Below are 114,114 nucleotides of genomic sequence, written 5' to 3' on the forward strand. Positions count from 1 at the left end.
GACCAGTTCCGGAACTGGTCCCCCCACCGCCTGCCGCCATACCGCTGCCGCCCGCCCCGGAAGGGCGGCGCCGGACGACGCGGGCCCCCTGTCGGTGCCACGTGCCAGGATGGTCGGCGTGACACAGCCATTCGGGACGCCGTTCATCGGCCGCGCCGGTGAACTGGCCCGGCTCACCGGCGTATTGGACCGGGCCCGCGCGGGCGAGCCCCGGGCCGTGCTCATCGCCGGGGACGCCGGCGTCGGCAAGACCCGGGTGCTCACGGAGGCCGCCCGGCACGCCGCGGACACCGGTACGACGGTGCTCACCGGCCACTGCGTCGACCTCGGCGACGTCGGCCTGCCGTATCTGCCGTTCACCGAGATCCTCGGGGCGCTCGCCGACGACGCGCGGTTCGCGCCCGCGCTGGCCGCGCACCCGGCGGCGGGGCGGCTGCTCGGCGGCACCGACGGCATCTCGGACGCGGGCGGCCGGCTCCGCCTGTTCGAGAGTCTGGCGGGGCTGCTCGAGGACGTCGCCGCCACCGCCCCGCTCGCGCTGGTCATCGAGGACCTGCACTGGGCCGACCAGTCCTCCCGCGACCTGCTGCGTTTCCTGCTCAGCCGCGGTCCGCTCCAGCGCCCGCAGGGGCTGCGGCCCGCCCCGGGAGGCGAACCTGCTCCGGCCGGACACCGCATCGCCGTCCTCTCCTCGTACCGCTCGGACGATCTGCACCGCCGCCATCCGCTGCGCCCGCTCCTCGCCGAGCTGGTCCGGCTGCCCGCCGTCGAGCGGCTCGAACTGCGGCCCATGGCCGACGCGGAGATGACCCGCCTGGTGCGCGCCCTGCGCACGGACACGGTGCCGGACACCACGGTCCGCCGCATCGTCGAGCGCGCCGAGGGCAACGCGTTCTACGCGGAGGAACTGCTCGCCGCCACCGCGGACCCGCTGCCCGGCACGGGCGGCGAGGCCATGCCCAGCGGTCTGGCCGACGTCCTCCTCATCCGGTTCGAGCACCTGTCCGTCACCGCCCAGCAGGTGCTGCGCACGGCCGCCGTGGCCGGCCGCCGCGTGGAGCACGACCTGCTGCGCGACGCCGTCCGACTCCCCGACGACGCGCTGGAATCGGCGCTGCGCGAGGCCGTCGGCCGGCAGCTCCTCGTCCCCGCCGACGGCGACACGTACACCTTCCGGCACGCCCTGACCCGCGAGGCCGTCTACGCCGATCTGCTGCCGGGCGAGCGGGTCCGGCTGCACCGCGCGTTCGCCGGGCTGCTCGCCGAGCGCGGCGACCGGGCGCAGAGCGCCGCGGAGCGCGCCCACCACTCACGGGAGAGCCACGACCTGGCCGACGCGCTGCGGGCCTCCCTCGAAGCCGCCGACCACGCGGCCCAGCTCGGCGCGCCCGCCGAGGAGCTGCGCCACCTCGAATCCGCCCTCGACCTGTGGCCCGCCGTACCGGCCGCCGAACTCCCGCAGGACGGCCTCGACACGGTCACCCTCACCCTGCGCGCCTCCGCGGCCGCGGCGCACGCCGGGGAGAGCCACCGAGCGGTGTCCCTGACCCGCACCGCGCTGGCCCGTACGGGCTCGGACGCGGACTCCGAACTCGCCGTCCGCGTCCGCTACACCCTGGCCGGGAACCTGATCCGCGTCGACCGTCTGAAGGCCGCCTTCACCTACAGCAGCGAGGCGCTCGCCATGATTCCGGCGGAGCCCCCGTCGCGGACCTGGGTGTGGGCGGCGGCCACGCACGTCCTGGCGGCCCGCCACATGGGGTACGACGACGAGGCCCGGCGCCTCGCCCAGCAGGCCCTGCGCACCGCCGAGGACCTGGAACTGCCCGACGCGCGGGCCGACCTGACGATCTCCCTGGTCGGTCTCGGGGACGGCACCCGGAGCACACCGGAGGGCCGGTCCCGGCTGCGGGAGGCCCGCGACCTGGCCCGGCGCGCGGGCAACGCCTCGGTCGAGACCCGCGCCCTGTACAACCTGGCCGTCGGCTGTTACGAGTCCGGCGGCCTGGACGAGTGCCTGACCTGGCTCTTTGAAGGACTCGGCCGGGCCGGCCGGACCGGCCTGCTCACCTCGCCGTACGCGCTGGAGCTGCGCTACCTCCAGTCCCTCGTGCTCTACACCCTCGGCCGCTGGGACGAGTGCGCCCGCGCCGCCGCCGAGGACGCCGGCCGGCTGCCCGTCGCGGCCCGCTTCGCCACCGGCCCCGCGCTGTACGTCGCCCTGGCGCGCGGCGACGAACAGGCCGCCGACCGGGCCCGTGCCCTGCTCGACGGCCCGTTCGACTGGATGGCCACGCTCGTCGCGAGCGTCATACTGGTCGACGCCGCCGCCGTCCGGGGCGGAGCGGCGGAGGCCGTCGACCGGCTGCGCGGGACGCTCGCGGACCTCACCGACGAATCGGGCGACGACCGCCCCGACATCGGCATCCGCCTCGTCGCCCTGGCCCTGGCCGCCGTCGCCGACACCGCCGCGGAACTGCGGCTGACCGGCGACATGGCGGGCGCCCGGCGCTGGTCGGACACCGCGGAGGAGCTGACGGAGCTGGCCCGGAGCACGGCCGCGAAGGGCGGGCCCGGTTCCGCACCGGGCCCGGAGAGCCGGGCCTGGCTCGCCCGCGCCGAGGCGGAACGGCTGCGCGCCCGCTCCGGCCCCGACGTCACGGCCTGGGAGAAGGCCGTCGCCGCGTTCGACTACGGCGACCCCTACGAGCTGTCCCGCTGCCGGCGCCGCCTCGCCGAAGCGCTGCTGGCCGCCGACCGCCGCGAGGAGGCGGCCGAACAGGCCCGCGCGGCACACGACACCGCCGTCCGCCTGGGCGCCGCACCACTGCGCGAGGCCCTGGACGCCCTGATCCGCCGCGGCCGCCTCGGCCCGGCCCCGTCCACCGCCCAGGACACCACCGCCCTGACGGCCCGCGAGGACGAGGTCCTGCGCCTGCTGGCCCGCGGCCGCACCAACCGCCAGATAGGCGAGGAACTCTTCATCAGCGGCAAGACGGCCAGCGTCCACGTCTCCAACATCCTGGCGAAACTGGGCGCGGCGGGCCGCACGGAGGCGGTGGCGATCGCGTACCGGGAGGGACTGATAGAGCAGGAAAGGGAACGCCGGGTGTAACCGGATCTCTCCAGTTACACCCGGCGTTCGCAGTCTCCCGGCCGGCACCTCCCAGCCCGTCCGGCGTTTGAGGACGAGGCCGTCCAGGCCGATCAAGCGGGGGTCTGGGGGCGGCAGCCCCCGGAAAGCAGGGGCCTGGGGGCGGCAGCCACCAGCGGGGCGGGCGACCTCAGACGAGGTTGACCGACCGCCCCGACGTCGCGCCGATCTCCTCAGCCACCTCCGTAAGCACCGGCTGCGGCACCGTGTCGTCCACGGTCAGGATCGCCAGCGCCTCGCCGCCGGCCGCCGCACGGGCGACCTGCATACCGGCGATGTTGATCCCGGCCTCGCCGAGCACCCGGCCGACCGTGCCGACCACGCCGGGACGGTCCTCGTAGCGCAGCACGACCATGTGGTCGGCGAGCGCGAGGTCCACGTCGTACTCGCCGACGGCGACGATCTTCTGGAGGTGCTTGGGGCCGGCCAGCGTGCCGGAGACCGAGACCTCCTGGCCGTCGCCGAGCGTGCCGCGCACGGTGACCACGTTGCGGTGGTCCGGGGACTCCGAGCTGGTGGTCAGCCGCACCTCGACGCCGCGCTCCTGCGCGAACAGCGGCGCGTTCACGTACGAGACGGTCTCGTCGACGACGTCCTCGAAAACGCCCTTGAGCGCGCTGAGTTCGAGCACCTTCACGTCGTGCTGGGTGATCTCGCCGTACACCTCGACGTCGAGGCGGACCGCGACCTCGCCCGCGAGGGCGGTGAAGATGCGGCCGAGGCGCTCGGCGAGCGGCAGGCCCGGCTTGACGTCCTCGGCGATGACGCCGCCCTGGACGTTCACCGCGTCCGGGACCAGCTCACCGGCGAGCGCGAGCCGCACCGAGCGGGCGACGGCGATACCGGCCTTCTCCTGCGCCTCGTCCGTGGAGGCGCCGAGGTGCGGGGTGCAGACGACCTGGTCGAGCTCGAAGAGCGGGGAGTCGGTGCAGGGCTCCTTGGCGTACACGTCGAGGCCGGCGCCGGCGACGCGGCCCTCCTTGAGCGCCGAGTACAGCGCCTCCTCGTCGACGATCCCGCCGCGCGCGGCGTTGACGATGCGCACCGACGGCTTGACCTTGTGCAGCGCCTCGTCGCCGATGAGACCGAGGGTCTCGGGCGTCTTGGGCAGGTGCACGGTGATGAAGTCGGAGACCTCGAGCAGCTCGTCCAGCGAGAGGACCTTCACGCCCATCTGCGCGGCGCGCGCGGGCTGCACGTACGGGTCGTACGCGACGACCTTCATGCCGAAGGCGGACATGCGCTGGGCGACCAGGGCGCCGATGCGGCCGAGGCCGACGACGCCGAGGGTCTTCTCGGCCAGCTCGACGCCCGTGTACTTGGAGCGCTTCCACTCGCCGTTCTTCAGGGCGGAGTTGGCCTGCGGGATGTTGCGCGCGGTGGCCAGGATGAGGCCGCAGGCCAGCTCGGCCGCGGTCACGATGTTCGAGGTGGGGGCGTTGACGACCATCACGCCGGCCTTGGTGGCGGCGGAGACGTCCACGTTGTCCAGGCCGACGCCGGCTCGTGCGACGACCTTCAGCTTCTTCGCCGCGGCGACGGCCTCGGCGTCGACCTTGGTGGCCGAGCGGATCAGGATCGCGTCGACGTCGGCGATCGCGGGCAGCAGCTCGGCGCGGTCCGCGCCGTTGCACTGCCGGATCTCGAAGTCCGGGCCCAAGGCGTCGACGGTCGCGGGCGACAGCTCTTCAGCGATGAGTACGACAGGTTTCGAGCTCACGTGAGTCCTCACAAATCCAATGCGGACGGCCGTCCCGACGGCCGCATGCGGTGGAGGTTGGCTACCGCGTGGAAGACGCACGACGCTGTGGGCCTGACGCGTATGTTGTGCAGCAGTGTAGTGCCGCCGCGGAGGCCGTCCTGCGCCTCCTGAAAAGGATCACCCATCCGATGGCGGACGGGATCGACAACGCGGTGTTCAGGGGCGTTACCCGGGGTTCACCGCAGGGGCCGGAGCGGCTGCCCCGGCCCCTGCGGCGTACGGCTCACGCCTCTTCGTCGACCCAGCTCATGAGCTTGCGCAGCTCCTTGCCTGTGGTCTCCAGCAGGTGCTCGGAGTCCTGCTTCTTGTACTCGTTGTACTTCTTCAGACCGCTGTGGTACTCGTCCATCCAGTTACGGGCGAAGGTGCCGTCCTGGATCTCGGCGAGGATCTGCTTCATCTCGGCCTTGGTGGCGTCGTTGATGATCCGCGGGCCGGAGACGTAGTCGCCCCACTCGGCGGTCTCGGAGATCGACCAGCGCATCTTCTCCAGGCCGCCCTCGTACATGAGGTCCACGATCAGCTTCAGCTCGTGCAGGCACTCGAAGTAGGCGATCTCCGGCTGATAGCCGGCCTCGGTCAGCGTCTCGAAACCGGCCTTGACCAGCGCCGTGGTCCCCCCGGCGAGCACGGCCTGCTCGCCGAACAGGTCGGTCTCGGTCTCTTCCGTGAAGGTCGTCCTGATCACACCGGCGCGGGTACCGCCGATGCCCTTGGCGTACGACAGGGCCAGCTCCAAGGCACTGCCGGTCGCGTCCTGTTCGACGGCCACGAGACAGGGCACGCCGCGGCCTTCCTCGTACTGGCGGCGGACCAGGTGGCCCGGGCCCTTGGGGGCGACCATGCAGACGTCGACGCCGGCCGGGGGCTTGATGAAGTCGTAGCGGATGTTCAGGCCGTGGCCGAAGAACAGCGCGTCGCCGTCGTTCAGGTTCGGCGCGATGTGCTCCTCGTAGACCTTCGCCTGGATCGGGTCCGGGACCAGGATCATGATGACGTCGGCCTCGGCGGACGCCTCCGCGGGAGTGACTACGCGCAGGCCTTGCTCCTCGGCCCTGGCCTTGGACTTGGAGCCCTCGTGCAGACCGACGCGCACGTCGACACCCGAGTCGCGCAGCGACAGCGCGTGGGCGTGGCCCTGGCTGCCGTAGCCGATGACCGCGACCTTGCGGCCCTGGATGATGGAGAGGTCGGCGTCCGCGTCGTAGAACAGCTCAGCCTTGGGTCACACCTTTCATCGGTAACCGAAACACAGTCTGACTTCTACCATGCGCCGAAGCACGCGCATGGATCATGACCCAACAGTGTGGAAGATGCTTTTCGGCCGACTGTCACAGATACCCCGGCCGCCCTGTCAGTGAGGTGACTCCGGGGGCGCGCCTGCCGGCATCGCGACGCCGGCGAATCTGCGCGAGCACCTCCAGTGGGCCATCGAGGTGGAACACGCCACAATGCCGCCGTACCTCACGGCCCTGTACTCCCTCGACCCCGAGCGGAACGCGGACGCCGCACAGCTCGTCAGCGGTGTGTTCGTCGAGGAGATGATCCACCTCGCCCTGGCCGCGAACCTGCTCAACGCGGTCGGCGGACAGCCCCGACTGGACGCGCCGCATCTGCTGCCGCCCCCTCCGCGGACCATGCCGCACGCCGACCCGTCCATCGAGCTGGCCCTGCTGCCGTTCGGTCAGGAGGCCCTCGGGATGTTCCTCCGGCTGGAACAGCCGGCGCACCCGGGAGATCCCGCCGAGGACGACGACTACGAGACCATCGGGCAGTTCTACGACGCGATCGAGAAGGGCCTGCGCCGTCTGTGCGCCGGACTGGGGGAGGACCAGGTCTTCACCGGGGACCCCGCCCGGCAGGTGACCGGAGGCCCCTTCGCCCACACGGCGGGACACCTCAGCCCGGTCACCGGTCTGGATTCGGCGCTCGCGGCGCTGGAGGAGATCGTCGAGCAGGGGGAAGGCGCGGTCCGCGCCGACGTCTGGGACGGTGACGTCGACCTGTTCCATCCCGATACCAAGGCGGTCTCCCACTATTACCGCTTCCAGGAACTCGTCCTGGGCCGGCGCTACCGGCCCGGTGACACACCCGAGTCCGGCCCCACCGGCGACGCGGTGACCGTGGACCCCGCCGGGATCCGCCCCTTGCGCCCCAACCCGCGGCTGGAGGACCACCCCGAGGGCAGCGCTGTCCGCACCGCGCGGGAGGCGTTCAACAGGACGTACTGCAAGATGCTGCACCAGCTGGAGCAGGCTTTCAACGGCAACCCAACAATGCTGGGGATGTCCGCGGGCCCGACTTTCGACCACGTCGCACCTGAGGACCGCGACTGCGTCATGCCCTCGGACTGACGTCCAACTGACATGGCGGGCCGCCCAGAGCGTGCGCGGCCCGCCGTCATCCGTTCGAGGCGTTTGCCGGCGAACCGCGCCCTACCGGCTGCCATGACGGCGAACCTGGTCGTTCGAAAGGCCGAGGGGACGTACTGGAGGTACCGGGTGGTCGACTCCCTGATCGAAGCGGTCCACGGGGAGATGCCCCCGCGGGGACCGGAACGGCGCAAATGGTTCTGGTGGAAGTCGGGGACGGCGGTGGTCGTCTCCCTGGTCGCTGCCTGGACCGGAATCTACTTCGGCTTCCTCGCCGACGACTTGACCGCGGAACGGCACGCGAAGCGGGACAACGACGTCGCCGAGCGTCTCGACAAGGAGGTCCCGCCTTTCGACGCCTCCGTGGTCGAGGACTGGAACCGGCGCAGGCCCATCGGCTACGTGCTCGACCGGAGGCTCACCGAGGACGAGCGCGGAAAGCTCGCCGACAGCACGGGGACCGGCTATGTGCGGTCGTTGGGTGCGCGGCCGGTACGCGGATGCGGTGAAGGGGAAGGCTGCGGCACCGTCCAGTACTTCATGAAGATGTCCAGCCAGAAGGCGCAGGACCAGATCGACATCGTCGACCTGACCGTGCGTAAGCTCCGCTGCACCGAGCCCGCGACACAGACCCTGTTCTCCCTGCCGTCGGGCGAGAGCAACCGGCCCACTCCGCTGTACGTGAACCTGACGTCCGCCAAGAGCCCGCAGTTCATGGTGAAGGACGTGGAGAACGGCGGAACGGCACCGTTCAGCGAGATGGGCGGTGGCGGAGACACCGTCGGAGGCGGTGCGCTGCCGTCGAAGTTCATCATCGACGTGGACTCCGCCCGCACCTGCACATGGCGCATCGGAGTCACCTATCTCCCCAACGGCCGGCTCGACGACTTCGAGTACGGCGAGGTCCCGACGGATCTGCGCGGCGACAGTCTGCCGGTGGATCCGGACGAGCACTGGTCCAACGGGGACGGGCACTGGAAGCGGGCGAACTGACGGATGCCGGACATGAAGCGAACGCTGCCGGGAGTCCTGTGCCTGGCGCTTGTACTGGTGACCGCGGGGTGCGACTCGGACCCGGGCGCTGATGAAGCCCCGGACGGACGACGGACCGCGGCGGAGGGCCGGGTGAAGACGTGTCCGCCGCCTGACCGGCTGGAGAAGGACGCGACGGGTGCACAGGTCGCGGACACCTCGATCTCACGTTCCCTGTGCGTCGACGACTACATCGCGCTGGAGAAGCGCACGGGCTTCAGCGACTTCTCCGACTTCGAATACCTGCTGGGCCGGACGACGAGGAGCGGGAAGCTGGAACTGTCCCTGCCGGAGGACCCGCACAACCCCTGGCAACAGCGGATGGTCAGTTGCCTGAACCTCGATCTGAGGCGGGCGCCCGGTGCCGTCCAGGAGTTCTTCGGCTGCCGTGGCTGGGGAGAGGGCGCGACCGCGGAGCAACGGAAGGTCGCGAAGGCGGCGGAGCGTTGGTACCGGGCGGTGGGCGAACTGAACGCGACCCTGACGACGCACGAGGACCCTGCCGACCGGCTCTGCCGGCTGTACACGAGGGGCTCGCAGCACGCGTTCGCGCAGGCCGAGTCCGGAGATCTCGGCGGCGGCCTCACCGACGCCGATGTCAGCGGCAGTGGCCTCAGCGGCAGTGGCCTCAGCGGCACTGGCCTCAACGGCAGTGGTCCCGGCGGTTCGTGTCCGGGGATGATGGCCGCCTTCTGGGAGGCGAGCCCCTGGCTGGCCGCGCGGCAGCCCGCCGTCAAGAAGGCCGTGATCGATCCGCGGCTGGTCCAGGTCTCGGGGCGACGGGCCGCCGTCCACCCCGACGCGTACTCCGTCGACCCGGCGGTCCCCATCGCCGACAACTCGCCCAGCGGACGCAAGTGGGCCGAGTGCAGGAACGCCGAGCTCAGCGACGGCATCCTGTTCTTCCGCAGGGAGGAGAACCGGTGGAAGCTGGACACCGTCGTCAGTAAGTCCCGGGGATCCGGATCCACCTGCGGTGACGCGGGGAACCCGGAAACCACACCGTCTCCCACTGGTTCCCACTGATTGCCACCGATTCCCAGTGATCTCGACGCTCGGGTGTCACCACGACCGGCCACCCTGCGACCGGTGCGCCTCGACCATCAGCAGCGCCTCCAGCCGGGTCAGGTCGCCCGAGCGCGCGGCCGTCAGGAAGGCGGTCAGCAGACGCCGGTGTTCCACCGCGCTCACCGGCCGGGGCCGGCGTCCGCCGGACAGTCGCTTGCCGGCCCGGCTGACGAGTTGGCGGGCGTTGACCTCGCTGGTCCGCAGGGAGCCGGCGATCCGGCTGTAGGGGTAGTCGAACGCCACGCGGAGGACGTAGGCGGCCCGCTCGGTGGCATCGAGCCTTTCGAGCAGCAGACGCAGGGCGGAGGCCAGCTTCTCCGCCTGCTCGGCCAGCGCGGCCGGATCGGCGCTGGTGTCGACGGTGGCGGAAGCGCTCGGAGGGGTGTGTGTCTCATGGCGCGCATGGGCGGACTGGGCGACGTTGAGGGCCAGACGCACGGTGGTCCGCGTGAGGAAGGCCGGTGGATTCAGCACCTCGGCACGGTCGGTCCGCTGCCAGCGCAGCCATGCGTCCTGGACGATGTCCTCGGCCCCGGCCGCGCTGCCCAGGACGCGGTGCGCGACGTTGAGGAGCCGTGGACGGAGTGCGATGAACGCGGACACCGCGTCGTTCGGTGTCTCGGCGGAAACCAGTGTGCCGGAACGCATGCTGTCTCCCAGGCGAAGTGAGTCTTTGCGGTGGCGGCCCGTCGGTCCGGGCGGTCTGCTGTCGGCCGAGCGGTTACGGGACCAGCAGTGACAGGACCAGCGTCCGAGCTCGCCCCAGGTGGAACATCGGTCATACGACTGCGCGACGTGGACGGAGATTTCGGCTCGCTGCCTCGTTCGCCGGTGGTTCCGCCGCTTCCGGACACCAGGACGGCACCCGCGCACGGTCCTTCGCCCTTACGCCACCATTACGCCCGGAGTACCGCCCGTACGCCACGAATGCGGGCGAATCGTGGGGCCGTGCAGTCATCAGAGAGTCGTTTGACTGATGCTCGAGTCATATCCGGTGTGCCTGGGGCCGCAGTTGGCCGGTAGCCTTCGAGCGTGGCCGCGATCAGAGGAAGCCGTACATGCTGAGCCCGATGGACCGCAGGTCGTCGGCCGACGGGCAGGCCGTACGGACCGGCGCCGGCGGACAGACGGTGATCGGCCGGGACGAGGAACTGCGCCTGCTGCGCGGGCTGCTGACGAACGCGGCGACGGGGAACGGCAGCGCGCTGCTGATCTCGGGCAGCGCCGGTGTGGGCAAGTCCGCGCTGCTGCGCAGGCTCAGCGCCGACGCGGCGGCCCAGCACTTCCGCGTGCTGCGCACGTCCGGCGTGGAAACCGAGCAGTGGCTGCCCTTCGCGGCGCTGCAACTGCTGCTTCAGCCGGCCTCCCGTGAGATCGAGAAGCTGCCCGCCCCGCACCGGCTCGCGCTCAGCGGGGCGTTCGGGGCGACCGAGGCCGAGCCGCACATCTACCGGGTCGGGCTGGCCGTACTCGAACTGCTGGCGGACGCCGCCGAGCGCCGGCCGCTGCTGCTGCTCGTCGACGATCTGCAGTGGATCGACACGTCCAGCCGTGACGTACTGAGGTTCGTGTCCCGGCGGACCCGTGATCTCGCCGTCCTGGTCGTCAGCGCCGCCCGGACCACGTCCCCCGACTCGTACAGCACCGGAGCACAGCCCGACCTGGTCCTGGAACCGCTCGGCCAAGAGGCCGCCGCCGAACTGCTCGACTCCGGCGCCCCCGGCCTGGCGGCGCCCGTGCGCGCCCTCGTCCTCGAGCGCGCCGCGGGCAACCCGCTCGCCCTCGTCGAACTGCCCAAGGCGGTGCAGGGCACCTCCGCCCACCCGGAGGACCTGCCACTGACCCAGCGGCTGGAGGCCGCCTTCGCCGCGCGCACCGACTCGGCGAGCCGGGAGTGCCGTACGTTCCTGCTGGCCCTGGCGGCCGAGCCGACGGCGCCGCTGAACCGGCTCTTCGACGTGGCGAGCGGCCTCGCGGGCGCGGAGGTCTCCGTGCACGCCCTCCAGGAGGCGGTCGACGCGGGCCTGGTCGTACTGGTCGGCCGGACGCCCGAGTTCCGGCATCCGCTGATGCGCTCCGCGATCTACACCCGGGCCAGTGTCGCCGACCGGCTGTCCACCCACCGCGCCCTCGCCACGGCGCTGGAGGACTCGCCCGGACGCCACCTGGTCCACCTGGCCGCCTCCACCCTCGGCCCGGACGACGAACTGGCGGCCCGGCTCGAGAGCTACGCCGACGCCGCCCAGGCCCGGGGCCAGGTGGCGGCGGCCGTCCCGGCCCTGCGCCAGGCGGGCGAACTCGTCCACGACGTGCGCCGCCGGACCGGCATCCTGATCCGGGCGGCCGAGCTGGCCAGCGAGGTCAACGACCGCATCCACACGCAGATGCTGCTCGACCGTGCGGACCTCGGGGAGCTGGGCCCCACGGAGCGGGCCCGCCTGATGCTCGTGTCCGACAAGGCCGCCTTCGAGCCGGACGAGCCGCAGCGCCGGATCCAGGACATGGTCGCCGCCGCGGTCGGAGCGTTCGACGTGGGCAGCGTGGACGTCGCCGAGAACCTGCTGTGGCGCGCGGCCGCACGCTGCTTCTTCCAGGACGGCGACGAACGGGTACGCGCCCGGGCGGCCACCGAACTGGACCGGTGGAACCCCGACCCGAACGCCCCGCACACGCTGACCGTCCGGGCGTACACCCAGCCGTACCGGCACGGGACCGAGCTGATGGCACGCCTCGAAGAACTCGAGCCGGACCGCCGGGACGGCCGGATCCTGCACTACCTCGGCAGCGGCTCGATGGTCATCGGCGACATCGGACGCGCCACCCGGTACTTGTCGCTGGCGGCTGCCGAGTGGCGGTCGCAGGGCAGACTCGGACTGCTCGCCCGCTCCCTCGCCGGCTCATGGCCCCGGGTGTACCTCGGCCAGCTCACCCGGGCCCGCGAGGAGTCCGCCGAGGGGCTCACCCTCGCCGAGGAGACGGGGGAGTGGATCGTCTGGCTCGGCCTCAAGGCGACCTGCGGTCTGGTGGCCGCGCTGCGCGGCGAGAGCGAGGACGCGGCGCGGACGATCCGGGAACTGCGCGCGCACAGCCTGTTCCCCGAGATGTCGTTCGTGACCGTCATGGCGCAGCAGGTCGACGGCCTGCTCGCGCTCTTCGACGGCCGGACGGCCGAGGCCTACGAGACGCTGGCCCGTGCCTTCGACCCGGAGGATCCGCACTACCACTCGGTCAGCCGCTGGCTGCTCACACCCGATCTGGCGGACGCCGCCGTGGCCGCGGGCACCGTGACACAGGCCCGCGAACTGCTGGCCGGACTCCCTGAGCTGGCGGACCGGCTGCCGTCCGAGATGATGGTGGTCGCGCGGACCTACAGCGAGGCCGTGCTCGCCCCGGACGACGTGGCGGAGGAGCGTTACCTCGCGGCGCTCGCCGAGCTGCCCGAGACCTGGACGCTGTCGCGGGCCCGGCTCCATCTGCACCACGGACGCTGGCTGCGCCGGCAGCGCCGCTACGTCGACGCACGTAAGCCGCTGCGTGCCGCGCGTGACGAGTTCGACCGGGTCGGCGCGCGGCCGTGGGCCGAGGCGGCCCGCGAGCAGTTGCGCGCGGCGGGGGAGCCGGACGGCCGGCGGCGGGTCAACACGGGGGAGCAGCTGTCGGTCCAGGAACTGCAGATTGCCGAGCTGGCCTCACAGGGGCTGAGCAACCGGGAGATCGGGCAGCGCCTGTTCATCTCGCACCGCACCGTCGGGGCACACCTGTACCGGATCTATCCGCGCCTCGGCATCTCCAGCCGCGGCAAGCTCGCCGGCGCGCTGGCCGCCCTGCGCGAGGAACACCCCGGCTCCGGCGGGCAGTCCGGCTCCGACGCGTCGTAGCCCCTGGGCCGGGCGGGTGTCACAGCCGGGCGGGTTGTCCGGTCGTTCACGTGTAGGCGGCGCCATGACACCGAGGTGAGCGGGTACCGCCGTCCCTGGCTTCTCCTGCTTTCTTTGGAGCACACGATGGACGCGAGCAAGGAGGCCGCGCGCGGCCTGACCGACATCGAGACGTTCCTGTACCGGGATGCCCACCTCCGGGCGGCTCGCCGGCGGGTGGCGGAGTTCACCGCACGGGCGCCGGGGCTGACCGAGGAACAGAGGCACGGCATCGAACGGTGGTACCTCGACGAGCAGGTGCACGTGGCCCGCATGGTCACGGACCACATCGCGGACAGCATCAGCGCCGTGGAGGAGCGGCACCGCGGCCGTATCGGGCGGTGGCTGCGCGGCACGATGATCGCGATGGCGCTGATCACCGCGGCGATGGCGGTCGGCGGCACGGTGCTCATAGGGACCGTCGGCTGAACACCGTGTCATCGCGCCACGACGACTGGAGGGCTGCTTTGCCATGGTTGTTGACAGTGAAATTCGCACCTTGTACTGGCGGGAAAGCGCGGCGTGTCTGCACGCGGACCCCGATCTGTTCTTCCCGATAGGGAGCACCGGCCCGACGGTCGAGCAGATCGATGAGGCGAAGGCCGTCTGCGGGCGTTGCCCGGTGCTGGACCAGTGCCTCGGCACGGCGCTGCGGCTGGGCCACGTGGAAGGCATCTGGGGCGGCACCACGGAGACCGAGCGCCGTGCCATGAGGCGGCTCGAAGTCCGTCGGCGCCTGGCCGCGGTCACGGTGCCACCAGCCCCGCTCCGGCTTGCGGAATGAGCGCTCGCGGAGGAGGCGACCGACCGCACGACCAGGGGCCGGCCCTCCAAGAGGACCGGCCCCAGGGGGGTACGACGGTCAGTTCCTGCCCAGCGCCCAGGAGCTGCCCCGGGTCTGCGCCCACTCGGTCGCCGGCGACCAGAGGCCGCCGCCGCCCGTGGAACCGGCTCCCGTGCCGCCGGTCCCCGACCACGCGGGCGTGGACCGACCGGAGGCCGAGGCCGACCGGTGAGCGTGGTCCGTACGGTGGAACCCGACCGTGTAGGTCCGGGTGACCGAACCGTTGGCCGAGGTCACCTTGATGGTGCGGGTGGTGAACCCGGCCCCGGTCGAGGAGACGGTGGAGCTGCCGTTGGTCACCTTCACCTTCGCGCCGGACTGGGCCGCCGTCGCGGAGACGGCCGGGACCACCGCGTTCTTCGGCCAGTCGACGACGTACGTGGTGACGTCCGGGTCGAACCCGTCGATCGCCACGCCCCCGACGGTGATCGCCCGGGCGTCGGCGACGCTGGCCTTGGTGGCGTCCGAGTGGTTCGTCACCGTGACCGAACCGTCGGAGTTGACCACCACGTCCGCCGCCATCGCCGCCGCCAGGTTGATCCGCTGCCAGCTCGCCCCGCCGTCCGCGGTGAGGTCGAGCGGGTACCCGGAGTCCGTCGCGGTCTGCTCCAGGACCTGCGTGCGCTGCTCGGTGGTGAGGTCCGGGAAGGCCGTGGTCAGCAGCGCCGCCGCGTCGGACGGCGTGGTGAGGGTCTGCCCGGCCTGCCCGGTCTGCGAGAACCCGTAGGTCAGGCGCTGCGTGTACAGGTCGATGTCCTGCGCCGTGCTCAGACCGCCGTAGGCGTCACCCGCGCACGCCTCCAGTGTGCTCCCGTAGCCCTCCTTCTCGCACTGCGCGAGCAGCACGTTCTCCATCTCGGTGTGCGCCTGCGCCAGCAGGTCCGCGAAGCCGGGGTCCGCCCACCGGTGCGCCACGGTGGCCTGTGCGGTGATACGTCCGCCCATCACGTCGAGCGGGTAGTGGAACCCGAGGACGATGCGGTTGTTCCCGTACTCCGAGGTGCGCGCCAGAATCGACGGCGCCAGCTCCGGCAGCAGCGTGGCGAGGATCGTACCGGCCTCGTAGCCGCCGTAGGTGTGGCCGCTGGGGTACGAGCCTTGCCCGGCGAGGCTGCTGTAGGAGCCGTCCTGCGACTCGTAGATGTCGCCGCCGTCACCGACGAACCCGAGCCTGACGTACGGCCGCAGGTAGTCGTAGTGGTTCTTCGCCGCGTCGTGGGTGTCGAGGCCTTGCGTGACGCGGGAGAACAGGGCGCTGGTCTTGGGCAGTTGCCCGTTCTCCAGAGCGTCGGTGTAGAGCGAGCCGAGGCGGGAGCCCAGGCCGTCGGCCATCGTGACGGTGGCGCTGTTCGTCGCGTCGACCTCGGCCCGGTCGACCTCCTTCTGTGTCGCCGCGTTGTTGATGCTCACGGTGATCTTGTCGTTCTCGGCGGTGGGCGACGTGCCGGTGGCCGGCTCGGAGTCGGCGCCGAGGACACCGGAGCCGAGGCCGTCGAAACCGCTGAGCAGGTTGGTGAAGTAGTCGCTCCCGTCGTCGGTGGCCGGCCACGCGTCGGAGGCGTACGTCGCCTTCAGCACGTCGTCCGGGAAGGGCGACGGCGTGTACGAAGCCGAGGCGGCGGAGGTGTCCGTCGCCTTCGTGTCCGCCGAGGCCGTGGCCGCGGAGTCGGCCGACGTCCCGGCCAGGGTGATCGCGGTGACGGTGGCCGTGTGGGTCCTGGCCTTGCTCTTGGCCAGGAGCAGCGCCGTGCGGAACGTGCCGGGGACGTACGCGGTGGTTCCGTCGTCCAGGGTCACGCGGTAGGCGATGACCGGGAACCCGCCGTCACCGGCGGCCTCCCAGGTCACCCGGACGAGCTTGCCGAGCGTGACCACGCTCGTCACGGTCGGCGTCTGCGGCGTGCTGCCGCCGGTGACCACGGGCTGCGTGGCCGCGCTCCGGGCCGAGGCGCCGACGGCGTTCACCGCCCGGACGCGCGCCGTGTACGACGTACCGGCCTCCAGGGAGGTGAAGACCACGCTCCGGCGCTCCGGGTCGGCGATCTCGACCTCGTGGCCGCCGCTGAGGGTGATCCGGTAGCCGGTGACCGGGGAGCCGCCGTCGTCCGCGGGCGCGGACCAGGCGACGGTCACGCCGGCGCCGGACGCGGTCGCCGACACGGCGTCGGGTGCGGTCGGTACCGTCTTCCGCTTCGTGGTGAGCCCGGACATGGCGCTGTCGAGGGCGTCGTGGCGCGCGGTGAGGGTCGGGTCCGTCGCCGCGTCGTCCGCGAGGGCGGTCTTCGCCGCGGTGAGCGCGGTGGTGAACGCCTTCCAGGAGGCGTCCGTGTAGCGCTCGTCGACGAGGGAGCCCGCGGTCGTGACCAGGTCCTCCAGCTTCAGCCTGGGCAGGGGGACCAGCTGGTTGGCGGCGAGGGTGAGGCTCCGGGTCCGGTTGTCGACCTCGAGCTGGGTCGCCGCGTCGGCACCGAGGAGGTCACGGGCGGCGGCCAGTTCGCGCTGGAAGACACCGAAGTCGATGGTGTCGTAGCGCGCCGAGTCCGCGGAGAGCGGCTGGTACTGGTCGATCGCCTTGCTCAGGGCTGTGGTGTCCGTGGTGGCGGGCGCCGTGACGTGACTGAAGGAGAACCGGCCGATGTTCGCGACGTACGGGTGCGAGGAGTCGGCGTCGGTCGTCAGCCGCAGGTGGACGGAGTGCGTGCCGGTGAGGGCCGTCGGCAGCGTCAGGCTGGTGGTCCCGCCGGACGACCACGAGGCACCCGTGACGGGCAGCGGCACGGTCGCGTCCGGCGTGCCGGGGCTGTCCGCGTCGAAGCCGTCGAGGTAGATCTGCACGGCCGAACCGGTGCCGCAGCGGGCGGAGTTGTTGGCGTAGGTGATGGTGACGGTGTTCTTCGACCGGCTGCCGAAGTCGATGTCGCCGTAGTCGAGCCAGGCTCCGTCGTAGGTGCCGCCGAGGTCGGTGGCGGAGCCCGCGTCGCTCCAGGTGGCCGTCTCGCTCTTGAGCCCGCCGCCGCTGTTGGCCTTCCACGCCGTGGCGTCGAACGTCACGGGAGCGTCGGCGTCCCGCGTCAGGGTCAGCGAGTAGACGTTGCCCACGTAGGGCTGGGCGTCGGTCTGCGTGCTGGAGACGAAGGCGGCGTACACGTCCTGGACGCCGGTGAAGACGGCCGGGTCGAGCCGTACGGTCGTGGTGGCGACGGTTCCCCAGCCGGAGCCGGTGTAGTCGAGCGGGATGTCGACGCTTCTGGCGTCGTCCTTGGCACCGAGGTGCAGCTCGATGTGCGAGTCCGACGCCGCGCGTGACTGGGGCTTGTCATAGCTGACGCTGACGGTGTCGGCGCCGTCGGAGAGGTCGGTGTCCTGCCACTCGGCCCACGCGCCGTTCGTCACGTTCTCGAAGATGCCGCCCGAGAGCTTCAGCGGCAGCGAACCGGCACCGGTCGCGGTGCTGCTCGCCGCGGTCAGCGTGGCGAGCGTGGTCTCGCCGGACGACGTGACCTCCTGAGGCGAGAACTGGAACCAGTCGAAGTTCGACACCCACTGCTGGCCGGACGGGGCGTGGAAGACGAACGTCGCACCGGACGCGTCCAGCAGCGCCTGCGCGTCGGTGACGGCCGCCTGCACGGTCGTGTAGTTCTGCCAGGAGCCCGTGCCGGGCAGCGGGACGGTGGCCACCACGGGGCCGTCGGCGGCGCCCGCGTGGACGTCGACGCTGCTCGGCTTCGCGGTCGTGGCCTGCGAGTTGGCGTAGCGGACCGAGATGCTGCGCGGGGCGACACCGCCGAAGTCGAGCGTGCCGAACCGGACCCAGGATCCCTCGGTGACGCCACCGAGGTCGCCGTCCGAGTAGTACGCCTCGCTCACCAGGCTGGGGCCCTCCTTCTCGTCGGGGTCCTCGGCCTGGAGGACGGCGTAGCCGCCCTCGTCGATGGTGAGCGCGTCGATGGCGGACTGAAGCGCGTCGTGCGCGCCCATCAGGGTGCCCGTCGTGGAGGCGGTGTCCGCGAGGACGGTCCGCGCGCGCTCCAGCGCCGACCGGAACACGCTGTAGGAGCCGTCGGAGTAGTTGCCGCCGCGCACCAGGGACGCCTGGTCGACGAGTGCGCCGAGGGCCTTGCGCTGCACCGCGGCGGCGGAGACGACGAGCGGGTCGGTCACGGAGACGCCGGTGCCGGTCACCGTGGAGGCGGACACGCCGTGGGCGAAGGCCGCGTCCTGGAACGTGATGCCGAACCGTGCGTCGGTCTTCGTGGTACCGGTGAGCGACAGCGTCGCCGTCTTCGAGCCGGTGACGCGCAGGTCCGCCTTGACGCCGTCAGGGAGGCCGGTCAGCGTCGCCGCGCCGGTCCTGGTGAGGCTGGTGCCCTTCTTGGCGGCGAACGACGCCCGTCCGGACAGGGTGAGCCGCACGCTCTTGCCGACGGTGCCGTCCGCGGTGGTGGTGACGGTGGCCGGCTCGGCGGAGACGACGGTGGTGCCCGTGCCCGAGTCGCCGCCCGTGTCACCGCCGTCGGTGTTCAGCGAGTACGCGGCCTTCGTGCGCGAGCCCCAGTCGGAGGGCTCGGCGCCCATGGTGAACTTCAGGGTGCCGCCCGCGATGATCTGCGCGTAGTCGAGCCAGGTGTTGTCGAAGCGCGAGCCGTTGAGGGTCGCGCCCTGCACGTAGTAGTTCTTCGCGGACACACCGTCGGCCTTGACCGTGAACTTCTTGCCGCTCGCGTAGGTGATCGTCGTGGAGTCGAAGAACGGGCTGCCGATCTGGAACTGGCTGGAGCCCGCGGTCACCGGGAACAGGCCCAGGGCGGCGGCGACGAACATGGTCGACATGGTGCCCGCGTCGTTGTCCATGGTCGGCAGGAAGCCGTTCGGGGAGAGCTTGTACACCTCGGTGTTCACCGGCGGGGTGAACTCACCGCCGGAGCTGGGCGCCTCGTTGGTGGAGCCCGTCGCGATGTAGCGGTTCCAGGTCTTGCCGGTGTAGATGGCGCGGACCCACTTCTGCGTCAGGCTCGGCTCGCCGACGTAGTTGAAGAGGTAGGGGGCCTGGAGGTCGATTTCGTTGGCGTTGGAGTGCAGCATGGTCGAGCCGTCTTCGGCGTCGGAGTCCTCGCCGAACATGTGCAGGACCGCGGCCTTGCCGGCCTCGGTGCCGCCCATCGCCTCGATCAGACCGCCCATGTCGTACGCGTCGTACCAGTGGTACTGCCAGAGCGTGCCCTGGTAGAGACCGGCCGCCTCGAACTTCTCGTAGTCGGCGCTCTGCCAGTCGCCGCCGGAGGCACGCGGGGTGAGCAGGCCGACCTCGGTGCCGTCGGACGCGGTCCAGGCGCCGGACTTCACGAGGTTGTCGATCGCCATGGTCGACTGGGTGCGCAGCTTCTTAGCGTCGGCGGACTTGCCGAGCGCGTCGGCGATGACGGACAGCGCCCACTGGTCGTAGCCGCGCTGGACGGTCGTCCCGGGGTCACCCGCGATGTATCCCTGCCGCAGCTGCGTCCCCGTGTAGTACCCGACGTACGACTTCAGCGCCGGGTACGCCTCGTCGAGCCGGTCGAAGTCCTTGTACCCCTTCGACAGCGCGTCGGCGATCACGACGGCCGAACGCTCCCAGCGCACGGTCGGCACCGAGTGGGTGAGGCTGCCCAGGCTCTTGCCCGAGGCGTGCGCGTCCGCGAAGAGGATGACGGCCGACTGCACCATGTCCCGGTAGGTGGCCGGGTCGATGTACGCCTCGACGGAGTACTTGCGGAAGTCGTCCCAGCTCGACCAGCCGTCGTAGTAGGTGAAGCCGTTCGCCTGGTGCACCGCTCCGTCGGCGCCGCGGTAGGTGCCGCTGGTGCTGGTGGCGTTCACCGGCGCCGCGTACATGCGGTACAGGTGCGTGTAGAACAGCTTGGTCAGCTTCGAGTCGGGGTCGGACGCCGCGGAGGACGTCACGTCGACGGCGCCGAGCGTGCTGTTCCAGTCCGCCTTCGCCTGCGCGCGCACCTCGTCGAAGCTGCGGCCGCCGACCTCGTTCTCCTGGTCGGTCACGGCCTGTTCGGCGCTGATCGGCGACAGCGTGATACGCAGCTCGATGTCGTCCCCGGCGGATTTGTCGAAGCCGAGGATCGCACCGGTGTCGGTGCCGTCCTGCGTGGTGGCGTCGCTCAGCCTGCCGTCGTTGCCCCAGCTCTTGAGCGAGGTCACGGGGGCGTTCGTGGTGGCGGCGTAGTACATCTGGTACGAGGCGCCGTTGAACGAGCCCGCGATGAGCCCGGTGATCGAGGTGGTGCCGTCCGCCAGCGTCGTCGCCCTCATGGTGGCGCGGGTGCGGCTGGTGAAGTTGTTGGCGAGGTCGAGGACCAGTTCGGGGTCCGATCCCCCGGGGAAGCTGTACCGCTCCAGCGCGGTGCGCGTCGTCGCGGTCATCTCGGCGCCGATGGTGCCCGTGCCCTGCGTCACCGCCGAACCGGTACCGGACAGGGCGCCGAGTCCCACCTGGTAGGAGCCGGGCGTGGCGCTCTCGTCGTCGTGGCTGTACGGGTGCGCGTACGTGCTGGTGGCGGGGCGGCTGCCGTACTGCACGGACGTCGGGACGACCAGCAGGTCGCCGCCGCCGCCCGAACCGCCGACACCGTCGAGGTTCGTCGCGGTGAACCCGGCGATGTGGTCCTCGTTGTGGTCGTACCCGGAGTGGCTGCGGCTCGGCGTGGTCATCGGGTTGACCTTGGCCAGGCTGTGCGGCGCCTCCGCGCCCGGCAGGTCGTTGCCGTCGTCGCCGGCGGTCGACACGAACGGGTCGACGAGCTTCGTGTAGTCCGTTGCGCCGGAGGAACCTGCGGACGTCCCCGCGGACTTCGCGGACGCCGCCGCGCCGGGTACCGCCACCGCCGTGCCGCCGCCGGTCAGGGCGGCGAGGCCGAGCGCCCCGGCGAGCAGCGCGGAGACGGTCGTACGCAGGGGGCGGCGGTGGTGCGGAGCGGCGGTGCAGGCGGTCCCGCCCACGGATTCGGGGGGTCTTCCGCGGGAGCCGGGGGCTTGGGGTCTTATGGGCACGTAAGTTCTCCAGCGTTGTCATACACGCGCACGACCCGGCCACCGGGCCGCGGTTGTCGGCCCTCGGACGGGGACAACGTTGTCAGCCCGGCCTCCGGAACGTGCTTCCTCGGGGGCGAGACGGTCGTGAGCCCGAGGACCGTGAAGACACAGCCGCCGAGATCACAACCGTCCGCCATCAGATACGGAGAAGGAGTACATCCGGCCAACACCATTTGTACAGGGGGTGCGCAGCGATGGCCGCCGCTTCCGTGCGAGCGGGCTCCCTACAGGCCGTACCGGGACTTCAGGTGCCGCCAGAAGTCGCGCAGCATCCACTTGTCGAAGTCGGTGATGGTCGTGGCGCTGCCCGCCTTCATCAGGAAGCAGCACTGGCCGGTGGGCGTCCAGTCGTAGAAGTCGTCGAGGCCGAAGGTGTGACCGACCTCGTGCAGATAGATGTGGATGTCCTCCTGGCCGAGGGCGCCGGTGAAGTACTCCTGGCCCACGCGCTGGCCCCAGTCGCCGCCCGCGCCGCCCCCGAAGCCCTTCGTGAGCCACAGGGACTGGTCGTAGTGGCGGGTCACGCCGCCGGGACAGCGCGAGTAGTCCGCGTCCTGGTGGAAGAAGCGGCCGCAGTCGGGGGCGCACTGGGGCGCGCCCTCGCTGTCGAGGACGCCGCTGTAGATGTCGACCGAGTTGTCGGTCCACTGGAGCGTCGAACGGTCCTTGACCGCCCAGCCGACGATGTTGACCTGGACGTCGGTGTACGGCCAGGCGTTGTGGCCCACGCCGTTGTCCAGCATCGCGGACATCCACTTGCGGAACTGCTTCTTCAGCGCCGCGTGGACGCTGTCGCGCAGCGCGGTGCTCACCGGGGCGTCGGACTCCCAGCGGACGCAGTAGTTGACATAGCCCTTGTTGGCCATGACCTGGTCCCAGCCGTAGTTGCGGAAGCCGTACAGGTTCGGGTAGGTCGACTCGACGTGGCTCCAGACCTCGTTCAGCGGCTGCACCAGACTGGACGGCGGATTCCAGTCGTCGGCGACCGCCGCGCGGGGCGTGGCGTCGGCGGCCTGCGCCCGCGGCGAGACCGGTGCCATGACCGCCACGACCGCCGCGAGCGCGGCCAGGACGGTGAAGAGACGCGCGAGGTGCTTGCGCATGCGAACTCCTGGTGGTGGGGGGACGGAACAGTTCTCCCTGCCAGTCGCCGCCACCGCCGCGGAGGTTGCCGGGGCGTCCGGGCGCGCGCGGCCCGCGCCGTGGAGCGCGAGCGGCGTGAGCCCGGACGTCGTGTGTGCGCGGCGCAGGCCGTGCCGTGGCGTGCCGACGGCGTGGGCCGTGCCGCGCGCCCGGACGGTCCTCAGCCGTGTCCCGGTTCGTCCGCGGCCGCGAGCTTGCCGTCCACCGGGAGCGCGACCTGTTCGGCCGGCCAGGACAGCTGGATCACCGCGTACCCCTCGCCGTCCCTCGGCGGGCGCGTCCAGGAGCGGGTGACGAAGGTGTGCAGCCGCCCCTGCGTGAGCGCGTGCCGCGGCAGACGGGCGCCGAACTGCTCGGACACCGCTTCCAGCAGCGACCGCTCCGCCTCGACGCCGTCCGCCCCGGCACCGAAGAACCGGTCCGGGTCCAGGGACGGCGGTATGTCCCCGCTGCGCCGGACCTCTCCGTCCGCGAACGTGAACGCGTAGTCCTCGATACCGTCCTGCGCCACCGAGAGGTGGAAGAACGGTGTCCCGTGCCAGGCCCTCAGACCGCTCCACACCACCACCGCTCGCGTGCCCCCGCTCGCCGCCGCGGCCGGGGAGACGAACCGCTGCCCGCCGAACGGGGCGGGCTCGCTGTCGAAGGCGAAGCTCCAGCCGGCCCCGGCCCGGCCGACCGCCACGAGAGCCCTGTCGTCGTAGGACGAGAACTCCCTTTGACCCTCGTGCCGTGCGCGGTGCGCGTCCCAGAGGGTCATGGGTGCGTTCAGCACGGGGCCGCCCCCGGCTCCGTCCGCACCCCCGTCCTCCTCCGCGTCTCCGTCCGCGAGGCGTCCGGGCAACTCCCCGGGCTCCACTCCCTCGACCAGGACGAACCGGTAGGACGTGCGCTTGTTGCCCGGGTCCGGCTCCGCGAGCCAGGCCAGGCCGGCCGGGTCGTCGGTCCCGGCCACCGGCCCGGGTGCCGCACCGGTCTGCCCGCCGCGCGGCGTGGACAGCAACTCCCGGCCCCGCTCCGGAGTCAGCAACTGTCCGAGCACCGGGTCGGCCAGCCAGCCCAGCGGCGCCAGATGGTCCGGCCCCAGCGGCTCCCACAGCGGCAGGGCGTCCATCAGCGTCCGCCACGCCGCGTCGGTGTCCGCCCACCGCGTCAGCTCCCGCGCCCGCTCGACCGCCTCCCCGAACGGTCCGGCCGGGGTGTACCGGTAGGTGCCGTTCCGTACGTCTCCCAGCATCGCGTAGGCCGAGGCCACCAGCTCGTCGTCGGCGCCCCGTAGCTGGAACTCGAGGGTGGAGTCGGCCCGGTAGGAGTGCGCAGCGTGCTCGGCGACCAGCGGCGGGAGGAGCTCGGGCGCGTACCGCGCGTCGGTCACCAGGTCCTCGAAGTACATCATGTAGGTCTGGCCGAGCAGGCGGCGTATCTGGTCGCGCAGCCCGGCGGCCCGCGGCCTGCCGTACTCCTTGGCCTCGTCCAGCGCCTTCCCGGCCTCTTCCCAGTCGCCGCGCAGCGCCTTCAGCCGGGCCTGCTCCACCAGGGCGTCCAGCTCGTGCGTCGTGTCGTTGGCGAAGACCGGCTCACCGTCGCTGCGTCGCGCCCGCAGGCTGTGGAACTGCCGGTGCATGTCCCGCATGAACTCCAGGAAGCTCGCATGCCGGCGGGGCGAGTCGCCCCACCAGCCCGCCCAGGTGACGACGGCCCACTCGCCGTCCTCGTCCACGTCCTCGGGGTCCAGGAGGACGTAGGTCATGTCGGACTCGACGTCGAGCCGCAGCCCGCGCCGCCAGACGTCCGCCTGCCGCCGCTCCCCGGGCTCGATGTCCTCGTCCAGGTACGCGAAGTTCTCCGCGAGCCCGGACTCGTCCTCGTGCCAGTGCGCGTCCGCGGTCCCCGCCAGCAGCGACACGGACCCGCCCGCCTCCCGCCATCCGTCGCTGACCTTCAGGAACTCCCGGTACGACGGCGGCATCCGGCGGCCGAGGCGCTCCTCCATGGCGGCGATCCGCTCCTCCGGGGCGGGCGGGAGCCCCAGCCAGCGCGCGAGCCGCGCGGCCTTCTGCTCCTCGCTCCGCGCCTCGCCCTCGCCGAGGGAATCCGCCCATTCCCCGCTCCACTTGAGCAGGAAGGACCGCCAGTCGAATGCCGTGGTTTCCGTCATGGTTCCGATGCTGCCACCCACCACTGACAGTCCGTGCTGCCACCCACCACTGACAGTCCGTCCGGTTGCGGGGCGCTGCATGAACTTTCAACATGGGCGCACCAGATGACTAATATCGGCCCATCAGACGCTACCCTCTGGCGTGTTTCCGTTACAGGTGTGGCGGAACAGTGATGAGGAGTGTCCTGCGCGTGAGCGAAGTGAGCAGGGCCGGACGGCGCAGGACGGACAGCGCGCGTGCCGGTCGCCGACGGAAGGATCCACCGGACGGCATACCGTGGACGAACGGGGAACGCCGTCTGCCGCTGCGCGCGGTGCTGCTGGTGCTGCTGCTCGTGCCGAGCGTGGCGCTGGTCTCGCTGTGGGGCCTGGCCGCGTACCAACTGGGCGGCGAGTACCGGGCGCAGGCCGCCCAGCAGCATCTCAAGACGACCGTGGCTCCGCTGAACGCGGCCCTGTTCAACGCCCTGGAGCGGGAACGGCGGCTGACCCAGGAGGTGCTGGTCTCGCCCGAGACGTCCCGGACCGGCCTGGCCCGGCAGCGCACGGCCACCGACCGGGCGCTGCGCTCCTTCGAGTCGGTGACCTCCGAGGACACCGGCGACGGCCAGCAGGGTCTGGCCGCCGCGATCACCGCGACGGTGGAGGTGGCCGGCCAGCTCGTCGAGCAGCGCCGGGGCGTGGACGCCGGACGGATCGGCAAGGACGGCGCGTTCAGCTACTACACCCGGGCCGTAGAAGCGAGCAATAACGTTTTTGCGACGCTTTCCCGCGGCAACAACGGTGAGGTGACCGGCCTGTCGCAGGTCCTGTTCGACCTGAACGGGGTCAAGGACATGATCGGCCGCGAGGACGCCGTGCTGTCCCGCGGCTGGGCCACGGGCCGGCTCACGGTCGAGGACTACGACCTGGTCGTCGACGCCATCGGCACCCAGGGGTACCTGCTCGAAACGCGCGTGGCACCGAACCTCACCGCCGAGGGCACCCGCCTGTACACGGAGATGATCAGAAGCGAGGCGTGGACGAGCCGGGTGGAGCTGGAGGAGCGGTTGCAGGCCTCCGGTACCGGCGTCGACGGCGACGAGAGCGTCTCGCTGTCGCGCGACCGCGCCAAGGCCTGGCGGACCGCCGCCGACACGTCGTACGCCAGTCTCGAACGGCTCATCGGTGCCCACAGCCATGTCTCCGACACCGCGGGCGCCGACGCCGTGCAGCGGCTGGAGCTGTACCTGTTCTTCACCGCCGCTCTCGGTCTGCTCGCCGTCGTCCTGGTCGTGCTGGTGACCTGGCGGCTCACCTCGATCCTGCGCGGGCGCATCCTGGCCGTCCGCGACCAGGCGCAGGACCTGGGCCGGCGGCTGCCGCAGGTGGTCGCCCGGCTCGAGAAGGGCGAGGACGTGGACGCGGAGACCGAGGTGCCCGAGCTCACCCCGGCCTCCGACGAGTTCGGCGAGCTGAGCCGGGCACTGAACGTCGCCAGCCGCAGCGCCGTCAGCACCGCGGTGCGCCAGGCCGAGCAGCACCGCGGCTTCGAGCGGCTGCTCCAGCGCATCGCGCGCCGCACCCAGCTCCTGATCGGCTTGCAGCTCAAGAAGCTCGACGAGCTGGAGCGCCGGCACGAGGACCCGCAGGTCCTGGAGGGGCTCTTCGACCTGGACCACCTCACGGCCCGCCTGCGCCGCTACGAGGAGAACCTGGTCATCCTGGGCGGCGGTCAGCCGCGGCGCCGCTGGCGCCGGCCGGTGCCGCTGCTCGACGTCCTGCGCGCCGCGCAGGGCGAGGTGCAGGACTACCGGCGCATCGCGATCGACGTCGAGGGCCGGCCGTGGATCGCCGAGCGGGCGGTGGGCCCGCTCATCCACATCCTGGCCGAGCTGATGGAGAACGCCACCGCGTTCTCCAAGCCGCCCGCCCCGGTCGAGATCAAGGCGTCGCCGGTCAGCCGGGGCGTCGCCGTCGAGGTCGAGGACCGCGGCCTGGGCATGGACGCCGAGCAGTACGAGACGTTCAACGCCCTGATGAAGGCACCGCCGCAGCTCGACGTGATGACCCGCGCCGACGACGTACGCCTGGGCCTGTACGTGGTGGCCCGGCTGTCGGTGAGCCTGGGACTCCAGGTGGAGCTGCGGCCCTCGGCGTTCGGCGGCACCCGCGCCATCGTCCTCGTCCCGCAGTCCCTGCTGGCCGAGCGGCCCCAGTCGGTACCGGAGACGGCCGACGACCCGGCGTCGCGCGACGCCGACATCCCCGCCCTGCCCTCCCGCCGAAGCGCCGACCCCTCGACCGCGGACACCCCGGGCGAACTGCCCGTACGGGCCCGGGGACGGGCCATGGCCGACGTCACCGCGACGGCGCCGGCGTCGGCGGCGCAGCCCGCGCCGGCCGGCCAGGACCGGCCGGCCCCGCAGGACGAGCCGGCCCCCGCGGCCGGACCCGCGCCGCTGCCCCGCCGGACCCGGCAGGCCAGCCTGGTGGCCGAACTGCGCGTGCCCGCCCCGTCGGAGGAACCGGCCTCCGAGGTGCCGTCCAGCACGCCGGCCCGATCCGGCGCCGCCATCGGCGCCTTCCAACGGCAGTCCCGCAAGAACCGCAGCGCCGGCCCGAGGCCGTCCGCGACCGGCACTGACCAGACCGAACCGCTCAAGACGGAAGACCGAGGATGACTCAGCGAACCATCGCCACCGACGCAGACCTGGACTGGCTCCTGGACGGACTGGTCGACCAGGTCGCCGGCACCCGGCACGCCATCGTGCTGTCCGACGACGGCCTGGTGATCAGCAGCTCGAAGACCATCGAGCGCTCCGACGCCGAACGACTGGCCGCGATCGCCACCGGTCAGCAGAGCCTGGCCCGAGGCGTCGGACAGCTCTTCCAGGGCGGTCCGGTCCAGCAGGTCATCGTCGAGCTGGCCGACCTGTGGCTGTTCGTCACCGCGGCCGGCCGGGGCACCCACCTGGCCGTGGTCGCCTCCCAGGAGGTCGACGCCGAGGTGATGGCGGTCGCCATGCACACCCTGGTCCAGCAGGTGGGGCAGAAGCTGGGCACCGACGCGCGCGCTCAGCAGTCGGGCCCGCCCCCAGGCGCCGGCCCCGAGGCCGGCGTATGAAGCACTGGACGGAGGACCTGGACGACGACGGCGACGAACCGCTGGTCCGCCCGTACACCATCACGGGCGGGCGGACCACCGCGGGCCGCGACGACCTGACCCTGATCACCCTGATCACGGCACAGTCCTCGTCCGGCACGGACACCTCGGCCGAGCGGCACGCATTGCAGCCGGAGCACCGTACCGTCCTGCGCATGTGCGGCCGCCGGCCCGTCGCGGTGGCCGAGATCGCGGCCGAGCTGGACCTGCCGGTGTCGGTGACCAAGATCCTCATCAGTGACCTGATCGACGCCGGGCGCGTGAGCGCCCGGCCGCCCCTGGCCTTCGCGCAGAACGGTGCACTTCCCGACATGACCCTTCTTGAGGCGGTGAGAGATGGGCTTCGGCAACTCTGAACCGGACCGGACGGCCCAGGCCGTGAAGATACTGATCGCCGGCGGCTTCGGCGTGGGCAAGACCACCCTGGTCGGCTCGGTCAGCGAGGTCGCCCCGCTGCACACCGAGGAGTACCTGACCCGCGCCAGCGTCGGCGTGGACGACCTGGTGGGCATCGACGCCAAGTCGACCACCACCGTGGCGCTGGACTTCGGGCGCATCACCATCAGCGGGGAGCTGGTGGTCTACCTGTTCGGCACACCCGGCCAGGAACGTTTCTGGTTCATGTGGAACGACCTGGTGCACGGCGCCCTGGGAGCGGTGGTACTGGCCGACACCCGCCGCCTGGAGACCAGCTTCGCGTCCATCGACTTCTTCGAGAGCCGGGGCATCCCGTTCGTCGTCGCGGTCAACTGCTTCCACAACGTGCGCGACCGTACGTCCGAGGAGATCCGCACCGCCCTCGACCTGGACCCCCAGGTGCCGCTGGTGCTCTTCGACGCGCGTGAACGCGGCGAGGGCCGCGACGTCCTGCTGACCCTGATCGAGCACCTCATGGCCCGCCACTCGGCACCCCGGCCGGCCGCCTGAACCCAGTAGTGCCGCACGTCTTCCGGCCGCCGTCCCTGCCCCCCCCCGGCACGCGGGGAAGCAGGGACGGCGGGGACGGCGGCCGCCGCTCACGGGGGCCGGTCGGGCGTGATCGCCACCACCAGTAGCCTGCTCCCGTGGCTGACACACCGACGAACATCCTCATGCCCAGTACGGCCCCGGAGCGGCACGCCTCGTGGCTGGAGCTCTTCTTCGACCTCGTCGCCGTGGCCGGTGTCGCGCAGCTCGCGCACCTGCTGCACGGCGAGCCGGGGTGGCGTGACGTCGGTCTGTACATCGTGCTGTTCCTGGCCTTCTGGACGAACTGGCTCGTCCTGACCCTGTACGGGAACGTGGCGGGGGAGAACACCCGCGTCCGCACCCTGCTCGCGGGCATGTTCGGCCTGACCGTGATGGCGGCGGCGGTGCACGGCGTCCAGGAGGGCGAGAAGGGCACTGCGTTCGCGATCGCCTACACCGCCACGCGCTTCCTCGGCGGCAGCGTCTTCCGCGACCGCCGCGAACTCCTCCTCGACTGGCCGACGGTGTCCTTCGGCGCGGGGACGGTCCCCTGGATCGTCTCGATCTGGGTCGACGGACCGGCACGCCCCTGGCTCTGGACGGCCGGCGTGGCCCTGGACCTCTACGTCACCTTCGTCCTCTCCAAGGGACGGCTGCTGCGGCACTTCGAGGAGCAGCGCGAACGGGTGCGCCGCCGCGAGGCAGCGCTGAGCGAGACCGGGAGGTCCCGGGAGGTGAGGGAGACCGGGAGGTCCCGGGAGGACGGGGGGCAGGTGACCATCGCCCGCACGGACACCGAGCACCTCGCCGAACGCCTCGGCCTGTTCACCATCATCGTCCTGGGCGAGGGCGTCATCCAGCTCGTCGAGGCCGGCTCCGGGATCGAGTGGAGCCACCACTTCTTCTACGTCATGCCCGCCGCGTTCCTGCTCCTCGTGCTGCTCTGGTCGCTGTCCCTGCGCCGCGGCCGGGGCGGTATCCCGGGCCTCGGCGACGACACCCCGCAGCCCCGTCTCCTGCTGGGCCTGCACTGCTTCGTCACCGGCGCGCTCGCGGCCCTCGCCGCCGCCGTCGGGGTGGCGGTGGAACACGCCGACGGCCGGCTGCCGGAGCAGACCGGCTGGCTGATGGCCGCCGCACTGGGCGCCTACCTCCTGGTCGCCACCGCGCTGACCCACTGGACGCGTTCCGTCGGCCGGGCGCGGCTGCTCACCGCCGCGCTTCCCGCCCTGGCGCTGTGTGCCGCGCTCGGCCTCACCGACGGCGCGGACCGCCGCCCGGTGGTCGCGGTGTGGGTCCTGGTGGCGGCCCTCGTCTGGTTCGCCCGGTGGACCCGTCAGACGCCGGGAAGGGAACTGGACCTAACCGACGGCATCGAGACGTCACCACTTCCCCGGACATGAACCATCGCCCGTCGTCAGGCGGTCACATGTACCCGTCCTCGCCCCGCGCCTCCTTCTCCCGTCGCGCTTCCTTGCGCGCTCGCGTGTAGGTGACGACCGGTCCGCGCAGGGCCCAGAAGACACCGAGCACTCCCACGAGACCGCCTGCGGCGATCAGCCAGCCGCGGGCGACGGAGAAGCGGTAGGACGCGGTGTTGGCGGCGGTGAGGTGGATGGTGACCGGCGGGTTGAGGGTGGTCAGGGCGCGGCTCGACTCCCCTTGATAGGTGGTGACGGACAGCGTCAGGTCGTAGTCACCCGGCTTGTCGGCCGTCACGGACCACTGCCAACGGGCCTCGTCACCGGGGGCGGCGATGACCTGCTGGGTTCTGGCGTCCGACAGCGGCTTCACCGTCACGTCAGCACTGGCCGAGGCGAGCGACGCGCCCTGCACCCCTCCGACCTTGAAGTTGCGGCGGGCCAGGGAGGTTTCCTTGTCCCGTGCCTCGGCGGCCTTCCGGCTCAACGCCTTGAGCGTGACGGTGGTGGTGGCGGTCTCGCCCACATCGGAGTCGACGTGCGACTCGTAGGTGAGCAGGCCCGCCAGCAGGTTCTTCCGGTCCTCGACGATGCCGTCCTGGAAGAGCGCCTGGCCCGGTCGCCGCGTGCCCATGTGCGGCGCCCCCTTGTCGTCCAGCACGGCGATCCCGACCACGGAACTCACGAATCCGGCAGCCGCGACCGCCAGCGCCACCCAGACGGCGGGGCTTCCGCCGCGTCTGGTGACGGACAGAGGGCCCCATTCCGTACCTGAACCGGGCTCCGGCCTGCGCTTGTTCTTCATCCGCTCCCCCGTACACGAACGGCCCGCTCCGTCCCGGCGGACACATGCCTGGTGGAGACATTCTCCTCCGTCGAGCGTCCCGGCAGGAGCCGTTCCGTCACCGGCTGGTGCGATCATGGTGTGTGATGTGTGCGGACCGGAACGTCGATGTGAGCGGTGGTGCGGTCGCGGGGTGGCCCGACGTACCGGGTGATACGGCACTCACCATCAAGGTGCCGCCGGCCGACCCTCTGGTGAGGGCCGATTTCCCGGCCCATGTGACCGTGCTGTACCCGTTCCTCCACGAGAGCCGTATCGACGCCGCGACCGACCGCGAGATCGCCGGACTCTTCGCCGGACATGCGGCCTTCACCCTCACCTTCGACACTTTCGGACGCTTCCCCGGCGTGCTCTGCCTCGCCCCGACGCCGCACACGCCCGTGACCGCGCCGACTCAGCACCTCACCGCGCACTGGCCGGAAACGGTGCCCTACCGGGGGATATTCGGTGCCTCGCCAGCCCCGCACCTGACGATCGCCAACGACGAGGGCCCGGCCACGCAGGACACCGTCTACAGGACGCTGGAGGCCGGACTGGCGCCCCGGCTGCCGCTGAGCTGCCGCGTCGAGGCCGTGCACCTCATCACCTGGGACGGACAGCGCTGGCAGGACCGGACCGCGTACCCGTTGGCGGCGGGCACATGTGGGGTCGATGCCTCGCAGAGGTCGGAGTGACCTGTGTCCGCAGTCTCACGGCACCTCACACCCTCCGGTGCAGCAGCCACATCAGATACAGGCCGCCGAGGGCTCCGGTGACCAGGCCCACCGGGATCTGGAACGGGGCCAGCAGGCGCTGGCCCGTGAAGTCGGCACAGGCCAGCAGCAGTGCGCCCGTCAGGGCCGCGGTCATCACCGGCATGGAGCCGGTGCGGGCGACGCGGCGGGCCAACTGGGGTGCGGCCAGGGCGAGGAAGCCGATCGGCCCGGCCACCGCGATGGCCAGGGCGGTCCAGGCCACGCCCACCAGGAGGGTGAGCCGGCGGATCCGGTCCACCCGGACCCCGAGGGCCGCGGCGGTGTCGTCGCCCATGGACAGCATCCGCAGCGGCCGGGCCAGCACCAGGGTCGCGGCGAGCAGCACGGGGAACGCGACCGCGGCCGGGACGACCTGTGGCCAGGTGATCGCGTTGAGGCTGCCGAACGTCCACGCCTTGGCGCTCTCGGCCGACTCGATGTCGGCGCGGGTGATCAGGTAGTCGTTGACCGAGGCGAGCATGGCGCCCACGGCGATGCCCGTCACGATGAGGCGCCCGCCGACGGCGCCGCCCGCGGCGGTGAGCAGGTGCACCAGCAGCGCGGTGGCGAGGCCGCCCAGCAGCGCGCCGCCGCCCGCGCCGAGACGGGTGCCGCCGCCGATGAGCAGCGCGGCCAGCGCGCCGGTGGTGGAGCCGGTGGTGAACCCGATGATGTCCGGGCTGCCCAGCGGATTGCGGGACAGGCTCTGGAACAGCGATCCGGCCAGCCCCAGTCCCGCTCCGACCAGCAGGGCCGCAACACCGCGGGGCATGCGCTGGCCGAGCACGATGAACCGGTCCGTCGCACTGCCGCCGCCGTGCAGCACGCCGAACACCTGGGCCGTGCTGATGTGATACGTGCCGGTGAACACCCCGAGGGCGAACAGCGCGAGACATCCCGCGGCGATCGCGGCTCCGGCCCAGGCGGTGCGCCGTACCGCGCGCAGGGTCACGCCGCGGGGGAGCGACAGGACGATGTGACGGCCGCGCCGCCCGTCGGCCGTGCTCACAGGCGCACTCCCTTGCGCTGGTTGACCAGCCACATCAGGACCGGAGCGCCGATGAACGCGGTGACGATGCCCGCCTCGATCTCACCGGGCGGCGCGATCAGCCGTCCGGCGACGTCACCGGCGAGGACCAGCGCGGCGCCCGCGGGGACCGCGTACACCAGCAGCCACCGGACGTCGGGGCCCAGCAGCATGCGCAGCGCGTGCGGGACGACCAGGCCGACGAAGCCGATGGGCCCCGCCGCCGCGGTGGCGGCGCCGCACAGCAGCATGACCGCCGCGAACCCGGCCACGCGCACGGTCCCGGTCCGCAGCCCCAGGGCGGTGGAGGTGTCGTCGCCCAGCGCCAGGGCGTTGAGGGCGGGACCCAGGGGCAGCGCGAGGGCGAGCCCGAGGGCGACGAACGGGGTGGAGGCGGCCAGCGCGGCGGTCCCGCGATCCTGAAGTGAGCCCACCACCCAGAACCGGTACGAGTCGAAAGCCTGCGTGTTGAACGTGGTGAGGACCCCCGTGCAGGCGCCGAGGGCCGCCGTCATGGCGGCCCCCGCGAGCACCAGCCGGATGTGCTGCCCGGTCCGGGAGGCCCGTACGGTCAGGCCGTAGACCACCGACGCGGCGGCCAGGGAGCCGGGGAACGCGAACCACACGTAGTCCGCCGGGCTGGTGAGCCCGAACGCGGAGATGGCCACCACCACGGCGAAGGACGCGCCCGCGTTCACCCCGACCAGCCCCGGTTCCGCCAGTGGGTTGCGGATGACGGCCTGCATGACCACTCCGGCGACACCCAGCGCCGCGCCCACGACACAGGCCAACACGGTCCGCGGCATGCGCAGTTGCCACACGATGACACTGTCGGCGGTGGTGTCGCGGTGGACGAGCGCCTGCCAGACCGCGTCGAGCGGGATGCCGCGCGCGCCGGTCCCCAGGCTGACCAGGAACAGCAGTACGGCGAGGGCCAGACACACGAACCAGCCCGCGGTCCGCCGCGAGACGCGGTTCGGTCGATGTCGCGGAGCCTGCGTGCGCGGTCGCGCGGGTGCCGGCGGGGACAGTGTCATGGCCGTCGAGGTCTCCGTGGATCCAGTGAGCGGGGGAGCGGGGGTGTGACGCAGCGCACGGGCCGTATGGCGCGACGTTCAGTTAGGTAAGCCTAAGCTACCTAACTATGAGTAGATCGCACCGCCTGCCCCGCCGCCTGACAGCGGGTCTCCTCCTTGCGGGACTTGCCGCACTGACCGGCTGCTCGACCGGCGCCGCCACCGACGCCGCCGACACGAAACCCTCGGCGAAGGCGGCCGCCGCTCAGGTGCACACCGCACCCCGCACGATGCCCGAGGGCAAGGGCAGCGGCGCCGAGGACGGTGTCTTCCCCCGCACCGTCGTCCACTTCGAGGGCAGCACCACCCTCAAGACGGCGCCGAAGAAGGTCGTCGTCATCTCCACCGGGCAGGCCGACGCCCTGCTGACCCTCGGCATCGTCCCCAGCGGCTCCACCCGGGGCGACGGCGCCGACCTGGTCCCGTCCTACCTCGAGTCGGCCTTTCCCGAGGATGCCGAGCAGCTCGGCAAGGTGGCCGACGTCGGCTCCCGCGTCGAGCCGAACCTCGAAGCCATCGCCAACATCGACCCCGACCTGATCCTGATGAACACCGCGGGCAAGGACGCCAAGAGCCTCTACACGTCACTGAGCAAGCTCGCCCCGACCGTGGCCACCCAGGGGACCGGCCTGTACTGGAAGCAGGACTTCCTCCTCCTGGCCGACGCCGTCGGCAAGGCGAGTCAGGCGCAGTCCGTCCTCGACGACTTCCACGCCGACGCGACAGCCCTGGGCAAGCAGGTGGAGGACACGGTCACCGTCTCCTTCCTGCGCAAGAACGGCGACCGCCTCCGGGTGTTCGGCGTCCCCTCGTTCACCGGAACCATCGCCGAGGACGCGGGACTCGCCCGCCCGGACACCCAGACCTTCCAGGAGACCTCCGAGGACATCAGCAGCGAGAAGCTGGACCGCGCCGACGCCGACTGGATCTTCTACGGCGTCCAGGGCGGCACGGCGAAGGCGAGCACCCTGACCGAGGCCGCGCTCTGGCCCACCCTCGGCGCCGTCGGCAAGAAGCACGCCATCGCCGTCGACGACGACGTCTTCTACCTCAACACCGGCCCCGAGGCCGCCCACGAGGTACTGACCGAACTGGCCGAGCACCTCACAGCCACGTCCTGATCAGCGCACGGTGCCATAGAGGTGCCCCTCTACAGGGGCACCGCCTGCGCGTCGTACCCGTAGATCCAGCCGTTGCGCACCAGCGGGTCGGCCCGGGCGAACGCCCGGTCGCGCGCCCGCTGCTCGGGGCCGTCCGGCAGGTGGTTGTCCTGCGCGCGGCCGTGGCTGACCTCCTGGAGGCGGGAGGTGCGACCGATGCGTGCGCGCTCGTAACGGTCCAGTGCCTGTTCGGGGTCGGCCGCGCCGGCGGTCAGGCAGCGCGCGAGGACCGCGGCGTCCTCGATCGACTGCGCCGCGCCCTGGCCGTAGAACGGGTACATCGCATGGGCGGCGTCGCCCAGCAAGGTGACCCTTCCGCGGCTCCACCGGGGCAGCGGAGGGCGGTCCAGCAGAGCCCAGCGCCCCGGGACCGAACCCGCGGTGATGAGGTCGCCCACGCGGGCGTCCCAGCCCTCGAACTCGGCCCGGAACTCCCCGATACCGGCCGTCGCGCTCCAGGACTCCTCGGTGTCCGCCCCGGCCGGCGCTACGGCGACGACGTTGACCGCCCGCCCTCCCGAGATCGGGTAGTGCACGAAGTGCCGGCCCGGCCCGAGCCATATGGTCTGCGCCGGGCGGAGCGCGAACGCCGGAGCCGAGGCGGCGGGCACGACGGTGCGGAAGGCGCAGAGCCCGGAGATACGCGGCTCCGTCGGCTCCGCGACCGTGTCACGGACGGTCGAGTGCGTACCGTCCGCCCCGACCACGATGTCCGCGTCGGTGCTGGTGCCGTCCGCGAAGGACAGGCGCACACCGTGGCCGCGTGCTTCGACCCCCGTGCAGCGGGAGCCCAGCCGAACGGCCCGGTCGGGCACGGCCGACCGGAGCGCGTCGAGCAGATGGGCCCGGTGCATGGTGTACGTGCGCTCACCGTAGAGGCGCTCGCAGACACCCTCGAGCCGCTCGACGGACAGCACCGTCCCGTCCTGCCACCGCCGGAACTCCCACCCCCAGTCCAGCGGAACGGCCCGCCGCAAGGCGTCGTCCGCCACGTCCAGGTGCCGCAGCAGCCGTACGGCGTTGGGCGCCAGTACGAGTCCGGCCCCGATCTCCTTGAGCACGGCCGCCTGCTCGTGCACGGTGACGTCGAGGCCGGCCCGGTGCAGGAACGCCGCGGCGGCCATGCCGCCGATCCCCCCGCCCACCACCGCGACCCGTGACTCCGTCCGCCCGATCCGCATGAGACCCCCCTCGCGTCGCCGCGCACTGCGTGTGCCACGGCACTGCCGGGATCCTCCCGGGCGACGGCGGCGAACGGAACAGCTCCGCTCGCCGAACGCGAGAGAACGTCAACTCACCTTCCCTGGAGCCCCGTTGAGATCGCATCGGGACGGCCGATGGTCACGGCGCCCCGGAAGCGGTCCGGCGAGAGGGCCGACATGATGTCGAGCGACGCGTCGGACACGGGCAGCAGGTGGGCGTCGACCCAGGTGTCCCCAGCGACCGTGTGGGCCCACGGGTCCTCGATCACGACGGCGCCGGGCACGGTGCCGTGGCAGAGCACCCAGTGCGGTACGTCGAACCCCTGCATCCGGGCGAGCGACAGCAGGAGCAGCACATGTTCGCGCCGGTCGAGCGCGCCGCGCAGCGCGGTCAGGGAGAGGTGGCCGGGGTCGACCGGGACACCGATCCGTGCGGCGTCGTCGCGTGACGTGCGCTGCAACAGGGCACGCCACTCCTGCTCGCTCTGCGGGTAGTGGTCGAGGAGGACGGGGCGGTCCGTGTCGAGGTGGACCGTGACGGGGGACGACGGCCACGCCCGGCGCACGGCGACGCCGAGGCCGACGGGCTCGCACGCGGGGAAGTTGGTCGCGTCGCGCCACAGCGTCAGTTCCGCCCGGCGGTCGAGCTCCCGGTGCGGCAGCGTTCCCGCGTGCGCCTGCGCGACCAGGGCGGTGACGGCGCCGCACGTGAAGGTCGTGCTCTGCCCGTAGTACGGCGGCTCGGTGCCCGCGCCCTCGCACAGCCAGCGCACATAGCCCTTACCGGGCCCGTCCGCGTCCTGAGCCGTGGCGAGCGGCGCACGCAGCGGCGTGAATCCGGCGTCGGCGGCGACCCGAGGACTCGCCGTCCAGCCTTCCCACTTGACCTGCACGAGCCCTTGGCCGCGCGCGTGGGCGACGACGGCCCGGACAGCCGCCGGTACGTCCCCGACGGCGTCGACGATCTTGAGGTAGGCCGTGTCCGGGCGCGCCGTCACGAGCGCGGCGGCGGCCCACTCCGCGCCGTCCGCGGACGGAACGGCCACGAGGCGCGGAGCGTGGGCGGAGCGGTCGACCGTGCGCCAGCGCTCCGGCACCTCATGGCGTCCGAGCCGCCTCAGCAGGGCCGCCGACGTGCCGGACTCGAACGGGACGACGACGGCACCCTCGGCGGGGCGCGGGTCCGGCCTCATGCGCGGGACCGCCGGAGCACCCACACGAAGTACGGGGCACCGACCAGGGCGATCATGAGGCCGGCCGGCACCTGGGAGGGTGCGACGACCGTACGGCCGACGGCGTCGGCCACGCACACCAGCACACCGCCGAGCAGCATCGCGACCGGGATCGCGCGGCCGTGCCGGGCGCCCACCAGCGACCGGGCGAGATGCGGGGCGACGAGCCCCACGAACCCGACGACGCCGATGGCGACCACGCTGAGCGCCGCGAGCACCGCGGCGACCGTCAGCGCGGCGAAGCGCACGCGCACCGGCCTGACGCCGACGATGCGCGGGGTGTCCTCGTCGACGGCGAGCAGGTCGAGCCGGTCCCGCATGGCGAGCAGCACGGGCAGCGCCAGCGCCAGGGCCACCGCGACCGGTACGACGTCGGGCAGCGTGCGCCCGTAGGTCGTCCCCGAGAGCCAGGTGAAGATCCGTGGTGTGTCGTACGGGTCGGCGCGCAGCAGCAGGAAGGTGGTGACGGCGCTGAGGCCGTAACCGCAGCCGATGCCGATCAGGACGAACCGGTCGGGCAGGAATCCACCGCGCCAGGACAGCAGGGCGATCAGCGCGAACGTGGCGAGCCCCGCCGCGACCGCGACCGTGACGAGCACCGTCTGTCCGCCGGTCACTCCCGACGTGGCGACGGCCCCCGCGCCCAGTCCGGCGCCCGCCGTGATGCCGAGCACCCCGGGTTCCGCCAGCGGGTTGCGCACCGAGCTCTGGACGACACAGCCGGCCAGCCCGAGCGCCGCCCCGGCCAGGACCGCGGCGATCACGCGCGGCACCCGGTCGTCGAGCGCCTGCCCGATCAGGAGCGGAGCGGTGCCCTTGGCCCACAGGACGAGGTCTCCGGTCCGCAGCCACAGGCTGCCCGCCAGCAGAGCCACCAGGGCCGCCCCGGCGAGGAGCGCGACCGCGCCGAGCACGACGAGGAGGAACGCGCGGCGCGACCGTACGGCGACCCGCGCGTGCGGGGGCTGCCGGAGCCCGCCCGTGTCACGGAGGCGGAGCGCGAGGACCACGATCACGACGGAGCCGAGCAGCGCGGTCGGTACGCCGGTGGGAATGGCGGCGGCCCCGTCCGCGCCCTGCACCGCGCGCAGCGTCGCGTCCGCGAGCAGGATGAGCAGCGCGCCGAGCAACCCGGCCGCGGGCACCAGGAGGAGGTGCCGGCGAAGCGCCCGGACCCGCCCCGCGACGAGGCGGGCCAGGACGGGGGCGCCGAGCCCGACGAAGGCGATCGGCCCCGCGAGGGTCACCGCCGTACTGGTCAGAAGCACCGCGCAGAGCACGGCGATGACACGGGTGGACCGGATCGGCACACCCAGGGTGGACGCGGCGTCGTCGCCGAGGTGCATCACGTCCAGCCTGCGCGACAGCGCCAGGGCCACGCACAGCACCGCGGCCACGAGCGGGACGGCGCGCAGCGACGCGTCGATGTTGAGCTGCGCGAGCGAACCGCTGCCCCAGGCGAAGAGACCGGTCGTGTTCTGCTTGAACAGGATGAGGAACATCCCGCTCGCCGCGTCCAGGGCCATCGCCGTCGCCGATCCGGCGAGGATGAGGCGGGTGCCCGCGGTGCCCGCGGCGCGGCCCGCGAGGAGCAGCACGAGCGCCGCCGCCGCCAGGCCGCCGGCGAAGGCGACGGCGCCCGACGCCCACAGCGGGACGGTGAGACCGAAGGCCGCGACGAGCGTGAGTGTGAAGTACGCCCCGGCCGTGACCGCGAGGGTGTCGGGGGAGGCGAGCGCGTTGTGCGTGACGGACTGGAGCAGCGCACCGGCGGCACCGAGCGCGAAGCCCACCGCCACGCCCGCGAGCAGCCGCGGCAGGCGCGAGCCCGTGATGATCTCACCGACCGGCGCCCCGCCGGTGGTGTCGCGGTGTCCGGCGAGGTAGCGCACCAGGTCGCCGACGCCGACGCCCGATGTCCCCTGCGTCAGGTGCCACATGCCCACCAGGACGGTCGCGACGGCCAGGGCCGCCAGGACGGCGACCCCGGAGGGGCCGCCGCCGCGCTCGACGCGCGGCAGCGGCTCCGCTCCGGGCGCGGGTGCCGGGGCCCGCTCCGTGCTGACTTCGTGCTGTGTGCTCACGGTGTGCGGTGCGCTCACTTCTTGTCGAGCACGTCGACGTAGGCGTCGATCGCCTGCTCGCAGGAGCGCGGGCCGCCGGCACCCCACACCCGTGCCGGGAACGAGTGCGCGCGGCCTTCCTTCACGGCCGGGAGGGTCTTCCAGATCGAGTTCTTCTTCAGCGCGGCGACGTACCCGCCGGCCCCTTCGTCGTTGGCGTAGAAGAGGTTGGCGTCACCCACCGCGGTGAGTCCCTCGACGTCGGTCTGCGCGAGGCCGTAGGAGGGGTCGACGCCCCCGTCACCGTGGTCCTTGTTGATGGCGTCGGTCCAGGCGGGGTTCATTCCGAGTTCCTTGCCTATCTCGGTGAACAGGGCGCCGTCGCTGTAGGGGCGGATGGTCAGGTTGCCGCTCTCCAGCCAGCCGTCGAAGAACAGGAAGTCCTTCGTCGGCAGGTCGGCGTCGGTGACCTGCTTCTTCGCCGTCGCGAGGTGCTGGTCGAACTCCTTGAGCACCTGGTTCGCGCGCTCGGTGCGCCCCGTCGCCTTGCCGATCATGCTGAACACGTCCCGCATGTTCCCGATCGGGTCCTTCGGGTCCGCGCCCTTCGTGGCCAGCACGGGGACGCCCCGCTTCTCCAGCTTCTTGATGGTCTCGTCGTCGGGGTCGAAGGCCTCCACGACGATGAGGTCGGGCTTGGCCGCGTAGAGGGTATCGAGGTCGGGCTCCTCACGGGTGCCGATGTCGGTCACCCCGCTGGGCAGCTTCTCCGCGCTGACCCAGGTGGTGTATCCCTTCGGGTCGGCGACCGCGGTGGGGGTGACGCACAGCGTCAGCGCGTCCTCGACCTGCTGCCACTCCAGGACGGCGATCCGCTTGGCGGGCTTGTCGAGCTTGACCTGCCGGCCCACGCCGTCCTTGAAGGAGACGGGCTTCGTCGAAGTGGCCGTGGTGTCCGCGGCGCAGTCCTGCGACGCGGGTGACGCGCTCGCGCTGGTGCCGGCCTCGGCCTTGTCGACGTCGGTCGTGCCGCAGGCCGTTGCGGCGAGGAGGGCGAGCCCCGTGGAGGCTGATGCCGCCAGGCGACGGGCACGGTTCATGGACGTTCCTCTTTCTTGTTTCCTGCAAGTCGTTCTCGGCGCGACGCGGAGAGGCGGCGGATGTGCCGCTTCAGGCGGGGTGCCGCTCGACGGGATCGATGGGGTGCCGCTCGACGGGATCGATGGGGTGCCGCTCGACAGGGTCGATGGGGTGCCGTCCGATCGGGTCGATACGGAGCCGGCCGGTGCGCGGGTCGACGCCGACCTCGACGCGGATGTCGTAGACCTCGGCGATGTTCCGTGCGGTGAGGACGTCGGCGGGTGCGCCCGCCGCGTGGACGCGGCCGGAGCGCATCAGGACGATGGTGTCCGCGACGCGGGACGCCTGGTCGAGGTCGTGGAGCACGACGCCGACCGCGATGCCGTGCTCCTGGACGAGGTCGCGCACCAGGTCGAGGGTCTCGATCTGGTAGCGCAGGTCCAGGTGGTTGGTGGGTTCGTCCAGCAGGACGACGCCGGTGTCCTGGGCCAGGCAGGCCGCGAGCCAGACCCGCTGCATCTCCCCGCCGGAGAGCTCTCCGACCGGCCGGTCCGCCATGTCGCGCACGCCGGTGACGCCCATGGCGTGGTCGATGGCACCGCGGTCCTCGGCGGTCGGTCCGGCGAAGCCGCGCCGGTAGGGGTGGCGTCCGAACGCCACGACCTCCGCGACCGTCAGCCCCTGGGGCGCGGGCCTGGACTGGGAGAACAGCGTGACCTCGCGGGCGAACTGCCGGGCGCTGAGCAGGGCCGCGTCGCGCTCGGCCGGTCCGTCGGGGCCGCCGAGCGTCACCCGGCCGCCGTCCACCCGGTGCAGCCGGGACAGCGCGCGCAGCAGCGTGGACTTCCCGCTGCCGTTCGGCCCCACCAGGGCGGTCGCCCGGCCGGGCGCCAGGGTCAGCGAGACGCCGTGGACGACCGGGCTGCCGCCGTACCGCAGTACCAGGTCGTGCCCGTTGAGGGCGGCCACCGGCGTGGCGGGGTCGGCCACGGGGTGGGCGGCGCGCAGGAAAGGGCTTGTGAACATCGGTGAGTCCGGACGGTCGGAGGGTCAGGAGCCGAGGCAGCCCCTGCGCCCGGCCGTCGTCGCCCGGGCAGCAGACACCCGCGCACACGAAGAGAACCGTTCGCGGCGAGTAACTAAGGGTTGCCTAACTGCGAGAAGAGTATGTTCCGCCCGCCACGTCGGCAATCAGGAGTCCTGGACAGGCGATACGGGATTCCGGACACCCCCGCCGGAGCCGCCAGCGTCGAAGAACGCGCCCGGCGTGGTGCCCATGACCCTGCGGAAGGAGGCGATGAAGGTGCTGGGCTGCGCGTAGCCCAGAGTCTCGGAGACGGCCGTCACATCGAGACCGTCGGCGAGGAGCGCCAGCGCCCGGTGCACCCGCAGCACCTGCCGCCACTGCGCGAAGGACAGACCGGTCGCGTGCCGGAACGCGCGCGTGACCGTGCGGTCGCTGATCCCCAGCCACTGCGCCCACTCCTCCAGCGAGCGGCCGTCGGCGGGATCGTCCAGCAGCGCTTCGGCGATCGCGTCGATCCGCGAGTCACCGGGCAGTTGCAGCGCGAACCGGTGCTCCGACGGCTCGACCACGTCGAACACGACCGACTCCGCCCGCGCCCTGGCCGCCGCGTCGAGATCCGTACGGGACAGATACGTCAGCAGCGACTCCAGCAACGGCGTCATCGCGATCGCCCTCGGCTCCTCGAACGCGAACGGCGCGCGGTCGGGCGCGAAGAACGCCTCGTGGAAGCAGGCGCCCGCCGTCGCCCGGCCCCCGTGCACCACTCCGGCGGGCATCCACAGCCCGTACCCCTCGGACACGGTGAAGATACGGTCCTCGACCCGGGACGTCAGCGTGCCGCCGCGGACCCAGACGAGTTCGTGCAGGGCGTGCGAGTGCGGCGCCCACTCCGTGGGGACGCGGGGGATCTGGAGCCCGGCGATGATGGCGAACGGCGCCGTCATCTGCTCCGCGGGCGGCGGCACCCGCCGCACCACGGTGCCCGCCTCGCGCCGCCACATCCCGGGGCTCACCTCACCACGGGACGATCGCACCATGTGCGGCAGTCTATCCGCGCCGCCCGCACCGGCACCGGGAGCCCCCGGGACCATCGACGGCACCGCGGCTAGCCGTCGTCCACCAGGACGTCCAGGCGCGCGGGCGTGACCCCGGACTCCCGCAGGACGCCGGCGATCAGATCCGGCACGCGCGCGCGTTCCTCCCTCGGCGCGAAGTCGAAGTCCACGGTGATCGTCCAGGGGCCGGGACCGCGGCCGGCCGGCGGGGAGACGTACGACGGCGTCGGGAGGTCGCCGGTGGGCAGCGGCGTGGTGCTGCCCACCTCCCACAAGACCTCCCCGACGCGGCGCAGCGCGGCCCGGACACGGTCGGGCGGGGCGTCGGCGGAGACGGTGATGCTGAGCGTGACGTCCGCGAGGTCGCGCAGCGCCGTGCCGAGCCGTGGGGTCACCTCGACGTCCTGGGGCATGGGTGCGCTCCGATCAGACCGGCACCGGGACCGGCACGGGAATGGGGAGCCCGAACGGGACACCGCCCTGCTCCCACTCGCGCTGTTCCCGGTTGCCCTCGGCCTTGTTCTTCATGTCGTCGTTCAGCCGGTCCTCGTCCTCATGGGCGACGTAGATGTGCCCCTCCGAGTTGCCCAGACCCCAGACGTACACGATGTCCTCGCTCCACGGCCAGCGCAGCCCGGTGATGACGTCGACCGAGTCGGCCCAGTCCTGGAGCTCCTTGCTCTTGAAGAGCAGCAGGTCCCGGAAGGCGCCGAAGCGCAGGTACTGGTCGAGCTGCTGCTCGACCGGCCAGTAGGCGGCGCCGTTGTTCCACATCTTGACCTCGAAGATCTGCTCCTCCTCGGTGACGATGTCGATGCGGAAGTACGGCGGCGGGTCGGACGGGGTGCGGGTGCCGACCTCCCAGTCGACGTTCGGGCTGATCGCCCGGGCCCAGCCGAGGTCCTCCCAGGTCTCGTCCCAGAAGCCCTGACGGCGGCCGTTGAGCTCGTACAGGGTCAGCGCGTGGCCCATGCGCTCGCCCCGTCCGCTGTGCCACAGCTCCTTGAGTGCGTCGGGATCCGCGTCGAGCGCGTCCGCCGAGAAGTAGCCCCGGGTGGCCAGGCAGGTGCGGTCCTGGAAGCACTTGCGGTGGGATTCGATGCCGTTGCCGGGGTTCTGGCAGCCGTCGCAGCCGACGGCGGGAAGGGGCGCCCGGAGCACGTTGGCGATCAGCGCGGCGACGCCCTGGAGGACGGAGGGCCAGGTGCCCTGCGGGTCGACCCGGTTCAGCGGGTCGTTGTGCGCGTACGCGTAGGGATGGTTGGCCAGGCTGCTCTTGCCCAGGACGGAGAGCGGGTCGCGGGTGGTGAAGCGGCCCAGCGCGGTGTCGTAGTGGCGGGCCCGCAGGTTCAGCGACGGGCCGTGACTGAGCTCGCCCCGGTAGCCGAATACCGGGATGCGCGCCGTCGGGTGCGGCTCGGGCAGGACCGGCGTGCCGGGCGCGGCACCGAAGGCGTCGTACACCTCGCTCTGTGCCCACGGTGCGGTCGCGCGGGTGGCGACGGTCGAGCCGAACGCGTCGCGGGCGAAGGTGACCGAGTCGTGGCAGGTGGTGGCGAAGGTGCGGGTGTAGCCGTAGGTGAAGCGGGCGGTGGCCAGGTCACGGCCCAGGGGCGCGGTGTTGGAACTCTGCGGCACCTTCGTGTCGACGTGCTGGTGGAGGATCTGCGGGACGGTGTCGCCGACCGTCCACTGGTAGCAGACCTCGGTGCGGGGCGCGTCGTCGTCACCGGTGCGGCCCGTCCAGCGGACCAGATAGCCGTCGCCGTTGTACGTCATGTCGGCACGCTCGACCGCCCAGGCGCGGCTGGTCGTGGTCCGTGTCGGGTGGTTGAAGCCGTCGTAGGCGATCCTCTGCCTGACCTCTTTGTCGTCCGCGCTGGTCAGGCGTCCGGCTCCGTCGTAGCCGTAGCGGATCCGCCGTCCGGCGGACTCGATGGCGACCAGCTGGTCGGCGGCGTCGTAGAGATAGCGCGTGGCCCTGCCGCCGGTGACGGTCATGGTGCGGTTGCCGGCGAGGTCGTAGCCGATGTCGGTGGCGACCGTGGTCCCCGCGCGCGTGAGGTGCGCGGCGACGAGCTGTCCGGCGGGGTCGTAGGCGTAGTCCCGTACGGCGGTGCCGTCGTCGTGCCGGGTGACGCGGCCCTCGCTGTCGCGGTCGAAGGTGACGTGGGTGGCCACGACGTTCTCCCGCAACTCGGTGAAGCCGGTGAGGAGGCCGCCGTCGTAGCCGTAGCGGCGGGCCCAGCCGCCCGGGAGCTGCTCGGTGACGAGCCGGCCGTCCGGGTCGACCGCGTAGACCGCCTCCCCGGCCTCGGAGTCCTTCAGGGAGATCAGCCGGCCGGCCAGGTCGTACCGGTAGGCGACGGACGCGTCGTCGGGGTAGGTCAGCTTCCGCAGCTGCCCCGCCGCGTCGTACTCCCAGGTGTAGGTGGAGTCGCCCGGCCAAGTGGCGCTGACCAGACGGCCGTTGGCGTCGTAGGCGTAGTGCGTGGTGCCCGTGGAGTCCGTCATCGCGGTGCGGCGGCCCGCGCCGTCGTAGGCGTACGTCACCTCGTCGCCGTCGTCCGTCCAGCGCCGGACGAGCCGGCCGGCGTCGTCGTAGGCGAAGCGGACCACGTCCCCCGCGGGGTTGCGGATCGATGCCACGCGGCCCTGGTCGTCGTAGCGGCGCCGTGTGGTGCGGCCCAGCGGGTCGGTGATGGTGGTGCGGCGCCCGGCCTTGTCGTGGCCGTAGACGGTGGAGACGCCCTTGACGTCGGTGACCTCGGTGAGGCGGCCCGCCTTGTCGTAGGTGTAGGTCGTCACTCCGCCGCGCGGATCGGTGACCTCGGTGAGGGCGCCGCGCTTGTCGTAGGCGTACGACGTCGTCGCACCGGAGGGCCTGATGATCCGCGTGCGGCGCCCGTTGCGGTCGTAGCGGAACCGGGTGATCCAGCCGCGCGGGTCGGTGACGGTGTCCACGCGTCCGTCGCGGTAGGTGAACCGCGTCGTGAGCCCGGCCGGAGTGGTGCGGGCGACGACCCGGCCCAGGCCGTCGCGGACCAGGTGGGTGCGCCCGCCCTCGGGGTCGATGACCGTGGCCAGTCGGCCGTTGCCGTCGTAGCGGTAGACGGTGCGCCGCCCCAGCGGGTCGACGGACGCCGCCGTACGGCCCTCCGCGTCCAGGATGGTGGTGCGGCGGGCGCCGTCGGGCGCGGTGTGGGTGATCGTGCGGGCGGTGGGGTCGAAGGCGGTCGCCCAGTGGGCTCCGGCGGCGTCGACCCGCTCGGTCAGCCGGTCCGCCTCGTCGTAGGTGAACTGGTTGGTGGCGCCGCCGGGGAGGGTGACGGAGGTCTGGTTCCCGCGGGCGTCGAAGGTCATCGCCGTGGTGCCTTCGGGCGCGTGGACCGCCGTCTGGTTGCCCGCGGCGTCGTACTCGTAGGTGGTGACGCCCGCGTCCGGTTCCGCGACCCGCTCCAGGCGGCCCACGGCGTCGAAGCGGGTCTCGGTGCGGGAGCCGTCGGGCCGGATCAGTACGGCCGGGCGGCCGGAGTCGTCGTACTCGTACCGGGTGACCAGACCCTGCCGGTCGGTACGGCTCTTGAGGCGTCCGCCCGCGTCGTACGCGAAGACGGTCGCGGCGCCCTCGGGATCGGTGTACTCCAGGAGCCTGCCGGTGGCCGAATACGTTCGGGTCACCGTGACGCCCCCGGGGTCGGTCAGCGCGACCGGCCGGCCCGCGGCGTCGTAGGTGATCGTGTTCGTCTCGTCCGTGGGGCCCGTGACGGCGGTGCGGCGGCCGGCGTCGTCGTAGGTGTAGCGGGTGCGCTGCCCCGTGGCGTCGACGGTCTCGACCAGATTGCGGCGCTCGTCGTAGTCGTAGCGGGTCGTGGCACCGTCGGCTCCGGTACGGGAGACCACGAGGCCGTCCTCGACATCGAACCGGGTCACGGAACCGTCGGGACCGGTGACACGCGAGGGGACACGCTCGTCGCCGTCGTAGTCGTACGACGTCACCTCCCCCGTCGGGGAGACGGCCTCGCGCACACGGCGCTCGTCGTCGTACGTGTAGCGGGCGGTGGCGCCGCTGTCGGTGGCCTCGACAAGGTTCCCGTCCTCGTCGTAGACGCGCTCCAGAACGGTGCCGCCGGGGAGTTCGGCGGCGGTGAGCAGGCCGTCGGGGCCGTACTCCATGGTGCTCGACCGGCCCAGCGCGTCCGTCACCTGGACCGGGCGGGCGTCCTCGTTGTGCGTGTACACGGACCGGGCGCCGGAGGGTTCGTGGGTGACGGTGGTGCGGCCGTGGTCGGGGTCGTAGCCGAAGCGGAGCGCGCCCGCGCCGGGGGTCTCCTGACGGGCCACCCGGCCCTCGTCGTCGTACTCGTTGACGACCTCCACAACGTCGTCGCCGTCGGTCACGCGCACGATCCGGGACTCGGAGTCACCGTCGTAGCCGATGGCGGCCCCGCCCGGGAGCGTGGCCCGGCTCAGGGCGTCGCCGTCGTACGTGTAGCCGACCGTGCGGCCGTCGTCGGTGTGCACGGCGACGATGCGGCCGTGGACGTCGTAGTCGAGGGAGAGCGAGCGGCCCGCGGAGTGCTCGACGCGGGTCAGCCGGCCGTCCTCGTGGCGCAGGGTGGCGGTACGGCCCTCGGCGGCGATCTCCGTCCAGTCGCCGGAGTTGTCGAAGGTCCATGTCTGCCCGTTGAAGAAGCGCAGCTCGTACTGGTTCCCGGGCGCGGTGTACAGGTCGGCGGCGAGGTCCTGCGGGCGCTCGAAGGTGTCGTCCGCGCGTCTGCGGAAGGTCAGAATCCGCCCGCACGTGCCGTGCAGCAGGACACGGTCCGGGGCCGGGAACTCCAGCCGGGCGCCGTGGGAATGGGTCCAGCCGGGGCCGAGCCCGCTGTTCCCGGTCTTGCGCGCGTTGTACGTGCGGCGCCAGGCCACCAGCGGATCCGCCATCGGAAGGTCGGTCTCCGCCCTGACGAAATTGCCGGTGGCGGTATGGACCGAGGCCCCTGCGTACGCGTATCCCGGCTGCTCGCCGAAGAGTTCGCCCTCGTCGCGGGTGTAGACCGTCACGGTGGTGCACCTCATTCCCCGTCGTGCTGTGCCGTGCCGTGCTGTGCGTGCCGTTCTGCTGCGGTCGGCAACCACGCTTGCACAGGGGGCGGGCGGGCTTGACGACGAGAATCGGTCAGGATGGGGGGAGGGGGTGACGAGGGAGGGGCGGGACGGTAGGGGGAGGGCGAGGAGGCCGTGCCGGAACCGCTACCGCGGAGGTCGGTCCCAAGGCCGGGCCTTGAACGCGTGCAGGCCGGCGACGGCGAGGCACTGCTCCGCGTCGTACGCCTCGAAGGTGCCGACGCGCTGGATCGTGCGGTTCCGGACGGACCCCGACGACGGGCTGCACTGGGCGGCCGGGCGGGTCAGCTCCGCCGGCAATTGCACGATCCGAGTGCTGCCCATCCCCTCCGGCCCGCTGGGCCGCAGCCCTCAGGCGGTGCATCAGCGCCTTTCGGAGTTCCACCTCGGCGGCGAAGTCTTCAGCAAGGACTTCCACCTGGTGGCCGTCACCGCACCGGCCGGCGCGGATTTCACCGGCATCAAGGCACTGCTGAACCAGGGGCAGGAAGAGGGCTGGTGGCACTGTGAAGTCGGCTGCGGGACCGACGAGTGGTGGGCGGCGTGAGCGGCCGTGTCCCTGCCTGAACCCCGCTGCACACTTACTGTGCTCAGCGCGGATCAGGCTCCTGGTACGGACCGCCCCGGAAGAGCATGCTGCCGTGATGGCGTGGGCGGTCGGCGCGTTCGTGGGCCGCGTCGGAGCGGTCCGCGGGGGCCGGGAGCCGGGCGAGGGAGCGGAGGGTCGCCAGGCCGGCCAGTACCTCGTCACGGTTCTTGGCGGACTTCATCCAGGCCGGCAGCCGGGCGAACATCGCCATCGTCGGAGAGGCGCGGCGCTCGCGCAGCCGGGAGCCGGTGTAGGCGGCGAGGGCGTCGACATGCTCCTCGTTGTAGGCCCACAGGATCCGTCCCGCACAGCGGGTCTGGAGCCAGAGCGGACGCCGGAAGAAGGGATCCTCGGTGCCGCCCGGCACCGCGCCGACCAGGCCGGTGCCCCGCTCCTCGGCCGTCCAGTCGGCGACGGCACCGCACGCCGCGCAGGCGAGGCGGCGGGGCTGGAAAAGCAGTTCGCTGACGTACTTCGGCGCCGCGAGCCCGGGCAGGGGCACGACGACCGCGCGGCCGCCGCACGCCGGACAGACCACGAACACCCGGTCCGTGAACCGGACGAGCCACGTGCCGTGGTCGCGGTGCCGGCCTGGTACGGACGGCGCGGGTTCGGAACTCATGACCGACAGACTGTCAGGCCCGACCGCGTCCGGCGACCGGGATACGGCGCGGAGCCACACCCCGGCCACCGGGACGGGGCAGCACGCAACGCCCGCTCATGGCCCGCTGTTTCCACGGCTGGGCTGTCGCCGGAGCGGGTCAGTCGACTTGCGCACTTTGCCGTGCGAGTCGATGTGGCGCAGCGTCTCGACGTGTGAGTACGGAGGCTTGGGCGGCATCTGGGTGGACACTGTCGGGCCAGGCGGGAGTCCTCCGGGTACATGCGCGCGCCGGCGAGCATGGCCAGCGTCCCGCCCAGGCCGTGCCCGGTGAACCACACACTCTGACCGTTACCGCGCAGTTTGGCGCGGGAGGCCTCCACATGGGGCCAGATCGATGTCAGCGCCTCGGTGAAGCCGCCGTGGACGTGACCGGTGCCGCCCATACCGCTTCTGGGCGGCTCGGTGCCTCACAGGCACAGCCACGGCGGTTACTCGGGCGGGCGCAGTGCGTACCACATGCAAGGGTTCCGGGCTAAAGTCCCCCTGACGGAACGGGGGAAGCGGTGGATACCCATCAGCGTGTCGTCCGGCGTAGTGCTCCTTACTCGCGAGCCCTGCTCGCGCTCGCGGCCTTGGCGTGCGGCTTGTTGGCCTACGCTGTCATCTGGTCGAACAACCAGGAGCGACTGCCTCAGTTGCTCGATGTGCAGAGCGCAACCGCCGCATCGCTGGGGGCGATGGGCGCGGTATTCGCCCGGGGCCAGTACGCGCGTGCGGTCAGACCGATGATCGGCTGGGTCGGCCAGGTCGTCGCTGACGCCGCGCCGGGTGAACGCCTCGCCTGGATCTGCTACGTGATCAATGGAGCGCAGGACTCGTGCACCGTGATCGACATCGGCTACCGAGTCACCTTTTTCGACGACGAGGACACCTCGACGCCGGATGACTGGCGGGACATGGACGAGGTCACCGCTGTCATCGTGTCGCACGGGGTCGTCAGGCGCAGGGATTTCCTATTGGCGCGCACGGGCCCCGGTATGCCGCTGATGGGCAGTGGAAGAATGTTCTTGGCGTGGTTCACCGAGACCGCGTTGACCCAGGTACAGGGCTTGTACGTACGGCTCCGCGTGGTCGATCGGGTGGGTGACACGCATGAGCGGGTGCTCGATCTCCTCCTCGGCGCGGAACGCCGTCCGGCGCACCCTGATGTGAGGTTGGGTTGAAGCCGTGAACCCCGCCGGTCATTCGTTCCGGCGGCGGGAGAGGTAGATGGAGTAGCCGACGCCGGTGGCCGCCGCGAACACCCCGGCGAGGGTGGCGTAGACGCCGGCGAACAGCGAGGGGATCGTCAACTGCCAGACGGCGCAGCCGACGGAGCACAGGAACGCGGTGGCCATCGCGTAACAAGTGAGCTTGAGGGCTTGCAGTTGGCGACGGCGCCGACGGGCCTTGACGAACTCGCGTATGCGCTGGTCGACGGTGTCGGAGGCGTCGAGAGCGTCGGTGGGCGGCTTCCTGGAGGACTTCTTGTCGGACGTGGCCGCCGGCTTCTTCGACGGTGTGTTGCTGATGGCCATGGTGAGTCGCCTTGTCGGTCAAGGGCGGCGGGTCATGCGGTACCGGGAGCCGGCGCCGCCGCTCCGGGGTGTCGAGGCCACGGGAGCGGCGGCTCGTTCTCCGGCTCAGTGGCAGAGGACGGTGTCACTGATGGTGGTGGTGCGCGTGTCGTGTTCGACCGAGCACACCGTTGTGTCCTGTCGACGTGTGCGAGGCCGCAGTTCGAGGTCCTGGGCCTTGTGGTCCAGGGGCTTGGGCTGAACGGTCGTGTCGGCCGAGGACGTCCCGTCGGTGGGAGAAGTCCTTGGGGTGTTCAACAGGCCGCTCATGGTGATCAGTTGAGTGATCGCCGAAGCGGTCCAGTGCGGCAGGACGGCCAGGACGTTGCTCCACGCACCGGCATGATCCGGCGCGCCGATGTCGAAGTACCCGGGAGAGTCCCAGGGGGCCTCGCCCGGCCGTCCGCCCGCCGCGCGTCGCTCGATCTCGGCCTCGATGGCTTCGAAGTGCCGGGCGTCGACGTCCTGCCATGCGTCAGGCGAGGCAGGCCGGGCATGGGTGACCGGGTGCTGCTTCGCCAGGTGGCCCAAGGGCCACTTCAGATCGAGTTGCATTGGTCCCGATTCCTCCTTGAGATCTCTTCGTTGAAGAAGCCCGTCGTGAGCTCCTCCACGGAGACGCCGGTTGCCGCCGTCAGCTGTTCCCTGGCCCGCTTCATGAGCTTGCTGCTCTGGCCCTCGCTGATGCCCAGCACCTCAGCGGTCTCCGCGTTCTTCCATCCGCAGAGTTCGATCATGAGGAAGACCGTTCCCTCCCGCTCCGGCAGGTCGTCGACGGCGGCCAGCCAGAGACGGAACTCGTCCTTCCATTCCGGGCAGGCGAACTTGAAGCCGTACAGGACCTGCAAGGACAGGCGATGGACCGAGGAGAAGCCCCTGAGCGCCTCGTAGCGCTGCCGGTCGGCGGCCGCGAGGTTCATGGCGACGTCCATCAGCTGGTTGTACGCGTCACCGCGACCGACTCCGTCGGCGAGCGTCGGCAGCACCTGGGTGAAGGCCTCCGACGTGCAGCGCATGACGTCGCACCTCAGGTCAGGAAAGGCGTCGAAGAGGTCGAATCGCACCAGGGGGAACAGGCAGCGCATCAGCTCGATGCGCTGCCCGCCTATCAGGTGCTCGCTCTCCTGCGCGCTCTCCGTCTTCGCTGCCGCGTCAGCGGCTGTCCCTCCGGCGGCCTCGTCGACCGCCGCGATCTCGGGGGTCGAGGCGGTGACTTCGCCGACCGTTGCGCCGGCCTCGGCGGCCAGGCCGGTGCCGGCCGTGTCCGGGGACGGACTGTCCTCGTCGGGGGAGGAGCAGAGGGGAGCGTTGAAGCTCATCGTTCAATGCCCTTCGGAAATATGACGGCGCTGTGTCAGCGCCTCGGTGCAGGAGCTCGCGAGCTCTGCATCGATGACCTGCATCATCCGACAGGTGGGCCGTGACCCTTTCCTGTGCGTCCGGCATCCCGTCTCGTGACTCTTTACTCACGGGTAGCAACGCAAAGTACCCGTGACTGGGCAGGTCATCGCCCGAGGTGCAGACGATGATGAGTTCACCGAGGGGAAAAGGGCCGCATGGCGCCGCCTGATCCTCCCGGGTGACGCGTCAACGGCCGTTGCTCCCGAGGGTGTTGGCGGTGCCCGTTGCGCTGTCGTGGGTCGACATCGTACAGACGCCCGCACAGGGTCTTTCCAAGTCCTGACATACCCTCGAACGGGGTACAAGGGGTTCGAAAAATGGCCGAAAGTAATCGACTTCGACCGGGCCTGTGTCCGAACGAGCCCGCACCGACCAGCCCTTACGTCAAAGCATGCCTCTCCTGTCGCCCTGCTGACTGATACTCGCCGCATCGAAACGGCGGCCGGCACGGCATCGGCGGGACGGCCGATGCGGTCCCGCGGCGTTCGGCTTCCTTCGGGGTGTAAAGGGGCTCGAAGGGGGTGCGCGGCCTCGCCGAGCGCCCTCCTTGGCGGGCCGTCAGATTCTGGGCAGAGGCGTCAGCTCAGGAAAGCCGTCAACCGGCCGTTGCGCTGCTTCGGCGAGGTGAGCGGCAGGGAGTGGTGGGTGGCTCCCGGAAGCAGTGCCACCTCGCCCTGCGCGAGGATCCGGCGGGCTCGGTCGGCGACCTTGGCGGCGTCATGGGCGCGGCTGCGCTCCGCGAGCAGCGCAGCGTCTGCACCGGCCGGTACACGGTGCGCGGCAGCCACCTGGAGTACGTCGACGACACCGGGTTCATCGCGACGGGAGACATCCGCGACGGCGTCCTCTGCCGCGAGCACCTGGCGCTCTACCGCGAACCTCAACCTCAGGTTTAGCGTTAGGGATGAGGTTGTGACGGTTGCCGACGGTGGTCGGTGCGACCTCTTCCGGCCTCGTCCGGCGCGTCCTCAGGCGGTCGGCGGCGTCGTGGGCATGTCCAGCAGCAGCGCCCGGCGGGCGGAGCCGACGTGATGACGCATCGCCGCGATCGCCGCGTCCGGATTGCGAGTGAGGATGGCGAGGAAGATGACCTGGTGCTCCTCGAGGGACCCGGTCCTCGGATGCGGGGCGGCGAGGTTGCGGTACTGGCGCATCACCAGCGGATAGAGCAGCGTGTCGTACGCCCGGGCCAGCGTGTGCTGGTGCGCGGCATGCTTGATCTGCTGGTGGAAGCGCCGGTTGCCGCGCGAGTAGGCGTCCTGGTCGCCGCGGGCCTGCGCCTGCTCCATCTCCTCCAGGGTCTGCCGCAGCTCGGCGATCTCCTCGTCGGTGGCGCGCTCCGCCGCCTTGCCCGCCAGGGCTGATTCCAGCGTCTCGCGGGCCTCCAGGATGTCCGCCGCCTCCTCGACGGTGAAGCTCCTGGTACGCACTCCGCGATTGACCTCGCTGGTGACGTAGCCCTCCTGGGTCAGGCGGGCCAGCGCGGTGCGCATGGTGCTGCGCGAGACGTTGAACATGCGGGTCAGATCCGCCTCGGTCAGCCGCGTACCGGGCGCCATGCTCCCCGACAGCAGCAGCGTACGAAGTCCTTCGTAGGCCTGGCTGTAACGGGTGCCCGACGCCTTCGCACCGGACTCGACACCGTTGCCGTCGCTGTCCAACTTGACCGCCTTCGCGTTCCGAGAGGATGAGAACCGAGGCGGGAACCATAGCCGACGGTACGACGGACACGCCCCGGGCGCCGGGCCGGCCGACGACAGGATCAGGACGGCCGCTCCGACGCCCGCCGCGGCCAGTCCGCCGACGAGCAGGGCGGTGCGCGCGCCCCAGAGCGCGCCGGCGGTTCCGACGACCGGTGCGCCGATGACCGTGCCGCCCATCCAGCCGATGGACCAGATCGCCATGACCCGCCCGCGCATCTGCGGCGCGGCCCCCACCTGCATCAGCGTCTTGGCCGACGAATTGAACGTGATGGAGCCGACGCCGACGAGGACGAGCAGGACCAGGGCCACCGGCAGGGTGGGCGCCAGGGCCGCGGCACAGATCAGTACGCCCCAGACGACCGCCGAGACCGACAGGGACCTGGTGCTGAGCCGGCGGCGCCGCACCGCCACGAACCCGCCCAGTACCCCGCCCGCGCTCATGAGCGCCGTCGCCGCACCGTAACCGGCCGGGCCCGAGTGGAACGCCGACGTGGTGAGCAGCGGCAGGCTCACCGGGAACTCCCAGGTGAGGATGCCCGTCACGTACACCATGATCGCCGGGTACAGCAGCTCGGGGGTGCGGCGGATGTGGGTGAGGCCGGCGCGGATCTGTCCCCTGGCGCGCACCTCCCGGTCAGCGGGACACATCTCCGCCGTGCGCAGCATGGCCAGGCTGGCGAGCACGGCCAGGAAGGACACGGTGTCCAGGGCGAAGCAGGGGGCCACCCCCAGGGCGGCGATGACGAACCCGGCGACGCCGGGGCCGACGAGCTTCGCCGTGTTGACGAAGGTGGAGTTGATGGCGATGGCGTTGGTCAGGTGTTCCGCGTCGACGAGCTCACCGATCAGCTTCTGGCGCGCGGGGCCGTCGAAGAGGTTGGTCAGGCCGAGCGTCAGCATGATGACGACGAGCAGCGGCAGCGTCACCAGGTGCGCCGCGGACACCACGGTGAGCAGCGCGGCCTGGGCGGCGAAGCAGACCTGGGTGAGGGTGAGCAGTCTGCGGGTGTCGTGGCGGTCCACCACGAGACCGCCCCAGGCGCCGAGCAGCAGGACGGGCAGGTACCGCGCGCCGGTCACGACGCCCAGCATCGTCCCGCTGTGCGTCAGTTCCAGGGTCAGCCAGCCGGCGGCGATGTTCTGCATCCAGTTGCCGACGACGGACGTGGACTGGCCGAGCGTGTAGATGCGGTAGTTCCGGATCCGCAGCGAGGCGAACGCGTCCGGCCGCGGGACACCCCTTGCGGGGACGGCCCGAGCGGGGGAGGGGACGGCCGAACGCGGCCGCGGGTACACCATGACGCTCCGTTTTCCGGTCACCCCCGCGCGAAGCCGGGTGACGTGCCGGCGTGGACGCGGAAGGCGATGCAGTCGGGGAAGGGCACGGCGACGCCGGTGCCGGTGGCCGTGAGGCGTCCGGACGCCGGGTCGACCCGGAAGAGGTCCACCGTGCCGCTCGCCTCGTTCGCGACGAACAGCCACCGGCCGCCGGGGTGCAGCGCGAAGCTCCACGGCGTGACGCCGCCGCAGGGGAGGCGCTGGATCTCGGTGAGCAGGCCGGTCCCGGGGGCCGCCGAGTAGACGACCAGGGCGTTCTCGCCACGGTTGGAGGCGTACACGTGGCGGCCGTCGCGGCTGACGGCCAGCTCGGCGGCGCTGGTGGTCCCGGTGTGCTCCGGCGAGTTCGTCGACAGCACCTGACGGGAGGTCAGTACGCCGCGTCTCGCGTCCCAGTGCAGGGTCTGGAGGTCGGCGGTCAGCTCGTTCAGCAGGTAGACCGTCCGTCCGCCGGGGTGGAAGGCGAGGCGACGCGGGCCCGACCCCGGTGCCGTCGCGAAGGCGCCGGGGCCGTCGGGACCACCGGACCCGTCGCCGGACAGCCGGTGCGTGGCCCGGTCGTAGTCGTACACGAACACCCGGTCGGCACCGAAGTCGGCGACCAGCGCGAAGCTGCGGCTGGGGTCGATCACCATGTGGTGCGGATGCGGCCCCGTCTGCCGCGGACTCGGCCCGGAGCCGGTGTCCTGCACGCGGGAGAGCACGGCGCCGAGCCCGCCGTCCGCGCCCACCGCGACGGTCGCCGCGGATCCGGCCGCGAAGTCGGCGACCAGCAGCGCGCCCGCGTCCGGGGCGAGCCCGATGTACGAGAGCCCGCCGCTGCCGGCCGGAACCGGCTCCGTCGCCACTTCGCCGGTCTTCCGCAGGGCCCCCGAGGTGTCGTCGATACGGAAGGCGCGGACGTGTCCGCCCTGCTCGCCGCCGGCGACGTAGAGGACGGGGCGGGTCGGGTGGGTCGCGACCCAGTTCGCGCTGACCTCCGCCACGGGGCCCAGGGGCGTCATGGTCCCGTGGTCGGGGTCGAACCGCACCGCGTGCACCTGGCCCTGGCCCCAGGTGCCGATGTACAGCAGGTCACCGGGCCGGTCGGAGGCCGCGTCGGCCGGTCCCGCGGAGAGCAGCGGTACAGCCGCCGCCGTGGTCGAGGCGGCGAAGGCCGCCAGCAGAGTACGGCGGGAGGGCCGCTTCGGTGGCCCGTCGTCCCGTGGGAGGCGGTGAGCTGTGTTCATCGTGAGGAGGGTCCTTCCTCGTGCGACTGAGACGGGCGCGTGAGCGCGAGCGTGACTGCGACGGCGGGGCCGCGCGGACGCGAACACGGCTGCTGGTAAACGGGGTTGAGTGCACCCGACCCCAAGATTGTCAGACAAGAACTGCGGGGAACGTAACGCGCGGGCCCTTTGCTGACAATAGGCGTGCAGGAGATATCTGATCTCCGGCCAGCCAGAGAAAGGGCAGGACCGGAATCTTTCTGTCGCCGGCTTCTTGTGGCTGAGGGGTGGCGGTGTTACGTTCCCGTCATCGCTTGTCGGACAATCTCGAACAGTGGCGACGTCGCCGAGGTGCCTGAGCCCGCGAATCAGCACGGGTCGGCACAGGCTTCAGGACGGGGATCCAGCCGGTTCTGGTGCCGGCTCCGAAGGGGCGCGTCAGCCGGTATCCCCGTCAGCCCCGTGTGCCGTCGGTGCACGGCAACGTCAGTCCACCGCAACGTCACTACCGACCGTCACCCACGAACGCCACCCATGGCGCGAGCGCACGGCCCCGCTTCGTCTCTCCGCGAGGAGGAGGTCGAGGAGACAGTTATGCCGACCAACCAGCGCAACCCACACCCGGAGGCACTCCGCCTCGACCACGTCACCCTGCAATTCCCCGGCACACACCGTCCGGCGATCGAGGACGTGTCGTTCAAGGTCGACCGCGGCAAGGTCGTCGCCGTGATCGGACCCAGCGGATGCGGGAAGAGCACGATCCTCAACCTGGCCGCCGGACTGCTCACGCCCACCCGGGGCGAGGTCCACTACGCCGGTGACCGGGTCACCGGCGTCAACTCCGACGCGGCGTACGTGACCCAGCACTCCCACCTGCTGCCCTGGCTGAGCGTCAAGGCCAACATCGGTCTGGCGCTCAAGTTCCGCAAGGTGCCCAAGGAAGAACGGGAAGAGCGCATCGCCCACTGGGTCCGGCTCGTCGGTCTGACCGGCTTCGAGAACCACTTCCCCCGGGAGCTGTCCGGCGGCATGCAGAAGCGCTGCGCGATCGCGCGGGCGCTGATCTACAACCCGTCCATCGTGCTGATGGACGAGCCGTTCGGGCCGCTCGACGCCATCACCCGGCTCGAACTCCAGCAGGAGCTGCTCAACATCTGGCGGGAGCAGAACGGCACCCTGATCTTCGTCACGCACGACCTCAACGAGGCCATCTACCTCGCTGACGAGGTCGTCGTCATGTCCAAGGGGCCCGGCACGGTCCGCCGGATCATCCCGGTCCCGTTCGAACGGCCGCGCCAGATCGGTTCGCTCGTCAAGTCACCCGAGTTCTCCGAGCTCTACAACGTCCTCTGGGGCCTCTTCGCCGCCGAGCGCACGGCCGCCGCGTAACGCCCTGGGGCTCTGCCCCTCCACCTCCACGCCGTCGTACCGCCGTACCGCCACGCCGTCATGCCGTCATGCCCTCTTTCTCACCACGACGTCGTGACCGCCGCCGAGTAAGGTTCACCGCTTTGATATCGATCACAGAAGAAATCGCCGTACCGAGTCCGCCCGGACGTGTCTGGGAGGTCATCTCCGATCCCTCGGCCGTCGTGTCCTGCATCGGCGGCGCCGAACTCGGACCGTCGCACGACGACGGGTCTTTCGACGGAACCCTGGCCGTCAGGTTCGGCGGCATCCGGGTCAAGTTCGCCGCCCGGGTCGCCCTCGACCTGGACGAGCCCGCGCACGAGGGCCGTCTCACCGCCCGCGGGGCGGACGGACAGGGCGCCACCCGCTTCAGCGCCGGCGCCACCTTCCGCGTCGTCGAAGGAGAGACCCCCGGCACCGCACGCGTCTTCTGCGACGGTGAGATCAAGCTCAACGGCAAACTGGCCAAGCTGATCGAGTCGGGCGCGGGGATGGTGGTCTCCCGCATGACGAAGGAGTTCACCGACCAACTGATCCTGCTCTGCGCCGAACCCGCCGAACCCGCCGAATCGCCGACCGCGGCGTCCGCCGAGTCCGCCGTCCCCGCCGAGCCGCACACGGCGGTGTCCGCCGGTACGCCCGCCCCCGCGCCGCGCCCCTCCGGACTTCTTGCCCGCCTGCGCGCCTGGTGGACGGGCCGGCGATCCCGGCGGCAGGGCCAGGCACCCCAGCGGCCGCACCCCTCGACCAGCACATCCGGCGAAGCACTGGGCCAAGGAGGCCGGCGATGACGAGCACACCACCCAGGCTGAACAAGGTGGTCGCCGCCCTCGACGCGGGGGAGCACGTCTTCGCGACCTTCTCGGCGGCCGATCCGGCATCCGCGGTCGAGCTGAGCAACTCCCGCTACGACGCCGTGGTGTTCGAGATGGAGCACAAGCCCTGGGACATCAACGCGCTCAAGGACAGCTTCCAGTACCTGTTGAGCCGGCGGCAGGTCTTCGAGGCGGACAGCCTCGCACCGGCCGTCACCCCGCTCGTACGCATCCCCGCCAACGGTGCGGAGAAGGCGCAGTGGCACGCCAAGCAGGCGCTCGACCTGGGGGCGTTCGGTGTCATCTGGCCGCACATCTCCACCGTGGAGGAGGCCCGTAACGCCGTCGCCGCCTGCCGTTATCCGCGACTGCCCGACGTGCCCCGCTACGCACCGGCCGGCCTGCGCGGTGACGGTCCGCACGCGGCGACCCGCTACTGGGGCATCTCCAACATCGAGTACTACGCCAGGGCCGACGTGTGGCCGCTCGACCCGGACGGGGAGATCCTGGTGGGACTCATGATCGAGGACCAGCTCGGCATCCGGAACCTGCCGGACATCCTCGACCAGGTGCCGGGGATCGGGCTGATCCTGATCGGCGAGGGTGACATGAGCCAGGAGCTGGGCTTCCCCCGTCAGTACGAGCATCCGCTGGTCCTGGAGTGCAAGCGGCGGATCCTCGACATCTGCGCCGCGCGCGGGGTCGCCGTCGGCCATCCCCATGTGACGGCCGGGAACGTCAAGCAGGTGCTCGACGACGGCTACCGGTTCCTGATGTCGGCGCCGGTACGCACCTATCCCGGCCTGGACAGGGCCAGGGAGCTGACCGGCCGCGGCTGACGGGGCGCTCCCCCGCGCCCCTCGCCACCGCTCGCCCCGCGACCACCACAGACGCACGTTTCGGAGCAATACATGATCATCGACTGTCACGGCCACTTCACCACCGCGCCTCCCGCACTGGGCGAGTGGCGGCAGAAACAGATCCGGGCCTTCGAGGAGTCCGGCACCCGCGTCTCGCCCGACGAACTGCGCATCACCGATGACGAGATCCGCGCCGCCATCGAGAACGGGCAGCTCAAGCTACAGACCGAGCGCGGCACCGACCTGACCCTCTTCTCGCCGGGCGCGGGCAAGATGGCCCACCACTACGGCGACGAGCGGACCAGCCTCGACTGGTCGCGGGTCAGCAACGACCTGATCGGCCGGGTGTGCGGCCTGTTCCCCGAGCGGTTCGTGGGTGTGTGCCAGCTCCCGCAGTCCCCGGGTGACGCGCTCGCCGCCTCCGTACGCTACTCGGTCACCGAACTGGAGCGCTGCGTCGAGGAGTTGGGCTTCGTCGGCTGTCTGCTCAACCCCGACCCCTCCGACGGGTACTACCAGGCGCCGCCGCTGACCGACCGGGTCTACTACCCGCTCTACGAGAAGATGGTGGAACTCGACGTCCCCGCGATGGTGCACGTCGCCATGTCGAGGAACCCCGCGCTCCAGGGCACCTGCGCGCACTACCTCGCCGGTGACACCGCGGCGTTCATGCAGCTCTGCGAGTCGGACCTGTTCCGGGACTTCCCGACGCTGAAGCTGATCCTGCCGCACGGCGGCGGCGCCGTCCCGTACCACTGGGGCCGCTACCGGGGCATGATGCAGGACCGCGGCCGGCCGCCGCTGGAGGAGTCGGTCCTGCGCAACGTCTACTTCGACACCTGCGTGTACCACAAGCGCGGCATGGAACTGCTCCTCGACATCATCCCCGCGCGGAACGTCCTGTTCGCCTCGGAGATGATCGGCGCCGTCCGCAGCGTGGACCCGGAGACCGGGCGGCGGTTCGACGACACCAAGTACACCCTCGACTCCATCGACGGCCTGAGCGACACCGACCGGCAGGCGGTCTACGGAGGCAACGCGCTGCGGGTCTTCTCCCGGCTCGACGGCGTCCTGAAAGCGCGGGCGACGACCGCCGCGGCGAACGTGAAGGGGTCCACCAAGTGAAGGTCTACGAAGCACTGGCCGAGGCGTTCGTCAAGGAAGGCACCAGCGATGTCTTCGGCATGATGGGCGACGCCAACATGCACTGGATGGCCGCGCTCGCCGACCGCGGTGTGCGGCTGTACGAGGTGCGGCACGAGGGCTCAGGCCTTGGCATGGCGGACGGCTGGGCCCGTGGCGCGGGCCGGCCTGGGGTGGTCACCACGACCAGCGGCCCCGGCGTCTCGCAGCTCGCCACCTCGATGATCGTCGCCAGCCGGGCGCGTACCCCCCTGATTGCCTTCTGCGGGGAGACCCCGCTGGGCGACGAGGGCGCCACCCAGTACCTCGACCAGCGGCGCTTCGCCGCCGCCGTCGAGTGCGAGTTCATCCGGGTGACCCGGCCGGAACAGGCGCAGGAGGCCGTGCAGCGCGCCTTCTACCTGGCGCGGACCGAGTCGAAGCCCGTCATGATCAGCGCGCCCTTCGACGTACAGGTCACCGAACTCGACGACTACGACGAGGACTACGTCCCGTCGACCGCCCTGATCGACACCTCCCGGCTGCTGCCCGACCCGGCCCGGATCCGGGCCGCCTGCGACCTGATCCAGGACGCCAAGCGCGTGGTGATCATCTCGGGGCGGGGTGCACGCAGGGCGGACGCGGGTGAGCAGGTCCTCGCGCTCCAGGAGCGGACCGGCGCCCTGCTGGCCACCACCTTGCAGGCGAAGAACTGGCTCTGCGACCGCACCGACTTCCACGTCGGTCTGTCGGGCCTGTTCGGCGACAAGGTGTCGATGGAACTGCTCCAGGAGGCCGACTGCGTGATCGCGGTGGGCGCCAGCCTGAACCACTACACCATCGAAAGCGGCTACCTCTATCCCGAGGCCAAGTACATCCAGATCGACACCGCCCCGCACCTGGTGATGGGCAACGGCCGGACGGCGGACTGCTACCTCCAGGCCGACGCGGTCACCGCACTCACCGAACTGACCCGGGAGCTGGGGGAACGCTCCGTCCGCCTCGAGGGCTTCCACACCGACGAAGTGCGCCACCACCTGACCGCCCGGCTGACGCAGCCGGAGTACGTGCGCGAGCCCGGCCGGCTCGACCCGCGCGAGGCGATCTGGATCCTCGACCACGAGCTTCCGGGCGACATGGGGCTGGTCCTGGGCAGCGGACACCAGACCGACTTCGGCACCATGCTCTTCCAGCGCTCCCGCGACGTGCTCTCCAACTACGGCATGTTCGGCGCCATCGGCCAGGCCCCGCTGATCGCCATGGGCCAGTCGGTCGCGCAGGGCAACAGGCCCGGCTTCGTGGTCGAGGGCGACGCCAGCTTCCTCATGCACCTGTCGGAGTTCGAGACGGCGTGCCGGTACGACATCCCGCTGCTCGTCGTCGTGATGAACGACCAGGGCCTCGGCGCCGAGTACCACAAGGCGAAGGCGAAGGGCCTCGACCCGGAGCTGGCGACCATCTCCACACCCGAACTGGGCGCGGTCGCCCAGGCGTTGGGCGGCGGCGGTGCCACGGTCCGCACCGCCCAGGAGCTGAGCGACGCGCTGGCGGAGTACGTGCGCGACCCCCGGCCGACCGTCGTCGACGTCCGCATCACCCGCGAGGTGCTGAGCACCCCGTACCGCCGTATCCAGTACGGCGAGGACGTGTGAGCGGGCGGGACGGGACACCCATGACGACACCGCTGACCGTGCTGCTGGGCACCTATCCGCACACCCGGCCGCTGAAGGACGGCACCGTCCCCGTGGCGGGAGTGGAGTGCCGCTATGAGGAGTCCAGCCCGCTGCCCCCGGCCTTCGCCCGGATGGTCCGTGACCTGGCCTACGACATCTGCGAGATGCCACTGGCCACCTACCTCCAGGCCCGCGAGGCCGGCGTGCCGGTCACCCTGCTGCCGGTGGTGCTGGTCGGAAGCACCCACCACCGGGCACTGACCCGGCTGCCCGAGGCCCCGGAACTCGATCCCGGGGAACTCGTCGGCCGACGGGTGGGCGTCCGCTCGTACGGCCAGACCACCGGTCTGTGGGTGCGCGGCTGGCTGCGCGAGGAGTACGGGGTCGAGCCCGACGACGTCACCTGGGTGACCACCGAGGACGTGCATGTCGCCCAGTACGTCGACCCGCCCTGCGTGGAGCGGTCGGGGGCCGGGCGGGTCGTGGACCTGCTGCGCTCCCACGACGTCTCGGCGGCGGTGCTCGGGCCCAAGGCGGTCGGCGGTCAGGGCGCGGGCCTGGTCCCGCTCGTGGCGGACGCCGAGAGCGCCGGACTGGCGTGGACCGAACGGCACGGGACGATCCCGGCGAACCATCTGTTGGTCGTGCGCGACGACGTACTGCGTGCACGTCCGGATGCCGTGCGCGCCGTCTACCGGGCCCTGGCGCGGGCCGTCGCCGACAGCGCGGGGGAGCGGGACGACTCGCCCGCCGGGCGGGCGGTCGCGGCCGGCTGGAGCCCCTCGCTGACCGCCTGCCTGGAGATCGCCGGACGCTACGCCCTGGAGCAGCGCCTCATCACCCGGCCGGTGGACGTCGCGGCGATCGAGGCGAGGACGGCCTTCCTCGACGCGTGAGGCGGCCGGGACGGGGCGCCGACCGACGGCGCGCCCGTGAAGCGAACAGAAAGGAGGAGCGGCGATGGTGGCGCTGCGAAAGCGGGGCAACGCGCCCACGCGCAAGCCGGACGTCTGGACACCCGACCTGCTCGAGAAGGTCGCCTGGCGGGTGCAGGCGGCGAAGGAGCCGTTCCGCGGAGTGGGTACGCCGGCCGGTGTGCGGCCGGGGCTGTTCCCGCTGCGTGAGACGGGCGCGGACGTCCGCAAGGTGTACCGGGCGGCCGAGGACTACCTGGCGGGCCTTGACGAGAAGCAGCTCGCCGAGGGCCGGTTCCCGATGGACGACGTGAGCTGGCGGCACTGGAACAACGGTGCCCGCTACTTCCTGCGCCACGGCATCTGCCTGGAGGACCTCGACGACGCCGGGCGCGGGCGGGCCCTGGCCGTCATCCGCGAGAGCCTGAGCGCCGACGGATACGGCCAGATGCTCGACCTGATGCGCCTCAACCGCACCATCGGCGAGCTGACCGACAACGTCGACGGGCTCAACGAGCTGCTGTACTGGTTCTCCCTCTACGGCGAGCCGGAGAACGGCGGCCCGTGGGGCTGGCAGCTCGACGGACACCACGTCAACATCAACTGTGTCTTCGTCGGTGACCAGATGGTCCTGACCCCCTCCTTCCTCGGCGCCGAACCGGTGATGGCCGGAGCCGGCAAGTACGCCGGGACCGTGGCCTTCCGGCACGAGGAGGCACTCGGCCACGAGCTGTTCACCGACCTCGACCCCCGGCAGCGGGAGCGAGCCGTCATCGCCGACACCATGCCGGCGGAACTGTTCGTCGGAGCCTTCCGCGACAACTTCGAACTCGACTACCGCGGACTGCCGTTGAGCGAGCTGTCGGCCGGACAGCGCGCGACCGCCGTCCAACTCCTCGGCCGCTACGTGAACCGGGCCGGCGACCCCCATGCCCGGCTGCGCATGGAAGAGGTGCTGGCCCACGAGGGCGACACCCACTTCGCCTGGGTCGGCGACCCCGACGGCACCTTCTACTACCGCTTCCACAGCCCGGTGATCCTCGTCGAGTTCGAGCACATGCCCGGCGTGTACTTCGGCAACGACTATCCCTCGCGCCGGCACATCCACACCATCGTGCGCACCCCCAACGCCGGTGACTACGGCGTCGACCTGCTGCGCCAACACCATGAACGGCACCACCTGCAAGGAGAGCGGAAATGAAGCTGGTGATCGGCCGCGACGACCTCGCGGCGGCCGCGCTGTCGGCGGCCCGGGAAGCGGGCGCGGAGCCGGAGCGGGTCGGCATCAAGCCGGTGCACAAGGCCTCCCGCGGCTTCGTGAACCGGTCGGACGCGGACCTGTGCGAGCTGGCCATCGTGACCGTGCTCCAGGCCGCCGCGCACGGCAAGCCGGTACTGCTGCTCCCCGTCACCACCCTCGGACGCCACCAGCACCAGACCCTGGTGACCCTCGGCGGACTGTCGGTCGCCGACGTCGAGGGACACCGGGTCGGCGTCCGCGCCTGGAGCCAGACCACCGGCGTCTGGGTGCGCGGGTTCCTGACCGAGCAGTACGGCGTGGACCTGCGCAAGGCGGACTGGACGACGTACGAGGGTCATCATGTCGAGGGCGCCGAGGACCCGTCCTGGGTGACGCGGGCGCCGGAAGGGCGCAAGCTCCCGGCGGACTTCCTCGACGGCCGGGTCGACTTCGGGATCATGGGCAACGAGCTGCCCTCCGACGACCGCATCCGCACCGCCGTCGACCACGCGCACGACGTCGCCGAACAGTGGTCGAAGGACCACGGGTTCATCCCGGTCAACCACGTGATCGGCGTCTCCGAGGCGGCCGCCGCCGAGCACTCCGCCGCCGTCCTCGCCGCGTACGACGCGATGCGCGCGGTGCTCACCGCCAAGGAGGAGGGCGGGCCGGTCGCCCTGCACCCGGTGGGCTTCGAGGCACTGCGCGCCGCCTTCACCAAGGCCGCGGCCTACGCACTGGAGCAGGACGTCATCCCGCGGGCGGTCGACTACGACGAGCTCGTCGAGCGGACCTGCGCGGCCCTCGGCGTCCCGCCGGCCCGCCTCGGCGGCTGAGAACCGGCGCGGTCACGGCCCCCTACATTCAGCGAGCGAAGGAACAAGGAACAGGGTATGGACAAGCTCACGGTGGTCCTCGGCGACTATCCGCACGCACAGCCGCTCCTCGACGGCGACGCCGCCATCGGCGGACACCTGGTCGAGCCGGTGGAGGTCAGGCCGGTCATCGGCGCCTACCGGCGGATGATCCGCGACCTGGAGTTCGACGTCTGCGAACTCGCGCCGGTCTCCTACCTGATGGCACGCCAGGAGGGCATCGCGCTGACCGCGATACCGGTCTTCCTGAACCGGCGCTTCCACCACGGCGACGTGCAGTGCGCCGCGCACTCCGGCATCCGCGTGCCGCGCGACCTGGAGGGACGCCGGGTCGGCGTCCGCGCCTACTCGGTGAGCACGGGAGTGTGGGTGCGCGGCGTGCTGCGCGAGGAGTACGGGGTCGACATCGACCGGATCACCTGGGTGGTGGACGACGACGACCACATCGAGGGCCGGGTTCCTGCCAACGTCGAGCGGGTCACCGACGGCCGCTCGCTGGGCGATCTGCTGCGCGCCGGGGAGATCGACGCAGCGCTGACCGGGAACGCCGGGACGGGCCGGGCCGGCGCGCCCCGGGCCAACTGGACGGCGGCCGCCGAGCCCGAGGCCGGCCAAGACGAGGGCCCGTACCCGCTCTTCCCCGAGGCCGGCACGCTCGCCGTGGACCACTACCTGCGCACCGGCGTCTACCCGCTGCACTCGCTGATCGCCGTCCGCTCCGAACTCGTCGAGCGCGACCCGGACCTGGCGACCAGGCTGTACGCGGCGTTCGCGGAGAGCAAGCGGCTGCACCTCGCCGCTCGGCCCGGGTGGTCGGCGGTGCCCCGGCTCGCCCGCCAGGGGCAGCAGATCGGCGGCGATCCCGTGCCCTACGGCATCGACGGCAACGCACCCAGCCTGAACGCGATGGTGCGGTTCGCCAAGGACCAGGGGCTGCTCGACCCCGGCTTCCCCGCCGACCTGCGCTCACTGTTCGCCCCCGGCGACTATCCGGACGCCTGAGCCCCCCGACACCGCACACCGCACGTCGCAGACAAGAAAGGCATCGCCCGTGGACTTCGTCGACGCACACTGCCACATCATCTCCGAGGACCTGACCCGGTATCCCAAGGCACCGATCGGGGGCAAGCAGTCCGCGTGGGCCGCGACCCGGCCCGTCACCGCCGAGGGCATGGCCGGCCGCATGGACGAGACCGGCATCGACCAGGCCGTCCTGGTCCAGGCGACCACCAACTACGGCTACGACAACTCGTACGTCGTCGACAGCAGCCGCCGTTGGCCCGGCCGGTTCGTCGCCGTCGGCACCGTCGACCCGCTGCGTCCGGACGCCGCTGACTCGCTGAAGGCGGCGGTCGGCGACGGCGGCCTGGCCGGGGTGCGGCTGTTCACCAGCGGCAGCACCGTGCCCACGCAGGGGGAGTGGTTCGTCGCCCCGGAGACGTTCCCCTTCTGGGAGCGGGCCGCGGAACTGGACCTGCCGGTCTGCCTCCAGATGCGTCTCGGCCCGGCGACCAGGCAACTGGTGGAACTCCTGGAGCGATTCCCGGGCGTCAAGGTGCTCTTGGACCACATCGGCTACCCCGACATAGCCGCCTCGCCCGCGCGCGCCGGGGACGAGGTCGCACAGCTCGCCGTCCACCCCGGCCTGCACCTGAAGCTCACCCACCGGAACCTGGAGCGGCTGCGCGACGCGGGGCCGGAGGCCGGGGACTTCCTCGGCCCGGTCGTGGCGGCGTTCGGTGCCGGGCGGATCGCCTGGGGGTCGAACCTGCCGGCGGCGGAGCAGCCGCTGCCCGAACTCCGCGCCCTCGCCGAGGAGGTGCTCGCCGGGCTGCCGGAACAGGACCGGCAGGAGATCTTCGCGGGCACGGCCCGGCGCCTCTACCCCGCACTCGTCTCCGAGCGGACACAGCACACGGGATGAGCGCAGTGGATTCCAACGGCTTCGACGACGACGCGGGACGGGCCTCGCTCACCCGGCAGAGCCAGGCCTACGACGGACTGCGCACGCTGCTGCTTTCGGGCAGCGTCGCACCCGGCACCCGGCTCACCGAGGCGGACCTGACCCGGATGTTCAACGTCTCGCGCAGCACCATGCGCACGGTCCTGGTCAGGCTCACCCAGGAGGGCTACGTCACCAGTGAGGTCAACCGCGGAGTGCGCACCCGCAGCTTCTCCGTCGAGGAGGCCGCGGACATCCTGGAGGCGCGCGAGACGCTGGAATCCGCCCTGGCGGGCAAGGCGGCGGAACGGGCCACCGAGGAGGAGGTCGGCGAGCTGCGCCGGACCCTCGAGGTGATGGAGGACTGCCGGTCCCGCGGGGACGCGACGGGCTACTCGCGGGGCAACCGGCGCTTCCACCAGCAGGTCAAGGAGGCCGCGCACCAGCAGACCCTGGCCCGCGCGTACGACACCCTGCTCTACCCGCTGGTGATGCGCCAGTACCGCAACCTCTCCGCACCGCACCCGCGTGCCGGTTCGCTGGAGGAGCACCAGGCCATCCTCTGGGCCATCATCACCCGCAATCCTCCGGCGGCCGTGGCCGCCATGCTCCACCACGTCGCCTCCGCCCGGCAGGCACTGCTGCTGCACGCGCGCCGCGAGCGCACCGCCTCGGCGGCGGCGGACGCACAGGAGACGGCGGACGCACAGGAGACGGCGGACGCCTAGGAGGCGGCGGACGCACGGGGCACCGCCCCGTTCTCCGCCGATCGGCTCCTCGACGACCAGAAGGGAAGACCATGCGCCACCCGGTGAAGACCGAAGCGGGACTGGTGGAAGGGATACCGGGACGGGACCGGTCGGTCACCGTCTTCCGCGGCATCCCCTACGCCGCCCCTCCGGTCGGAGAGCTGCGCTGGCGGGCGCCCCGGCCCCCGGTGCCCTGGACCGGGGTGCACAAGGCCGACCGGTTCGGCCCCATGTGCCCGCAGGTGCCGGGGTCCGCGCTGGACGGCAACGACCTGCCGATGAGCGAGGACTGCCTGCGCCTGAACGTCTGGACCGGGGCGGAGTCCCCGGACGGGCGGCCGAGACCGGTGTTCGTCTGGATCCACGGCGGCGGCTTCCGCGTCGGCACGGGCGCCAACCCCCGTTACGACGGCGAGGCCCTGGCCCGTAAGGGCGTCGTGGTGGTGACCTTCAACTACCGGCTGGGTGCCTTCGGTTTCCTGGCCCTGCCCGAACTCAGCGAAGAGGCCGGCCGAGGCCCCTCCGGTCACCAGGCCTCCGGCAACTACGGGCTGCTCGACCAGATCGCCGCGCTGGAGTGGGTACGGCGCAACATCGCGCACTTCGGCGGCGACCCCGACCGGGTCACCGTGGCCGGGCAGTCGGCCGGCGCCGGATCGGTCAACTTCCTGAGCATGTCACCGCTGGCCAAGGGCCTCTTCCACCGGGCCGTCGCCCAGAGCCACGCCCGCCACTGTCGCGACCCCGAGCTGCGCTACCTGTCGACCTCCTACCGGACCCTGGCCGACGCCGAGGCCGCGGGCACCCGGTACGTGGCGGAGCGCGGAGCACGTACCCAGCACGGGGCGGAACGCGGAGCATCAACGCAAGCCGGGGCGGAACGCGGAGCTCGCATCCTCCAGCGGCTGCGGTCGCTGCCCTGGCAGAAGCTGGTCGAAGGGGACGCCTCCGCCGTCGACAGCGCCGTGGAGACCGGCGGTCCGGCCAAGCCGCCGCTGTTCCGCCCGGTCGTCGACGGCTGGGTCCTGCCGGCCGGCTACGAGGAGACGTACGCCAGGGGGAGGCAGAACGACGTCGGGTATCTCGCCGGGAACAACCTCGACGAGAGCGGGGCGGTGCCCGCGAGCGCCTTCGCGGCGTACCGGGCGGCCGGCCGGAAGGCGCGGCGGCCGGGAGCGCCGCCGGTCCACCTGACACTCGGGGACTACGTCGCCGCGTCCCACCACAAGTTCAAGGCGATGGCCGAGGAATTCCTGCGGCTCTACCCGGCCCGCACGGACGACGAGGCGGCGCACGCCCACTGCGCGGCGGTGCGGGACAACGCCAGGATCTCCACCTGGCTGTGGGCGAGGGACTGGTCCGCACACGCCGGCCGGCCCGTGTACACGTACTTCTGGACGCACGCCTCCCCGGCGGCCGGACCGGACACCCGCCGCGCCTCGCACGGTTCCGAGATCGACTTCGTGTGGGGCAATCTCCCCTCCGACCGGACCGGCCGGACCGGCATGGCTGACCGGTCCGGGCCGACCGACCGGGACCGCGACGTCGCGCGGACGATGAGCGGTTACTGGGCCAACTTCGCGGCCACCGGCGACCCCAACGGCCCCGGTCTGCCGCACTGGCCCGCATGGACACCGCACACCCCGGCGGTCATGGAGGTCGGCGGGGACTTCGGGCCCGTCCCGCTCGCGGATGCCCCGCGACTCGACTTCTGGCAGCGCTTTTTCCGTACTCAGCACGCTTGGTGACAGGAGATCCTCCATGACGCATGACAACCCGGCCGTCCGCACGGCCCGCAGAGCCCTTCGGATCGGGTCCGGCAACGGCCGGCGGCTGCTCGCCCTCGCCTCTGCCGCGGTGCTCGCGCCGGCGCTGCTCACCGCCTGCGGCAGCGGCTCCTCGACCACGACCACCTCGGACGGGCTCACCCAGATCACCGTCGGCGGTGGCGGCAGCATCTTCGACACCCCGCTCCAAGTGGCCGAGGCCAACGGCTACTTCCGCAAGCAGGGACTGAAGCTGAAGTTCGTCACGCTGACCGCGTCGACCGGCCCTTCGGCGCTCCAGTCCGGTTCGGTGCAGTTCTTCGACAGCAGCCCCACCGGGTTCGTGTCCGCCCTCGCCAAGGGACTTCCGCAGATCGCGGTCTCCTCCGACGGTCTGGGCAACCCGCTCGGCCTGATCGTCAGCAAGAAGTTCGCCCAGGCCCACGACCTGACCGCGAAGACCCCCGCCGAGCAGGTCGCCAAGGCGCTCGCGGGCTCGACCGGCGGCGCCAGCTCGGCCAACACCAAGGCGGAGGCGGGCATCTTCCTGAAGAAGTACGGCGTCGACCCCGGCAAGAAGGTCAAGTGGGTGTCGCTGCCGAGCCCGGCCGCGGACAAGGCCGCCATCAACAGCGGCCAGATCGACTGGTTCGTCACCTCCGAACCGATCCCCCTCCAGATCGAGGACGAAGGGGACGGCGTCGTGGTCGCCGACCCGTTCAAGGTCCCCGAGTGGGCCGCCGAACAGGCCGGTTACGGGCAGCTCCTGGTGACGCAGAAGAGCTACGCCACCCAGCACCCGGACATCGTGAAGAAGTTCGTCACGGCGGTCCAGCAGGCGACGAGCTACATGGACACGCACCTGAAGGACAGCAACGACACCACGGTCGTGAAAGCGGCGAAGAAGTCGCTTCAGGGGGTGCCGGACAGTGTCGTGGAGGCCAGTCTCCAGCAGGTCGACTGGCCCACGGACGGCTCGATGAACGCCGCCGGCTGGAAGAAGACCGTGGCCTTCCTCGACAGCCTCGGGACGCTGCCCGACGGCGCGAAGGTCACCACCGACAACTGGACGAACAAGTACCTGCCGTGAGACGGCCGGGACGGCCGCACCCGGCGAACTGGAAGGAGCAGACGATGGCGACTGCCACCAGCAGTGCGGAGAGCAAGACCGAGTACGAGAAGGTGCCCCCTTCCGGAGGCGTCAGGAGCAGTGTGTGGCGGGGGACCGCGCTGGTGGTGGTACTGCGCATCGCGGTGATCGCCTTGGTGCTCGTCCTGTGGCAGGTGATGAGCGGACCCGTCCTGCCGGAGTACGCCGTCAGCAAGCCCACCGACGTGTCGCAGGCCCTGTGGAAGCTGCTGGGTTCGTCCACCGGGTGGACCGACATCAAGACCACGGCGTTCGAGATCGTGGCCGGTTTCGGGATCGGCGTGGCGATCGGCACCGTGATGGGTCTCGTGCTCGGCTCGGTCCCGCTGGCCGGCCGGGTGCTCGAGCCGCTGATCGCGGCCGTCAACGGCATCCCCAAGATCGCGCTGGCGCCGCTGTTCCTGCTGTTCTTCGGCATCGGCCCCATGTCGAAGATCACCATCGCGGCGGCGGGCGTGTCCTTCGTGGTCTTCTACAACGTCTACCTGGGCCTGCGGCTGCGCGAACGCGAGCTCGTGGAGATCGTCCAGGTCATGGGCGGACGCCGGCACCACGTGCTCAGCTACGTGACGCTGCCCACGCTGGCGGCGCCGTTCTTCGCGGCGCTCAAGACGGGCGGGCCGCTGGCCATCCTCGGCGTCATCGGCGGTGAGTTCATCGCCTCGACCGAGGGCATCGGCCACGAACTGTTCACCGCGGCCACCAACCTCGACGCCCCGACCGAGTTCGCGGGCCTGATCATCCTGGTGGCGATGACGCTCATCCTCAACGGAGTGCTCACCGCGCTGGACACCCTCGCCCTCAAACGCCTCGGCCTGGGCGACCGCCGATCGGACCGCAAGACCGCCTGAACCGCGCAGCGCCCCGGGCACCCGGACGGCGGGGCGTGCCGCTGGAACGACTTCGGCGGGTTCACCCGGTCGTCACCGGACGACCGTACGGGGGACACCTGTACGGGTATCACGCAAGGAGGGTTCCGACAGCGGTGGCTCTCCGGACCGGCCGGGCCGGGTGCCGGACGGCCGGGACGGAGATTGAGGTTCATGGGCGGTTTTGTGGCGGGCGTGCTCGCGTGGATCGGGATGGCGGTCGCCGAGGCGATCCTCGTGCGCCTCGCGTGGGAGCTGTACAGCTACGTGCGTTCGCGGCGCGCCGCCGCAGCGGCGGCATGACACACGCGACGGCGCCCGGCGGCGGAGTGCCGCCGGGCGCCGTCGCGGTCGTCCGGTGTCCGACGTCCCGGTCCGGCCGGGACGGTCAGGACTTCTTCGTCCGGGACTTCTGGTGTTCCTCCGGGGCGCGCTGCTCCCTGCCCCGGCCGCGGACGACCGCTGCCGTCCCGCCGATCGCGAGGGCCACCGGCCACTCGAGGGCCCCCACCGCCGCGAGCACGCCCAGGCCGCCGCAGAGGAGGACGGTCTCGGGTGCGGGCCGTGTGGGGATCCAGGAGGCGACGGTCCGCATGTTCGCGGACATGTCGCCCGGGGTGAAATAGGGGATGGGCAGCTGAGCGTGCACCGTGTGCACATGCAATCCTTCGGCGCTCTCGTGGGGCTGCTGTCCCTTGGCTGCCCTTCGGTGCGCCTCTTGCTTCGTGGTGTTCTTCGGTCCACTGGCTGTGGTGGTGGACATTTCGGCTCCTCGCCCGGCCCTTTCGCCGGTAGGGCGTACGGTGACTCGTCCGGGCCGGCGGGTACCGTGCTCCCGCCCCGCCAAGCAGCGGAATTCGGCCGCTTTCCGGTCGCCCGCGTTCGAGTCGCCGCTCTCCGGGTACTGGCGCGGTGCCCGATGGCGGGGCACCGCGTCGAACCGGGAAGGCGGGTGACGAGAGGTGCAGCTTCCGGGGATGGGCACGGTGCGGGCGGCCGCACGGGTGACACTGGAGATGCTTCGCGACCGGGAAGAACGCCTGTGGTTGTTCGACGGTCGGGCACACATAGCCGTACGGGGCCTGCGCGACGCGGCGGACGGGCGCGCGGACGTGCCCGCACAGGTCGAGCGGCGGCTCGCGGCACTGCCGTGTGTGCGGTGGGCCGCGGTGAACACCGTCCTCGGCTGTGCCGTCGTGGCCACCGAGGGCGAGCCGGGCGACCCGGCGACCGTGGAGGCCCTGCTGCGGACGGTCCGCACGGTCGAGCAGGAGCACGGCTTGGCCGGCCCGCTCCCCGAGCACCCGCTCGCCGCGGCGCACGCCGTGCGGACCGCCTGGCCGCTGGCCGTTCAGGGGGCCGCACTCCCGCTGGCCCTCGCGGTCCGGCTGACCCGCCTGACCCCCGTGCCGGCCGCGCTCGCCTCCGTCGCCGGTGTCGTCGACGCCCAGCCGCGGCTGCGCCGGCTGCTGGAACGGGCCGTCGGCGAGCACCGCGCCGGAGTCGTGCTCGCCGGCGTGAACGCCGTCGTCCAGGCAGCCGCCGGCGGAGCCACCGGTCTCGCCGTGGACACCGCACGGTGCGCCCTGCGCGTGGCCGAACTCGACGCGCGGCGCCACGCCTTGCGGGCGGCCGAGCCATGGCTGACCGGCACCCCCGCCCGTGCCGCCGCCGTCCTGCCGGCCCCCGCCCCGCGGACCGCGCCGCTGCGCGCCGGGAGCGCCGAACGGTACGCGGACCGCGCCGCCCTCGTCGCCGGCGCGGCCTTCGCCGGGACGCTCGCCCTGACGCGCGAGCCCGGCCGGGCGACGGGCGCGGCGCTGGCCGCCCTGCCCAAGGCGCCCTGGGCCGCACGCGACGCCTTCAATGCCACGCTCGGCCGGGCCCTGGCCCGCCGGGGCGTGCTGCTGGCCGACCCCGCGGCGCTGCCGCGCCTCGACAGGGTCCGCACCGCCGTCCTCGACACGGACGTCCTGATCACCGGCCGCTACGTGCTCGCCGACCTCGTCGCCCTGGGGGACGACGCGCCCGCCGGTGAACTCGCGGCCGTCGCACACCGTCTGTTCGATCCCGTCGCCCCCACCGAGGTGCGCCGGGACGCCGGGTGGGAGCTCGGCCCCCTCGACCGGCTCCGCCTGCGCGGGCGGACCGGCGCGCGGGCCCGGGACCGGCTGCGGAGCGAGGGCGCGCACCATGTCCTCGGGGTGGCCGAGGACCGGCTTCTGCGTGCTGTGATCAGCGTCGTGCCGGAGTTCGACGAGGCCGCCGACGCCGTCGTCACGGCCGCGCGCCGCACCGGGCTGACCGTACTGGCCGCGGGCGAACACGCGGGAGCCGCCGCTCTGCCGGAGACGGACGGGACCGTGCCCGGCGGCGACCGTCTGACCGCTGCCGTACGCGACCTCCAGCAGGACGGCAGCGCGGTGCTGCTGCTCTCCCGGTGTCCGGCCGCGCTGGCCGCCGCCGACGTGGGCATCGGTCTGCCGGGGACGGACGGGCTGCCGCCGTGGGGAGCGCACGTCCTGCTCCAGCACGGTCCCGCGGACGCGGTCGTCCTGGTCGAGGCCTGCCGGGCGGCGCGGACCGTGGTCCGGCGCGGAGTGCGGCTCGCCCAGGCCTCGGCGGTGCTGGGCGGAGCGATGACCCTGACCGGACGCCGCGGCCGTCGGCTCGGCGCGCGTGGGCTCATGACCGCCCATCAGGCGGCCGCCCTGGGGATGGGACTCGGCGTGTGGTCGGCGGCCCAGCTGATGCGGCGCCCGCTGCCGACCGCCGCCGCGCGGCACCCCTGGCACGCCATGACCCCGGACACGGTGCTCGGCCGGACGAACAGCAGGCAGGGCGGGCTTACCGCCGAGGAGACGCGGCTGCGCTGCGGCCCCTCGGGGGAGCAGGCCCGGCGGCCCTCGCTCGCGCGCGCCTGCCTGACCGAACTGGCCAACCCGCTCACCCCGGTCCTCGGCGGCGGCGCCGCCCTCTCGGCCGGTGTGGGCGCCGTTCTCGACGGCTGGATCATCGTGGCCGTGACCGCGCTGTCGGGGCTGATCGGAGGGGCACAGCGCCATCTCACCGACCGGCTGGTCGACCAGTTGCACCGGCAGTCCGCGGTCGCCGCCACCGTCGTGCGGGACGGCGAGGAGACGACGGTCCCCGCCGAGGAACTGGTCGTCGGCGACCTGGTGCTGCTCAAGTCCGGCGACGTCGTCCCCGCCGACGGCCGGCTGCTGGCGGCGGAAGGACTCGAGGCCGACGAGTCGGCCCTGACCGGTGAGTCGCTGCCGGTCGCCAAGAACGTCGCCCCCGTCCTGGCGGCCGAGGTCGCCGACCGTACGTCCATGGTCTACGAGGGCACCACCGTGGCCGCGGGCCGGGCCCGGGCCGTCGTGGTAGCCGTGGGCGAGGCCACCGAGGCCGGGCGCAGCGCACGGGCGGGCCGGGGGGCCGCGCCCGCGGCCGGCGTGGAGCGCAGGCTGGCGCGGATCACCCGGATCACGCTGCCGGTCGCCCTCGGCTCGGCCGGGGCGCTGATGGCCGCGGGTCTGGTGCGGGGCCGCCCGGTCCGCCGGACCGTCGGCGACGGTGTCGGCCTGGCGGTGGCGAGCGTGCCCGAGGGGCTGCCGTTCCTGGTGACGGCGGCTCAGCTGGCCGCCGCGCGGCGGCTGTCCGCGCAGGGCGTCCTCGTCCGCAACCCGCGGACCGTCGAGGCCGCCGGGCGCACCGACGTGCTGTGCTTCGACAAGACCGGCACGCTCACCCACGGGCGGATCACTCTGGCCGCCGTGTCGGCGGAGGACCGGAAGCTGCCCCTGGACCGGCTGGAGCGGCGGCACCGGGCCGTCCTCGCGGCGGCGCTGCGGGCCACCCCGCGCCGCCAGGACGACGCTCTCGAACACGTCACGGACCGAGCCGTTGTCGAAGGGGCACGGTCGGCGGGGGTGCGCCGTACGGAGTCGGCGCAGGGCTGGCGCCGCTCCACCAGCCTGCCGTTCGAGCCCAGCCGGGGCCTGCACGCCACCCGGGGCCGTCGCGGGCAACAGCGGATACTGTCGGTGAAGGGCGCCCCGGAGGAGGTCGTCGCACGGTGCGCCGCCCACCGCGGCCACCCGCTGGAGCGCACCGGCCGCGAGGAGATCCTGACGGGCGCCGAGAAGCTGGCCGCCGAGGGCCACCGGGTGCTGGCCGTCGCCGAACGCCACGACGCTCCCGGAGGCCGGCTGACCGACGAGGCGGTCACCGGTCTCGACTTCCTCGGTTTCCTCTGTCTGACCGATGAAGTGCGCTCCACGGCCGCCGAGTCGGTGCGGCGTCTCAGCGACGCCGGGGTACAGATCGTGATGATCACCGGCGATCACCCGCAGACCGCCGAGACGGTGGCCCGCGAACTGGGGCTCGTCAACGGTCACCAGGTGGTGACGGGCGCGGAACTCGACGCGATGGACGAGCGGGAACTGGCCGCCAGGCTGCCCGCCATCGGTGTCGTCGCGCGCGGCACGCCCTTGCACAAGGTGCGGGTCGTGCAGGCGTTCCAGGCGCTAGGCAGGACGGTCGCCATGACGGGCGACGGCGCCAACGACGCCCCTGCCATCCGGCTCGCCGACATCGGCATCGCCCTGGGCGGGCGCGGGACGCCCTCCGCCCGCGCGGCAGCCGATGTCGTGGTGGCCGACGACCGGCTGGAGACGATCCTCGCCGTACTCGTCGAGGGCCGCGCCATGTGGGCCTCGGTGCGGCAGGCCCTGGCCATCCTGGTGGGCGGCAACCTCGGCGAGATCGCGTTCACCGTGCTGGCCGCCGCCGTCACGGGCGCCTCACCCCTGACGGCACGACAGCTTCTGCTGGTCAACCTCTTCACCGACCTCGCACCGGCGATCGCCGTGGCGCTACGGCCGCCCGGCGGCCCCGACGCCACCGGACGCCTCCTGCGCGAAGGCCCCGAAGCCTCCCTCGGCACCGCGCTCACCGACGAGACCGTCGTCCGCGCCGCGGCGACCGCCCTGGGCGCCGCGGCGGCCTGGCTGGCCGCCCGCGTCACCGGCCGCGAGGTCCGCGCCCGCACCGTCGCCCTCATAGCCCTGGTAGGGGCCCAGTTGGGCCAGACACTGCTGGTCGGCGGCAGGTCACCGGCCGTTGCCGCGTCGGCGGCCGGCTCCCTCGCCGCCTTGGCGGCGATCGTCCAGACTCCTGGCCTCAGCCAGTTCTTCGGCTGCACCCCCCTCGGTCCCGTCGGATGGGCGACGGCTCTGGGCGCCGCCGCGGCTGCGACCGCGGGCTCCCTCCTGCTTCCACCACTGGCGTCACAGATCCGCGTACGCCTCCTGGCACGGGACGACAGCACGCACCGGGACGACGAGGAGGGCAGCGGGCGGCCGGACGCGGACGGCGACCGGCAGGGCGGCGGGAAGGACCGGCCTCCCGACACGGTCGTGCCGGTCCCGCGGCGCGCCTGAGCCGTGCGGTGCGAGGGCGCCCGGCCACCGCGTCGGCCGACGTTGGAAGGCCGACGCCGACGGCGCCCGTGGAGCCGCCGTCCTGGATTCGCCCCCTCAGCCGTCCAGCTTCGCGCAGAGGTCGCCCACCTTCTCGTAGGCGGACGTCGCCTCGCCGCCCTTCACGTCGAAGGTGTTGAGGCGTGTCGTGATGTTCTGCAGGGCCTTGTCCAGATCGGCGTAGCGGTCGTCCAGTTCGGCTGCGGAGTGGGCCAGCGCGGCGGCGCCGCCGGCGCGGTTGAAGTAGGCCTCGGACGTGCTGTCGTCCTTGCTGTAGATCTTGTCCAGCGCCGGGACGCGGCTCCACGCCTCGCAGGCGCCCGCCGCGTCGGCCGCCGCGTTCTTGGTCCCGCTCCCGGACGCCGCGCTGTCCGGACCGCCCCACAGCAGCCTGCCCACACCGAGACCCGCACCGGCGGCGACGACGGCGGCGACCAGCACCACGGTCCACCGGGACGGGGCGGCACGGCCACCGGCGGGCGGCGCGGGCGGCACGGAGGGAGGAGGCGGTACGGGCGCGGGCGCGGTCATGGCAGCGGCTTCCTTCGCTCACGGCTGGGCCGTCTCGGTCACGGGACGGCAGCAAGTGAACCATGCGCGGTGCGAGTTGTGAGCCGAGCCGAAAAGAATCGACGGACGGACGGGGGTGGCCGGGCCCACGGCCCGGCCCCCCCCCCCGGCGGAAGCGGGAGCCCCGCCGCGCAACGGTGGGCCGCGATAACGGCTAACCCCCGTAACCCCGCACCCACGGCGGCGGGGCGGGGGGGGGGGGCCGCCCCGCCCCCCCCCCCCCGCCGGTCGTACGCGTCAGCCGCGCCGCTCAGCGGAGGACCGCGATACCTGCTCCCCGCCTTCACCGGGAACCGAGGCCGGACCGTCGTCTCCGGAGCCCGTGCGGGCCGCCGCTTCGTCCGCCGTCCCGTCCGCCCGGTCGCCGTGCCCCGGCCACCACGCCGCGTGGCCGATCAGCGCGGTGAGACTCGGCGTGAAGAACATCGCCATCACGAACGCGGCGATGGCGATGCCGGAGGAGACCGCGAAGCCCATCTCCGTGAGCAGCGAGTTGCCCGCCAGCATCATCGTGGCGAAGGTCGCCGCCAGGATGAAGCCGGCCGCGGCCACGGTCGGCCCGGCGTGCCGCAGTGCCATCCCGGCCGCCTCACGCGGCTCCCGGCCCGCGCGGGCCTCCTCGCGCAGCCGGGCGATCATGAGGATGTTGTAGTCGGTGCCGATGGCGACCACGAAGAGATACATGATCACCGGGAGCATGAACATCAGACCCGGGTGCCCCTGCCCGTTCTGGAAGATCCAGACCGTGGCGCCGAGGGTGGCGCTGAAGCCGAGCCCGACCGAGGCGATCAGGTACCAGGGGGCGACGATGCTGCGCAGCAGCAGCCCCAGGATGACCATGATCAGGGCGGCGGCCACCGGGAAGACCGTCCGGTAGTCGTGGTTGACCGCGGTGTCGATGTCCTTGTAGATCGAGGACATGCCGCCGACGAGGGCCTCGGCGCGGTCCGGGGCGTTGGCGTGGGCGACGTCGCGCACCCTGTCCACGGCGTCGATGGCCTTCTCCGTCGACGCCTCGTACTTGAGCGTGACGGTGACGTCCGCAGTGGTGCCCGCCTTGTTCACCTGGGCGAGGCGGGCACTCGCCACGCCGTCCACGGCGCCGAGCTTCTCGGCGTACGGGGCGAGGGCGGAGCGGTCGAGGGGCCGGCCGTCGGTGCTGGAGAGATAGACGTCGGTGGGAGCGGCGGCGCCCGCCGAGTACGCCGTCCGGAGTTCGTCCTGGACGACCATGGACTCCTTGGTCTTCGGCATGGAACCGGAGGCCAGGTCGAAGGTGGCCTTGTAGCCGAACACGCCGAGCGACAGCACGATCAGGACGAGACCGGACAGCGCGGCGGTCAGTGCCGGACGGCGCTGCACGCCACGGCCGAGGGCGGCGAACCGGGCGTTCTCCGGCTCCTTGCGCCAGGACTTGGTGGGCCAGAAGACCTTCGGCCCGATGAGCGAGACCACGGCCGGGATCAGCGTCAGGCCCGCGACCAGGGTGACGGCGACCGCGATGGCGAGGGCGGGACCCATCTGCTTGAGGAAGCCCAGCGTCGACAGCACCAGCGCGAGGAAGGCGATGATGACCGCTCCGGCGGCCGAGGCGATGGCTTCGCCGACCCGGCCGACCGCGTTGATCATGGCCGTCCTGGGTTCGTCACCCGCGCGCAGGCGTTCGCGGTAGCGGAAGATCAGGAAGAGGAAGTAGTCCGTACCGACGCCGAAGAGCACGACGATCAGGATCGAGGAGACGGAACTGTTGGCCTGGAGGTCGAACAGTTTGGTGGCGAAGGCGATGAGCCCGTTGGCGATGGCGGAGACCAGGCCGATCAGGATCAGGGGCAGGACCGCCAGGATCGGCGCCCGGAAGATGATCAGCAGGGTCACCAGGATGATGACGAAGGTGCCGATGCCGATCAGCGCCTCGCCGCGTTTGGAGGAGTCCTGCTGGTCGAGGGCCTGCGCGGCGGAACCGCCGAGCTTGACATCGAGGTCCGTGCCCTTCGCCAGGGCCTTGGCCTCCTCGCGCAAGGTCTTGGCCGCGTCCGCCTGTTTGGGCTGTCCGGCGTTCTTGCTGTCCATCTGGACCAGGGTCATGGCGTACTTGCCGTCCTCGGACGGCTGGCCGGGGACGACCTTCTGCACCTGGTCGATGTGCTTCTCGCCCAGCTCGGAGGTGATCCGGGCGACGTCCTTCTGGTCGGCGGCGGTCAGCTTGCCGCCGTCGGTGCGCTGGTAGAGCGCGATCGCGGACGGGGTGAAGGCGCTGGGGAACGCCTTCTGCTGGAGCTCCGCCGCTTTGATGGACTCGTAACTCTTGGGAAGAAAGCTGCTCTCGTCGCTGCTGGAGGGCAGGCTCGGGGCGGTGGCCACGATCGCCACCGCGGCTATCAGCCATGCCACGATCGTCCAGACGGGATGCCGGACGACGGTGTTGCCAATACGTCGGAACATGCGGGGTGTCCTCCTGAACAGGAAGATCACCGCAGCCCGGGGAGCGGACCCTGGCATCGGCGACCCCGACCGGCCCAGCCGTGCGGACCGGTCGCATCGTTGTCTTGAGCTCGTATGCTAGTGACCTGGGAAACGGCACGCGAAACATGGGGACGGCGTCGGGGCCTGCGTGAGCGCTGCACCACCCGCCGTCGGCCGGGCCACCGCGCCCGCTGCCCTTCGTTTCTCGCCGGTCAGACGGATCGGCTGCCTCCGGGGCGCCCTCCCCGCAGCAGGCCGGCCCGCAGACGCCCGACGAACTCGCCGACGGCTGCCTCACGGCCCCTCGGGGCCCCGGGCCACTCGTCGACCCGGGTCCACCGGTACTGCCGGGGTGTGCCGGGGTAGCGGGGCAGGAGATGCACGTGCAGGTGGGGCACCTGATCCCCGATCACGGCCGCGTACACGTGGTCGGCGCCCGCCACGTCACGAAGCGCCCGGGCGGCCGCCGCGTTCCAGTGGCCGACGCGTCCGGCTTCCTCATCGGTGAGGTCGGCGAGCCCGGCCGCGTGCCGACGTGGTTCCACCAGGAGGTGTCCGAGGTAGACCTCCTCCGGTTGCCCGGGAGCCCGCGGGGACAGATGTGAGACCACCACGAGGTCGTCCTCGTGCACCGGCCCTCCGGGCATCAGCGTGACATCCCGGTGCTTCCGGCAGACGAAGCAGTCCACCGCCCGCCGCTCCGTATCCGTCATGACCGCCATGGTGCCCGACCGCGCCGTGCCCGCCCACCACGGCGTCCGCACACCTCGACGGCTCGCGTCTCCGCGACGGCGCGCCTAGCGATCGTCCACGAGCGGCGTAGGTTGGGGCCGGCCAGCTTGCGGGAGGGTATCGATGCGGGCGGTGCGGGATGTGTCATCGCGACGGCGTCGTCAGAAGAGAAGCGGGCGTCCGCCGTCGGGCTCGGTGCCGGTGCGGCGATCGACGGCGAGCCGGACGGCTGCTGGTCCACGGAACTCGTAAGGGAAGCGGTGTGCACTGAAGTGCAGTTGGAGTGCGTGATCTACGTCGACGTGCGGAGCTGGGACGTCCTGGGCAAGGTGCTGGTGAAGCGCCTGGCCGGGGTGTCGATCGACGGAAAGACGCTCAGATCCGAGCTTCAAGAAATCGAGTGGGCGCACAACGACTACGAGGCGACGGCCTCCTCGGACGGCGACTTCATCGGTTGGCCCACTGTGTTGGAATGCGAACCCAGAACCGATGCACCGCTCGTCGACGTCGCGGCGGAGACGGCGGAGATTCTGCGGTCCCTTTGGACGACGGGATACCGGGCCGTCGCCGCATGCGATTACGAGCACCTCTTGCCCCGTCGCGGTGGTCGCGACGGGTGACCGAGAGGTTCCCACCTCTCGGGTCCGTCGGTGCAGCCGACGGACCGTCACAGGTGTGTTGCTCGGGCTTCAATGGTTCGGTGCTGTCAGCGAGGCGCGGAGGAGCAGGTCTCTGCGAACTGGTGGGCCGTCAGGGGTGGGGTGTTGTCCGTTGCGGCTTTGCCGAGGCCGAGTACCGCTGACTCGACGCGCGCGGTGACCGTGTCGTCCGCGCCGGTTCGGGTGGCCATGTTCTCTCGGAACTTCGCCGTGATGTCGGCGTTGGTGAGCGGCCGGGTGTCGTGGCCGCGGTTGACCTGTTCGCGGTGGGTGAGCACCCGCCCGTCGTCGAGTTCGATGCTCAGCACCCCCGAATAGGCGCTGGGGAAGGCGCTTTCGGGATCGTCGGTCACCTCGACCCGGCGGGCCAGCGCGAGGACGTCCTCGCTCTCCCGGGCCGGCGTGCTCAGCTCGGTCAGCCCGAAACGGTCCCGCACGAGCGCGGCGGCCACCGTGAAGGGCAGGCTGAACTTGGCGTCGTACTCGCTGCGGGGCGTGCGCTTGGCGGCGAGCGGTTCGGCGATCACCTTGCCCGGGACGGGGTGGATGCCCGCCGTGACGCGAGTGATCCGGGCCGGGTCCGCGCCCTGGCGCCGCAGTGCGAGGGCCGCGTCGATGAACGGGTGCGTGAAGTGGCACGATGCGTACGGCTTGACCGCCGTACGCATCAACTCCCATGCCGTACCCAGCCCTTCGGCCACCGCCTCCGGCCGCGCCGTGCGCTCAGGGGTCCGCAGGTGGGTGTTGTAGAGGCCGAAGCGTCCCTCGTACACCGCGGGCGGGCCGCTCCAGCCCGCCCGCGCGAAGGACGCCGCCGTCAGCCCGCACATCGCCGCCCAGCCGGGGTGCAGCCGCTTCGTCCACGCCCCGTCCTCCAGGAATTCGAGGAGCCCCGCCGCCATGGAGCCCACGACCCCCTGCGCGGTCGCGATGCCGTCCGCGTCGAGACCGGCGAGCTTCGCGGCCACCGTCGCGGCCCCGAACGCGCCCGCGACCGGCGTCGGATGGAAGCCCCCGTCGTGGAAGTGACCGGCGCCGCCCAGACCGACCCGGGCGGCGACCTCGATGCCGAGCACGTACGCGGCGAGCAGTTCGTCGCCGCCCGCGTCGGCCCGTACGGCCGCGGCCAGCGCGGCGGGCAGGGCACTGGCACTGACATGGGTGACCGAGGCGATGTGGGTGTCGTCGAAGTCGAGACCGTGGATGAGCACACCGTTCAGCACGGCGGCGTCACGCGGCTCGAGACGCTCCGGGCGGCCCAGTACGGGACAGTCACCGCCGGTCCGTGCGGAGCCCGTCACCGAGTCCGGGCCGACGGCCGCCGCCGCGGCCTCGGCGAAGTCGCGGTCGGCCGAGACGAAGGCCAGGCCCACGGCGTCGAGCATCAGGTACCGGGCGCGTTCCGCGACGTCCTCGGGGATGACGTCCAGGGTGAGCCCGGCGGCGAAGCGACCGACACGGTGCGCGAGCCCCGCCTCCGCACCTGCACCCGCACCTGCCCCCGTTCCCGCTTCCGTCCCGGTCGCGTCCCGCGGCGCCGGTGCCTCCCACTGACGCTCCGTCACGCGACCTCCGCCTTCCCCGCGAGCAGCGACTTGGCGACCACCGTGCGCAGTACGTCGTTGGTGCCTTCGCCGATCGACATCAGCGGCGCGTCCCGGTAGAGCCGTTCGACCTCGAACTCCGTGGAGTAGCCGTAACCGCCGTGGATGCGCATCGAGTCGGTGGCGCAGCGCAGCGCCGTCTCCGAGGCGAAGATCTTGGCCATGCCCGACTCGGTGTCCATGCGCCGGCCCGCGTCCATCTGCGAAGCCGCCCAGTACGTCAGCAGCCGGGCCGCCTGGAGCTGCGTGGCGATCTCGGCGAGCCGGAGCTGTACCGCCTGGAAGTCGCCGATCGGCTGCCCGAACGCCTGCCGGTCACGGGCGTAGGACAACGCCTCGTCGTACGCCCGCTGCGCCACCCCGACCGAGCGCGCGGCGATGTTGATCCGGCCGGTCTCCAGCGACGACAGCGCCTGCTGCATGCCGCGTCCCTCCACGCCGCCGAGCAGCGCGGACACCGGCACCCGTACGTCGGTCAGGACGACCTCGCAGGACTCCGGGCCCTTGTAGCCGAGCTTGCCGATGTCCTTGGTCACTTCAAAACCCGGCGAGTCGGTGTCCACGAGGAGGACCGACATGCCCTTGTGCGCCGGGCTCGCGGTGGGGTCGGTCTTCACCAGGACGGGCAGCGGGTTGGCGTACCGGGCGTTGGTGATCCACATTTTGGTGCCGTTGACCACGTAGTGGTCGCCGTCCCGGCGCGCGGTGGTGCGGATGCCCTGGAGGTCGGTGCCGGCGCCGGGCTCGGTGAGCGCGAAGGCCGTGCGGCGCTCGCCCGTGGCCAGGCCGGGCAGATAGGCGCGCTTCTGCTCCTCCGTGCCGTGCCGGCTGATCATCCAGCAGGAGACCGAGTGGCTGCCGAGGATGCCGGCCACGCCCATCCAGCCGCGCGAGATCTCCTCGAAGGTGAGCGCGAAGGACACGGTGTCCACGGCGAGCCCGCCGTACTCCTCGGGGATGACCAGGCCGAAGAGGCCGAGCTTCTTCATCGTCTCGACGATCTCGGCGGGGTAGCGGCCGGCGTGCTCGTACTCCCGGGCGACGGGGACGATCTCCCGCTCGACGAAGTCGCGCAGCATCCGGCGGTACATCTGTTGTTCCTGGTTGAGGTTGAAATCCACGGCGCTCTCCGGAGAGGTGGTAGGGGCTGCGGGTTGAGCGGGCTGAGCGGAGGGTTACGGGGCGGGGGAGGGGAGCGAAGGGCCAGGGGCTTCGCCGAAGGCGCCGCGGGCGCGGGCGTCCGCGATGCGCGCGTCGTCGTAGCCGAGGTCGCGCAGTACGGACTCGGTGTGCTCGCCGAGCAGCGGGGCCCGGCGGTGCTCGTCGGGGGTGAGGGGCGGACCGACCCGTACCGGCGAGGCCACGGACGACATCAGCCCGTAGCGCGGGTGCTCGGTCCGCACGACCATGCCGCGCGCGAGGGTGTGCGGATCGGTGAGCGCCTCGTGCACCTCGTTGATCGGGGCGCAGGGGATGGACGCGGCCTGCATCGGCTCCAGCCACTCGGCCACGGTCCGTGTCAGCAGCACCTCCTCCAGGATCGGGATCAGTACGTCGCGGTGGACGCCGCGGTCGGTGAAGGTGGCGAAGCGCGGGTCGGCGGCCAGCTCGGGGCGGCCCATGACCTCGGTGAGCCGCTGCCAGAACTTCTCCTTGGCGCAGCCGACGACCAGCCAGCCGTCCTTCGCCTCGAACGCCTGGAACGGGACGAGGGAGGGGTGCGCCGAGTGCGAGGTGCGGCGCGGCTGCCAGCCCTCGTTCATCTGCCAGGTGCCGACGTAGGTGAGCATGCCGATCGCAGTGTCGTACAGGCTCAGGTCGCAGTCCATGCCCAGGCCGTCCCTGCGGGCCGCGTGCACACCGGCGGTGAGCGCGAGGGCCGCGACGAGGCCGCCGCTGTAGTCGACCAGCGACAGGCCGGACTTCTGCGGCGGGCCGCCGGGCTCCCCGGTGACCGACATCCATCCGGCGAGCGCCTGGAGCACGTAGTCGTAGCCGGGCTGGGCGCTGCGCGGCCCCTCCATGCCGAAGCCGGTGAGGGAGCAGCAGACGATGGCGGGGTTCAGGCGCGCCAGGTCCGCGTAGCGGATGCCCAGCTTGGCGGGGACGTCGCCGCGCAGATTGGAGTAGACGGCGTCGGCGGAGCGCACCAGGTCCTCGAAGACCTCGCGCCCGGCGGGGCTGCGGATGTCCAGCGCGACGGAGGACTTGTTCCGGTTGAAGGACTCGAAGAAGAGGGAGTCCTGGCCCTCGTTGAACGGCGGGACGTACCGCCCGATGTCGCCGTCCGAGCTCGGGTCCTCGATCTTGATGATCTCGGCGCCCAGCGCGGCCAGGTGCAGCGAGCCGAACGGCCCGGCGCCGTACTGCTCAAGGGAGACGACGCGGACGTCCTCCAGCGGCCTCACTCCGCGCTCCCTTCCGGTGCGACAGGTGCGACAGGTGCGTCGGGTACGTCGGGTGCGTCCGGCGCGGGCGCTTCCGTCGCCTGTACGTCCGGTGCGGGCGCTTCGGGTACGGGTACGGGCAGGGGCTTCTTGGCGGTGGGGAAGCGGGACTCGGCACCGGCCGCGCCGTGCTTGTGCACGAAGAAGGAGCGCTTGAAGCTGAGCACTTCCTCGCCGTCCTGGTTGAGCGTCCGCGAGTGCACCGTGACGATGCCGGCGGTGGGGCGGGAGCCGGACTCGCGCTTGGCCAGCACCACCGACTCCGTCCACAGCGTGTCCCCCGCGAAGACGGGGTGGGTGAACTTCACGTCGTCCAGGCCGAGGTTGGCGAAGGCGTTCTGGGTCACGTCGATGACGCTCTGGCCGACCGCGATGGCCAGCGTCAGGGTGGACACCACCAGCGGCTTGCCGAACTCCGATCCGGCGCCGACCTGTTCGTTGAAGTGCGCCTGGTTGGTGTTCATCGTCAGCAGCGTGAACCAGGTGTTGTCGGTCTCGTTCACGGTGCGCCCCAACGGGTGCTGGTAGACGTCCCCCACGGTGAAGTCCTCGTAGTACCGGCCCTGCCATCCGGGCTTGATGCTCATGGCACGTGCTCCTTCCGACCTCCACCCCCGAGGGGCGGGCGCCTCCGGCTCGACTCCCGGTTCGACTCCGGTTCGACTCCGGGCGATGGAGGATGTGTCGGCGACGCTAAATGTAGGACATTTATTTCGTCAAGGAGTCCGCTGCTTTGCGGGCAGGTCGCCGACGGGGCGCGAGATGGTTCTTCAGATCCCGGACGGCCGGTAGCGTGCGTGGCATGCAGTCGAGCGGACGCCCCCAGCCCGGATACGAACGCGTCGCGGATGCCCTGCGCGACATGATCCTCAGCGGTGAACTGCTGCCGGGGGAGCGGCTTCCCTCCGAGAGCGAGCTGACCGCCCGCATGGGGGTCAGCCGCAACACGCTCCGCGAGGCACTGCGCGTGCTGTCCTCCCAGAAACTGCTGACCACCACCCGTGGCGTGAACGGCGGCACGTTCGTCGCCGAGCCCTCCTTCGAGGACGTCTCCGAGTACCTGCGCGCCTCCCTCGGGCTGCTCAGCCGCGGCAGGGTCTCCGTGCCGCAACTGCTGGAGGTGCGCGCGATGCTGGAGGTGCCCGCCGCCGGTCTCGCCGCCCGCCGCCGCAGCGAGGCCGACCTGGAGCGACTGGCCTCCTCGATCGTGGTCGTGGACAGCCAGGACGCCCCCGAAGGCGCCCGCTGGAGCGCCAACAGCAACTTCCACGTACTGCTGCTGCGGGCGGCGGGCAACCCCCTTCTGGACATGGTCACCCAGCCCGTCTTCTCGGTGCTGCGCGAGCGCTTCCTGCGCGAACGCGCGGACGCCTCCTTCTGGCGCACGGTCGCCGACGAGCACGCGGTGATCCTGGAGCACGTACGAGCCGGCCGGGCGGACGCGGCGAGCCGCGCGATGCGTGCACACCTGGCGGCGCTGCGGGACACGTACACGCGTATCGACGTCACGCAGGTGGATGTCGTGCGGAAGGGGTCGGGGGGCGGCCGGGACTGAGCGGGTCCGACTCGGCCGGGGTTCGCCCCGCCCCGTCCGTTTGCCGCTGAAGCGGCGCCCCGCCCCGTCCGTTTGCCGCTGAAGCGGCGAAAAGAACTTCATGATGCATGGGTCTTGCGTCGAAAAATGTAGGACCTTTACTGTGCACGCAGTCGTGACACGCGACACAGCTCGCGACACAGCTCGCGGGACACGTACCGGTGCCGGACGCCCCCGTCCGCCCCCGGTCCCGCGACGCGCGCCGCGCGGAGATGAGCCGTCCGGCTCCAGCCGCCACGAGCCCGCCAACGACCGTGCGAGGCAGACACCATGACAACGCCCACCACCGGCCAGCCCCCTTCCGAGCCCGTGTCGAAACGAGCGGCAGGCACCCCGTCGGCGACGGCCCGGCTCGACCGCATCCCCGTGGCGACCACGTCGCACCGCAGATGGGCCCTGCTGCTCGGCTTCCTCTTCAGCTTCGACCTGATCGACCTGAACACCTTCGCCTACGTCGCCCCCCGCCTGCGCGAACAGTGGGACCTGTCGCTCGACGGCGTGGGCATCATCACCTCCGTCGGCTTCGCCGGCATGTTCCTCGGCGCGCTCCTGGGCGGACGGCTCTCCGACCGCCTCGGACGGCGCCGCGTACTGCTCGGCGCCGTCGTCTTCTACTCCTGCTTCTCCCTGCTGTCCGCCCTGTCGCTCACCCCCTGGCAACTGGGCGCCACCCGTTTCCTCACCGGCGTCGGTCTCCAGGCGATGACCGGAGTGCTGCTGGTGTGGGTCAGCGAGATGTTCCCGCGCGCCCTGCGCGGCCGCTACCAGTCGTGGATCCTCGTCCTCGGCTTCATCGGCGTGCCCGTATCGGCGTGGGTCTCCCGGCTGGTCATCCCGCTCGGCCCGGAGAGCTGGCGGTGGGTCTTCGTCGTCGGCGCGCTGGGCGTCGCCGGTGTGCTCGTCGCCGCCCGGATCCTTCCCGAGTCCGTCCGCTGGCAGGTCGCGCACGGCCGCGAGAACGCGGCGCTCACCCTCGTCGCCCGGCTGGAGAAGGAGGCCGTCGCACGTACCGGCGCCCCGCTGCCGCCGCCCGCGGAGACCGCGCCGCTGCCCCGCGCGCGCCTCGCCGACCTGCTCACCGGCCGCAACCGGCGCCGCCTGATCGCGACCTCGCTCGTCTCGGTCTTCCTGATCCTGTGCTTCTACGGCTTCAACTCCTGGGTCCCCACGCTCCTCGTCGAGAACGGGTACACCCAGTCCGAGAGCCTCACCGTCACCTCCGTGCTCGCGGCGGCGGCCGTGCCCGGCGCGCTGCTGGCCATCCCGTTCATCGACCGCTGGGACCGGCGCTGGCTGCTGCTGGGCATCGAGACCTGCGTGGCCGCGCTCCTGCTGGCGTTCGGCCTGATCGACGGCGCCACCGCACTGATCGTCAGCGGTTTCCTCGCCACGATGCTGCTCCAGTGCGGCGTGGCCGTGCAGTACACCTACATCCCCGAGGTGTTCCCCACCCCGCTGCGGGGCCTGGGGGCGGGCATCGCCACCGGCTTCGGGCGACTCTCCGGAGTGATCGGCGGCGTGGCCGTGAGCTGGATCTACACCACGTTCGGCTTCGCCGCCGTCTTCGTCTACCTGGCCGCCATGGCCCTGCTGATGGGCCTGGTCCTCGTCGTCCTGGGGGAGCGGACGACCAACAAGGCACTCGACGAGATCGGCTCGGACACCGTGCCACCGGCTGCGGCGCGGGAGCCGCGTACGACTCGAGGAGAACTGTGATGCGGGAAGAGAAGACGCGGGAAGAGAAGACGCGGGAAGAGAAGACGCGGGAAGAGAAGACGCGGGAAGAGAAGGCGCAGGAAGAGAAGGCGCAGGTAGAGAAGGCGCAGGAAGAGAAGGCGCAGGTACAGAACCCGAAGCCGGCGGCGGCAGCTGATCGCGCCGCCGGTACGGTCACGGCCGCGGCGATCGGGGCCGCCCGCAGCGTCCTGTTCGTGCCCGGCTCCCGACCCGACCGGTTCGCGAAGGCGACGGCCAGCGGTGCCGATCTCGTCGTGATCGACCTGGAGGACGCCGTCGGTCCCGGCGGCAAGGACGAGGCCCGCGAGTCGGTTGTCGCATGGCCGCACCTGACCGGCGTCGCCGTACGGATCAACGCGGCCGGCACCGACTGGTACGAGGCGGACCTCGCCGCTGTCCTGGCCGCCCACGCGACCGGCAAGGGCCCGGCCGCGGTGATGCTGCCCAAGGCCGACGCCGTGACGGCCGCCGCCACGGCCGCGGCGCTGCCGGCGGAGGTCGCCCTGCTGCCCTTGATCGAATCGGCGCGCGGGGTGCGCGACGCGGACCGGATCGCCGAGTGCGACCGCGTCGTACGCCTGGTCTTCGGCAGCGTCGACTACGCCCACGACATCGCCGCCACCCCGCGTCCGCCCGCCGAGGATGCATTGCTGTACGCCCGCAGTGTCCTGGTCAACTCCTCGCGCGCCGCCGGACTCGCCGCCCCCGTCGACGGGGTGACCCTCGCCCTGGACGACCCGGACATCACCGAGCGGGAGGCGCGCCGCAGTCGCGACCTGGGCTTCGGGGGCAAGCTGTGCCTGCATCCGCGCCAGCTTCCCGGGGTGCACCGCGCGTTCCTGCCCACCGGGGAAGAGGTCGCGTGGGCGCGCCGGGTCGCCGACGCGGCACGGCGCTCGGACGGCGGCGCGGCCCGCCTCGACGGCGAAATCCTGGACAAGCCGCGCCTCGAGCACGCGCTGCGCGTCCTGGCTCAGGCCGGCATCGGTGGCGGCGGCGTCCAGGCGAGCGGCGGCGTCTAGGCGCGCGTGGCCGCGGTGATCCTCGCCGTCGTGCTCGCGGGTCTGGTGCTCCTCGTGCGCGACTGACTCCTGGAATCTGCTGCATCTCATCGAGACGGCGCCCCCGCGTGGCGGGACAGGCGGGGGCGCCGGCGATCAGCGGTCCTGGGACAGCTCCAGCAGCTCGGCGAAGGTTCCGGCGCCGTGGACGAGGTCGTCGTAGCGGCCCTGTTCGGTGATCCGGCCGTGCTCCATCACGACGATGTGGTCGGCGATCTTGGTGTTCTCCAGGCGGTGGGTGACCACGATGGTGATGCGGTCGGCGGCGATGGCCTTGATCTGTTCGAAGATCTGGTGCTCGCCGCGCGGATCCATCTGGGAGGTGGGCTCGTCGAGGATCAGCAGTCCCGGGCGCCGGTACAGGGCCCGTGAGCAGGCGACGCGCTGCCACTGTCCGCCGGAGAGCTCACAGCCGCCGAAGACGTCGCGGGACAGGAGGGTGTCCAGGCCCGCGGGCAGGTCGTCGACGGCTTCGCGCAGACCGACCGCGTCGATGGCCTCCCACACCGGGGCGTCGTCGTGCGTACGCGGCTGGCCGAGGGTGACGTTCTCGCGGACCCGCAGCGGCCACTGCGCGAAGATCTGCGGCACCAGGCCGGTGTGCGCCCACACCGTGGCGGGGTCCACGGCGGCGAGGTCGGTGCCGTCCCACGTGACCCTGCCCTTGTCCGGCAGGTAGATCCCGGTCAGCAGGCGGGTGAGGGTGGACTTCCCCGAGCCGTTCGCCCCGACGATCGCGAGGATCTGGCCGCGCCGCAGGGTGAGGGAGACCCCGTCGACGGCGGGCTTGTCCTTGCCCGGGTACTGGTAGACGACCTCCTCGAGCCGGATCTCCTCGGTCGGCGCGGCATGTGCGCGGGGGCCGCGCCGGGGAGCGCGGGCAGCGGCCTCGTCGAGGAAGGACTGCATGTCGCCCAGGTACAGGCTGGTGTGGAAGACCGCGGCACCGCCCACGACGACCTGGGAGAGCGCGGCGAGCGTGGTCTGCACGGCGATGACGGCCGTCGCGGCCACCGCGAGTTCGATCCGGCCCGAGACCGCCAGCCACGCCAGCGCTGACCAGGTCGCCACCAGGAAGACGCCGCCGGCCAGCGCGGACAGCAGGGCGATCCGCAGGGTCCGCGGCGCGGCGGCCAGGGTGCGCCGGTCGCATCGGTCGGACAGGGCCCGGTACCAGTAGACGAGGTAGTCGGTCATCGAGTTGGCCCGGACCTCGTCGCCGTACTTCGACGTGGTCGCCCACCAGCGCATCATGCCGCGCACGTTGCGGTCGGCGACGTTGGCGTAGTGGATTTCGTAGTCGACCCGGGCGGTCAGGACGGCGCCGACGCCGGCCGGCAGCACGGCGAGCAGGAGCAGCGGCAGCATCAACGGGTTCAGTACCGACAGCACTCCGCCGGCGGTGACCATGCGGATCAGCGCGGACAGGAAGCGCTGGGCGTCGGTGACCATCACGTGCGTGCGGATCACGCCCATCTCGGCCGCTTCGTGCCGGTCCGAGAATCCGTCCTCCGCGTACGCGGCCGCCTCGACCCGGCACACCGCCTCGACCAGAGCGGTGTCCGTCTCCGTCGTCAGCCGCGGGGTGATCCGTCGCTCGGCGTATGTGGCCACCGCCGCCGCGCTGCGGCCCAGCGCGGCGGCGAGCGCCACTACCAGCAGCGCAGGCACGGCGCCGCGCAGCCGCTCGCCCGCGGTGCCGTCCCCGAGGACGGGTTGCATGGCGTGGGCGGTGGCGGTCAGCAGTACGGCGGCCGAGGCGCCCGTGACCACCTGGCAGCCGAGGAGGAGTTGCACCGCCCGCCGGTCGGTGCGCCACGACAGCCGGGCGATCCGGCCCAGGACGGCCGGGATCTGCGCGCACATCCGCCGGAAGGAGACCTCGGCGAGCGGATTGACGGAGTACTGCCCGCTGTACGTGATCTCTGCGGGTGGCGGCGGCGGGGGCGGCGCGGTGTGCTGCTGCTCGTTCGTGGCGGCCGAGGTCAATGTGGGCCCTCCCTGGACAGTCATCCGGCATGGTCGTGAGGCTCAACGACCGGGGCTCCATTTCGAACTGGTGTTTTCCGGTCGTTCCCGGAACCCCGGGACAGAGCGGCGCCGGAGGGCGGGGGATGCATCGACCCGCCCCGCACAACGGGTGTGGTAAGCACGGAGGTTGGCCGAAACGCCGATGTCCGCACGACGGGTTCACAGGCGGTTCCGAAGTGCCTATTCGGCCTTGCTCACGGCTTCGGCGAGGGCCTGCATACCGGGCGACGGGAGATCGACGGTGCCCAGTCCTGCTCGTCGATGGCGCACGGGCCCTGGTACGCATCGGCCTCAGACGCGTTACTTGACGAGCCCCTGGGCAGCGTGAGTTGCAGGGCACAGGTCTGGTGGGCGTGGCCGGTCGCCGTGCCATGGACACGATTACGACTTGAGTATTCTCGGGATGGAGGCGTCTGCCCGCCTCAGTCGGCAGAGCCGGATAACGCCGCTGCCGCTTTCCCGGTTTCCTGAGCCGGTGCGGGGCCTCGCCGCGTCCGGTGAGCGATGCCTGCTCGTCCCCTGACCGTGGCACCGTCCGTCCTGACGCATGGGTGTAGAGACCGCCCCCCGGGCTCGGGCGTGTCGGCTGGCCGGGTGAGGGAGCGGCGGTGGGCGGTAGGAGCGGGCGCCAGGCTGGCAGTGATGGTGCTGGGCGCCGAGTCCGCGCCCCTTTCCGCCCACCGCCGGGCGCCGCCCGTGTGCCGTCCGGCCGGTCCCGAAGGGAGCAGTACCCATGCCAAGACGAATACTGGTGTCCGCCGCCGTGGCGGTCGCGCTGGCCGGGGTCTCCGTGCCCCAGGCGTTCGCCGCGGACGTCAGCGATCAGGACTCGACGTTCCTGATGAAGGTCCACCAGGGCAACCTCACCGAGATCATGGCCGGCCAGGACACCCGCTCGCACGCGATGAGCGACTGTGTGAAGAAGGTCGGCGAGGTGCTGGTGCGCGACCACACCAAGCTGGACTCCGACGGAAAGACGCTCGCGGGGAAGCTGGGCGTGACGCTGCCGAGGTCGCCCTCCGCCGAGCAACGCGAGCAGTTGGCCGCCGTGCAGGAGAAGGCCGGCAGCAAGGCGTACGACCAGGCGTGGCTCACTGCCCAGGCCGCCGCGCACCGCACCACCCTCCAGCTGATCGACCAGGAGCTCGCCGACGGCACGAACGCCGAGGCGATGGCCGCCGCCCGCACCGCCCGCCCGGTGGTGGCGATGCACCTCGACATGGTCCGCGACGGCGCCTGCCACGCAGCCCGGGACGCCGGCACCGTCCGCGCAGGCAGCGGCGGGCACCTGGCCGCCGTCGGCGGCTCCTCCGCCCTCGGCGCGGCCGGCATGGCCGGCGGCGGGCTGCTCGCCGTCGCGGGCATGGGCCGGCTGGCGTACTCCCGGCGTCGCGCGGGCCAGGAGTAGGACGCGTGATACGTCACCGGCCGGCCGCCGCCCTCATGACTCTCTGCGGGCTGGGCACGGCGGTCGCCGGCTGGCTGACGTGGCACACGGCCCCGGCGGACATCGGCGACGCGGGCACGCTGCCCGCCGCCGTGCACCGCACCGGCACCGGCAGTCCGAAGGAGACGTCGCCGCCGGTCCGGGTCCGGGGACCGGCCGGTCTGGACGCCGCCGTCGTCCCGGTCGCCGCGCGGCGCGACGGCACCCTGCGCCTGCCGGCGGACCTGAGCACCGGCGGGTGGTGGGCGCTGGGCGCCCGGCCCGGCGCTGCCGCAGGCACCGTCCTGATCGCCGGGCACGTCGACTCCCGTGAGGACGGGCTCGGCACCTTCGCCGCGCTGCACGACATTCCCCTGGGCGCCAGGGTGACGGTGACCGGGGCCGACGGGACGGCACGGCCCTACCGCGTCACCGCCCGCCGCTTCTACCGCCAACAGCGCCTCCCCGCCGACCTCTTCGCCCGTACCGGCCCGCCCCGCCTGGCCCTTGTCACCTGCGCCGCCCCCTACGACAGCGGCGCGGGCCGCTACGAACGCAACCTCGTCCTGTACGCCGCCCCGGCCGGTCCGTCCGGAGGCCGCACACCGCCCGGTCCGTGAGTCTGCGGTGACCGAGGCACCGGTTGGCCGGCGTTGCTCGCCGGTGGGCCAGGGCCTTGATGAGCGCCGCGTCCCGTGCGCCTCCGGTCGGCGAGACCCCGGGGTCGAGACCGCGGAGCCAGACGGTCACGTCGGGTGTCTGATTGCATGGTGTTTCATGAACGCCATAGTCACGAGTGTCATCGCGGTTCTCGGCACCCTGTTGGGCTCGACGGTGACGCATGTCTTCCAGCAGCGATCGGCACGGCGCCTGGAGCGGAACGCCCGCGACGAGCGGCTGCGCCAGGAGCGGCTGGAGGTCTTCGGCACGTACGCCGGACTGCTCGTCGACTTCCGCCAGGCCATGCTGCATCACTGGTTCTGTGTACATGAGGGCCGCGACGCAGAGGACGAAGTCGTGCTGCGCGGCCGGTCGTTCGAGCTGCGCTCCAGCACGCAGCATGCCTTGTTCCAACTCCAGCTGATCACCGACGAACCCGAGCTCATCGCCGTCGCGGTCGACGCTTTCACGACGGTCGGCACGATCGATCGGGCGGAGGACCGCGCTGACGTCGTCATTCGACGGGACGCGACTCGAGCCCTGATCGACGCGTTCGTCGGGACGGCACGCCGGCACGTCTAGCGACAGCCGCGGCTCAAGGCAAGTGACAGGATGGCCGACGCCTGGCTGCCTTCGCGCGATCGGTCCCCGCACGCCAACGCCGCACCTGTACCCGCCGTGAGCACCAGGCCCTCAGCACCCGGCGGAAGGTCGAGCCTCACATGAAGATCTGGATCTGCAAGGTGTGGCCGGAGTGGTACTCGTGACCGATGAATCCCTGACCGCCACCACCACGGAGCCGGCCGGCACCCGCGGCTCCCGGCACCGCGCGCTCCTCCTGATGGAGGCCGCCGTGGCCATGGCCCTGGCTCTCGCGGCCACCGTCTGGGCCTGCGCGGACCCTTACATCGACCTCGAATCCAAGGCGTGGGTGCGGCGGATCGCGCTGGCCACGGCGATCTCCGTGGCAATGAGTACCGCGCTCGTACTCCGCGGCGGCCCCGCCCTGCGGAAGACCGGCTGGGCGTTGACGGTGCTGCGGGCGCCCGTGCTGCTGAACCTGCTGTGGTTCCTGCTCCCGCAGGTCACGTCCGAACTGCTGTGACCCCAACGGTGCCGGCCGGAGAGGGTCATCCCTCCGGCCGGCCCATCGATGGTCCGGACAGGGCCGGGGCCCCGTCGCGGTCATGATGCGCTGCGCTCAGGCAGCCGGGTTGAACGGGACCTCGGCAGGCTTGGCGTCCGCCAGCTTGCTGGGGAACGAGCTGTCTCTGATGTCCAAGTTGGCTTCGCCGAAGCTGGCGTTCATCAGCTTGTCGCGGAGTTCGGCGCTGGGCCAGCCGTTCCAGTCGACGATGGGAGGGAAGACCCAGGTGCCGAGATGGTTCTCCGGCGGTTCGTCATTGGTGTTCGCGATCCGGAAGTCGTGCGTGAAACCTCCGTCCTTGTGGTAGACGACCTTGGGGTGGGTTCCCTCGAACTGGACCTCGGAGCGCGGGTACGTCTTGTACTTGCCGTGCTGCGATACCGAGACGTACTCCACTTGGTTGGTCGACTGGTTGATCCACGTAACGACGTGCTCCCAGTCATTGCGGTGGCCGTTGGTGCCACCCGCGATCTCGCCGACGCCCTCCGAGGACTGGTCCTTCTCGAAGTAACTCGCGTACATGACCGCGACCCATCCGTTGTCGGCCTTGGAGCGGGCATAGGTCTGAGAGTTCTGCAGGTCGGAGAGGTCGCGGCAGTGGCCGTTCACGGCGCCGCCCAGCCCGAGACCAGAAGCCAGCGTTCCGTCCGCTCCGATGGCCGGCGTGGCGTAGCAGCCGTTCCCGTCGTAGTCGTAAGCGGGTGAGAACGACTGTTCGTACCCTCCGGCAGCCTGCTCGAGGTGCTGCGGTGGACCGGCATCCGCATCGAGCTTCCTGACGTCGGATTCCGAGTCCTTCGACGGCTTCGCGGAAGGCGCGACCGATTTCTCGGTCTTTCCGGGCTTCGAAGCCGTTGCCTGGGGTCCGGCGCCACACGCTGTCAGCAGCATGACGCCGGAGACGGCCCCGGCGGCGAATACGCCCAAGTTCCAAGTACGCATGAACGACCCTCAATCGCGAATCGGGGAGAATTTTTGCCCTACACACGCCCGGCGGCGCACGTGCGGGTCGAAACACGCTCGGACTGTGACGCAGGTCATGTGCGGGAGGCCGAGGCGGTGGTGGAGGGCCGTGACCTGGATGGCCGTGCAGGCCGATCAGGCGCAGTCGGCCACTTCGTCCAGGTACGCCTGTGGCACCCGGGCGATGCCGGACAGGCCGCCGGCCGGCGGAACGCGTCCGTATCGAGTGACACCAGCCGGTCGGCGAAGTCGTCCGGTTCCAACGCCCAGGCTGCGGCGTCGTCCACCGGCGGTGCGAAGCTGAACGCCGTGCGCCGAGCGGAGGATACGGGGGACACGGTCATGGCTGTCTTCGGCACGGGACGTGGCGGCACTGCCGTTGACACTGCTCCCGGCGATCACCCTCTGACGCGATCGCGTGATCCGGTCCGCATGGCAAAGGCGTCCTGGTGACCGAGCTGGTTCACGCCGACGACACCTGGCACCTGGTCGACTCGGTGATGTGCGGCGAGCTGCTGCCGCTGCGACTCCGCTGGTTCTCGGGCTCAGCCAAGCAGCAGCGCCTTCGCCTCCTTCACCTGATCGTGCGCTGCCACCAGTGCCGCCGCCCGCTTCGGCGGGGGCACGTCCGGGTGGCACGCGGCCCGCAGGAAGTACTCGGCGAGCACGACCTGCCACTCCCACGCCCGCCCCGGCTCCCTCGCGTCCGGACAGACCGCGGGCAGCTGGGCGACCAGCCAGGCCAAGGCCGCCAGGGCCGCCCGCGTGCCCGGCGTCGGCGACTCCGGTACCGGCGGCGCGGTCCGGCGGCCCAGGCACAGGGCCAGCTCCCGCCAGTACGGGAACCGGGTGAAGAACATCGACTCCACCCCCGCGTCCACCGACCGCATCAAGAGGTCCACGGCGAATCGAGCCGCGTCCGCCGCCCAGTTGAGCCGCCCGAACTCACTTGTGTCGATCAGTACCGGCATCGGATGACGGTGCTGGCACACCAGCACATTGCCGCCGTGCAGATCTCCATGGGCGTACGTGGTCGTCGTCGGCTCGCCGCCACCGAGCCCGTGGGCGCCGGCGAGCGCCTGCGGTGGCTGGCCCTGGACGAAGGTGTGACCGCGGGCTCCTTCGAGCAGCTCGCCCTGTCCTACCAGCGGGCCGGTGACGAACGGGCGGCCCGTCTGGTGCGCCGCGCAAGGGAACGCCGGCTGCACGCGTCGGAGCGGCTGCCCGGCCGGGTGTGGGGCCGGCTCCAGGACGTCCTGTTCGGCTACGGCTACGCTCCCGGGCGCGCCCTTGCCTGGCTCGCCGCCCTGGTCGGGGCCGGGTCACTGTGGTTCGCCGCGCACGTGCCGGCGCCGGCCGCGGGCGGGGCCCGGCGGGACCGGGACGCCGTGCTGTACGCCCTCGACCTGGTCGTCCCGGTGGCCGGGCTGGGATATCGCACGGCGTGGGACCCGGCCGGGGCGGACAAGGCCGTCGCGATCGTCCTGGTCCTCGCGGGATGGGTACTGGCGACGGCGGTGGTGGCGGGCGCGAGCCGCACACTGGGACGGCACTGACCCGGCCGGAGTCTCCAAGGAGTCGGCGGGCGCCGCCCCACGGCATGCCGCCGTCCATTTCCCGGGCAGCCGTCGCTCCGCTTTCCGAGCAGCCGTCGCTCCGCACTTCTTGTCCAAATGACAGAAACTGAAGTACCGTGGCAGTCATGCCAGTTGACTCATGGACACCGCCTCCCGTACTGCTGACGGTCGATCTTGTGATCCTGACTCTGCGCGAGGGACGCCTGTGCGTCCTGCTCGTGGAGCGGGGCGAGGAGCCGTTCGCGGGCATGCTCGCGCTGCCCGGCGGTTTCCTCAATCACGCCGGTGAGTCGATCCTGGACGCCGCGCACCGCGAGCTGGGCGAGGAGACCGCTCTGGACGGCGGGCCGCTGCACCTCGAGCAGTTGGCCACCTACGGCGACTCGGGCCGCGATCCGAGGGGCCGCGTCGTCTCCGTGGCCCACCTGGCGATCGCGCCGGGGCTGCCCGAGCCGGTCGCGGGGACGGACGCCAGCGCCGCTTCATGGGTGCCCGTGGACACCGTCCTGTCCGGGCGGACGGAGTTGGCTTTCGATCACGGCCTGATCGTGGCGGACGGCGTCGAACGGGCGCGTACGAAGCTCGAGTTCTCGGCGCTGGCCACGGCATTCTGCGGAGAACTTTTCACCATAACCGAGTTGCAGCAGGTGTACGAGGCGGTATGGGGAACCGCGCTCGACACCCGTAATTTCTACCGGAAAGTACAGGCCGTGAAGGGATTTATCACTCCCGCGGGATCGGGACGCAGGACCACGGGAGGGCGGCCCGCGCGGCTGTTCAGGGCCGGGCCCCGAACGGTGTTGTCCCCACCACTGATCCGCCCCGAGCCGCCCACGGCGGAAGAGCCCGAGCCGCCCGCGACGCAAGAGAAAGAGAAAAAGGAAGGGGAATAGGTGTCCAAGGACCTGGTGGTGGTACTCACCGCCCTCAATCTCGAATACGAGGCCGTACGCCGGAATCTGGCCGGCCCCCGGCTGCACCGTCATCGACGTGGCACGCGGTTCGAAGTGGGAACCGTGCCGGGCACGTCGTGCCGTGTGGCGCTCGCGCTGACGAACAAGGGAAATCATCCCGCCGCGGTGCTCGCCGAGCGCGCGATACAGGAATTCTCGCCGGTGGCCGTGCTGTTCGTCGGCGTCGCCGGTGCCCTGTGGGAATCCACCGGGCTCGGCGACGTGGTGATGGCCACCCACGTGTACGCGTACCACGGCGGGACAAGCGAGGACGACGGACTCAAGGCGCGCCCCCGGGCGTGGGAGGCGCCGCACGGCATCAGCCAGCTCGGTGCGCATCTGGCCCGCGCGGGCGACTGGGCCGGCGGCCCGCCTGGCGACAAAAGCGCGACCCGGGTGCATTTCGGTGCGATCGCCGCCGGTGAGGTCGTACAGAATTCGCGGATTTCCGCCGAGGCGGAATGGATCCGGCAGCACTACAACGACGCGCTCGCGATCGAGATGGAAGCCGCCGGGGTGGCGCAGGCCGGTCATCTCAACGGGGCGCCGGTGGCCGTCATCCGCGGCATCAGCGACCGGGCGGACGGCACGAAGAGCAGCGCGGAGGACCGTAACTGGCAACCACGGGCCGCGGCGAACGCGGCGGCCTTCGCCGTCCGGCTGGCCGCGGAACTGATCGGGGAACAGGAGCAGATAGCGATGAACGAGTACTACAGGACCGGCAGGACCGACAAGCTCAGAGAGCAGGTCAGCAACACCGCCCGGTCCAGTCAGGTCGGGATCATGGCCCGCACGGTCACCGGAAGCAACGTCCACTTCAATGGGCGCCCCCAGGCGTCCGGCCCGACGGACCTGGCCGCGGAGCTGGACGGCTTCCGTGAGCACCTGGACCGGGCCGGCGCCGAGGGCGCCCTCGACGAGGACACCTGCCAGGCGGCGCGGGCCGAACTGGACATCGCCGGCCGGGCGGCGAGGAAGAAGGCGTCCGAGTCGCGGAAGGAAGCGACCATGGCGCTCAAGAGGTTACGCGGTCTGGTCGCCGACCACGACGAGCTGGCAGCCATGCTGGAACCGCTGATCACCGCGGCGGGTGGTCTGTCATGACCGACAACATGACCTTCACGGCCAATACGGCCGCGGACGGCTCCACCGTCGGAATCCAGGCCGAGACGGTGCACAACTCCAACGTGTACTTCGTCGGTCCGGAGGCGTCGCCCGAAGAGAAGTACAAGGTCGGTGTGCGGTTCCTTCAGAACGGCGTACCCAGCCGCGCCCGCGAACTCATCGGCGACGCCATCGCCCGCGGATACGACGACGCGGAGGTCCGTTTCCACTGGGTGCTCGCCATGCTCAGCAAGCGCGCCCTGCACGACCTCGACTCCGAAGAGCTCCAGCAACTGCACCAGGCGTCCGCACACGTACGCAGCTACGTCGCCGGAGAGTGGAAGACCGCCCTGCGCGTCACCTTCGCGCTGCTGGCGGCCCTCAGTGACCCGGACGGCGACACCGCAGGCGTACTGAAGCGGTTGCGGGAGCTGACGCCGCGCCAGCGTGACCTGATCCTGCACCACCTCGACCTCGTCCTCACCGGAGGACTGAAGGACGGCCTCTGGGCCGAGTCCCGCGAGCGGGCCATGGCCGAGCAGCTCAGCGCGGACCGGAAGAACCGGGTCTGGGCCTACTTCGAGCCCGAGCCCATCGGGGCGCGGGCCGAGCCGCCCCGGGCGGACACCGGTTCCGCCGCCCAGGCGAACTTCACCGTCCGGGCCGGCCTGTGCGCCGTCGCCACCGCGTTCCTCTGGGTCATGGCGCTGACCGCCGATCCGGCCGCGGCCGTCATCGAGTTGCTGGTGGCGCTCGGCGCCGGTTTCGCCGTCGCGCACTTCGGCCCGCAGTGGTGGCAGCACGAACACCGGCGGAAGAACCTTTCCCCGTCCTCGCAGCCGGGTCGTTCCGCCTCCGCCGGGGACGGGTTCACCAACGACGTCCGCCGGTCGTTCGACCACTACTTCGCCCACCGTGTGCCGCGCGACCTCGCCCCGGACCAGTGGCTGCACCTGACCGCCGACATCCGCAACGGCCTCATCGCCGAGATCGCCTCTCTCTACCGGGAGAGCCGCGTCAGCGTGGACCGGATCGGCTGGCTGATCCGCTACCTGGCCGAGGACGCCCGTGACCGCTACCACAAGGGCGTTCTGTTCGACTCCCGCCGACAGGAACAGACACCGGCGGCCGTCAAGGCGCTGGTCGTCATCGCCTTCGCCGTTCTCGGCTTCACGGCCATGGCCCTGATCTCGACGGTGTCCGGCGCGTCGAACACACTGCTGGGCATCCTCGCCCTGATCGTCGCCTTCTGGGCCGGACGCACCGCCGCGCTGTCGTGGCTGCACGTCCGCGCCGGCGAACACCGGCTGGCCGAGGAGACCCGGGAGTACGAGGAGACCCTGGCCGCCCGGCAGGACGCGTACCAGAAGTGGAAGACGTACCTGGACGCCACGCGGCCCAGCGAGCTGGAGATGGAGACCTGGCTCACCTGCGACAAGACCATGTTCGTCGATGAGGCGCTGCGTCAGCACCAGCTCGCCTGGCGCGACATCATCACCCACACCATCCTGATGACACCCGCACGCCCTTACATGCGAGGACGGGTGAAGGGCGGGCCCTGGCGGTACTCGCGCTACGCCTTCCGGCTGTTCCTGATCTCGGGGGACGGTGTGCGCGAGATCAGCGCGGAGTACGACTTCACCGACGCGAAGCGCGCGAACGTGCAGCGGAGCAACTACCGGTTCGACGCGCTGTCCTCCATCCACGTCACCGAACGCGCTGATCACGGCTACGACCTGGAACTCGTGCTCACCAACGGGCCCTCCAGGGAGATCCGCGTCAAGGACGCCGAGACGGAACAACTCGCTCCGGAGGAGAACGCCCAGCAGATCGCCGAGATCAACCTCAACGCGGCCGGTTTCATCCACACCTTCCGGCTGCTGGAAGGGATCGCGGCGGACGGAAAGGGCTGGCTCGACCGGAACAATCCCCACAACCCGCCGACCTTCTTCGCCACCGACTGAGCGATCCGGGCCCTGGGAACGGCCAAGCGATGTGAATGGGCATGCGCCGTGAATGGGCAGTGACGTGAATGGGGGATGCCGTGGGCGTCACAGAGGACGTCACCGAGAGCAGGCTGCTGCTCGCGGAGTACGACCGCATCAAGGAGGAGCAGAAGACCCGCATCGGATTCCGCGACAACCTCCTCTACTTCACGCTCGCCGCGTCCACCGCGGTCCTGGCCGCCACCGTCCAGAAGGGGCAGCCCCAACTGCTGCTCGCCGTTCCCGTGGTCTGCCTGGTCCTGGGCTGGACCTACCTGGTCAACGACGAGAAGATCTCGGCGGTCGGCCGCTACATCCGCGACCAGTTGGGGCCGCGCCTCGCCGAACTCACCGAGGCCCGTGGCGCCGTGTTCGGCTGGGAGGGCTACCACCGCAGTGACGCGAGCCGTGCCACACGCAAGCGGCTCCAGACTGCCGTCGACCTGTTCACGTACTCGGCACTGCCGATGACCTGCGTGGGCGCGTTCTGGTGCTCGGGGGCCGTCGGGCCTCTGCTGCTGCTCGTCTCCTTCGTGCAGACGCTCGCCCTGGCCGTGCTGGGCTGGCAGTTCCTGCGCTACGCCGACGGGTAGCACCCGCCGGCGTCGGGGCCCGGCGGTTCGTCGGCGAGCTGCCGGTCCAGCGCCGCAGTGCCTCGGCGGACTGGACGCGTGCCGCCGGGCCGGGTACAGCCCTGCCGGGCCGGGTACAGCCCTGCCGGCAGCCAGTGGACGGTGTCGGCGATGTCCCGCTGTCCGAGGCTTCATCGGATCCGCGCACCGCTTCGATACGGAGTCGATCGTATGCCTCGACCGCTGCGGTGGCAGGAGGGCCATGTGCCGTCAGTTCGGCCGCGTGGGCATGGACTGCGTCTGCGGTCACGCATCGCGGGGGCAGGGGCCCATGCCCGTGGGCGAGGCGGCAGTTGGGGCGCTGCCCAGCAGGACGTCCCCTGGTTGCAGACGGACTTCATGCGCGCCCGTCCCCACGAGGACGACACGGGCCGCGTGCGGCGGTGCCACCTCGCTGACCACGACCCGTGGGTACCGGCGAATCTCCTCGACGGTCAAATGGATCGAACAGATACCGACTCCGCGTCGATCCACGCGGAGGAAACGGGCGCCGAGCCGCGTGCTCGCCAGACAACGCACCACGACGCCGAGCCGGTCGGGCTCGCGGGTGTCCACCTCCACGACCTGGAGTTGGGGTCGCGGGGGCTGATGACGAAGAGCCGTCATGCCGTCATGGTCTCAGCGACGGCCCGACTGTCGTCCGCACCGTCCTCGTTTCACCACCGCCTGCACCCTGAGAACTTCCTGAAACCGCGCTGAATGCGGGGTCGTACACGCTCTCCCGTATGACGACGACGGTCCCGCTGGAGGCAGCGGTTCGGGAGGGGAGCGCCATGGACGGTCTGCGACCGGTCTGCCGGCATGCGGCGTCCTTCGGACGGTACGCGGGGCTGGGCAGCGGGGTGACCCTGGCTGCCTCGGCGGTTCTGATTGCGCTCTCGCAGTGGATCCCGTGGGTGGCGGCGAACGCGCTGACCACCGTCGCTTCCACCCTGGTCGCCACCGAGCTGCACGCCCGCGTCTCGTTCGGCCACGGGCGACCCGGTCTGGCCGGCCACCTGAAGAGCGCGGCCACCATCGCTTTCGGGTGGATGGTCACGTCCGCCGCCGTCGGCTTGCTGGCCGCGCTCCGGCCCGGCGCCGGGATCGTCCTGGAGCAGGCGGTGTATCTGTCGGCCACCGCGCTCGTCGGGATCGGCCGCTACGCCGTGTTGCGTCTGGCCGTGTTCGCGAGCCCGGAGCGCGACTCACGGAATCGGACCGGCAACGGCTCCGTCACAGCCATGGCCTGACGGTACTGATGAGCGGAATCAGGCGTCGCCGTTCAGTATGGCGGCGGTCAGGACGTTGCCGGCGACGCCCCAGCCGCCGTCGGGGACTTCGTCGACGAGGACGACGGTGGTGGGGCGGGCCCGCTCACCGTAGATCTCGGCGTACAGGTCGGTGGTGCGCTCGACGAGCTTCTTCTTGTCCTCGGTGGTGAGGGTGCCGGCGGGGACCTTGAAATGGGCGAAAGGCACGGTGCTTCTCCTTGGACTGAGCATGGATTCGACGAGGTCGGGAGGGACCGGCCTCGTTCACCTCTCCAGGGTGGGCGGTGCCGGACGGTGGAGCCAGGGGATCTCATCCCCTGTGTCCGCGTCACGGGCAAGCGCAGAATGGAGCGCATGGGTTCCGCGAAACACACCGAACTGGGTTCCTTCCTGCGGTCACGGCGCGAGCGCATCCGTCCCGCCGAGGTGGGTCTCCCCACCGGGCCCCGCCGCCGCGTGCCCGGGCTCCGGCGTGACGAAGTCGCCCAGCTCGCCGGGGCGTCCGTGGACTACTACAACGAGCTCGAACGCGGAGCCGGTTCCCAGCCGTCGGAGCAGATGATCGCCGCGCTGGCCCGGGCACTGCGCCTGAGCGCCGACGAACGCGACCACCTCTACCATCTCGCCGGACGCCCGGTACCCGTACCGGGCGGGCCCGCCTCCCACGTCCACCCCGGCATGTTCGACCTGCTGCAACCTCTCACCTCGACACCCGCGCAGGTCATCACCGACCTCCACGTCACCCTGGTGCAGAATCCCCTCGCGATGGCCCTGCTCGGTGACCAGTCCGGCTACCGGGGCGAGCGGGCCAGCTTCGTCTACCGCTGGTTCACCGAACCCGCCGCCCGGCAGCTCTACCCCGAAGCCGACCACGAGGCCCAGTCCCGCGCCTTCGTCGCCGACCTCAGAGCAGCCGCCGCCCGACGGGACACGAAGGACACCGAAGCCGCCTCGATGGTCAGCGCGCTGCTCGGCCGCTCCGCCGAGTTCGCCGCGCTCTGGGCCGAGCACGACGTGGCGTTCCGGCGCGACGACCGGAAGCGCCTCAACCACCCCACGCTCGGCCTGGTCGAGGTCGACTGCCTCAACCTCTTCAGCGAGGACGGCCGTCAACGACTGCTCTGGTTCACCCCCGCGGTCGGCATGGACAGCGCCGGCCTGCTCGACCTGCTCACCGTCATCGGCACCCAGGAGATCGTCGACTCGACCCGCTGAGCTCCTTCAACGCGTAGGCCGTCGGCCAGGATCCGGTCCGCTTCCGGCACCTCGGCGATCTTCGCGAGCACGTCCTGCTCCGCGGCTGCCTCCTTCTCCGCACGGGACGCGCCGCGCCGCGCGACCGCCTTCGTACGGGGCGAAGAGAGGCCGGGGGAGGGCGGGACGGGGCGTCGGAAGGGGTGGGGGCGGGAGCGCGGAGTGGTGTTCACCGGAAGGCCGAAGCGCGCCCCCTCGCGCACCGGGACGCCGAGGTGTCAGGACGCCGAGGTGTCAGGACGACTCAGGCGCCTCCCAGACGAAACCGTCCGGGTCGGTGAACGACGACGTGGTGCTGCCCAGGGCGATCCCGTGCGAGCCGGTGCCGTCGTCGGTCACGCCGAGGTCCTTGGCCAGGCCGCGACGCTTGTAGAGCGCCAGCTTCACGGGGCTGGACTCGCCGGGCGTGAACTCGGCGTACTTGCCGCCGAAGCTCCTGGCCACGGTCAGGCCCCGGTCGACGTAGAACCGCTTGCCGGCCTTCACGTCCTCCACGCCGAGCAGGAGGACGACCTCGTCGATCTCGCGGGTGGCCGGGCCGGTGTCCTTCTTCTCCGAGGTCGCGACCTTCCAGATCGTCCCGTCCGGGGCCTGGACGACGCCGCCGTAACCCCACATCGACTTCGCGGCGGGCTTCAGCACCGTGGCACCTGCGTCCACGGCCGCGCCGACGAAGCTGTCGACGGTGGCGGGCCGGGACACCGTGAGCGCCAGGGTGAAACCGCGGAACCCGGTGGAGTGCTCCTCGCACGCCCGCAGACTTATGCGCGTGTCCACCCCGAAGGCGGTGTAGAAGCGGCGGGCGGCCTCCAGGTCGGCCGCCTCAAGGGTGACGGAAGCGAGGGACAGGGTGGATGCGGTGGAAGTGGTGGTTGCCATGGTCATCACGCTAGAGGCTGCTCCCTGGGCGGGACTTCTCGATTCCTGACCGGTCTTGTCACCTGCTTCGCCACGCAGGCCGGCATCCCCTCCAGCCTGACCGCGATGTCCGCGCCTCCGGTCGTGTCCGCGCCTCCGGTCGTGTCCGGGCCCCCGGTCGCGTCCGGGGTATCGGCCTCGGCCAGATGGGCCGTCTCCGCCGCCTTCGCGGCCACCGCCGCCTGACGACGGAACGCCCCGGGCGACATACCGACCAACTCGGTGAACCGGGTGGTGAAGGTGCCGAGCGATGCGCAGCCGACCTCGAAGCAGACCTCCGTGACGCTGAGATCGCCCCGCCGCAGCAGCGCCGCCGCGCGCTCGATACGACGCGTCATCAGATACGCGTACGGGGACTCGCCGTAGGCGGCCCGGAACTGCCGGCTGAGGTGCCCGGCGGACATGTTCACGTCGCGGGCGAGCGCCTCCACGTTCAGCGGCTCCGCGTACTGTCTGTCGATCCGGTCGCGCACGCGGCGCAGCCGCGCGAGGTCGGCCAGGCGCTGCGCCTGGACGCGTGCGCGCCGCCACTCGGACTGGCACATGGGATCCCTCCTTCGCTCGGCTCAGCGGATCTCCTGAATGCGGATCAGGTTGCCCGCGGGGTCGCGGAAGGCGCAGTCACGGATGCCGTACGGCTGCTCGGTCGGTTCCTGTACGACCTCGGTGTCACCGGCCTGTACCTGCTCGAACGTGGCGTCGAGGTCCGCGGTGGCCAGCAGGATCCAGCCGTAGGTGCCCTTGGCCATCATCTCGGTGATGGTGCGGCGCTCGTCCTCGGTGATTCCGGGGTCGGCGGCCGGCGGCGCCAGCAGGATCGATGTGCCGGGCTGACCGACCGGGCCGACCGTGATCCAGCGCATCCTGCCCTGCCCGACGTCGCTGCGGACCTCGAAGCCCAGGGCGTCGCGGTAGAAGGCGATCGACGCGTCCGGGTCGTCGTGCGGGAGGGTGCTCGTATGAATGGTGATGTCCATGAGTGGCAGAGTAGAGGCGGCTCCGTGAACAGCGCTTCTCGATTCCTGATCACCGACCGGCGAACGAGCGAACCAGCCAGCGGCTTCCGCTTCACACGTCACCGCTCAGTGGTGATCAGCTTTCGTGCGAGTGCCGCGGTCAACGGGACGGCGGAGCCCGCGCAGTTGGACAGGATCACCACACCCCAGTCGGTTTCCGGGTACACCTTGAGCGAGGTCGAGACGCCGAGGGAGTTGCCGCCGCCGTGATTGAACACCCACTGTCCGGCGACGAGCGCCCCCATGGGCCCGTAGCACTGGAAGTTCGCCTGCGCGGGGACGCCGTTGCCGTCTCCCGGGGTCGTGCCGGCCCGGGGCATCGGCACCTTTCCGCTCAGTGTCAGAGCCGTGTGGCCCGGGTCGAGAAGTCGCTGCTGCCAGAGGTGACGTCCGAAGCGGTCGAGGTCGGCGCAGGTGGTGAACGCGTCACCGGCCGCGTCACCGACGATGTACCTGAACCGCGCGGTCCCGTCGGTCCACTGGCCCTGCGGGTCGTGGAAGTAGGGGTGGGCCGTGTTCCGCCCCGTCTGCCACTCCGGCCTGGTGAGGAAGCGTGTCCCGGTCATCCCGGCCGCGGCCCACACGTGCTGCCGCACATAGTCGTAGTACGTCATCGCGGCTGCGACGAGGTGGCCTGGTCCGAGATCCCCGGCTGCCCGGCCGCGATACCGGCCGTGCTGCGTGGGCTGCTCGATCCGGCCGCTGCGCCTGAGGCCGAGCGGGTGCTCACCAACGTCCTGATGGACAACGTCTTCCAAATGAGCGCCGCGATGCCGGCAGCCCTGCCGTTCCTCTTCCGTCTCCTTGCCGAACGGCAGCTCCCCGTTCGGTCCGAGCTGCTCGACATCCTGCTCGTCGCCGCCGAGTTCTCCCTGCCGGTCGATCCGGGTGACGAACGTGCGGTGCTGCTCCTCGGCAGCGATGACGATCACCCGGAACGCGAGCAGTGCAGGGCCGTCTTCGCCGAGCACGCGAGCTTGCTGACGAAGCTGCCGGCCGGGTGGATCGACGCTGCGGACCGGGCGCGCCTTGAGCGGGCCGCAGGGATGCGGTGAAGTCGACTCGTCCTCTCATCCTCGATGGCCTTCGAGCCAGGCCTTCAGCCAGGCGACCACTGTGGCGCCGAGGGCTCCGGCCGCTCCCAGGGCTGTCTGCCGGCCCAGTCGCCGCCACAGCGGTGGCGTGTCCTGCTGTGGCTTCGGGGCACCGTGGTCGTTCATCGTGCTCGTTCCTCCTGCGGATGTGCGCGTCGTTGCGGGCCGGCCTGGCGCTCATGATGTCCGGCCGGACGTGACGTACGGGCCGCTCCGGTGTTGCCGATGCGTGGTGGCAGCGACGGCGGTGTTGCCGTCCGCAGATGTCAACACCATCCGGCTGATACCGGGTTGAAGGACCGTGATACTGGGGGGCGTTGACGAACCACAGGCGGTGGCATGAGTACCAGTGGCACGACGGGGACGGCGCGTCTGTCGCCCCTCAGTGACGGCCTCGCGGCGGAGAAGCGGGCCTTCGTGGAAGACCTTCGGATCATCTTCTGCCGTCTCGGGGTGAGCGTGCGGCGCTACGCCGCGCGCCGTCACATGGACGCGAGCACGCTGACCCGTTATCTGAAGGGCGACCGGGTCCCGCAGTGGGACTTCGTCGCCACATTGATCGCCGATCTGCGCGAGGACGGCGCGGCACTCACCTCCGAGGCCGAACAGCGCGTACGGGAGCTGCACCGTGAGGCGTTGCAGTCCAACAAGCCGGCCGGCAGGAGGCAGCAACTGGAGGACCAGCTCGCCGCCGCCGACGAGGAAGCCCGGCGCAAGAGGGCGCACCAGCAGGCGCTGGAGGAAGCGCTGCTGGACCGGGTGCAGCGGCTGGCACACACCGAGGCCCGCTGCCGCGACCTGGTCATCGAGCTGGAGCAGCAGAGCCTGGCGCACGAAGCCGAACTGGAGCTGTGGCAGGGCGAGTACGAACAACTCGGGCGCGCGAGCGACGAGCTCCAGCAGCAGATCACCTTCCTGAAGGAGGCGCTGGCCGTCACCCAGGCCGAACTGATCGCCGCCGAGGACCAGTGCCACATGCTGGAGTCCCAGTTGGAGACGGTGCAGGAACTGTGGCAGGAAGCGACGGTCGTACCCTCCCTGCTCGCGGCACTGGAGGTCACCGACCGCACCACCCCCGTCCCGCAACTCGTCGACCTGGTCAGCGACCTGGCGTCACGGACCCAGCGGGCCATGGCCAGCGAACTGGTCACGTCCGTCAGCAAGTCACGCTCGGTCCACGAGGTGGCGGCGCTCATGGCCGGACTGGACGGGGCGGGTCTCGGCGCGCATGCCCGGGCGGCCCTGCCCGTCCTGGTGCTGTCCCGCCCGGTCGACGAGCTCGGCGTCCTGGCGGCGGAGCTGAACCGTGCCCAGCTCGTCGACTGCGGCGCCCAGTTGCTGCAAGAGTCCGTACGCCTCCACGACCCGCAGGCCGCCGCCGCGCTCGCGGTCGCCCTGGACCGCGAGCAGCTCTTCGAGCACGTCACCGTCATGCTCGGGGCGTTCTTCGCCACCCGTGCCGTGCCGGACGTGCTGGAGACCGTCGGTCTTCTGGCCGCCACCTCGCTCGCCGCCGCTCTTCCGCAGGCCCTCGGCGCGGCAGCGGCCGAACGTCCGGTGGCGGACATCGTGGAGATCAGCCACGGGCTGGGAGACAGGGGCCTGAGCGATCTCGCCCAGCAGCTGCAAGCCGGAACCGTCGTGGCCCGCCCGGCCACCGACGTCACGGAACTGATCGAGAACCTCTCACGCCGCGGACTCCTGCAAGACGCCGACTTCGTCCTCGACAGCGCCCAGTCCCGCAGCACCGGCCACCTGGTGGCCCTGATCAACGCCCTGCGCATGGTGCGCAACCATGCCGCGTCCGCGGCCGTGCTCGAACGCGCGGCCCTGACACGTGCGCCCGGTGACATCGCCGCCCTCATCCATGACCTCCACGCGACCGGCAACCAGAAACTGGCGTGCGACGTCCTGATCATCTCGGCGGCCCGCCGCCCTCCCCACGACTTCCTGACCCTGCTGAGCGCCCTCGACGAGGGGCACAGGGAAGTCGAGTGGGTACTCAAGCACGCCGCCAGGACCAGCAGCGCGAGTGACGCCGCCCTGCTCTGCCGGGCCCTCACGGACATAGCGCTGGCCCGCCACGCCGAGACGGTGCTCACCTGCACGCTGAAGGAACGGCCCACCGGGCACGCCGGACAGTTCCTCACCATCCTCCACCGCGCGGGAGCAGCGGCCCTGACCGAGGAGGCGCTGCTGGCACGGGCCCGCCGGACGCCCCCGACCGCGCTGGCTCCCTGGGCGCTGGCCCTCGCATCGGCCCGTCTGAACCGGCAACTCGACGCCGTCCTCCGGGGCGGCGGAGTCGAACGGGACCCCGGCGACATCACCATCCTGCTCAGGCAGATCGAGAACGCCGACAGCAGCTCGATCCCGATGTCCGGCCAGATCTTCGACCGCCTGGTACACGCGTGCCTGACTCTGCTGCCGGTCGAAAGCCTCGCCCACCTGGTCCTCGTCCTGGAGATCGCCAGCCTGCGCACCTACGCCGCCGCCTTCGCACGGCAAGCGGCCGCCCGCCACTCGGGCGCCTTCGCATCGGCCCTGCGCAAGGAACGGACCAAGAACGAGCAGCGGGTGCTCTCCTCCCGGTTCTGGAGAAGGGATCCTGGCGACGCGCACGTGTCCAGGGACGGCATCCCGCCGGTGGCGACCGGCCGGGCCCGGCGACAGGGACAGCACCGGCGCGTCCCCGGTCAGTAGGCGGGGGCACAGGGTTGACGTGCCGGGAAACGCACCCATGATGGCCGGGTGAGGACACAGAACGGTGAGGCGGTTCTCGCGCGGATCTTCGAGGCGTTCACGCTCGAGGACGCGTCCCTGACCGTCTCGGAGATCGCCCGGCACACCGGACTGCACGTGGCGACCGCGTCGCGGCTGGTGGCGGAGCTGGTGTCGTACGGGCTGCTGACGCGGGACGCCGATCGCCGGGTGCGGATCGGGATGCGGCTGTGGGAGCCGGCCACCCGCGCCTCGCCCTCCTTGTCGCTGCGGGACACGGCCATGCCGTTCATGGAGGGTGTGCACGACGTCGTCGGACACCATGTGCAGCTCGGTGTGCTGAACGGGGACGACGTGCTCTTCGTGGAGCGGCTCAGCGCACCGGGCGCGGTCATCAACTACACACGTATCGCGGGCAGGCTTCCGCTGCACGCCTCCTCCAGCGGACTGGTCCTGCTGGCCCACGGCCCCGACGACCTGCGCCGACGCGTCCTGGACGGGCCCCTGCACCGCTACACCGCCGACACCCCCGCCACGCCGGCGCTGCTGCGGGCCGAGCTCGCCGAAGTCCGCAGGCAGGGCTATGCGTTCTGTCCGGGGTACGTGCATCCGGTCGCACTGGGCATCGCTGCGCCGGTGCGGGACGCACGCGGTGACGTGGTGGCGGCGCTCGCGGTGATCGTCCCGAACGAGGCCGGGGCCACGTCGGTCGTGCCCGTGGTGCGGACCGCCGGTCGCGGCGTCTCCCGGGCGCTCGGAGCCCACCGGAACATTGTCTCTCACTGATTGAGAATGCCCTCGCGGCCGTCCGCCGCGGCCGCGCATCCTGCCTGCGACCCACCCACTCCGAGAACGGGAGGCGACAACGTGGTCGGAGCCCAGGAGATCGCGGATGCCGAGCCGGGGTGCGGCGCGGAACCGCCGGCGCGGCGGGGCGTCGCGACACTCACGGTCATGGCCAGGGAACGGGTGGCCGAGGGCGTCGTGTCCCTCACGCTCGCGCACCCCGACGGCGCCCGGCTGCCGGACTGGACGCCGGGCTCGCACATCGACGTGGTCCTGCCGTACGGCACCATGGCCTTCAACGCTTTCAGCCCGCGAATGACCTCGTCGCGGCCGACGCCCACCGCACGGCCGAACTGTCGGCCTGGGTGGACGGCCAGTGTGCCGGGGAGGCGCTGAGCGAGGACGGCTTCGGCGCCCGTATCCGGGCCGCCGCCGACCGGGGCGAACTCACCCACGAGCAGGCGCCGCTGGTCGTCCGTTCCCTGCTCACCGCGGGCGTCGACACCACCGTGCACGGCCTGGCGGCCTGCCGCTACGCCTTCGCCACCCACCCGGACGAGCGGCGACGGCTCCGGGACCGGACCGAGCTGGCCCGCGTCGCCTTCGACGAGGCGGTCCGCTGGCAGTCACCGGTGCAGACCTTCTTCCGCACCGCCACCGCCACCGCCGACGTACCGTGGCCGGCACGGTCGTCCCCGAGGGCACGAAGATCCTCATGTTCCTGGGAGCGGCCAACCGCGACCCCGCCCGCTGGACCGACCCCGGCCGTTTCGACCTGCGCCGCGACCCCTCCGGCCACGTCGGCTTCGGCATGGGCATCCACCAGTGCGTCGGCCAGCACATCGCCCGCCTGGAGGCCGAAATCCTTCTGACCGCCCTCGCCCACCGCATCGACCACATCGAACTCACCGGCACACCGCACCGCCACCCCAAAAACACCCTGCGCACCTGGAGGACCCTTCCGGTACGCGTCCGTCCGGCTGCCTGAGCAGACGCCCCTTCGGAGGACGGCCGCGCTCCGGGCTGCACAGGACCTCCACATTTGCGGTTGTTGCGTATTACAGTTTTCCGCGTACGACTCGTCATCTTGCGTCGTGCAACGGCTGGATGGGGTGTGTGGGTCTTCGCATGCCCGAAGTTGTGCCTGTGGGGGGCTTTGTGAGGGAAATGACCAAAGGGTCGAATGTGACCCTGGCGGATATGAGCGAGAACGTCGGATCGGTGCTCGTCAGCCTGGGCTGGGCCAGTTCCGTCGGCGACGGTGACGCGGACGTGTCGGTCCTGCTGTTGGACGAGAACGGCAAGGTACGCAGCGACGGCGACTTCTATTTCTACAATCAGCCGGTGGCGGCGGATGGAAGCGTGCAGCTGCTGGGCAAGACGCCGACCGCGAACGGGAGCGAGGACCGCATCAGTTTCGACCTGACCGCGGTGCCGGTCGAGATCGACCGGATCGTCGTCGCCGCGAGCCGGTACGACGGAGCGCGCTTCGGCGAGCTGGACGATGTGCGGATCACGCTGGCCGACGGGGCCGGTGAGGATCTTCTGCGGTTCGCCGTCGATGACGCCGATGCCGTGGCAGCGGTCATCTTCGGCGAGCTGTACCGGCGGGGGGAGGCTTGGAAGTTCCGCGCGATCGGCCAGGGCTACGCAGCCGGCCTGGCCGGACTGGCGACGGACTTCGGCGTCGACATAGAGGACGATGCGTCCACCGAGGCGGACGAAACGTCGAGCGCCGCCGCTGATGACGACGAGCGGTCCGCGGCGCTCCCGGCGCCGGAACCACGCGAGGAAGCGACGCTCGAGGCCATTCCCGCGCCTCGCCCTTCCGAGGACGAGTCTGCCGCGGCAAGCAGGCCGGCCGCTCGCCCGCGCACCGCGAAGAAGAAGGTCACCCTGCCCAAGGCGGTCAAGAAGACGCTGGCGGAGAACGACTCGTGGAAGCAGGCCCGGCTCTTCCCGGTTTCGGCGCTCAAGAGCGACCGGGACCGTGAAACGCGCGCCACCTCCACTCTGTTGTCGGTCATGGCACAGGTGCCGGAGTTCGGCAGAGGACTCACCGCCGCGTTCGGGGCGCCGGCAGGCCGCATGGAAACCTTCGCCGAGGTCTCCCTGCCCCACGGGGACACCCCGCGGCGCCCCGACGGAGTGATACGCGTCGAGCGAGCCGGGAAGCTGTGGACCGCGCTGGTCGAGACAAAGACCAACGGCAACCCGCTCAAGGCCGAACAGGTCCAGGCATACATGGACATCGCCGCACGGCGCGGCTACGAGGCCGTGATCACACTGTCCAATGACGTCGCACTGGAGGGCAGCCCGCTCGTCGACGTCAAGATCGACCGGCGGCGCAAGCACAAGGTGGCCCTGTGGCACCTGTCCTGGGCCGAGGTCGCCCACCAGGCGCAGATGCTGATCAGACACGAGGGCGTCGGTAACGCGGCGCACGCCTGGCTCCTTCAGGAGCTGCTGCACTATCTGCAGCACGAGAACTCCGGCTGCCACGGCTTTCAGAATATGGGTCCCGCCTGGGTCCCGGTGCGCAACGGCATCGACAACGAAACCCTCTGCCAGGGTGACGGCCAGGCGCTGGAAGTGGTCGAGAGCTGGGAGCGACTCATCCGCCAGGTCTGCCTCCAACTGGGCGGCGAACTCGGGCAGAAAGTGCTGCCCGTCCAGCGCACCAGGCGCGGGACGGACCCCACGCAACGGCGCAGTCTGCTGGC

General features: G+C 71.5%; 95 protein-coding genes and 1 pseudogene (1 of these 96 only partly in view). 53 read left to right on the forward strand and 43 right to left on the reverse strand.

Features of this window, described 5'->3' with window-relative positions; translation table 11 throughout:
• Positions 1-118: 118 nt before the first annotated feature.
• The gene (locus ACFV6E_RS13295) at positions 119-3,115 is read left to right on the forward strand and encodes an ATP-binding protein (RefSeq protein WP_385461312.1); all 2,997 of its coding nucleotides are present in this window, start codon (positions 119-121) and stop codon (positions 3,113-3,115) included.
• 169 nt (positions 3,116-3,284) lie between these two features.
• On the opposite strand, the gene serA is transcribed toward ACFV6E_RS13295, so the two are convergent.
• Positions 3,285-4,874: a phosphoglycerate dehydrogenase gene (gene serA / locus ACFV6E_RS13300; RefSeq protein ID WP_385163122.1), complete on the reverse strand. Its 1,590-nt coding sequence runs from the start codon at positions 4,872-4,874 to the stop codon at positions 3,285-3,287.
• Positions 4,875-5,139: 265 nt separating this feature from the next.
• Positions 5,140-6,129, reverse strand: a complete 990-nt coding sequence (gene ilvC, locus ACFV6E_RS13305; RefSeq protein WP_385461585.1) for a ketol-acid reductoisomerase — start codon at positions 6,127-6,129, stop codon at positions 5,140-5,142.
• Positions 6,130-6,304: 175 nt separating this feature from the next.
• Between ilvC and ACFV6E_RS13310 the strand changes: the two genes are divergently transcribed.
• The 3 genes from ACFV6E_RS13310 to ACFV6E_RS13320 all read left to right on the forward strand — a co-directional run bounded on the left by ACFV6E_RS13310 (position 6,305) and on the right by ACFV6E_RS13320 (position 9,346).
• Positions 6,305-7,270 (forward strand): ferritin-like protein, encoded by a 966-nt coding sequence (locus ACFV6E_RS13310; protein WP_385461588.1) that lies wholly within the window; start codon positions 6,305-6,307, stop codon positions 7,268-7,270.
• Positions 7,271-7,417: 147 nt separating this feature from the next.
• On the forward strand, positions 7,418-8,281 hold the full coding sequence (locus ACFV6E_RS13315; protein WP_385461315.1) for a hypothetical protein: 864 nt from the start codon (positions 7,418-7,420) through the stop codon (positions 8,279-8,281).
• A 12-nt stretch (positions 8,282-8,293) separates the two neighbouring features.
• Positions 8,294-9,346 (forward strand): hypothetical protein, encoded by a 1,053-nt coding sequence (locus ACFV6E_RS13320; RefSeq protein ID WP_385461318.1) that lies wholly within the window; start codon positions 8,294-8,296, stop codon positions 9,344-9,346.
• A gap of 36 nt (positions 9,347-9,382) precedes the next feature.
• On the opposite strand, the gene ACFV6E_RS13325 is transcribed toward ACFV6E_RS13320, so the two are convergent.
• Positions 9,383-10,036: a sigma factor gene (locus ACFV6E_RS13325; protein WP_385461321.1), complete on the reverse strand. Its 654-nt coding sequence runs from the start codon at positions 10,034-10,036 to the stop codon at positions 9,383-9,385.
• Positions 10,037-10,446: 410 nt separating this feature from the next.
• Here ACFV6E_RS13325 and ACFV6E_RS13330 point away from each other — a divergent pair, with 410 nt between their 5' ends.
• From ACFV6E_RS13330 to ACFV6E_RS13340, 3 genes are all read left to right on the forward strand, one after another.
• On the forward strand, positions 10,447-13,266 hold the full coding sequence (locus ACFV6E_RS13330; RefSeq protein WP_385461324.1) for an ATP-binding protein: 2,820 nt from the start codon (positions 10,447-10,449) through the stop codon (positions 13,264-13,266).
• 126 nt (positions 13,267-13,392) lie between these two features.
• A complete protein-coding gene (locus ACFV6E_RS13335) occupies positions 13,393-13,734 on the forward strand; it encodes a hypothetical protein (protein WP_385461327.1) in 342 nt (113 codons plus the stop codon).
• A gap of 43 nt (positions 13,735-13,777) precedes the next feature.
• Positions 13,778-14,089, forward strand: coding sequence for a WhiB family transcriptional regulator (locus tag ACFV6E_RS13340; RefSeq protein ID WP_385461330.1), 312 nt, complete (start codon positions 13,778-13,780; stop codon positions 14,087-14,089).
• A gap of 78 nt (positions 14,090-14,167) precedes the next feature.
• Here ACFV6E_RS13340 and ACFV6E_RS13345 read toward each other — a convergent pair whose 3' ends face one another.
• The 3 genes from ACFV6E_RS13345 to ACFV6E_RS13355 all read right to left on the reverse strand — a co-directional run bounded on the left by ACFV6E_RS13345 (position 14,168) and on the right by ACFV6E_RS13355 (position 24,533).
• Complete coding sequence (locus tag ACFV6E_RS13345) at positions 14,168-21,139, reverse strand: glycoside hydrolase domain-containing protein (RefSeq protein WP_385461333.1); 6,972 nt, start codon at positions 21,137-21,139, stop codon at positions 14,168-14,170.
• A 317-nt stretch (positions 21,140-21,456) separates the two neighbouring features.
• Entirely contained in the window at positions 21,457-22,335 is an 879-nt protein-coding gene (locus ACFV6E_RS13350) for a hypothetical protein (RefSeq protein ID WP_385461336.1), read from the reverse strand.
• A 200-nt stretch (positions 22,336-22,535) separates the two neighbouring features.
• Entirely contained in the window at positions 22,536-24,533 is a 1,998-nt protein-coding gene (locus ACFV6E_RS13355; RefSeq protein ID WP_385461339.1) for an SMI1/KNR4 family protein, read from the reverse strand.
• Between the two features lie 191 nt (positions 24,534-24,724).
• On the opposite strand from ACFV6E_RS13355, the gene ACFV6E_RS13360 reads away from it, so the two are divergent.
• The 5 genes from ACFV6E_RS13360 to ACFV6E_RS13380 all read left to right on the forward strand — a co-directional run bounded on the left by ACFV6E_RS13360 (position 24,725) and on the right by ACFV6E_RS13380 (position 30,029).
• On the forward strand, positions 24,725-27,196 hold the full coding sequence (locus ACFV6E_RS13360) for a nitrate- and nitrite sensing domain-containing protein (protein ID WP_385461342.1): 2,472 nt from the start codon (positions 24,725-24,727) through the stop codon (positions 27,194-27,196).
• Positions 27,193-27,639, forward strand: a complete 447-nt coding sequence (locus ACFV6E_RS13365; RefSeq protein ID WP_385163099.1) for a roadblock/LC7 domain-containing protein — start codon at positions 27,193-27,195, stop codon at positions 27,637-27,639. The genes ACFV6E_RS13360 and ACFV6E_RS13365 overlap by 4 nt, the downstream gene beginning before the upstream one ends.
• Entirely contained in the window at positions 27,636-28,034 is a 399-nt protein-coding gene (locus ACFV6E_RS13370) for a DUF742 domain-containing protein (protein WP_385461345.1), read from the forward strand. Before ACFV6E_RS13365 ends, ACFV6E_RS13370 begins: the two co-directional genes overlap by 4 nt.
• Positions 28,015-28,605, forward strand: a complete 591-nt coding sequence (locus ACFV6E_RS13375; RefSeq protein ID WP_385163095.1) for an ATP/GTP-binding protein — start codon at positions 28,015-28,017, stop codon at positions 28,603-28,605. Before ACFV6E_RS13370 ends, ACFV6E_RS13375 begins: the two co-directional genes overlap by 20 nt.
• A 137-nt stretch (positions 28,606-28,742) precedes the next feature.
• Positions 28,743-30,029 (forward strand): low temperature requirement protein A, encoded by a 1,287-nt coding sequence (locus ACFV6E_RS13380; protein WP_385461348.1) that lies wholly within the window; start codon positions 28,743-28,745, stop codon positions 30,027-30,029.
• 22 nt (positions 30,030-30,051) lie between these two features.
• Here the strand turns inward: ACFV6E_RS13380 and ACFV6E_RS13385 are convergent, their stop codons facing one another.
• The gene (locus ACFV6E_RS13385) at positions 30,052-30,732 is read right to left on the reverse strand and encodes a hypothetical protein (RefSeq protein WP_385461351.1); all 681 of its coding nucleotides are present in this window, start codon (positions 30,730-30,732) and stop codon (positions 30,052-30,054) included.
• A gap of 245 nt (positions 30,733-30,977) precedes the next feature.
• On the opposite strand from ACFV6E_RS13385, the gene ACFV6E_RS13390 reads away from it, so the two are divergent.
• Positions 30,978-31,565, forward strand: a complete 588-nt coding sequence (locus tag ACFV6E_RS13390) for a 2'-5' RNA ligase family protein (protein WP_385461354.1) — start codon at positions 30,978-30,980, stop codon at positions 31,563-31,565.
• A gap of 25 nt (positions 31,566-31,590) precedes the next feature.
• Here ACFV6E_RS13390 and ACFV6E_RS13395 read toward each other — a convergent pair whose 3' ends face one another.
• Positions 31,591-32,634 carry a FecCD family ABC transporter permease gene (locus tag ACFV6E_RS13395; RefSeq protein ID WP_385163087.1) on the reverse strand — a complete coding sequence of 348 codons (1,044 nt, stop codon included), beginning with the start codon at positions 32,632-32,634 and terminating at the stop codon, positions 31,591-31,593.
• On the reverse strand, positions 32,631-33,596 hold the full coding sequence (locus ACFV6E_RS13400; RefSeq protein WP_385461357.1) for a FecCD family ABC transporter permease: 966 nt from the start codon (positions 33,594-33,596) through the stop codon (positions 32,631-32,633). The genes ACFV6E_RS13395 and ACFV6E_RS13400 overlap by 4 nt, the downstream gene beginning before the upstream one ends.
• A 200-nt stretch (positions 33,597-33,796) precedes the next feature.
• Between ACFV6E_RS13400 and ACFV6E_RS13405 the strand changes: the two genes are divergently transcribed.
• Positions 33,797-34,849 carry an ABC transporter substrate-binding protein gene (locus tag ACFV6E_RS13405; RefSeq protein ID WP_385163083.1) on the forward strand — a complete coding sequence of 351 codons (1,053 nt, stop codon included), beginning with the start codon at positions 33,797-33,799 and terminating at the stop codon, positions 34,847-34,849.
• Positions 34,850-34,878: 29 nt separating this feature from the next.
• Here ACFV6E_RS13405 and ACFV6E_RS13410 read toward each other — a convergent pair whose 3' ends face one another.
• The 8 genes from ACFV6E_RS13410 to ACFV6E_RS13445 all read right to left on the reverse strand — a co-directional run bounded on the left by ACFV6E_RS13410 (position 34,879) and on the right by ACFV6E_RS13445 (position 47,611).
• On the reverse strand, positions 34,879-36,069 hold the full coding sequence (locus tag ACFV6E_RS13410; RefSeq protein WP_385461360.1) for an FAD-dependent monooxygenase: 1,191 nt from the start codon (positions 36,067-36,069) through the stop codon (positions 34,879-34,881).
• Between the two features lie 113 nt (positions 36,070-36,182).
• Entirely contained in the window at positions 36,183-37,283 is a 1,101-nt protein-coding gene (locus ACFV6E_RS13415; protein WP_385461363.1) for a peptidase C39 family protein, read from the reverse strand.
• The gene (locus ACFV6E_RS13420; protein ID WP_385461366.1) at positions 37,280-39,406 is read right to left on the reverse strand and encodes an iron ABC transporter permease; all 2,127 of its coding nucleotides are present in this window, start codon (positions 39,404-39,406) and stop codon (positions 37,280-37,282) included. Before ACFV6E_RS13420 ends, ACFV6E_RS13415 begins: the two co-directional genes overlap by 4 nt.
• Positions 39,407-39,420: 14 nt before the next feature.
• A complete protein-coding gene (locus tag ACFV6E_RS13425; protein ID WP_385163075.1) occupies positions 39,421-40,485 on the reverse strand; it encodes an ABC transporter substrate-binding protein in 1,065 nt (354 codons plus the stop codon).
• 70 nt (positions 40,486-40,555) lie between these two features.
• Positions 40,556-41,491, reverse strand: coding sequence for an ABC transporter ATP-binding protein (locus ACFV6E_RS13430; protein WP_385461369.1), 936 nt, complete (start codon positions 41,489-41,491; stop codon positions 40,556-40,558).
• Positions 41,492-41,656: 165 nt separating this feature from the next.
• On the reverse strand, positions 41,657-42,529 hold the full coding sequence (locus ACFV6E_RS13435; RefSeq protein ID WP_385461372.1) for a helix-turn-helix domain-containing protein: 873 nt from the start codon (positions 42,527-42,529) through the stop codon (positions 41,657-41,659).
• A 68-nt stretch (positions 42,530-42,597) separates the two neighbouring features.
• Positions 42,598-42,960, reverse strand: coding sequence for a hypothetical protein (locus tag ACFV6E_RS13440; RefSeq protein ID WP_385163070.1), 363 nt, complete (start codon positions 42,958-42,960; stop codon positions 42,598-42,600).
• Between the two features lie 13 nt (positions 42,961-42,973).
• Positions 42,974-47,611 carry a DUF6531 domain-containing protein gene (locus tag ACFV6E_RS13445; RefSeq protein WP_385461375.1) on the reverse strand — a complete coding sequence of 1,546 codons (4,638 nt, stop codon included), beginning with the start codon at positions 47,609-47,611 and terminating at the stop codon, positions 42,974-42,976.
• Positions 47,612-47,903: 292 nt separating this feature from the next.
• Here ACFV6E_RS13445 and ACFV6E_RS13450 point away from each other — a divergent pair.
• A pseudogene (locus ACFV6E_RS13450) lies at positions 47,904-48,221 on the forward strand (DUF4265 domain-containing protein); the annotation flags it as partial.
• A gap of 43 nt (positions 48,222-48,264) precedes the next feature.
• Here the strand turns inward: ACFV6E_RS13450 and ACFV6E_RS13455 are convergent.
• Complete coding sequence (locus tag ACFV6E_RS13455) at positions 48,265-48,885, reverse strand: hypothetical protein (RefSeq protein ID WP_385163066.1); 621 nt, start codon at positions 48,883-48,885, stop codon at positions 48,265-48,267.
• Positions 48,882-49,310 (reverse strand): hypothetical protein, encoded by a 429-nt coding sequence (locus ACFV6E_RS13460; protein WP_385163064.1) that lies wholly within the window; start codon positions 49,308-49,310, stop codon positions 48,882-48,884. Before ACFV6E_RS13460 ends, ACFV6E_RS13455 begins: the two co-directional genes overlap by 4 nt.
• Before the next feature lie 120 nt (positions 49,311-49,430).
• Between ACFV6E_RS13460 and ACFV6E_RS13465 the strand changes: the two genes are divergently transcribed.
• Complete coding sequence (locus tag ACFV6E_RS13465) at positions 49,431-50,090, forward strand: hypothetical protein (RefSeq protein WP_385163063.1); 660 nt, start codon at positions 49,431-49,433, stop codon at positions 50,088-50,090.
• Between the two features lie 18 nt (positions 50,091-50,108).
• Here the strand turns inward: ACFV6E_RS13465 and ACFV6E_RS13470 are convergent, their stop codons facing one another.
• The 3 genes from ACFV6E_RS13470 to ACFV6E_RS13480 form a co-directional block, all read right to left on the reverse strand.
• A complete protein-coding gene (locus tag ACFV6E_RS13470) occupies positions 50,109-50,444 on the reverse strand; it encodes a hypothetical protein (RefSeq protein WP_385163061.1) in 336 nt (111 codons plus the stop codon).
• Between the two features lie 105 nt (positions 50,445-50,549).
• On the reverse strand, positions 50,550-51,038 hold the full coding sequence (locus tag ACFV6E_RS13475; protein ID WP_385163059.1) for a hypothetical protein: 489 nt from the start codon (positions 51,036-51,038) through the stop codon (positions 50,550-50,552).
• Positions 51,023-51,802 carry an RNA polymerase sigma factor gene (locus ACFV6E_RS13480; RefSeq protein WP_385163057.1) on the reverse strand — a complete coding sequence of 260 codons (780 nt, stop codon included), beginning with the start codon at positions 51,800-51,802 and terminating at the stop codon, positions 51,023-51,025. The genes ACFV6E_RS13475 and ACFV6E_RS13480 overlap by 16 nt, the downstream gene beginning before the upstream one ends.
• Before the next feature lie 723 nt (positions 51,803-52,525).
• Here ACFV6E_RS13480 and ACFV6E_RS13485 point away from each other — a divergent pair.
• Positions 52,526-52,780, forward strand: coding sequence for an Atu4866 domain-containing protein (locus tag ACFV6E_RS13485; RefSeq protein WP_385163055.1), 255 nt, complete (start codon positions 52,526-52,528; stop codon positions 52,778-52,780).
• Positions 52,781-52,852: 72 nt separating this feature from the next.
• On the opposite strand, the gene ACFV6E_RS13490 is transcribed toward ACFV6E_RS13485, so the two are convergent.
• Together ACFV6E_RS13490 and ACFV6E_RS13495 are read right to left on the reverse strand one after the other, a co-directional pair.
• Positions 52,853-54,886, reverse strand: a complete 2,034-nt coding sequence (locus tag ACFV6E_RS13490) for an MFS transporter (protein WP_385163053.1) — start codon at positions 54,884-54,886, stop codon at positions 52,853-52,855.
• A gap of 17 nt (positions 54,887-54,903) precedes the next feature.
• Entirely contained in the window at positions 54,904-56,154 is a 1,251-nt protein-coding gene (locus ACFV6E_RS13495; RefSeq protein WP_385163051.1) for a lactonase family protein, read from the reverse strand.
• A gap of 573 nt (positions 56,155-56,727) precedes the next feature.
• Between ACFV6E_RS13495 and ACFV6E_RS13500 the strand changes: the two genes are divergently transcribed.
• From ACFV6E_RS13500 to ACFV6E_RS13570, 15 genes are all read left to right on the forward strand, one after another.
• Positions 56,728-57,522 (forward strand): ABC transporter ATP-binding protein, encoded by a 795-nt coding sequence (locus tag ACFV6E_RS13500; RefSeq protein ID WP_385163049.1) that lies wholly within the window; start codon positions 56,728-56,730, stop codon positions 57,520-57,522.
• Positions 57,523-57,644: 122 nt separating this feature from the next.
• Positions 57,645-58,334 (forward strand): SRPBCC domain-containing protein, encoded by a 690-nt coding sequence (locus ACFV6E_RS13505; RefSeq protein WP_385461378.1) that lies wholly within the window; start codon positions 57,645-57,647, stop codon positions 58,332-58,334.
• Positions 58,331-59,197, forward strand: a complete 867-nt coding sequence (locus tag ACFV6E_RS13510) for an HpcH/HpaI aldolase/citrate lyase family protein (protein ID WP_385461381.1) — start codon at positions 58,331-58,333, stop codon at positions 59,195-59,197. The genes ACFV6E_RS13505 and ACFV6E_RS13510 overlap by 4 nt, the downstream gene beginning before the upstream one ends.
• 72 nt (positions 59,198-59,269) lie before the next feature.
• Positions 59,270-60,343: an amidohydrolase family protein gene (locus ACFV6E_RS13515; RefSeq protein WP_385461384.1), complete on the forward strand. Its 1,074-nt coding sequence runs from the start codon at positions 59,270-59,272 to the stop codon at positions 60,341-60,343.
• Positions 60,340-61,992 (forward strand): thiamine pyrophosphate-binding protein, encoded by a 1,653-nt coding sequence (locus ACFV6E_RS13520; protein ID WP_385461386.1) that lies wholly within the window; start codon positions 60,340-60,342, stop codon positions 61,990-61,992. Before ACFV6E_RS13515 ends, ACFV6E_RS13520 begins: the two co-directional genes overlap by 4 nt.
• A 20-nt stretch (positions 61,993-62,012) precedes the next feature.
• Complete coding sequence (locus ACFV6E_RS13525; protein WP_385163039.1) at positions 62,013-62,909, forward strand: ABC transporter substrate-binding protein; 897 nt, start codon at positions 62,013-62,015, stop codon at positions 62,907-62,909.
• A gap of 64 nt (positions 62,910-62,973) precedes the next feature.
• The gene (locus ACFV6E_RS13530; protein WP_385461389.1) at positions 62,974-64,128 is read left to right on the forward strand and encodes a DUF3500 domain-containing protein; all 1,155 of its coding nucleotides are present in this window, start codon (positions 62,974-62,976) and stop codon (positions 64,126-64,128) included.
• Entirely contained in the window at positions 64,125-65,003 is an 879-nt protein-coding gene (locus ACFV6E_RS13535) for a hypothetical protein (protein ID WP_385461392.1), read from the forward strand. The genes ACFV6E_RS13530 and ACFV6E_RS13535 overlap by 4 nt, the downstream gene beginning before the upstream one ends.
• A 57-nt stretch (positions 65,004-65,060) precedes the next feature.
• Complete coding sequence (locus tag ACFV6E_RS13540; protein WP_385461394.1) at positions 65,061-66,044, forward strand: 4,5-dihydroxyphthalate decarboxylase; 984 nt, start codon at positions 65,061-65,063, stop codon at positions 66,042-66,044.
• A gap of 49 nt (positions 66,045-66,093) precedes the next feature.
• Positions 66,094-66,966, forward strand: coding sequence for an amidohydrolase family protein (locus tag ACFV6E_RS13545; RefSeq protein WP_385461397.1), 873 nt, complete (start codon positions 66,094-66,096; stop codon positions 66,964-66,966).
• The gene (locus ACFV6E_RS13550; protein ID WP_385461400.1) at positions 66,963-67,712 is read left to right on the forward strand and encodes a GntR family transcriptional regulator; all 750 of its coding nucleotides are present in this window, start codon (positions 66,963-66,965) and stop codon (positions 67,710-67,712) included. The genes ACFV6E_RS13545 and ACFV6E_RS13550 overlap by 4 nt, the downstream gene beginning before the upstream one ends.
• A gap of 71 nt (positions 67,713-67,783) precedes the next feature.
• Positions 67,784-69,481 carry a carboxylesterase/lipase family protein gene (locus ACFV6E_RS13555; protein ID WP_385461402.1) on the forward strand — a complete coding sequence of 566 codons (1,698 nt, stop codon included), beginning with the start codon at positions 67,784-67,786 and terminating at the stop codon, positions 69,479-69,481.
• A 13-nt stretch (positions 69,482-69,494) separates the two neighbouring features.
• Entirely contained in the window at positions 69,495-70,589 is a 1,095-nt protein-coding gene (locus ACFV6E_RS13560) for an ABC transporter substrate-binding protein (RefSeq protein ID WP_385163025.1), read from the forward strand.
• 44 nt (positions 70,590-70,633) lie between these two features.
• The gene (locus ACFV6E_RS13565) at positions 70,634-71,500 is read left to right on the forward strand and encodes an ABC transporter permease (RefSeq protein ID WP_385163023.1); all 867 of its coding nucleotides are present in this window, start codon (positions 70,634-70,636) and stop codon (positions 71,498-71,500) included.
• A 192-nt stretch (positions 71,501-71,692) separates the two neighbouring features.
• Positions 71,693-71,821 carry a hypothetical protein gene (locus ACFV6E_RS13570; protein ID WP_385461405.1) on the forward strand — a complete coding sequence of 43 codons (129 nt, stop codon included), beginning with the start codon at positions 71,693-71,695 and terminating at the stop codon, positions 71,819-71,821.
• A gap of 85 nt (positions 71,822-71,906) precedes the next feature.
• Here ACFV6E_RS13570 and ACFV6E_RS13575 read toward each other — a convergent pair whose 3' ends face one another.
• A complete protein-coding gene (locus ACFV6E_RS13575) occupies positions 71,907-72,281 on the reverse strand; it encodes a hypothetical protein (protein WP_385166329.1) in 375 nt (124 codons plus the stop codon).
• 199 nt (positions 72,282-72,480) lie between these two features.
• Between ACFV6E_RS13575 and ACFV6E_RS13580 the strand changes: the two genes are divergently transcribed.
• Positions 72,481-76,965, forward strand: a complete 4,485-nt coding sequence (locus ACFV6E_RS13580; protein ID WP_385461408.1) for an HAD-IC family P-type ATPase — start codon at positions 72,481-72,483, stop codon at positions 76,963-76,965.
• Between the two features lie 96 nt (positions 76,966-77,061).
• On the opposite strand, the gene ACFV6E_RS13585 is transcribed toward ACFV6E_RS13580, so the two are convergent.
• The 3 genes from ACFV6E_RS13585 to ACFV6E_RS13595 all read right to left on the reverse strand — a co-directional run bounded on the left by ACFV6E_RS13585 (position 77,062) and on the right by ACFV6E_RS13595 (position 80,750).
• On the reverse strand, positions 77,062-77,535 hold the full coding sequence (locus tag ACFV6E_RS13585) for a hypothetical protein (RefSeq protein ID WP_385166327.1): 474 nt from the start codon (positions 77,533-77,535) through the stop codon (positions 77,062-77,064).
• A gap of 276 nt (positions 77,536-77,811) precedes the next feature.
• Complete coding sequence (locus ACFV6E_RS13590; RefSeq protein WP_385174062.1) at positions 77,812-80,016, reverse strand: MMPL family transporter; 2,205 nt, start codon at positions 80,014-80,016, stop codon at positions 77,812-77,814.
• A 233-nt stretch (positions 80,017-80,249) separates the two neighbouring features.
• Positions 80,250-80,750: an HIT family protein gene (locus ACFV6E_RS13595; protein WP_385461411.1), complete on the reverse strand. Its 501-nt coding sequence runs from the start codon at positions 80,748-80,750 to the stop codon at positions 80,250-80,252.
• A 126-nt stretch (positions 80,751-80,876) separates the two neighbouring features.
• Between ACFV6E_RS13595 and ACFV6E_RS13600 the strand changes: the two genes are divergently transcribed.
• Positions 80,877-81,389: a hypothetical protein gene (locus ACFV6E_RS13600; protein WP_385174068.1), complete on the forward strand. Its 513-nt coding sequence runs from the start codon at positions 80,877-80,879 to the stop codon at positions 81,387-81,389.
• 86 nt (positions 81,390-81,475) lie between these two features.
• Here the strand turns inward: ACFV6E_RS13600 and ACFV6E_RS13605 are convergent, their stop codons facing one another.
• The 4 genes from ACFV6E_RS13605 to ACFV6E_RS13620 are packed head-to-tail and all read right to left on the reverse strand — an operon-like array spanning position 81,476 to position 86,066.
• Entirely contained in the window at positions 81,476-82,993 is a 1,518-nt protein-coding gene (locus tag ACFV6E_RS13605; RefSeq protein WP_385461414.1) for an MmgE/PrpD family protein, read from the reverse strand.
• Positions 82,990-84,153, reverse strand: coding sequence for an acyl-CoA dehydrogenase family protein (locus ACFV6E_RS13610; RefSeq protein ID WP_385461417.1), 1,164 nt, complete (start codon positions 84,151-84,153; stop codon positions 82,990-82,992). The genes ACFV6E_RS13605 and ACFV6E_RS13610 overlap by 4 nt, the downstream gene beginning before the upstream one ends.
• 54 nt (positions 84,154-84,207) lie before the next feature.
• Entirely contained in the window at positions 84,208-85,440 is a 1,233-nt protein-coding gene (locus ACFV6E_RS13615) for a CaiB/BaiF CoA transferase family protein (RefSeq protein ID WP_385174075.1), read from the reverse strand.
• Entirely contained in the window at positions 85,437-86,066 is a 630-nt protein-coding gene (locus tag ACFV6E_RS13620) for a MaoC family dehydratase (RefSeq protein ID WP_385461420.1), read from the reverse strand. Before ACFV6E_RS13620 ends, ACFV6E_RS13615 begins: the two co-directional genes overlap by 4 nt.
• A gap of 215 nt (positions 86,067-86,281) precedes the next feature.
• Between ACFV6E_RS13620 and ACFV6E_RS13625 the strand changes: the two genes are divergently transcribed.
• The 3 genes from ACFV6E_RS13625 to ACFV6E_RS13635 all read left to right on the forward strand — a co-directional run bounded on the left by ACFV6E_RS13625 (position 86,282) and on the right by ACFV6E_RS13635 (position 89,832).
• Entirely contained in the window at positions 86,282-87,034 is a 753-nt protein-coding gene (locus ACFV6E_RS13625) for a FadR/GntR family transcriptional regulator (protein WP_385174081.1), read from the forward strand.
• Positions 87,035-87,343: 309 nt separating this feature from the next.
• Positions 87,344-88,789 carry an MFS transporter gene (locus ACFV6E_RS13630; RefSeq protein WP_385461423.1) on the forward strand — a complete coding sequence of 482 codons (1,446 nt, stop codon included), beginning with the start codon at positions 87,344-87,346 and terminating at the stop codon, positions 88,787-88,789.
• Entirely contained in the window at positions 88,789-89,832 is a 1,044-nt protein-coding gene (locus tag ACFV6E_RS13635; protein WP_385461426.1) for an aldolase/citrate lyase family protein, read from the forward strand. Before ACFV6E_RS13630 ends, ACFV6E_RS13635 begins: the two co-directional genes overlap by 1 nt.
• Positions 89,833-89,967: 135 nt before the next feature.
• Here the strand turns inward: ACFV6E_RS13635 and ACFV6E_RS13640 are convergent, their stop codons facing one another.
• Positions 89,968-91,860, reverse strand: a complete 1,893-nt coding sequence (locus ACFV6E_RS13640) for an ATP-binding cassette domain-containing protein (RefSeq protein WP_385461430.1) — start codon at positions 91,858-91,860, stop codon at positions 89,968-89,970.
• Between the two features lie 775 nt (positions 91,861-92,635).
• Here ACFV6E_RS13640 and ACFV6E_RS13645 point away from each other — a divergent pair.
• From ACFV6E_RS13645 to ACFV6E_RS13660, 4 genes are all read left to right on the forward strand, one after another.
• Positions 92,636-93,310 (forward strand): DUF4142 domain-containing protein, encoded by a 675-nt coding sequence (locus ACFV6E_RS13645; protein WP_385461433.1) that lies wholly within the window; start codon positions 92,636-92,638, stop codon positions 93,308-93,310.
• 5 nt (positions 93,311-93,315) lie between these two features.
• The gene (locus tag ACFV6E_RS13650) at positions 93,316-93,948 is read left to right on the forward strand and encodes a class F sortase (protein ID WP_385174093.1); all 633 of its coding nucleotides are present in this window, start codon (positions 93,316-93,318) and stop codon (positions 93,946-93,948) included.
• Positions 93,949-94,105: 157 nt separating this feature from the next.
• The gene (locus tag ACFV6E_RS13655; protein ID WP_385174096.1) at positions 94,106-94,570 is read left to right on the forward strand and encodes a hypothetical protein; all 465 of its coding nucleotides are present in this window, start codon (positions 94,106-94,108) and stop codon (positions 94,568-94,570) included.
• A gap of 181 nt (positions 94,571-94,751) precedes the next feature.
• Complete coding sequence (locus tag ACFV6E_RS13660; protein ID WP_385461436.1) at positions 94,752-95,093, forward strand: hypothetical protein; 342 nt, start codon at positions 94,752-94,754, stop codon at positions 95,091-95,093.
• Positions 95,094-95,189: 96 nt separating this feature from the next.
• Here ACFV6E_RS13660 and ACFV6E_RS13665 read toward each other — a convergent pair whose 3' ends face one another.
• Positions 95,190-96,077, reverse strand: coding sequence for an NPP1 family protein (locus ACFV6E_RS13665; protein WP_385461438.1), 888 nt, complete (start codon positions 96,075-96,077; stop codon positions 95,190-95,192).
• A gap of 566 nt (positions 96,078-96,643) precedes the next feature.
• Entirely contained in the window at positions 96,644-97,069 is a 426-nt protein-coding gene (locus tag ACFV6E_RS13670; protein WP_385170236.1) for a hypothetical protein, read from the reverse strand.
• A gap of 3 nt (positions 97,070-97,072) precedes the next feature.
• Between ACFV6E_RS13670 and ACFV6E_RS13675 the strand changes: the two genes are divergently transcribed.
• The 5 genes from ACFV6E_RS13675 (at position 97,073) to ACFV6E_RS13695 (ending at position 102,310) form a co-directional block, all read left to right on the forward strand.
• Positions 97,073-97,654, forward strand: a complete 582-nt coding sequence (locus tag ACFV6E_RS13675) for a hypothetical protein (protein ID WP_385461441.1) — start codon at positions 97,073-97,075, stop codon at positions 97,652-97,654.
• A 146-nt stretch (positions 97,655-97,800) separates the two neighbouring features.
• Positions 97,801-98,568: an NUDIX domain-containing protein gene (locus ACFV6E_RS13680; protein ID WP_385170231.1), complete on the forward strand. Its 768-nt coding sequence runs from the start codon at positions 97,801-97,803 to the stop codon at positions 98,566-98,568.
• The gene (locus tag ACFV6E_RS13685; protein ID WP_385461444.1) at positions 98,569-99,732 is read left to right on the forward strand and encodes a purine phosphorylase; all 1,164 of its coding nucleotides are present in this window, start codon (positions 98,569-98,571) and stop codon (positions 99,730-99,732) included.
• Positions 99,729-101,696 carry a hypothetical protein gene (locus ACFV6E_RS13690; protein ID WP_385461447.1) on the forward strand — a complete coding sequence of 656 codons (1,968 nt, stop codon included), beginning with the start codon at positions 99,729-99,731 and terminating at the stop codon, positions 101,694-101,696. The genes ACFV6E_RS13685 and ACFV6E_RS13690 overlap by 4 nt, the downstream gene beginning before the upstream one ends.
• A 68-nt stretch (positions 101,697-101,764) precedes the next feature.
• Positions 101,765-102,310 (forward strand): hypothetical protein, encoded by a 546-nt coding sequence (locus tag ACFV6E_RS13695; protein ID WP_385170222.1) that lies wholly within the window; start codon positions 101,765-101,767, stop codon positions 102,308-102,310.
• 285 nt (positions 102,311-102,595) lie between these two features.
• Here ACFV6E_RS13695 and ACFV6E_RS13700 read toward each other — a convergent pair whose 3' ends face one another.
• Positions 102,596-102,955, reverse strand: a complete 360-nt coding sequence (locus ACFV6E_RS13700; protein ID WP_385170219.1) for a hypothetical protein — start codon at positions 102,953-102,955, stop codon at positions 102,596-102,598.
• A 119-nt stretch (positions 102,956-103,074) separates the two neighbouring features.
• On the opposite strand from ACFV6E_RS13700, the gene ACFV6E_RS13705 reads away from it, so the two are divergent.
• Positions 103,075-103,581, forward strand: a complete 507-nt coding sequence (locus tag ACFV6E_RS13705) for a hypothetical protein (protein ID WP_385461450.1) — start codon at positions 103,075-103,077, stop codon at positions 103,579-103,581.
• 18 nt (positions 103,582-103,599) lie between these two features.
• Here the strand turns inward: ACFV6E_RS13705 and ACFV6E_RS13710 are convergent, their stop codons facing one another.
• Positions 103,600-103,809, reverse strand: coding sequence for a 4-oxalocrotonate tautomerase family protein (locus ACFV6E_RS13710; RefSeq protein ID WP_385170215.1), 210 nt, complete (start codon positions 103,807-103,809; stop codon positions 103,600-103,602).
• 147 nt (positions 103,810-103,956) lie between these two features.
• Here ACFV6E_RS13710 and ACFV6E_RS13715 point away from each other — a divergent pair, with 147 nt between their 5' ends.
• On the forward strand, positions 103,957-104,817 hold the full coding sequence (locus ACFV6E_RS13715) for a helix-turn-helix transcriptional regulator (protein ID WP_385461453.1): 861 nt from the start codon (positions 103,957-103,959) through the stop codon (positions 104,815-104,817).
• A 273-nt stretch (positions 104,818-105,090) separates the two neighbouring features.
• On the opposite strand, the gene ACFV6E_RS13720 is transcribed toward ACFV6E_RS13715, so the two are convergent.
• From ACFV6E_RS13720 to ACFV6E_RS13735, 4 genes are all read right to left on the reverse strand, one after another.
• Entirely contained in the window at positions 105,091-105,741 is a 651-nt protein-coding gene (locus tag ACFV6E_RS13720) for a glyoxalase (protein ID WP_385170241.1), read from the reverse strand.
• Positions 105,741-106,319 carry a helix-turn-helix transcriptional regulator gene (locus ACFV6E_RS13725; RefSeq protein WP_385170209.1) on the reverse strand — a complete coding sequence of 193 codons (579 nt, stop codon included), beginning with the start codon at positions 106,317-106,319 and terminating at the stop codon, positions 105,741-105,743. The genes ACFV6E_RS13720 and ACFV6E_RS13725 overlap by 1 nt, the downstream gene beginning before the upstream one ends.
• A 21-nt stretch (positions 106,320-106,340) precedes the next feature.
• Positions 106,341-106,751 (reverse strand): VOC family protein, encoded by a 411-nt coding sequence (locus ACFV6E_RS13730; RefSeq protein ID WP_385170206.1) that lies wholly within the window; start codon positions 106,749-106,751, stop codon positions 106,341-106,343.
• Between the two features lie 98 nt (positions 106,752-106,849).
• Positions 106,850-107,548 carry a serine hydrolase gene (locus tag ACFV6E_RS13735; RefSeq protein ID WP_385461456.1) on the reverse strand — a complete coding sequence of 233 codons (699 nt, stop codon included), beginning with the start codon at positions 107,546-107,548 and terminating at the stop codon, positions 106,850-106,852.
• Here ACFV6E_RS13735 and ACFV6E_RS13740 point away from each other — a divergent pair.
• Positions 107,465-107,845 (forward strand): hypothetical protein, encoded by a 381-nt coding sequence (locus ACFV6E_RS13740; RefSeq protein ID WP_385170243.1) that lies wholly within the window; start codon positions 107,465-107,467, stop codon positions 107,843-107,845. The genes ACFV6E_RS13735 and ACFV6E_RS13740 overlap by 84 nt on opposite strands.
• Positions 107,846-107,860: 15 nt before the next feature.
• Here the strand turns inward: ACFV6E_RS13740 and ACFV6E_RS13745 are convergent, their stop codons facing one another.
• The gene (locus ACFV6E_RS13745; protein ID WP_385170201.1) at positions 107,861-108,010 is read right to left on the reverse strand and encodes a hypothetical protein; all 150 of its coding nucleotides are present in this window, start codon (positions 108,008-108,010) and stop codon (positions 107,861-107,863) included.
• A 213-nt stretch (positions 108,011-108,223) separates the two neighbouring features.
• Between ACFV6E_RS13745 and ACFV6E_RS13750 the strand changes: the two genes are divergently transcribed.
• Both ACFV6E_RS13750 and ACFV6E_RS13755 read left to right on the forward strand, forming a co-directional pair.
• A complete protein-coding gene (locus tag ACFV6E_RS13750) occupies positions 108,224-110,587 on the forward strand; it encodes a hypothetical protein (protein ID WP_385461459.1) in 2,364 nt (787 codons plus the stop codon).
• Positions 110,588-110,635: 48 nt separating this feature from the next.
• A complete protein-coding gene (locus tag ACFV6E_RS13755; protein ID WP_385461462.1) occupies positions 110,636-111,391 on the forward strand; it encodes an IclR family transcriptional regulator in 756 nt (251 codons plus the stop codon).
• Here ACFV6E_RS13755 and ACFV6E_RS13760 read toward each other — a convergent pair.
• Complete coding sequence (locus ACFV6E_RS13760) at positions 111,385-111,942, reverse strand: hypothetical protein (RefSeq protein WP_385461465.1); 558 nt, start codon at positions 111,940-111,942, stop codon at positions 111,385-111,387. The genes ACFV6E_RS13755 and ACFV6E_RS13760 overlap by 7 nt on opposite strands.
• Positions 111,943-112,067: 125 nt before the next feature.
• Between ACFV6E_RS13760 and ACFV6E_RS13765 the strand changes: the two genes are divergently transcribed.
• Positions 112,068-112,379 carry a cytochrome P450 gene (locus tag ACFV6E_RS13765; RefSeq protein WP_385461468.1) on the forward strand — a complete coding sequence of 104 codons (312 nt, stop codon included), beginning with the start codon at positions 112,068-112,070 and terminating at the stop codon, positions 112,377-112,379.
• A gap of 179 nt (positions 112,380-112,558) precedes the next feature.
• Positions 112,559-114,114: the 5' portion of a TerD family protein gene (locus ACFV6E_RS13770; protein ID WP_385461591.1), read on the forward strand. The gene runs 481 nt beyond the window's last position; the window shows 1,556 of its 2,037 coding nt (coding positions 1-1,556); the start codon lies at positions 112,559-112,561; the stop codon falls past the right edge of the window.

It is taken from the genome of Streptomyces sp. NPDC059785 (assembly GCF_042732375.1).
GTDB lineage: Bacteria > Actinomycetota > Actinomycetes > Streptomycetales > Streptomycetaceae > Streptomyces.

What these genes read in the sequence shown, in the direction of transcription:
- ACFV6E_RS13320 (WP_385461318.1), top strand. Translation starts at nt 8,294, where the DNA reads ATGAAGCGAACGCTGCCGGGAGTCCTGTGCCTGGCGCTTGTACTGGTG.
- ACFV6E_RS13325 (WP_385461321.1), bottom strand. Translation starts at nt 10,036, where the DNA reads ATGCGTTCCGGCACACTGGTTTCCGCCGAGACACCGAACGACGCGGTG.
- ACFV6E_RS13330 (WP_385461324.1), top strand. Translation starts at nt 10,447, where the DNA reads ATGCTGAGCCCGATGGACCGCAGGTCGTCGGCCGACGGGCAGGCCGTA.
- ACFV6E_RS13335 (WP_385461327.1), top strand. Translation starts at nt 13,393, where the DNA reads ATGGACGCGAGCAAGGAGGCCGCGCGCGGCCTGACCGACATCGAGACG.
- ACFV6E_RS13340 (WP_385461330.1), top strand. Translation starts at nt 13,778, where the DNA reads ATGGTTGTTGACAGTGAAATTCGCACCTTGTACTGGCGGGAAAGCGCG.
- ACFV6E_RS13350 (WP_385461336.1), bottom strand. Translation starts at nt 22,335, where the DNA reads ATGCGCAAGCACCTCGCGCGTCTCTTCACCGTCCTGGCCGCGCTCGCG.
- ACFV6E_RS13355 (WP_385461339.1), bottom strand. Translation starts at nt 24,533, where the DNA reads ATGACGGAAACCACGGCATTCGACTGGCGGTCCTTCCTGCTCAAGTGG.
- ACFV6E_RS13365 (WP_385163099.1), top strand. Translation starts at nt 27,193, where the DNA reads ATGACTCAGCGAACCATCGCCACCGACGCAGACCTGGACTGGCTCCTG.
- ACFV6E_RS13370 (WP_385461345.1), top strand. Translation starts at nt 27,636, where the DNA reads ATGAAGCACTGGACGGAGGACCTGGACGACGACGGCGACGAACCGCTG.
- ACFV6E_RS13375 (WP_385163095.1), top strand. Translation starts at nt 28,015, where the DNA reads ATGGGCTTCGGCAACTCTGAACCGGACCGGACGGCCCAGGCCGTGAAG.
- ACFV6E_RS13390 (WP_385461354.1), top strand. Translation starts at nt 30,978, where the DNA reads ATGTGTGCGGACCGGAACGTCGATGTGAGCGGTGGTGCGGTCGCGGGG.
- ACFV6E_RS13405 (WP_385163083.1), top strand. Translation starts at nt 33,797, where the DNA reads ATGAGTAGATCGCACCGCCTGCCCCGCCGCCTGACAGCGGGTCTCCTC.
- ACFV6E_RS13410 (WP_385461360.1), bottom strand. Translation starts at nt 36,069, where the DNA reads ATGCGGATCGGGCGGACGGAGTCACGGGTCGCGGTGGTGGGCGGGGGG.
- ACFV6E_RS13415 (WP_385461363.1), bottom strand. Translation starts at nt 37,283, where the DNA reads ATGAGGCCGGACCCGCGCCCCGCCGAGGGTGCCGTCGTCGTCCCGTTC.
- ACFV6E_RS13425 (WP_385163075.1), bottom strand. Translation starts at nt 40,485, where the DNA reads ATGAACCGTGCCCGTCGCCTGGCGGCATCAGCCTCCACGGGGCTCGCC.
- ACFV6E_RS13430 (WP_385461369.1), bottom strand. Translation starts at nt 41,491, where the DNA reads ATGTTCACAAGCCCTTTCCTGCGCGCCGCCCACCCCGTGGCCGACCCC.
- ACFV6E_RS13435 (WP_385461372.1), bottom strand. Translation starts at nt 42,529, where the DNA reads ATGGTGCGATCGTCCCGTGGTGAGGTGAGCCCCGGGATGTGGCGGCGC.
- ACFV6E_RS13440 (WP_385163070.1), bottom strand. Translation starts at nt 42,960, where the DNA reads ATGCCCCAGGACGTCGAGGTGACCCCACGGCTCGGCACGGCGCTGCGC.
- ACFV6E_RS13455 (WP_385163066.1), bottom strand. Translation starts at nt 48,885, where the DNA reads ATGAGTTCCGAACCCGCGCCGTCCGTACCAGGCCGGCACCGCGACCAC.
- ACFV6E_RS13460 (WP_385163064.1), bottom strand. Translation starts at nt 49,310, where the DNA reads ATGGGCGGCACCGGTCACGTCCACGGCGGCTTCACCGAGGCGCTGACA.
- ACFV6E_RS13470 (WP_385163061.1), bottom strand. Translation starts at nt 50,444, where the DNA reads ATGGCCATCAGCAACACACCGTCGAAGAAGCCGGCGGCCACGTCCGAC.
- ACFV6E_RS13475 (WP_385163059.1), bottom strand. Translation starts at nt 51,038, where the DNA reads ATGCAACTCGATCTGAAGTGGCCCTTGGGCCACCTGGCGAAGCAGCAC.
- ACFV6E_RS13480 (WP_385163057.1), bottom strand. Translation starts at nt 51,802, where the DNA reads ATGAGCTTCAACGCTCCCCTCTGCTCCTCCCCCGACGAGGACAGTCCG.
- ACFV6E_RS13490 (WP_385163053.1), bottom strand. Translation starts at nt 54,886, where the DNA reads ATGGTGTACCCGCGGCCGCGTTCGGCCGTCCCCTCCCCCGCTCGGGCC.
- ACFV6E_RS13495 (WP_385163051.1), bottom strand. Translation starts at nt 56,154, where the DNA reads ATGAACACAGCTCACCGCCTCCCACGGGACGACGGGCCACCGAAGCGG.
- ACFV6E_RS13500 (WP_385163049.1), top strand. Translation starts at nt 56,728, where the DNA reads ATGCCGACCAACCAGCGCAACCCACACCCGGAGGCACTCCGCCTCGAC.
- ACFV6E_RS13510 (WP_385461381.1), top strand. Translation starts at nt 58,331, where the DNA reads ATGACGAGCACACCACCCAGGCTGAACAAGGTGGTCGCCGCCCTCGAC.
- ACFV6E_RS13515 (WP_385461384.1), top strand. Translation starts at nt 59,270, where the DNA reads ATGATCATCGACTGTCACGGCCACTTCACCACCGCGCCTCCCGCACTG.
- ACFV6E_RS13525 (WP_385163039.1), top strand. Translation starts at nt 62,013, where the DNA reads ATGACGACACCGCTGACCGTGCTGCTGGGCACCTATCCGCACACCCGG.
- ACFV6E_RS13530 (WP_385461389.1), top strand. Translation starts at nt 62,974, where the DNA reads ATGGTGGCGCTGCGAAAGCGGGGCAACGCGCCCACGCGCAAGCCGGAC.
- ACFV6E_RS13535 (WP_385461392.1), top strand. Translation starts at nt 64,125, where the DNA reads ATGAAGCTGGTGATCGGCCGCGACGACCTCGCGGCGGCCGCGCTGTCG.
- ACFV6E_RS13540 (WP_385461394.1), top strand. Translation starts at nt 65,061, where the DNA reads ATGGACAAGCTCACGGTGGTCCTCGGCGACTATCCGCACGCACAGCCG.
- ACFV6E_RS13550 (WP_385461400.1), top strand. Translation starts at nt 66,963, where the DNA reads ATGAGCGCAGTGGATTCCAACGGCTTCGACGACGACGCGGGACGGGCC.
- ACFV6E_RS13555 (WP_385461402.1), top strand. Translation starts at nt 67,784, where the DNA reads ATGCGCCACCCGGTGAAGACCGAAGCGGGACTGGTGGAAGGGATACCG.
- ACFV6E_RS13560 (WP_385163025.1), top strand. Translation starts at nt 69,495, where the DNA reads ATGACGCATGACAACCCGGCCGTCCGCACGGCCCGCAGAGCCCTTCGG.
- ACFV6E_RS13565 (WP_385163023.1), top strand. Translation starts at nt 70,634, where the DNA reads ATGGCGACTGCCACCAGCAGTGCGGAGAGCAAGACCGAGTACGAGAAG.
- ACFV6E_RS13570 (WP_385461405.1), top strand. Translation starts at nt 71,693, where the DNA reads ATGGGCGGTTTTGTGGCGGGCGTGCTCGCGTGGATCGGGATGGCGGTC.
- ACFV6E_RS13575 (WP_385166329.1), bottom strand. Translation starts at nt 72,281, where the DNA reads ATGTCCACCACCACAGCCAGTGGACCGAAGAACACCACGAAGCAAGAG.
- ACFV6E_RS13585 (WP_385166327.1), bottom strand. Translation starts at nt 77,535, where the DNA reads ATGACCGCGCCCGCGCCCGTACCGCCTCCTCCCTCCGTGCCGCCCGCG.
- ACFV6E_RS13590 (WP_385174062.1), bottom strand. Translation starts at nt 80,016, where the DNA reads ATGTTCCGACGTATTGGCAACACCGTCGTCCGGCATCCCGTCTGGACG.
- ACFV6E_RS13595 (WP_385461411.1), bottom strand. Translation starts at nt 80,750, where the DNA reads ATGACGGATACGGAGCGGCGGGCGGTGGACTGCTTCGTCTGCCGGAAG.
- ACFV6E_RS13620 (WP_385461420.1), bottom strand. Translation starts at nt 86,066, where the DNA reads ATGAGCATCAAGCCCGGATGGCAGGGCCGGTACTACGAGGACTTCACC.
- ACFV6E_RS13625 (WP_385174081.1), top strand. Translation starts at nt 86,282, where the DNA reads ATGCAGTCGAGCGGACGCCCCCAGCCCGGATACGAACGCGTCGCGGAT.
- ACFV6E_RS13630 (WP_385461423.1), top strand. Translation starts at nt 87,344, where the DNA reads ATGACAACGCCCACCACCGGCCAGCCCCCTTCCGAGCCCGTGTCGAAA.
- ACFV6E_RS13635 (WP_385461426.1), top strand. Translation starts at nt 88,789, where the DNA reads ATGCGGGAAGAGAAGACGCGGGAAGAGAAGACGCGGGAAGAGAAGACG.
- ACFV6E_RS13645 (WP_385461433.1), top strand. Translation starts at nt 92,636, where the DNA reads ATGCCAAGACGAATACTGGTGTCCGCCGCCGTGGCGGTCGCGCTGGCC.
- ACFV6E_RS13655 (WP_385174096.1), top strand. Translation starts at nt 94,106, where the DNA reads ATGAACGCCATAGTCACGAGTGTCATCGCGGTTCTCGGCACCCTGTTG.
- ACFV6E_RS13665 (WP_385461438.1), bottom strand. Translation starts at nt 96,077, where the DNA reads ATGCGTACTTGGAACTTGGGCGTATTCGCCGCCGGGGCCGTCTCCGGC.
- ACFV6E_RS13670 (WP_385170236.1), bottom strand. Translation starts at nt 97,069, where the DNA reads ATGCCGGTACTGATCGACACAAGTGAGTTCGGGCGGCTCAACTGGGCG.
- ACFV6E_RS13675 (WP_385461441.1), top strand. Translation starts at nt 97,073, where the DNA reads ATGACGGTGCTGGCACACCAGCACATTGCCGCCGTGCAGATCTCCATG.
- ACFV6E_RS13680 (WP_385170231.1), top strand. Translation starts at nt 97,801, where the DNA reads ATGCCAGTTGACTCATGGACACCGCCTCCCGTACTGCTGACGGTCGAT.
- ACFV6E_RS13690 (WP_385461447.1), top strand. Translation starts at nt 99,729, where the DNA reads ATGACCGACAACATGACCTTCACGGCCAATACGGCCGCGGACGGCTCC.
- ACFV6E_RS13695 (WP_385170222.1), top strand. Translation starts at nt 101,765, where the DNA reads ATGGGGGATGCCGTGGGCGTCACAGAGGACGTCACCGAGAGCAGGCTG.
- ACFV6E_RS13700 (WP_385170219.1), bottom strand. Translation starts at nt 102,955, where the DNA reads ATGACGGCTCTTCGTCATCAGCCCCCGCGACCCCAACTCCAGGTCGTG.
- ACFV6E_RS13705 (WP_385461450.1), top strand. Translation starts at nt 103,075, where the DNA reads ATGACGACGACGGTCCCGCTGGAGGCAGCGGTTCGGGAGGGGAGCGCC.
- ACFV6E_RS13715 (WP_385461453.1), top strand. Translation starts at nt 103,957, where the DNA reads ATGGGTTCCGCGAAACACACCGAACTGGGTTCCTTCCTGCGGTCACGG.
- ACFV6E_RS13720 (WP_385170241.1), bottom strand. Translation starts at nt 105,741, where the DNA reads ATGACCATGGCAACCACCACTTCCACCGCATCCACCCTGTCCCTCGCT.
- ACFV6E_RS13725 (WP_385170209.1), bottom strand. Translation starts at nt 106,319, where the DNA reads ATGTGCCAGTCCGAGTGGCGGCGCGCACGCGTCCAGGCGCAGCGCCTG.
- ACFV6E_RS13730 (WP_385170206.1), bottom strand. Translation starts at nt 106,751, where the DNA reads ATGGACATCACCATTCATACGAGCACCCTCCCGCACGACGACCCGGAC.
- ACFV6E_RS13745 (WP_385170201.1), bottom strand. Translation starts at nt 108,010, where the DNA reads ATGAACGACCACGGTGCCCCGAAGCCACAGCAGGACACGCCACCGCTG.
- ACFV6E_RS13750 (WP_385461459.1), top strand. Translation starts at nt 108,224, where the DNA reads ATGAGTACCAGTGGCACGACGGGGACGGCGCGTCTGTCGCCCCTCAGT.